A 115,343-nucleotide genomic window follows, 5' to 3' on the forward strand; every position below is an offset into this window, starting at 1 on the left:
ATAAGCTGCAGGTTCTTCCCGCAGCTAAAATGATTCGTTATTTTTTTTCATTGCGTCCCAGTACACGGTTCACTCGTTTCGTAAGCATTTTCATGCCGCCTCCGCCTGCTTGAAAATGACGCAGTGTTCCATCGGAGTCAAACACATAATAAGCTGGTACGTATTCATTTTCAAAAGCATCGGTCAATTTATGTTGATTATCAACAAATATTGGCTGGGTAATCCCATGCTCATCGGCTACTTCTTTAATTTGATCAAGATCAAGGTCTTTTTCGGAACGAGGCATGTGTACTGCAATAACATTTAAGTCTTCTTTGTATTCGTCCCGAAATTCATTGACCTTTGGCATAGCTTCTTTGCACAATCCGCAGCTGACTGACCAAAAATGGATTAATGTTGGTTTATCGCCAATTAAGTCATCTTTTGTTACTTCGCCGTTATACCAAGTGGTAGCTCCAGTAATTTCAGGCATTTCTGATCTTAATTTCAGTGCCATTGTCTGTTTTCCTCCTCTGTCCTGTATTCCTTACAATGTATTCTATAAAAAGAGAAAAATATCTTGTCAATATGACAAAAACGTAACTTTCGTCAAACATATACAGCGAATGTCGCCATTTGTTTGATGCTGTTTTATTAATGAAAGAAAAAGGTCTAACATTGCTGCTAGACCTCGATCTTTCTTCATTCGTTATTATACACTTAAAGTTTCTTGACCTGGTTTCCAGTTTGCAGGGCAAAGTCCGCCAGTTTGAAGAGCTTGAAGCACGCGAAGAGTTTCGTCTACATCGCGGCCGATGTTGTTGTGATTTACAACGGAATACATAAGCTCTCCTTCAGGGCTGATGATGAATAGTCCGCGAAGTGCAACGCCTTCATCTTCAATAAGAACACCAAAGTCTTCAGAAACTTGATGGTTCGTATCTGCTGCTAACGGATATTCAAGGTCGCCAAGACCATTATCATCACGGGATGTATTAATCCAAGCTTTATGAGTGTGGATTGTATCAGTGGATACTCCGATTACTTCTGCATCAAGATCTTCAAATTCATCGTAACGATCACTCATCGCAGTGATTTCTGTAGGGCATACGAAAGTGAAATCCATTGGATAAAAGAAGAGTACTGTCCACTTGTCCTCTTTCATAATGTCTTCCAGACTTACTTTACCGAATTCTTTATTTGGCATTACAGCGTCCATTTCAAAACGTGGGGCTTGTTTAGCTACCATGCGCTTTTCGCTCATTTACTTCCACTCCTTTAAATGAATGTTCTTTTTTTAAATGACCATTTGTATTATAATATGAGCTTCAAATTAAAGTCAATATTATATTGTAATTAATTTAAATAAAAGCTCATAATTATAAACTTTCCACATATAGCATTACCCTTATCCACAGAATAAAAACCATTTTTTCTTAAAAAAGTTCTTAATAAATATTGAGAATAAAGGGTCTTTATTTCTCATCCTCCATATAAAGCGTACAAAATAATGACAAGCATGTAAAACAATCTGCTCGAAGCTGTTTTTTTGCTGTGTTATACTTGTGCTCGAAAGTTGAAAATTATCGTGTTCTGTTCTGAATAAAGAGGGAATATGGCATGGTGATAATCGGTTAATAGGAGAGTGTTTATATGGAACAAATGATGGAAAATGCTTTTTGGGGAACCTTTATAGGCGGAACGGTTCTCTTTATTTTACAAATCCTGCTCGCCATTATTGGTTTTTTTATTGCTAGAGCAATTGGAAAAAACATAATTAACCGCAGTTTTTCTAAAATGCAGGAACAGCGGAACATGCACCCAGGCAGGGTGCAAACACTTTTAAAGCTGAGTATTAATGTATTTTCCTATGTTTTAATATTTATTTTCATTACTATTATCGTCGGCATTTTCGGATTGCCAATTGCCTCTATTATCGCCAGTGCAGGTATTATCGGACTAGCAGTCGGCTTTGGTGCACAGGGTCTGGTCAGCGACGTTGTTACAGGCTTTTTCATATTGCTTGAAAAACAGATTGATGTGGAAGATTACGTCTCCGTTGCCGGGGTGGATGGTGTTGTAGAAGAAGTAGGGCTTCGCACAACCCAGATTCGTGGATTTGACGGCACCCTTCACTTTGTTCCAAACCGGGAAATCAGTACGGTTAACAATCATTCAAGAGGAAATATGAGAGCCATGGTCGATATCAGTATTTCTTATGATGACCGTGTGGATGAAGCGATTACTGTTTTACAAGATGTGTGCGACAAAATGGCTGCGGAGGAACCAGCTATTAAAGAAGGACCAGACGTGCTTGGGGTACAGACGTTAGGTGATTCTGATGTGGTGATTCGTATTTTAGGAAAAACAGAAAATATGGAGCAATGGGGAATCGAGCGGAAATTGCGTAAAGCATGCAAAGAAGCACTGGACGCAAACGGTATTGAGATCCCGTTCCCTCATCAGGTCTATGTAGAAAAGAAACAAAACGCATAAACTTGACAGAAATCTGCTGCTAGCAGATTTTCATTAACTTTGAGACGCTTTGCGGATACCTTGTTCGTCAGGTTATAAGCACGACGTTTCAACGATAACGAAATGGATTTATTACAGAACTATTGTCTATTCATTTCATAGACCAAACGAAAAAGCCGTCCAGCTTAGGACGGCTTTTTCCTTTTCTTAATTTATCTGCGGCAATGTTTTTGTGTCTTTTTTCATTTCAGACTCGCACAAAGGACAACTGGGCTCACTTTCAAACGTAAAATTTTCTCTCATCCACCCTGCACAATCGGCATTCGTACATGACCAGACTTTTGTTTCCACTTCAGGCGGCGCTTCTTTTTTGCCATTATAATAAGCCATAAACCCATCCCTTTCTTGTTCCTCTTTTTATTATACCACACTTAAAGAATTAATTTTTGGAAGAGGAAATTCGGAAACAGAAAGCCCTGGTTTATTGATTTTTTGAAAAAAAGGCAATCATGTGTGAAACAGCTGTAAAGATCGCTGCTTCACTCGGTTCAATCCGTGCATCGTGAAGCCCGTATGGCGTATCAGCCCCTAGCCAGAACATCACCCCTGGTGTATCTTCTAAAAAGTAGCCAAAATCCTCTCCAGTCATCGCTTCGCTGCATTCGACCAGCTCCACTTCCCGTCGTTCTCTGCTAAAATCCATGAATGACTGGGTAAGCTCTTCATTATTATATACCTGGCAATAGTTAGCACCCCAATCAATGAAAGCTTCACAATCAAACCCGCTTTCAATCCCGCCTATCAGTGAACGAATGCGTTGTTTGACTTTTTCCATGCTGTCTATAGAAAGCGTTCGGATCGTTCCTTCAAGACGTGCCGTTTCCGCAATAATATTTTGCTTCGTTCCTCCGCTGATTTTTCCAATCGTCACCACAGCTGAGTCAAGAGGATCTACATTTCGACCGACAATCGTTTGCAGCTGGCTTACAAGATGGCTCGCTGCAACTACCATGTCGTTTGCTGTATGAGGAAAAGCCGCATGTCCCCCTTTTCCTTTCAAATCAATGAACAGCTCTGATGTATTGGCAAAAAGAAGCCCTGGTTTGGTTGCAATCGTACCTGCAGGATATTCAGGTGCGATATGAAGGGCATACATTTCATCGGGCTTAAACCGTTGGAATGCGTCTGAAGCAAGCATTGGTTTCGCGCCCCCAGGCCCTTCTTCTGCTGGCTGAAACAGAAATAATAAATGATCTTTTGGCTGATTATGCGCAAAATGCTCCAGGATACCGAGTGCAATTGTCATATGAAGATCATGACCGCAAGCATGCATCATCCCTTCGTGCTGTGACCGAAAGGAATAAGACGTGTTTTCCTCTATAGGAAGGCCATCCATATCCGTGCGATACCCAAGTGTTTTATGGCCCTCAAAGCCTTTGACAAACACAAAAAGTCCGGTTTTCCATTCTTCTATGGTAAGAAAATCCTGAGGCATTCCAGCAATTTTTTCTTTTACATACTGCTGAGTTTTAAATTCCTCGAATCCTGGTTCTGGTATTTGATGAAGTTCTCTGCGAATGTTTACAAGCTGTTCTTTATTCACGTTGTCTTCACGCCTCCTCTTCTTGCCGCCAGTTCTTCTTCAAGGGCAAGAATGAACGCATCGGTTTCTTCTTTTTTCAATGTTAAAGGCGGCAGCAGACGTATAATTGTGCCTTGCGTAATATTGACCATAAATCCTCTCTTTAGGAGCTGCTGCTGCAAGTATTTCACCTCTTCTCCGCTTGCATCGAGAAGAACACCAAGCATCATGCCAGCTCCTCTAATTTCTTTTATTTTGTTATCACTCCGAACTTGCAAGTCCTCTAGCTGATTAAGCAAATACTCCGCATTTTCCCTTCCATGTTCCAAACCGTTTTGTTCCATTAATACGTCAAGCACCGCGTTTCCAAGTGCAGCACTTAATGGAGAAGGTCCAAATGTAGTACCATGATCGCCTGGCTGAAAAAGTTCATCTAAGCCCGTTTTGGCAATCAATCCGCCAAGCGGCAGACCGCCTCCAATTCCTTTGGCAAACAAAATAATATCAGGTTCCACTCCGGCATGCTGATAAGCAAACAATGTTCCCGTACGCCCCATGCCGGTTTGGATTTCATCCATACATAACAAGACATTATATTGCCGGCACAGCTTCTCCGCTTCTTGTAAAAATGTGTTCGACAAAGGCATAATACCGCCGGAACCCAACACCGGCTCCATTAAAAGAGCGGCCGGCTTCTTTTCTTTCAAAACTTCTTCAAGTGCTATCAAATTCTCTGCCTCTGTTTCATACACAGGATAATCCGCGGCGGGATAATCCTGATAAATTCCAGGCTGGCGAGTTAAACGAATGACGCCGAGCGTTCGTCCGTGAAAGCTGTTTTTTAACACAACAATTCCTTGTCGTGTTTCCTCTTGAGAAGCGGTCCACTTGTGAATTAGTTTCACAGCTGCCTCTGTTGCCTCCGCCCCAGAATTTCCAAAATACACCTTTCCTTGTACAGAATGTTCAATTAAACGATGAGCCAGTGTAATGGCAGGCTTATTTAAGAAAAAATTAGACACATGCAAAAATTGCCTGGACTGCTCTTCTAATTTTTTCATCAAATAGGGATGGGAATGTCCTAAGATGTTAACCGCAAGTCCGGTAAACAGATCCAAATATTCTTTGCCGTTCTCATCTATAATATAATTGCCTTCCCCTTTGGCTACCGTAATCGGGAGACGGTTGTAGGTGGGCATCATATATTCCTGGTCGAGCTCCATCCAGTTCATTTTTTCTACTTCCCTTCCATTAAGAACGTTTTGTTTTAAATAGATAGAAGGAAGACTGCCCAACAACAAGCGCCGGGCAGTCTCCATCTTTTCTTCTACTACATTGTATTCTTCAACCTGTGGATATTATTCTTCATTTAAACGGCGAAGCTCTTGCTTCATTTCCGTTTTACCTTTCGTTTGGTCATCGATTTCTTTAATGACGCGAGCCGGTGTTCCAGCTACTACTGTATTTGGAGGAACATCTTCTGTCACGATCGCGCCGGCTGCTACAACAGAACCTTCTCCAACAGTAACTCCTTCTAGAATAACGCAGTTTGCACCAACTACAACACCGTCTTCCACAATAACCGGCTGAGCAGACGGCGGCTCAATAACACCTGCAAGTACAGTACCAGCACCAATGTGACAGTTTTTACCTACTGTAGCTCGGCCTCCCATAACCACATTCATATCAATCATTGTATTTTCGCCAACGACAGACCCAATGTTAATGGAAGCTCCCATCATAATAACAGCATTTTTGCCGATTTCTACTTGGTCGCGGATAATCGCGCCCGGTTCAATACGCGCCGGGATATCTTTTAAGTCAAGAAGCGGAATAGCAGAATTGCGGCGGTCATTTTCGACCACGTAGTCTTCAATTTTATCTTCGTGTTCATCGATTGCTTTTTTAATATCATTCCATTCTCCAAACAGTACACCTGTAGTACCCGTAATAAAAGATTTCGTCTCATTTCCGAATCCGATGTTTTCTAGCTGATCTCCCTTAATATGTACTTTAACCGGAGTTGATTTTTCACTTTCAGAAATAAATTTAATAATCTCATTTGCATCCATTTGGTTCATGTTCTAGTGCCTCCTTATCCATTCTCTTCAATAGATTATCATAGGAGGCCGGAGAAGGAAACCATTCTGTGTTATTTCACAGAGGAAATAACCGGATAATGTCGAATAAATGTAAGGAGAGACATAGAAAAGGAGGCAAATACATGGGGTTAACAGCAGACATTTGTGACGTACATAATGAGAAGGTTCTTTTAGCTGATCCTTTGTTTCAATCCTTCGGACAAAAACCTTCATTCTTTGGACCGATCCACACGGTAAAGGTGCTTGAAGACAATGTACTGGTAAAAAAAGCACTCGAATCTATTCCAGAAGCCAGCGTGCTCGTAGTAGACGGCGGCGGCTCAAAGCGCTGCGCTCTTATGGGGGATAATCTTGCAGCCATTGCCAAAGAAAGAAACCTCGCTGGCGTCATCATCAATGGCTGCATCCGCGATTCAGGAGAAATCAACGAGATGCCGGTGGGAATCCGAGCAATAGGCACGAACCCTTTTAAATCAATTAAAAAAGGAGAAGGGGAAAGCGCGGTTTTGCTCCGATTTGCTAATGTTGAATGGAAGCCTGGAGCCTGGGTGTATGTCGATGAAGATGGTATTTTATTAGCTGATGAAAAACTTCCAATCTAACTCGTAGGGCTGTCTTGAAACAAGGCAGCCTTCCTGCTTTTCATAAACATTCATTACTTCTCAAGACACGCTCATTTTATATGATATGCCTATCTCTAATCCAGCCCTTTCCTTTTAGTACGATCTCACTGTTTTTATTATTTTTGTATTTCTCATATTTGCTCTTCCTTCTTCATCTTGTATTGTATTTAGTACATAATAAGATAAGAGAGGAAAATGCTGCAAATGTCAAAAAAACTCATTTATCCATTTTTAGCCGCTTCCTTCATTTTTCCGATTGCAGGCTGCCAAGAAAGCACAAAAGAAACAAAAACCCCAAACGAAGAAGAAAGCCAGTACAGCTCTGGTGAGTGGTCTTATAAAGGAGATACCGGGCCGGAGAACTGGGGTGATTTAGACCCCGATTATGCAGCTTGTGTTGATGGCAGTGAGCAATCCCCTATTGATATTGAATTTTCTCAAGTAACCGAAGAAGACCAAAACATAGAAAGTATGAAAATCAATTATGACACCGCTTCGTTTACGCTTGTTAATAACGGGCATACCGTTCAAGCAAAAAGCCCATCCAAAGTGAACAGCTTAGTGGTCAACGAAAACGAATATGAACTTTCCCAATTTCATTTTCACACTCCAAGTGAGCATCAGTTTAATGGTGAAAAATATGATATGGAGCTGCACCTCGTCCACGAAGATCAAAACAGTAAACTAGCTGTGATGGGTGTAATGCTTCAAGAAGGCGAGGAGCATAAAGAGCTGTCTGAGGCCTGGAAAAACTTGCCTGGTTCTGAGAACGATAATATTACAATGGATGAACCTATTGACTTACAAGCTCTTCTCCCAGAAGAACAGAACTCTTTTCACTATAATGGCTCTTTAACCACCCCTCCATGTACAGAAGAAGTACGTTGGATTATCTTTGAACAACCAATGGAAATGTCAAAAGAGCAAATTCAAGGTTTTCAACAAATTTTTCCTGACAACCACCGCCCCGTCCAAGAGAGGAACGATCGTGAAATATTAAAAAAATAATGTTGGAGGGTTTACTTCCATGTACCAAAAATTCCTTTTTCCGATGGCAAAAGACCGCCTTCGGTTGGATAATATATTATTCCGGGTTTCCAGAACAAAGACAAAACTGCAAAAAGAAAAGCAAGAGTATTATAACGAAGAAAAAGACAGACTTGCCAAAAAAGAATATTTTAAACATATAGACTTTGAAACACAGCCAAGTGAGAAAGTAATTCAATCATTACATGACCTTATTACAAAAACACATATAAACAAGGTGAACTACAATCCGACGGAATACGTGTATCCTTGGGTGGATTTACAACCAGATGGCACGTTAACAAGTATTTACTCTGGAGAAAACAGGCGGGCTGAAGATGTGATCAAAGCAGATTTTGAGACAGCTTTCAAGCGAAAACAAGAGCTGGAAAAACAATCCTCTCTAAATAACTATTCTTTAAAAAATCAAGTCATAAACATAGAAAATAACTTTAAATTTAATTGCGAGCACGTCGTCCCGCAGTCTTGGTTTCAAAGAGAAGAACCGATGCGCGGGGATATTCATCATTTGTTCACCTGTGACCCTGTCTGCAATTCGATACGAAGTAATTTCCCTTATTATGATTTTAAAGACTATGACCCAGAAAAAACAAGAGCTCAAAAAGTAACAAGCGGCTGCGGCAAAGCGGAGAATGAATGGTTTGAGCCTGAATATGCAAAAGGTGCCGTTTCAAGAGCCATGCTTTATTTTTTATTAAGATATCCCAATAAGATTGAGCGCTCTTATTACAAACAGATACACATAGATCTTTTGCTATGCTGGCACGAACAGTTCCCCGTCTCTGTTTATGAAAAACACCGCAATCAAGCAGCTTATGAAATACAGGGAAACCGCAATCCTATTATTGATTTCCCAGAAGCAGCCTCCCATATTTTCAACTCATAACCTTACTAGTATGTTAAACAGTCCGCTTGTTTCAAAGAGCGGTTTTTTTGGCTGCATGACCTCTATGTAAGCCTTACCACTGATATAACAGGCTTTACTTTAGTTTACAACACCTCTATAATCGTAAAGGTGTTAATTATTTACCTGGGTAAATATCGGAGGATGCCAATATATGGATACAAGCGCATTATTTCACTTGTTAAATCAAAAAGTCCGGCTACTATCAAAAGAGTTAAATGAACATCTGCAAAAACATGACTTATATACGTCTCAATGGACCATTTTGTATGTGCTCAGTCAAAAAGGTCCAATGTCGCAAACTGATATCTGGCAATACTTAAAAGTGGAAGCACCGACGATGACACGCACACTTGCGAGAATGGAAACGAGCGGGTGGATTCACCGTAAGCCAGGTAAAGACAAACGGGAACGTATTGTCGTTTTAACCGAAGAGGCAAAAGAAAAATTGCCTGACGTCATGAAGACCATTAAACAATTTGAACAGCAGTTCGTTGCTCACATATCAAACAGTGAACAAGACCAGCTTTATCACCTATTAGAAAAATTGGGAACGAAAAGGAGTGACGAATGAAATGACTACTTCTTCACAAAAGATTTGGACGAAAGATTTTTTTAGCATATCATTTGTGCACTTCATTGTGTTTGTCATTTTTTATACATTATTAACAACGCTCCCTCTCTATGTTGTTAATGATTTAAAAGGTACGGAAGCCCAAGGCGGCTTAATTGTAACATCGATGCTGTTAACGGCTATTTTGATCCGCCCGTTTTCGGGGAACTTGCTTGAGAGAGCCGGGAAAGGCAAAGTATTAAAAATCAGCGTTCTTTTGTTTACGATCACAACTTTTGGATATATGTGGGTAGAAGGTTTTACTGCTCTTATCCTCCTTCGCTTTATCCACGGTTTGTCTTTTGGAATTGCTACAACCGCTACAGCAGCTATTGCTGCAGATGCATTGCCCGCAGAGCGCCGCGGGGAAGGATTAGGCTATTTTACAATGGCTATGAATCTAGCTGTTGTTGCTGGTCCATTCATAGGATTGACTCTCATCCAATTTATGTCCTTTTACCATTTGTTTATTATTCTTAGTATTTTTATGATTATAGGCGTTTTATGTACGTTTTTTGTTAACGTTCCGGAAACAGAAAAACCAAAGGAATCTTTTCAGAAAAGAAAGCTGTCCCTTGATAACTTTTTTGAATTTCGTGCAATGCCGATTTCTCTTATAAGCAGTCTAGTCGCTTTTGCTTACGCTGGTATTGTTTCCTTTATTTCTGTATATGCATCCAATATCGGATTAGGTCATATGTCTAGTTATTTCTTTCTCGTATTTGCAGTGACCATGCTGGCTTTTCGACCTTTTCTCGGCCGTTTATTTGACCAGCGCGGGCCTAAAATTGTAATCCTGCCCTGTCTCTTTATTTTTTCCTGCGGGTTAATTATATTAAGCATAGCTGAATCTGGATTATTATTTCTTTTAGCTGCTGCGCTTATTGGGGTAGGATATGGAACAATTCTGCCTTGCGTCTTATCTTTAGCGGTTCAGTATGCGCCTGATTCAAGAAACGGTCATGCCACAGCAACGTTTTTCATGTTATATGACTCAGGAATTGCGGTAGGTTCATATATTTTAGGTATTGTAGTATCCATAACCGGCTTTTCTCATATGTTCGGATACAGTGCGATTCTTGTAGTTATAACAGCTGCTGGCTTTTATTTTTTATTAAACCGTTCGGAAGCTAAAGAAAAAGTAAGGTTACATTATAAAAAAGCAGATAATAGATAAATAGACATTTGAATAACGAAACTTAATATGGGGCTGTTTTGACATCGAATCATTGCCAAAACAGCCCCATTTTATTTAGGATTGAGTTGTTTTTTGGAATTGAGCGGTTTCTGTTGACCCCTTCATTGCTGTTGTAGAAGAGGTACCGCCTGAGATTACTTGAGAAACTTCGTCAAAGTAACCAGTTCCAACTTCGCGCTGGTGACGAGTAGCTGTATAGCCATCAGCTTCGCTTGCAAACTCAGCTTGCTGAAGTTCGGAGTAAGCACCCATGCCGCGTTCCTTATAACCGCGTGCCAATTCAAACATGCTGTGGTTTAAGGCATGGAAGCCTGCTAGTGTAACAAATTGGAATTTATAACCCATTTTACCGATTTCTTTTTGGAAGTTTTCAATCGTTTCTTGGTCCAGATTTGCCTGCCAGTTAAAGGAAGGAGAACAATTATAAGCAAGCATTTTTCCAGGGAACTTCGCATGAATAGCATCAGCAAAACGCTTTGCTTCTTCAAGGTCTGGTTTTGATGTTTCGCACCAGATAAGATCTGCATAAGGAGCATACGCAAGTCCGCGGGCAATCGCTTGGTCCATGCCTGCTTTGGTACGATAGAACCCTTCGTCTGTTCTTTCTCCCGTAATAAATTCATGGTCAACTGGGTCGATATCACTTGTGATAAGATCAGCTGCATCCGCATCTGTTCTAGCTAACAATATAGTGTCTGTACCGCTAACATCAGCTGCAAGCCTCGCTGAAATTAGATTTCTTACTGCTGTTTGGGTTGGTACAAGTACTTTTCCACCCAAGTGACCGCATTTTTTCTCAGAAGCGAGCTGGTCTTCAAAGTGAACTCCAGACGCTCCAGCTTCTATCATGCTTTTCATAAGTTCAAAGACGTTTAACTGACCGCCAAACCCTGCTTCAGCATCCGCCACAATCGGAGCAAAGTAATCTGTATCACCGCTGCCTTCCATATGCTGAATTTGATCGGCACGCTGCAGCGCCTGGTTAATTCGTTTTACTACGTTCGGTACACTGTTTGAAGGATAAAGGCTTTGGTCCGGATACATCTGCCCGGAAAGATTGGCATCAGCTGCTACCTGCCAGCCGCTTAAGTAAATCGCTTTCAAACCTGCTTTTACTTGCTGCACCGCCTGGTTTCCAGTTAAAGCCCCCAAAGAGTTAACATATGGTTCGCTGTGAAGCAGGTCCCAAAGCTTTCTTGCACCTGTTTTTGCTAATGTATGTTCAATTTGCAACGATCCTCTTAGTTTTACTACTTCCTCAGCGGAGTAAGGGCGTTCAATGCCAATCCATCTGTCCTCTGTTTCCCACTGTTCTTGCAATTTTTTAGCTTCTTCTTGAATATTTCCCATGTTTCTCATCTCCTTTGTAATAGTAAAAGTGAAGAGATTCAGCCAGCCCCTTTCCAGCTTATCCCTTTCTGTTTAAAACTGTTTTAATACAGTTTGTTTTGTTATTAATTATAATATAACAGAAGTCGCTGTTATGCAACATAAATTTGGAAAAAAGTTAGTGTTTTATATAAGTTTTAATATTCAGAAAATATTTTTACTGATATAACGGCTTTTCATACGTTTAACCAGAGAAACACATTTTATTGATTTCTATCTGTTATGTTACAGAAGTGATAAGGTAATGGTATCGTTGTGGAAAAGATTAGGTTCTTCCTTCGTTAGTTCAGTGCTTCCTTCTTGTTTCAGCACTTTCCCCTTTTTCTTCAGCGCTTCTTCCCTTCCATTCAGTTCTTTTTTCGATTCATTCAGCGCTTTTCTTCTTCTATTCAGCGCTTCCGTCGATTGGTTCAGCTCTTCTTCCACTTGATTCAGCTCTTCCTTCGTTAGTTCAGTGCTTCCTTCTTGTCCCAGCACTTTTCCCCCTTGCATCCAGCGCTTCTCCTCTTGAATCCAGTTTTTCTACCTGCCACTCACAAATAAAAATCTCCAGACATCAGCATCTGGAGATCTTTTTCTATTCTTATTTTCTACTTTCAAACCATATATAAGAGATCTGACTGGCCTCTTCTGATACTTTTTCTACAGTAATTTTTCCATCTTCAAATTCATAGGTTTCTGACCATAAATTGTCCATCTCGTTCCAGAACCTATTATCTGAAGTACCGAGCACCTCTTCAGCTTTTTCTTGATCAAACGCCGTCTTGCTTGTTTCTACAGCAATGGACTCTACATCGTTTGTATTTGGGTGAAAGAAAAATGTAATAGCACCATATCTTAAAAATTCTCCGCCTTCAAACCAGCCGGTTTCATCTGGTCTTCCTAATCGTTCTTCTACATCGCTTTTCTCTTCTTTCAAGTAAGAAATGTCTATTTCTTCATGCAGCGGGGCAATCAGCTCATTAAATACCTCAGCGCCTTCCTTTGTCTCCGCTGCACTTTTTACCTCACTAGGCGGCTGTTTCTCTTCGACAAGTTTAACAGCTTTTTCAGCTTGTTTTACCGGCAGCGTATTATCTTCTTCTTCGGCCATGCAACTGGTTAACATTCCAATAATAAAAAGCAATACCAAAATCTTTTTCATCATAGTTTTTCCCCCATTACTTCGCTAAAAGTTTTCAGGGCGATCATCGGCTTATAATAATGTATTACCTTTCTATTCCTATTTTCACACCTTCATAACGTTCTTTTTAATAAAATAAGCCTTTAGTCTCAGGGGATATTCAACATATCTTATTATCCATTTTGATCAGCCGTTTTGGCATATTCTTGTACTGCTTGTTTTTCTCCTGCCTCCATTCTTGCCATTCCTTTTGTACAAACAAAAGTGACGCTTAGAAGGAAAAGAGAACCAGCTGCTACACCCGGCCAGCCAAACTGCGGCCATAACCACCCGTAATAAAAACTGCCTAAGCTTCCTCCTAAATAGTACGAAGTTAAATACAAGCCTGATGCACTTGCTTTTGCTTTTTTTGCATGCCTTGTCACCCAGGAACTCGAACTAGAATGAGCAAAAAAGAATCCAAAGCTAAGCACTAAGAGCGCTATGATAACAACGGGAAAAGAAGGAATAAACGATAACAGCAGGGCAAGAGCCATAAGACCAATTCCAATAAAAATACAAGATGTTTGCTGCCATTTTTGTGCTGCTTTGCCTGCTAACGTTGAACTGACAGTGCCTGCTCCATACGTAAGAAACAATAAGCCCAGCACCGCTGTAGAGACGTGAAACGGTTCCCCGCTAAGGTAATAAGTTATAAAGTTAAAAATGCCGATAAACACGAGAAAATGAAGCCCGCCTATAATATAGGCATAACGCATCACAGGATTGGCCAGGTGCTCTTTATTATCGGCGAGCACTTCTTTTAATTGAAATGGTCTAGATTTAAATTGCTTGGATCGAGGCAAAAAAAGATAAACGATAAAAAACAACACAAAACTGACACTGGCCATCACAACAAAGGCACTTCGCCAGTCCCAAACGTCTGTCAAAACCCCGCTTAGCACTCTGCCGCCCATGCCTCCTACACTGTTACAGCTAATATAGATCCCTACAGCAACAGTCATCGCTTTCATCTTATACTCTTCGCTAATGTAAGCCATTGCTGCCACGGGAATTCCAGCAAGAGCTGCCGCTTGAAAAATTCTTGCTGCCAATAGCCACTCAAAGGTTGGAGCCATACTAATCGCTAATGTTCCAAGCGTGCCAAGCACCATTGCGATAAATATTATATTTCTTCTGCCAAACGCATCAGAAAGAGCTGTGTATAGAAAAAAGCTGATTCCTAACACGAATAGAGAAACAGAGATCGTTAAACTGGACACGGTTTCGGAAATTCCAAATTCTTCTGTAAACAACGGCAAGAGCGGTTGTGGAAAATACATATTTGCAAATATGAGGAGAGACGAAGCCCCTAATGCTGCCGTTGCTTTCCAAAATGTCTTTGTTTTAACATCGATCATGACAAATGGCCTTCTTTCTATCATGGAGTTATGCCATTTATGTTACCAGTGATTTTTTCATAAATAAAATATATAATAATTATTAAATCGATAACTTTTTGTTATTTAAGGAGGGAAGAGAATGAATATTAAACAACTTATCTACTTTTTGACCGTTACCGAACACGAAAGTTTTACGAAAGCTGCTGCTGAACTTCGAATCGCACAGCCTTCGATTACAAAATCTATTCAAAATCTTGAAGATGAAATAGGTCTGCGCCTTTTCATTCGTGAAAAACGAAGCGTGCGGTTGACAATGGAAGGAAGCGTATTAAAAAAGCATGCGTTAGAAATCCGTCAAAAAATAAACCAAACAAAAAAAGAATTAGAAGAAATAAAAGAGGGAATACGCGGCACCGTTCAAATTGGCATTCCCTCGATGGTAGGGTCGTATTATTTTCCCGACAAACTGTCTCTCTTTAAAGAAAAGCATCCAGACATGGAAATAGACATATACGAAGCAGGCACAACTGCTATAGAAAAAGAAATTTTAGAAGGAAATCTGGAAATGGGAACAGTGGTAGTCGATGAAGTCTCGGAGATGCTTGATATTCACCCTTTTTTGCAGGAACCGCTAATGTTGGTCGTACCTCCTTCTCATCCTCTTGCTTCTAGCTCCTCCATTTCTTTAGAAAAGATTGCAAATGAATCTTTAATTTTATTTAAAGAAGGATACTACCAGCGAAAAGTAATTGACCGGGCTGCAGAGTTAGCGGGGAAAAGTCCTCAAATTGCTTTTGAAACAAATCAAATCTCGATGGCCAAATCATTAACTGAAAGAAACTTTGGAGTTACTGTATTTTTAAATATGGTGATTCGTTCAGATGAAAATTTGGTTGCGATTCCTTTTGATCCGCCGATTGTTTTAACTTTAGGTATTGCCCATAAAAAAAATTTGCCGCTGTCCACGGCAAACGACATTTTTCTATCTTTTTTAAAAAAAGAAGTACGAGATCCATGAACTACTCGACACCCGTTTGGATGAATACAGTTGTATGTTCTGTAAGGTCAAGGTCGGTAATATCATAATCTCTTCCTTGATTGGAATAGGCTTTAAATACCCGTACGACCGGGCGCTGGGGCAGACCTTTGTGCTGACTGATGACGATTCCTGCCTCACCTGTTGTCAATTTCACCTGGCTTCCGGTTGGATAAAATGCAATGGTTCGTAAAAACTTCCAGACTACATTAAAAGAAAACCGTTGATTGGTAAAACCTAAAAGATGTTCACACGCTTCAAAAGGACGCAGCGGTTCTTTATAATCTCCACCACCATTTACGAGATTATCATAATAGTTAGCCACAGCTGTAATTCTGGCAAGTAAGTGAATATCTTTTTCTTTCATTCCCCGCGGCAGGCCGCTTCCGTTGATATGCTCATGGTGTGCAAGCGCAATGTGGGAGGAAAGCGTGCTTATTTCTTTGTTTTTTCTTAAAAAATTGAAACCAATCCAAGAATGATGCTGATCTAAACTTCTGCTTCCCGGAAGAATCTTTCCGATATCATGCAGCAGGGCGCCAACTGCAAGTTCTTGCAGTTTTGTACGGTCTAACCCCATTTTCGTTCCGGTTAATACAGCCATAATACAAACATTCACTGAATGCATATATAACGCGTTATCGGTTGTTCGAATATCTGTTAAGTTTAAAAGAATATTACTGTTTAATAGGATTTCGTCCATTAAAGCATATACCGATTTATTTATCGCTTTCACATCTAAGTCGCCGCCGCTTTGTACATATTGAAAGGATTCGGCCAGCTTGGAAACTGTTGTTCTTCTCGTTTTTTCAGTAACCACTTCTTCTATGGTGACATCACTCAGTGCTTCTTCTTCTAAATAAACAGCCTGCACCCCCATATGATGTAATTTAGAGATTAAACCAACAGTAAGAGGAACGCCTGCATTTAATAAAATGCGGCCGTCGCTGGCATAAATATGGCGTGCTAATTTATCCCCCTGCTCGATATGTTGTGTTAATGTGTATCGCAAAAGTATCACCTTCTGAACTTTTGGTTCTATGCTTTACGAATAACAAGTTCCTCTATTATATCGGACAGTTAGGCCAACATAACAAGCATATTTCTTGGAAAAATTTGATTGATATCGTGTAAGGGGGGCCGCATAAACAACGTTTTCTTAATACACAAAAAAGCCATTTCAACTAGCTGATCGAATTAATCAGCTACTGAAACAGCTTTTCGTTAATGACGAGTTGTTTTTAAATAAGATTTTGCAACATGCCGAACATCCGGAGACCATTGGTTCAAGGAAGCCGTCATTGCTTTTTCAACAGTTTCAACGCCTTCTTCCTCCCAATAACCGAGAACATCTTCTTCTGCCCCGGCGTCCTGAAGAAAAGAATGTACCGCCGAACACACTTTATCAGAGTCTGCCCCTTTTGCACGCATATGAACTTTGTCGCCGATTCGAATGGTTGTAAATACGGACATCATGCCAAGTACACTTTTTCCATTGGCTGCTGTATTCTTTTTTTCCATGAATACATCACTTTCATAGTGTTCTAAAAGATGGACGAGCTCTAGTACTTTATGAACGGATAAGCTTTTGAACAACGAAATCGTTTCCTGTTGTTCCATCATCATCTTCTCCTTTTTACACTGTATAGCATTAAAAATAAGTCGGTTAACAGTATTCCCCGAGTTTTTCTTACGATCTTTAAGCCTACCCTATTATAAATAGTTCTTCTAAAAATATCTACCGGTTTGTGAGAAGAATTCACAGAAATGTCGAACCTGTTATTCATCCACTGTTTCTTTTCTAGTTGTCTTCTTCTGATGGTTTTCTTCAAGTGCTGCGTAAAAGTCTTCTGGATATCTTTCCACATACATTGACCTTGATGGGAAAGCAATGTTGACTTCTTCTTCTTCTAAAATTTTAATCACTTCAAGGTTCATTTTCTGCTTGATGTCAAACCATTCCACCCATGCAGTTGTTTTGGTGAAAAAGTATAAAAATATATTGTAGGAAGAAGCACCCATTTCATTTAATTTCACAATAATAAGCTCTTTGTCTATGTCTTCATGCTCTTGCAGCATGTCTTCGATTCTTTCTACTACGCGCTCTAGTTTTTTCCTTGAAGTAGCATACTCCACACCGACGGTAAAACTAATTAAACGCTTGTCCATTTCTGACCAGTTCGTAATCGCTTCATGTGCTAACGTTCGGTTCGGCACGGTTACAAGGGAATCTTCAAACGTGCGCACTTTCGTACTGCGAAAAGAAATATCCTCTACAATCCCTTCGACTGTCGGTGTTGCAATCCAATCGCCATTTTTAAACGGACGTTCCGTGACGATGATAATACCACCAAAAAAGTTGCTGAGTGTATCTTGAGCAGCAAGCGCAAAAGCAAGTCCGCCAAGACCTAACCCTGCAATAAATCCATTAATGTCATAATCCCATTCGTATGCCACTACTGTAATGGTTAACGCGATAATGACAAAACGCAGTAACTTCGATAAAAAGGGAATAAGCATGCTGTCTTCGCCGTCTTCCATCTTTTGAGAAATTTTATCAAACAAACTCGAAGATGTCGAAACAAAATTAAACAACCCCCATCCTACACAAACAATAATAATGGACCTGTATATAGTATTAATTAAACCTAATTGTTCACGTGGAATAGGCAAGTATAAAATCGCCAAATAAATTCCCAGCACGCCGATAAAAAAGCGAATCGGCTTTTCAAAAGCAACGAGCATATTCGTAAATATATCGGTCGGCGATTTCTTTGCAAACCGCATCACGAATCGAAACAGATAGGCTGTAAAAATTTTGCGGAAAATAAAAATAAGCAAAAATATAGCAAACGCAATTCCTATATCAATCCAAGGAAGATCTAAAAACCAATACCACCAATTATACAAATAATCCATTGCCTTCCCTCCATACAAATCATTACCCGTTTTATCTTAACATGATGCAAGATTGAACTGCCATTTATATATCATCAGAAGAATGGGTGAAATCTTACAGCTAGAAGAAGGCAGCAAAATTGAAAGGCGCATAAATTTGAAGATTCAAGGAAAAATATTGAATAGCTAAAAAATATCTAGATCATTACCTATTACTTACTGACTACCTGTAATTATACATACTCCTTAAAGACGAACCTTTAGGAGAAGGCGATTTCTTAGTGGCATATATATTGATTTCCTCAGCATATTGACGACATCGATGATTCATCTACGCTAAAATTTGATACTTTCCTAATCAGTGCAAAAAAACGTTTCTGCCGTTTTACTATTTGCAAGAAAGATCATAAGGGGACAGAGAAAGTGAGACGTAAATTAAAAAAAATATTAAGATCGAATAATCAAAAAAATAAACAAACCACCACGGGAGATCAGACGACTTCTCCTGCTGATAAGACACCTATATCTAAAAACATTGATGAAAATGAAAAGAATCTTCGTTTCCTTTATGAGAACAGTTTTGATGTGGTTTTTCGTGAGTTTTCTATCGCACGAAAAGAAAAAGCACTCCTCGTATACATTGATGGCATGTCTAATTTGGAAGAAATCGATGAACATATTCTTTCTCCATTAATGAAGGAAAGCATAGACAAATATTACGAAAGTCTATCTGTTTTAGTTAAAAATGTATTGTCAGTATCGGAAGTAGAAGAAATTAATTCTTTCAACCGTTTAACACAGGCGTTATCTTACGGGAAACCGATAGTGTTAATGGAAGGGTTTGATCATGCCGTTGCTTTTGGGCTGCAAAAATGGGATCAGCGCAGCATTGAGGAACCCATTTCAGAAGCAGTCGTACAAGGGCCTCGTGAAGGTTTTAATGAAGTACTTAAAACGAATGCTACCATGTTACGGCGGAGAATCAGAAGTCCTCAATTTAAAATGAAGACAAAACAAATTGGGCGTTATACGACAACTGAAATTGCAATATGCTACGTGGAAGGTTTAGCAGAACCGACGCTGCTTGAAGAAGTAGAGAATCGATTGGAACGTATCGATATAGACGGTGTGTTAGAAAGCACTTATTTAGAAGAAATGATTGAAGATGATCCCGTCTCTCCATTTCCTCAGGTGCTTCGGTCAGAACGACCGGATACAGCAGCAGCTAATTTATTGGAAGGAAGAGTAGTCATTATTATAGATGGCACTCCTTTAGTCATCATCGTTCCTTCCACACTTTTTGCATTAATGCAATCTGGGGATGATTATTATAATCGCTATATGGCCGGGACAGCCATTCGCTGGTTACGGTTTGTTTTCTTGTTTATCGCGCTTATGTTTCCTGCGGTTTATGTCGCTCTTATGACCTATCACCAAGAAATGATACCTACCGCTCTTTTATTTTCTATTGCAGCTTCTCGGGAAGAGGTCCCTTTTCCCGTTCTGGTCGAAGTTCTCTTGATGGAATTCACATTTGAAGCATTGCGGGAAGCAGGATTAAGGCTTCCCAAACAGATAGGCTCTGCAGTCAGCATTGTCGGTGCTCTTGTCATTGGCGAAGCCGCAGTTACAGCAGGGATTGTATCCGCACCTATGGTTATTGTGGTAGCGATAACCGGGATTGCTTCTTTTACGATACCTCGTTATACAGCGAGTGTAAGCATTCGATTACTGCGTTTTCCATTAATTTTTTTAGCCTCCTTTCTCGGTTTGCTTGGCATTATGCTCGGTCTTATCATGCTTGGCACTCATTTGTGCACATTGCGTTCCTTTGGGGTCCCTTATTTATCTCCAGTTGCCCCTTTAAACGGTTCTCAATTGAAAGATGTCATTGTACGGGCACCTTGGTACAAGTTGAATAAAAGGCCTCATTTCACCGGCGACTATAATAAATACCGCCAGGCTCCTGGCCAAAAACCAGGCCCCAAAAAAGGAATGGGAGATTAATGAAAGCATAACGATTCCAAAAATATGGGAGGGATAAGCAATGGAAACAGGAAAAATTTCCGGATTGCAAATGGCGATCATGATGCACTCAGCCATTTTAGCGACCGTTATTCTTTTAGTTCCTGCCATTATGGCAAAAGAGGCAAAACAAGATTTATGGATCGTTCCCATTACAGCTTCTATAGCTGGATTTTTAGCATTATTTGTCATCATTCAATTACACAAATATTTTCCGAAAAAAACATTCATTCAATATAGTGAAAAGATTATCGGACGTATACCAGCAAAAATTCTTTCTTTCGTGTACATCTTATTTTTTCTGCAAACGACCAGTGTGATGTTTAGGCAATATGCGGAATTTGTTTCAGGCAATTTTTTGTTAAAAACCCCTTCGATTGTCATTATTGCATCCATGGCTTTTGTTTGCGCCTTCGCTGTTCGCGGTGGTATCGAAGTGGTTGGAAGAACGGCACAACTATTCATTCCGACGGTCACGATATTATTTCTGTTTCTCATTATATTTTTATTTAATGAGATGGATGTCGAGAATATGTACCCGGTATTTGAAAATGGAATAATGCCCATAATCAAAGCATCGTCTTCGCCTGCTGCCTGGTTCAGCGAGTTTATGATCATTTCTTTTATGCTTCCTTTTTTAAAAGAACGTGAAGGAGGGATGAAGTGGGGAATCATATCTATTGTAAGTGTTGTTATTCTTATGGTAATTACTAATATAACCAGTTTGTTCGTTTTTGGTGAAACGACTGTAAAGCTTACATACCCGATTATGAGTGCCGCTAGATATATCAGTGTTGGTGATTTTTTTGAACACCTGGAATCAGTGATTATGGCTATTTGGGTGTTAAGTGTGTTTATAAAGATATCCGTTTTTTATTATGTACTCGTTTTAGGAACAGCGCAATGGCTAGAGCTATCGAATTATAAGCCGCTTGTGTTACCGTTTGGTTTTTTATTGACGGTTATGAGTGTCTGGACGCCTAATTTACCTGAACTGACAGACTATCTCAAAAGAGTTTCTCCCTTCAACCTTCCGCTTTTTTATCTAGTCATTCCAACGATACTGTTGGTGGTAGCAAAAGTTCGTAAATTATCTACTACTCATTAAAACTGCTTTTTTAAGAAAAGCGCAAGCGCCCTGGTCAGCCGCGACAGGTTCTGGAGCTTTCGAGCAGGGTCGCCTGCGGCCCGGAGTCGAAAGGGAAGACATAAGACGTTCAGCTCATTTTAATGAACTTCTACTAAAATCGCACACGTCGACGCATAGGATGTGCTCATGTCGCCAATGCCACAGGACGTGGCGTTTTTAGCAAAAATTCCTCTTTATCGTGTGCGCCTGAGCTGCTGGGCGCTGAAGCTAGACATCAAAAACGCCAAATATTATAATTTCTTACCTATAAACCTAGCTAGCGCAAGACCTTTAAGTAAGGCGATTGCCTAGTTGCACTTATACTGATTTATTTCACATATTGACGTCGTTGATGATTCATCCAGTATAAAAAAGGGCTATCCCAAAAGGTTTTTTTTCACTTCACCAAAAAGAATGGGGGCAAACAAATGATAAACTTTCTACGTAAATCTCAATTACTGCTATTATTACTTTTGCTTTGTCCCCTGCTAAACGGCTGCTGGGATCAAAGAGAAGTAAATGATCTCTTATATGTGGTTGCTGTAGGAATTGATAAACCAGAAGATGTAACGGAAAACGAACAAGTGGAAGTCACAATTCAGTTTGCCATACCTAGTAATGTTCGTGGAGACCAGACAGGCGGAATGGGAGGCGGCGGCGGAAAAGCAGTGGAGCAGCGAACATTAACAGGGGCAACGATTATGGATGCGATGTCCAAACTGCAACAAGAAACCTCCCGTCAAATATTTTGGGGCCATAATGAAGTGATCGTAATTGGGGATCGCCTCGCAAAAGAAAACCTGCACGAGCATATTGATTTTTTCGCTCGTTACCCGGAACCTCGACTTCAATCCAGAGTATTTATTGTTAACGGAAACGCCAAAGAGTTACTAAATGTCGATCTCTTATTGGAGAGTATTCCTTCTGAAAAACTAAAGGATCTAAGTTCCCTTCAAGTAATGCAGGACGTTACGTTGAAAGATTTTCTGCAAAAGCTATCGAAAAACCATAGAGGAGCCTCTGCCCCATTAGTACAAAAAAAAACAACCGAAACAGGAGACGAAAAATTGGCTCTAAACGGAACTGCCATTCTTAAAAATAATAAAATGGTAGGTTCCATAGATGCCGAGGCAACAAGAGGCCTATTATGGGTGCTAGATGAAATTGACCTGGCAACCGTAACTATTCAACCAGAAAAAGAAGGTAAGATTTCTTTTAATCTTATTCGGTCTAGAACATCTCTTCAACCTGTTATTGAAAATGGCAAATGGAAAATAACAGTAAGTATCCAAACAGATGACGATGTTGCCGAAAATGGAACGAACCTTAATGTAATGAGTCCTAACACAGTTAAAAACCTTGAAATCTTATTAGAAAAAGAGCTTGAAAAGAGAATCTATCTGACTCTTGAAAAAGTACAAAGAGGGATGAAGGCCGACGTTTTTAATTTTGGTGATGCATTTCACAGAAAATATCCGAAAGAGTGGAGTAAGATAAAAGAGAATTGGGAACAGAAATTTCCGGAAGTGGAAGTAAAAGTGGAAACCAACGTCAAGGTGAAAAGACCAGGCAGCTCCACCTCCCCGCAAGGAATACCTGAAGAAAAGGTGGAAGAATAATGAAAATACTGGCTATACTCGGAATCACTGTCATTATGGTTGGGATATACTTATATGAATGGCAAAAAATTGAAAAATACCAAAAAAAGGAAAGACGAACCTTTGTGGTTTTGACAATCATCGGCTGGTCGCTGGCCATTCTCCTGCTTTTCTTTCCGGATCTTCCCGGGCCTGTTCACTTTCTTAGAGAAGTATATAAACCGTTAGAGAAATGGTTAGGATAAGTCTATTTAATAAATAGCATTCACTCTTTTCCGTCTCCTTGTTTAGTACATTTAATGAAACCGATAGTGGTTTGATTCGTAGAAAATGAATAAATAAGAGAGGGGAATGGAAATTGAGTTTATCTAAAATAGAAAAGTACGTGGACATATATGAAGAACTAAAACGAGAAATGAAATGGAAAGTGACGGACAACCGCATTTTAATGACGATTGCTTCGCTTTACGTGATGAATGACAGGGCGTTTCACTTAGAAAGACTGCTCCAACTCGCTGACAATATAAAAAAACGGGCTGGTATCTTTTATTCTATGCGGTCGCACCCAAGATACACGACAGCTGCTCTTTTTGAGGTAAAAACGGAAGAACCCGAAGCAAAAATTAATGATCTTTTCTCCTTATATAAGGAGTTTAAAAATGCCAAATTTAAAAGCGGAGTTTATACGTATCTTGCTGCTTCCATTCTTTTAACCCAGGACCGCCCATCCTTAGACGCAAAAGATATCATTAATAAAACAAGTACTATCTATGAGGGATGAAAAACGAGCATCCATTTTTAACAGGTACGAGTGATTATCCGCTTGCTGTGCTGCTAGCATTGGAGGAACGCCCTGGTATGATAGAGCTCATGGAAACTTATTATGATCAATTAAGCAAAAGTGGATTTACAAAAGGAAACGATTTACAATTTTTAAGTCATATCCTTACCTTAAGCAGCAAGGAAAACCACCAGACGCTCGTTCAACGGGCAGTTGATGTTTTGCAAGCTTTTAAACAAAAAGGAATAAAGCCGAAAACGATGTATTATCCTGTCATCGGCATGCTGGCTTTGCTTTCTCCCGAGTTGTTTGAAATGAAAGCTATCCGAGAACTGTACGAAGAGATGAATGGTGTGAAACACTTCAAATGGCAAAAAGACATGAATGTGATTATGGCGGTTAGCTTTCATATTAATGAGAAAATGGGTCCAAGCAGCCTCTCAGAAACGAGTCTTTATACGGCACTAGAATCTATTCTCCAGGCCCAGCAAGCCGTGATGATTGCAGCGATGACTGCGTCTTTTGCCGCCGCATCCAGCAGCAGTAATAATTAAGATGACGGCTTCACTGCTTTTAAAAGAACAGACTCCCCTTCAAACGAATACACCGAGTTCTCATTTATTTTTATATGAAACTTTTTATGACACGCTGCAGATGAGTTCATCATAAAGCGTGCTAATGATTGTTTTGATTCGTTGGAGAGATTCATTCGATTACACCAGTCATCGAACAGAAATGTTTTTGGGAAACGGTGCCATTCTTCTATTACAAAGCCTTCTGTTTCGAGAAAAGAAATCCATTCTGACTTTTTCCAGGCTCTGCAATGACTAAAATCTCTCCGTTTTTCTACTTCGTTGTAAAACTCATCCAATTCCTGTGCTTCTGGTGCTGTATTATCAATAAGCAGGAATGGAGCTCCTTCTTTTAGTACACGATACGTTTCCGATATAAACGCTTTTACATTAGGAAAATGATGCGGGGCTATTCTGCAAGTAACGACATCAAATTGTCCATCGGGAAATGGCATTTGTTCAGCATCCCCCTGTGCATATTGTATATTGCGATGACCGTTTTTTTGGTGAAATTCTTTTGCTGCAGCTAAAATTTCTGAGGTTAAATCCAATGCAGTTACTTCAGCAGCCATTGCGGCAAATGCATTTGCCACATGTCCTCCGCCTGTTGCGACATCTAAAACATGTTCATCTCCAGTCAGCTCTGTAATCTCCACTAATTTTTTCAAATCTTCTCCTGCTGCGTGCCACGCGCTAGACACATAACGAGCGGCATTGCTCCCAAACTGGCTGCGCACGTCATCCTTGTTTGATGAATTCATTCTACTCCTCCTCATTCAAAACGATATATAGAAAAACTCTTTTAATCTTTCCCCTCTTAAATTCACACTTAAGTTCATTATACAGTATCTAGCCCGTCCCCTGTATTAAATTAAAATGAAGTTGAAATCAAAGGAGTTGTTTCAAACACGTTATCTGCTCCTTATTTTTATCGAAAATACATAAAGTGTATATGAGGAACAAAAACGATTATTCCTTTAGCTTGAAGTTAGAACAATTAATATCGTGTACATATTAAATATATTTTCACTACATTTTCAGAGCACATCTTTTTACGTTATTGATACATACTAACAACAATTTCAGGAAAGAAGGTGACGATATGGAGCAGCGAGAAACGTTTCAACCAGGAAATGTGGTCTATGTGATGTATCGCAATCCGCATGCACAAGATGTTGCCAATGTACAAGAAGCGGCCGTCGTAGAAAATCCTGAAAACCCCGGTGAATTATGTCTTTTTTTATATGATACGTATTATCCTTTAGATGAAGAAATGGCCATATACCATACAGAAGCTGAAGCAGAAAAAGCGTACGAATATTATTTTGGATCTTCAGAGGGCGGAGATATTATTGGTTAAACCGTTTGTTCCTCAATTAGTTTATGTAGAACCTCGTGCGCTTGATTATCCTCTTGGCCGCGAGCTAGTGAATAAATTTGAGAAAATGGACATCGAAATACGCGAGACAACTTCCCATAATCAAGTGCGAAATCTACCGGGAGAAAGTGATTTTCAACGGTACCGTATGGCAAAATCAACCCTGGTTATAGGAATACGAAAGACATTGAAGTTTGACACATCAAAACCATCTGCAGAATATGCCATCCCGTTTGCTACGGGGTGTATGGGACACTGTCATTATTGTTATTTACAAACAACGATGGGCAGCAAACCGTATATTCGTTCGTATGTCAATCTAGAAGATATTTTTGAAAGTGCGGAGAATTATATGAAAGAACGAGCTCCAGAGATTACCCGGTTTGAAGCCTCCTGTACGTCAGATATCGTAGGAGTTGATCACCTCACGCACACATTAAAGCACGCTATCGAATACTTTGGGGAATCAGAATATGGAAAGCTTCGATTTGTGACTAAATTTTCTCATGTGGATCATTTGCTCGATGCAAAACATAATAGACGTACCCGATTTCGATTCAGCATCAATGACGATTATGTTATCAAATATTTTGAACCAGGAACGTCACGCCTAAATGAACGGATTGAAGCAGCAGTAAAAATTGCAAACGCTGGATATCCGTTAGGATTTATCGTTGCTCCCATTTACTTACATGAGGGCTGGGAAGAGGGTTATGAGGAAATGTTTGAAAAGCTTGCATCCGAGCTGCCTGAACACGCTAAAAAAGATCTTACGTTTGAATTTATTCAGCACCGTTTTACGAAACCAGCAAAAAGGGTTATCCAAAAAAACTATCCTATGACCAAGTTAGAGCTGGATGAAAATAAACGAAAATGGAAATGGGGACGTTACGGAATTGGCAAATACGTATACACAAATGACGAACAAAAAACCATGAAAGAAGCATTAGCGCATTCGATGAATGAGCATTTCCCTGAAGCGAAGCTGGAGTACTTCACGTAGGACCAATTTATTTTCTCATTATTAAACTCGGCATGTCACAACGTCTTTTTGGTACATGCCGAGTTTTATTTCTTCCTTTGCATACCTTATGTTGAATCTAGAAACCATTACACTTTTCTATTCCAAAAGTTTGGATACTGCCAGTTTTTTTAGTAGGCAGACCTAATGTGTCTCAAGCCGCTGCCCTGCCATAAAGTTCCTTAGCATAAAACCCATACAAGAGCGTCTTGCAGATTTTTTTACTTTATTCGGTCCCGCTCATTTTTAAACGAGTTTGTAAATAAAAATTAAAAGGTAGAAGCCACAGCAGCTGTTTTGTCGAGTCCTTCTTCAATGATTTCTTCTGCTTTGTCTGGAAATTGGTTATGACCTTCGACAATTACTGTAGTAATATCTTGTACACCCCAAAAACCTAGTAATGTTTTCACGTAATTAACTGCCATTTCAGCAGATTGGGCCGGTCCTTCAGAATAAACCCCGCCTCTTGCGTTTAAAAGAACAACCTTTTTATCCGTTAAAAGACCAATTGGACCTTCTTCTGTATAGCGGAATGTCTTCCCAGCTTGAGCCAAATAATCTAAATACGTATGCAATGCTGCCGGAACAGTGAAGTTCCAAAGCGGGAATGCAAAGACGATTTTATCCGCATCAAGAAATTGATTCAAATACTTATTTATCAAGGTTGTCGCTTCCTGTTCGGAGGAAGTTAACTCCATCCCTTTGGAAAGCTTAAACATTCCATTAATCTTATCTGTATCATAATAAGGTAAATTTTCTTCAAATAAATCAAGTTCGGTTATAATATCTTCTGGATTTGCTGCTTTATAATTTTCCAGAAACGTTTCGTAAAGTTTTACACTCACCGCTTGTTCTATTGGTCGAGAATTTGCCTTAATAAATAATACATTTGCCATTAAAAAAACCTCCATTTTAAAAAAGTTGCTATAGCAACTTTTTATCAAAATTTTTTGTAACGTAAGCTCCAAACATGGAGAAATACCGCTTTGCACCTTCTTCATCTTAAAAATCGATCCACGTTATGGTTGATTTTAGATAAAAGACGTTCTAATTCATTAAGCTCTTCCTGGGAAAACCCCTTGCACACTGTTTCGTTAAATTCTTCTGCAATTGGTACGACTTTTTCACCTAGACTTTTTCCTACAGACGTAAGATAAAGCTTTAACACACGGCGATCCTCTACACTGTTAACCCTTTTAATAAACCCTTTTTGTTCAAGATTGGAAGCCATCCGTGCCACATTTGTTTTATCTTTTTTAATTTTTTCTGCGATCTGGCTTTGAGTCCGGCCATCTTCTTCCCATAATAACATCATAACTAAATTTTGCTCTGGCGCCAGATTGTAGTCTGCTAACTTGGACTTAATATAGTTCGTTAGAGCCAAATCGATGTTATGAATTTTTATACTAATGTAATCTTGAATGGATAATTTCAAGGTACATCCTCCATTAATTTTTTCAGAGCCTGCTTACAAGTTCACAGTATAAACAGACTGCTGTTATATTGTCAACGAATTTTATTTACCTTATGAAAAGGGAAATATTTGGAATAGGACTTTTTCGCTAGCAATTTGTTTGACTCTATTGCCTTATTTATTTAGAATAATTTTATTGCTCATCATAATAGAAAAATTTTTAGAATGCTAAGAAAGTACATTCATTGAAGATTACTCCCATTCTTTCCATCATTTAGCGCGTAGAAAATGTTTCTCTAATAGTTGCTATAACAACCATTAGAATAGGAGGATACCATTGTCAAAAGACGATAACCTTTTTCAAAGAAATGTAAAAGCCCATTGGTACGTCAAATATGAAGAAGCCTCTTTTCCTTTTATCAAAAGGGATGGATTTTGCCTGTAGAACGATGGGCAGATTTTGATCCATTTATATTGATGGCAGAGGACTGGTTTAAAAGAGGGGCTTTCTCTGATCACCTGCATAGAGGATTCCAAACGATTACATATGTGATCGATGGAAGACTAGAACACATCGATAATGGCGGCGGTCGTGATATTCTTGAACCAGGTGACTTGCAATATATGAATGCTGGCTCGGGTGCAAGACATGCAGAAGAAGGAGTGGAAAACGATATTGCCCACACCCTTCAACTATGGTTGAACATGCCCAAAAGTTTAAAACAAACGAAAACTTTTTATCAAAATGTTTACTCTGAAGACGCCCCCATCCTCCATTTTAATGGGGTCTCGGTGAAAGTTTTTTCGGGGAATATTGCCGGTATAACAGGTCCTTTGGAATCTGTCGTTCCTGTTACTATTTCTGAAATTTCCATCGCAGAGGGAGCGGAGTATGTTCATCTATTGCCTGAATCCCATAACGCATTTTTCTATGTGCTATCAGGTGATTTGGATTTTGGCCAAAATGCAGTGAATATGAAAAAACATGGAGTTGGTACATTAACATTTAATGAAAGCGGAGATGAAAAGAATACGAGTGAACTCGTAATAAAATCAAATAGCAGACGTTCAAAAGTTCTTGTATATTCGGGTACTCCGATAAAAGAAGAAATCGTGCCTCATGGACCATTTGTTATGAATACGATGGATGAGATTAAACAAGCATACCGCGATTTTCACAATAGCAAATTTGGACCATCAGCTGTTTAAACAGATACCAATCAGGGTTAAAGCCTCGCTCTTCACCTTTTATCAGAGCGAAGCTAAGGGATTGTTAGATCGTCCATTCATCATGAACTATAGCAACTAATTTCCAGGTGTTGTTCTCATCTTGTTCAAGCACAATATTAAGACTTGCCCAATCCATTCCTTCATCTTCTGAACTTTCTATATGATATTCCACGACAGCAGCTTCTGGAAAAACGTTTTTAATGTTATTTTTCATGTTCCCTCGTTGTTTTATTTCATCCACAACAATTTCATCTGCGTCTTGTAATCCCGGTTCATAAATAAATTCTTCATAATATTCACCCGGAGTCAGTTCAATTGTATTGCCGCGGCCGTCATAGACTCCCCATTCATATACCTGATTATCTTCAAAGAAGTGTTCTACTTCTTCTTGTTGAAATACTTGCGCGTCTTCGTCAATATTTACATATGGGGAAAAGAGTACCCCTTTATCAGGATGAACATGGCTGGCCAGCGTATTCATATCCTGGCTTGTAATCATATTTAAAACCGTTTGCGCAGTATTAACAAGGTCTGAATTTGTTTCATTTGCTGATTCATCAGCATCGTTTGAGTCGATTTCATCGACAATCCATTTATCGTCTTGATAGGCTGTATGAAAAATCATTTCCACATTTCCTAGTAATTCATTGTCACGTTCTTGTACTATTTTTACGTGTGTTTCTGTTACTTCTTCCAATTCAAATGGCTGCCCTTCTTCGAGCCAAGTTGGACCATCTTTTGCGATAACATAAACGCCATCTTCTTCCTCTGTAAAGTAAGAATCTGTCATCCATTGAGCTAGATCATCTGACATGGTCGTTTTAAAATGTTCCTTCACTTCCTCTTTTGTTTGATAAGAATCAATTTTTTGGTCATTCCCTGCTTCATTAATAAGTGATACAAAAGATTCTTTATAATCATTCATTAATTCAACGGCACGCTCTTTTGTAAAAGCTGGAATATCTTCTCCCTCATCCGGATCTTCGGAAGGTTGTTCATTTTCTTCAGAAGTGCCGCCTTGTGGCATTTCAGAATCTCCACCACCGGGAAGAACACCGGGCTGGCTCATAATAAGCAAGGTCGCAAGTCCAGCAGCCAACACACTTCCACCTGCTGCATATATTTTTTTCCACGACGATTTTTTCTTTTTCTTTTCTACGTTTTGAATAATCTTTTCAGGCGAAATCGTATCCGGCATGGCGTTGTATCCTTCTTCGAGCTCTTTCATACGCTCTTCAAAAGATTTACTCATCAGAAATACCCTCCTTCTCTATTTTTGCTTTTAGTTTCTGTTTAGCCCGCATGACCTGTGTCTTCACTCCAGATTCAGAAGTTCCGGTAACGTCACTGATTTCTTTATACGTTTGGTGATGAAAGTAATGAAGAACGAGCGGAACCCGGTATTTTTCATCAAGCGAGCGGATCAGCTCATGCAATTCCATCGCATCTTCGCTGACATTAAGAGTCGTGTATGTTTGAGAGGACGTTTTCTGCTTCATTTGTTCAATTTTCCGCTGCTGCCGCTTTTGCTTTCTCATCATATCCCTTGCGGTGTTTAAGGTAATAGAATAAAGCCAAGTTGTAAAAGTCCCGCCAGCGAAGCTATGGAGTGATCGGTATACTTTTAAAAACACTTCTTGTGTAACGTCTTCTACATCTTCTGGTTTGACACCAATTTGATAGGCAAAACGCTGGACGGTTTGATAAAAAGAATAAACTAGATCATGAAACGCTTCTTTATTTCCGTCACGGGCGAGTTCTAGTGATTCATTGCTGACCATTTCCTTTGCCCCCCTTATTGTATTTATTTCACTTATGGAACGTAGCAACAGAAAAAATAGTCCCATTTTTTTATAGAAAAAAATATTTTAGGCTTTTTATCACATGACAATTCGTTCTTAACCGCTGTTTATATAATTATTTCTTTATTCTTACAGTGACAGGAAGTTAAACGCAGAGGGTCTCATTCTTCGTTGCAACCAAAGGCTAGATCAGGGATTAATACCTGCATTAGACGTATTGACTTGGTCGAAAACAGGGCCTTCATTCTTCCGTGTTAATAATCATTAGAAAAACGTGGCTAGCGCTAAGCCTTTAGGTGAAGGCGATTGCCTAGTTGCACTTATACTGATTTCCTAAACATGTTGACGACGTCAATAATTCATCCATGTTAAAATATTATGCTTTTCTATCAGTATGAAAAAAGGCACGCTCCTTCGTAAACGTGCCTCATGAAAAAATATTTGCTATTCAGCTGTGGTTCATTTCCTATGCTTTCATTTTCATTTTTTTCTTTCATCCGGGCTTGATAGTCAAGTAAACCCTGGTGAAGCAACATGATCGACTGGTAATTTTATTAACAATAATTTTAGATTTTTCGCATTATGCATTATTTATTCATCCGACTCTTCATTCCTATTTTCTTGCCTCTAAAAGCTTCAAAACGACTACGAAATGGAAATACATAACCTTCATATTAATTACACAGAGAATAAACATTATTATGTATAATGATTTATATACAACATATGAATAGTACACTTTTCCGCTTATGACAGGCAGAGAAGGCAAATGAAGGAGGCGAATATGAAAATATGCAAGACCAAATTGTCGTTATTACCGGGGCAAATTCAGGAATTGGAAAAGCTGCCGCTGATCGATTTGCAAGAGAAGGATACACTGTCGTTATGGCTTGCCGAAACATTGAGAAAAGCCGGAATGTTCAAGCAGATCTAATTAATACATCAAAAAATAACCGGGTAGTCTTAAAACAACTTGACGTGTCTTCCTTTGATTCGATTCGCCAATTTTTCAGTACATTCAAAGAAGAATATAATAAATTAGATATTTTAATTCATAACGCTGCTTATTTTAATCACGGTGAAAAACACCGTCTTAGCACAGATAATTTTGAACTAACTTTTGCTACCAATGTATTTGGCCCTTACTACATGACAACATTATTAGTGGATTGTTTAAAGAAATCAGAAGATGCAAGAATCCTCCATGCTGGCAGCAATATAATTAAACACTTTTTTGATCCTAAACGAAAAACAGATCTTGTAGATTTGCAAGGAGTATACAAAAATAAGAAAAAATTCAGTGTTTACCAAATGTATTGTCAATCAAAGATCGCCCTTGTTATGTTGACCTTCAAGTTAGCAAAAGAGCTGGAAAGCGAGAGAATAAAAGTAAACGCCTTGCAAATCAATGGAGCAAAAATGTCAAAGAACACCATTCAGAAAGTGAAGCCTCGTTATAGGACAATTGCATGGATACAAAACATATTTTTCCCTTCTCCTGCCTATATGGCCGATAACTATTTTGAATTGTGCACCTCAGATAAATTTAAACAAACCACTGGAAAACTCTTTAATGATAAATTAGAAGTCATGACACCTTCTCCCAATCATCCTTTAAGCTTTTTTAAACAATTGAAACAAATCACCGGCAAACAAGTTTATCCCTCTTTTGCAAACGATAAATATACGACAGAAAAATTGTGGGAGATGTGCAGACGCGCTGTCGAGGAATAATAAGCTGTATTGAAGCTGAGAAACTCATTTTGTGTTCGTGAAAATGAAACTATTAAAAAATGAATAGTCGCTTTTACGGACACTTATGCCGTTAAATAAAAGGGCGAATGCGATGCCTCTACTATACTCAACTTATTCCTCTTCTTTTACTTTTCTAACCAGATAAAAAGCTATTGTCCCTTTACAAGAGAGTATCCAACTGATTTCGGGAATTAATATAAAATCCAGCCATGCTCTTTTGCGTGACTGGATATATTCGTATTAGTTATGACTGTGATCATGGTCGTCATGACTAACTTCATGCTCGTAATCTTCATGTTCATCTTCATGGTGATCAGATGATTTTTGTGACGGTGCAGTGTCACCTGAAAGCTGTAATGCGGTTTCGAGGTTATCCATATTTTGTTTCATCAAACTGAAATAATCTTCCCCGCTGTCTCTTTCTTCTTGAACGAGTGATGCCAAGTTGTGTAAATGTAAGGCCTCGGCTCCAACTTCATCTTGAACCACTTCTGTTACTTTAGAGGAAACATTCTTTTCGAGCATTACATGCTGTATCCCCGAATCTTTCACTATTTCAATAATTTCTCGCAGCTGTTTTTGTGAAGGCTCATCAGACGGGGCAAGACCTGCCAGACCAATTTGTTCTAATCCATAACGGTCTTCCCAATATCCATATGCGGAATGTGACACAATAAACTGATGACCTTCTGCAGCATCAACCATTTCAAAAAACTCTTTATCTAAATCCAATAATTGCTCTTTAAGATCTGCAAAGTTATCTTCAAATGTTTCTTTTTGCTCTGGTCTTAACTTAATAAGCGCATCTTTTATATTTTCCGCTGCTTCTACTGCTATTACAGGGTCTAACCATATATGCGGGTCAACCTCTCCATGTCCATGATCGTGTTCTTCTGATGATGCTTCTGACTCCTCGTTATGGTTATGTTCGTGAGCATGATCGTCTGTAAAACTTCTTAAGTCTATGCCTTTTGTAACTTCTATCGAAAGAACGCCTTCTTCTTGAGCCATTTTATTGATTTCTTCTGCGAATCCTTCCATTCCGGCTCCGTTAAATATAAATGCATCTGATTCAACGACATCTATCATCGTTTGTGAGGTTGGCTCAAAACTGTGAGCATCCCCTCCTGCAGGGACGAGATTGATAACGTCTACTTCCTCTCCGCCGATTTTATTAGCAAAGTCTTCCCAGGCAAACAAGGTAGTATAAATTTGTAACGGCTGTTCCTCCTCTTTTTCTTCACTCCTCGTTTCCTGTTCTTCTTCCATGCCACAAGCACTAGCGATTACTAAAAAAGTAAACCCTATAAATAATAACTTTAATACATTCTTCCACATAAATACCTTACCTTTCGTAATCATTACGATTTATCTTTTAGCATTATATCAAACTATTACGATTTGTAAATAATAATCGTTCTTTTTTACAAGTTCAACTCCTACGATTAAGCTACCCTTCCCACGCACTCGCTTCCATTAATAATTTGGTATAGCTGTGCCGGTCGTTCATCCCCATATCATTTTTATGAAAAGTGTCTATTATTTCTCCGTCTTTCATCACGATAAAACGGTCTGCAAGCTGAGAGACGACAGCAATATCATGGCCGATAAATAGAGTGCCCCGATCAGAATCTCCTATCTTTCGTTGTAATAACTCCAGCACCGTTGCCTGGGAGAGAACGTCAAGGTTCGAGGTAGGTTCATCCAGTACAAGAAAAGCAGGATGGATGCTTAGCGCTCTGGCAATGTGCACCCGCTGCTGCTGGCCGCCTGACAACGTTTCTGGTTTTCTATTAAGTAAACTTGGACTTAGTCCTACCCGTTCCATCCACAATTCAGCAAATTTCCTCTCATTGTTATGTGTCAGGTGCCGTCTTTTTTTAAGCGGCATGTTACGCACAGGTTCTAAAAAGGTGCGGCTGACGTTCTGACTGGGGAGAAAACTTTTTTGGTTATGCTGAAGAACGGCTTATGTTTCTTGTCTAAAGGTTCCTATTTCCTTACCAGTAAGCTTTTTTATACTTCTATCTCTCATTTTCAAATCGCCTTTTTGTACTTTCAATAAATAAAGACATAACTGAACAATTGTGCTTTTACCTGATCCGCTTTCTCCTACTATACCTACACACTCCCCAGGATAAAGAGAAAAACTTATATCACGTACCCCTTTGTTTGTATTCGGATAATAATAGAAAACATTTTTCATAGAAAATAAAGGTTTCAATGAACTCTCTCCTCCATTTTTGGCCGTTTTAATAATGGAATAGCACGACAAAGCTGCCTGGTTACTGTAAATTGTGGAGAAAGTAGAACAGATGCTGCACGGCCCTGCTCGATAATGCATCCATCTGCAAGATAATGAAGTACCTCTCTTAAATCGTGAGAAATCATTAAAATACTGCATTCTGTTTCTTCTCGTAAATTTTCCAACAGCTCCATAATAAGCTGAGAAGTTACAGCGTCCAGCGCTGAAGTTGGCTCATCTGCAATAATTAATTTTGGCTTCATGAGCCAGGCTGCTGCTAATGCCACCCGCTGAATTTGTCCTCCGCTTAACTGAGACGGATAGCTTTTAAGTATGACAGCAGGGAGTTTAACGGCATCCAGAGCGTTTAGCATTTTAACTTTTCTTTCTTTTTTAGACAACCCAGGATATTGGACTTTCACCATGTCATCCCACTGTTTATACATCGAAAGTAAAGGAAAGAACGAATGCCTTGGGTCTTGAAAAATATAAGAGATACTCCTGCTTGCTAATACGTCCAGCCTCTTTTTCTCCATTTTAGTTACATCTTCCCCTTCAAATATCACAGATCCGGAGAGCCGTTCCATGTTTTTGGGCAGCAGCGAACAAATAGCATGTGCGGTTAAGCTCTTGCCCGCCCCACTCGGCCCTGCTATAGCGTGCCATTCTTGATTTTCTAATTGGAAAGTAATGTTGTTTAAAAGAAATACATCTTCATGGCAAACCGTTAAATGACGGATTTCAAGCATAGCATCTATCCTCCATTGTCTCTTCTTTTTCTATTCGCCTATCTTTTAGCAATCGATCTCTGCATTTATCACCTGCTATATAAAAGAGAAGAGAAGTTAAAACAATCGCCAGTCCGGGAAAAAAGAGCAGGTGCGGGTGACCTTCTAAATAGGCCCTCGACTCGTTCAGCATCGCTCCCCATTCCGGTACAGGCGGCTGTGCACCAAGCCCGATATAAGATAAAGAAGCAATCAGAAGCATCACTTTGCCAATATCTGTGGTGCAAAGTACGAGAACGTGACCTGCGATAGCAGGGGAAATATGATAAAGAACAATCGAAAAAAAGGAACTGCCGTTTATACGCGAAATCATTACCGCCTGTCCTTGCATGACCTCTCTTGTAATTCCCCGCACGAGGTAGCTGTATTGAATCCATTTCACAAAAATTACTGCTAAAATGACATTAAACAGCCCTGGTCCGAGAACAGCACTTAATAGTAAAGCTAAAAGAAAGTCAGGAAACGCAAGAAACGCATCACCAAGACGCATAAGGAATTTGTCGGTTCCTTTCCCCTTTACTCCTGCTAAAATTCCTGCGGGTACGCCAATGAGTGCCGTGATAAATATCGAAAGGACACTAAAACCAACCGTATAACCAGCCCCATGTATAATTCTGGAGAAAATATTCCGTCCTAAATGATCTGTTCCTAACCAATGAACCAAAGATGGTCCTTGCAAACGGTCTGTTACCGAAATAGTAAAAGGACTGACCTGCCATGTAAGCGGAAGGATAAAAATTCCGACTAAAAAAAATCCCACAACAATAAGATAGATTTTATCAGGAAGTTTTTTCATGTTAAGGTCCCCCTTCTCCATAATGACCCAGTCCGAGAAGACGCAGCATAACATCACTTATTAGTTGAATAAACGTTACACCCGCAATCATTAATATGGTAAAGCACTGAATAACCGGAATATCCCGCCGGGTAATGGAATCAACGATAAGAGATCCTACTCCCGGAAAACCGAAGACTACTTCAATCACGACCGTTCCGCCAATTAAACTGCTTATACTTACTCCAAGCACAGAAAACACAGGAACTAGGGCTGCTCTAAATACATAGCCCCACCGTATTCGTCTTTTTGAAATACCTCGCAATGAAACTGCGGTAAGAGAAGGTTCAGCCATCGATTCTAAAAAGCTCGATCGAATCAGCCTGATATAAAAAGAAGACATCCCAATTCCAAGAGTCAAAGAGGGAAGAACGAGATGCCACCACGTCCCGCTCCCCATAGAAGGAAACCAGCCTAGTTGAACCGCAAACAGCTGAATGAAGAAAAGACCGAGTAAAAAGTTAGGAACGGAAGCTCCACTTATCGATATTAGTCTAGCACCAGAATCCACCCATGTCCCACGGTGTATAGCACTATACACTCCAAGTGGTGCCGCAACTCCCATTGCAACGATGAACGCCCCGGCACTCAAGGAGAGAGTTGCCGGAAATGCCTGCATAAGCATTTTGAGGGCCGGTTCTTGTGTCACATAGGACTCTCCCCAATCGAACCGTAAAAAACTTCCCACCCATTGAATATACTGTTTCCAGACTGGTTCATTGAGCCCCAGATCCTCTCTTACTTGTTCAAGCTGCTCTTCTGTTACCGTTACATCCTCTGCTCGCAAAATCGTAGTAGCTGGATCTCCTGGCGATAAACTAATCAATAAAAAGCTTATAGTAGAAAAAATCCACACAAAAAGAAGAAAACTTATGATACGCCGGCTTGCTGCTTTCATTATTCTTCGATCCCTATCTCATTTGTTATCATGTAGTATTCACTAGTACTCGTTTCCCACCCTGTAATCTCTTTTTTCATCGCAACACTATTTGTTGGGTGAACAATAAAAGAATGATAATATTCATCAAGAATCAAACTTACTGCTTCCTGAGATAATTTGTTTTGTTTCTCTCTATTACTCTCTTTATTAAATGCATTGATGTTTTCGGTCAATTCATCGTCTTCTACGTTTCCTACATTCAATCCACCATCCGGGGCGTAGGCAGTGTTTAATAAATAACTAGCATTTCCCTGCGGGGCGGTGACGAAACTATAAATAGAAAGGTCCCAGTTCGTGTTATTTGCAAGGTAGTCATCAATTTGTTCGTTGAGTTGAATGTCTATTGTAATTCCTGCTTCTTTCGCTTTGTCTTGTAACAATTGAGCGATTAAGGGAAGTTCGGGCCTTGCAGAGTAAGTTACCAGATTCAGCTCCAGCGGTTCACCATTCTTTACAGCCTTATCTTCCTCTATGGTATAACCAGCTTTTTCTAATAAATTGATGGCCTCCTCTACGTTTGACTCATGTTCCTTTCGCTCCGCAGAAAAATCAAAGTCCTCATGGAAAGGTCCTTTTGCTGGTACGGCTTCTTGGTTCATGGCTTCGACCACTTCCTGACGGTCAATTAATTGTTCAAGTGCTTTACGAACATTTTTATCCTGAAGCTCCGGATTTTCCATTTGATAAATGAGCTGGTGTGTACGCAGGCTTGAAACGGTATCGACCTGGTATTCATCTTCTAGTGTATCCACCTCTTCTACAGAAGGGCGGTAAACTATATCAGCGTCACCCGATTTTAAAGCAGCCAACCTGGAATTAGCATCTTCGTTAAATAAAACAATAACCTCTTCCAATTCGGAAGCACCGTCCCAATAATGATCGTATCTTTTTAGCTTGATGTATTGATTCGGCTTGAAGCTGTCCATTTCAAACGGACCGGTTCCGATCACTTCTTTTTTATCATCCAATGGCTTGATTATCGCTGTGTTCGGGTGAACCAGTTCGGATGGAAACGAAGCATTGCTTTCTTCTGTCTTGATCGTGAGTTCCTGACCGTCAGCTTCCATTTTTTCAATATCAAGAGATTCATCCATTGCTTCACTTTCTGACATGGTTTCTTCTAGTGACGTCTTCACAGCTTCAGCGTCAAGCTCTGCTTCATCATGAAAAGTGACATCCTCTTTAATCGTAAAGACCCAGGTGTTTTCATCCAATTGCTCCCATGATGCAGCAAGCCATGGCTCAACTTCTTCATTTTTTGTATGAGCCAATGTCTCTAAAGCTCCCATTCTCACCGCAGTATAGTTAATATCAACCGCTGGATGAATCACCTCGGCTGGATAATGAAAGGCATATGTAATACTTATTTTCATCTGCTGAGCCTGGAGCTTCGCATCCAGAAAATAGAATAGCTGCTCCCAACGCAAACAAAACAAACTGTTTCATTTCCCCTCCTGCTTTTAAATGACTTCCTGTTTAAAGTTTTTCTTAAAAGAATTACGTATTAAGGACGGAGTATACGCCCACAGCACAAGTGTACGTGTAAGAGAAAATACGATAAAAGCCAGCCAAAGCCCGTGGTTGCCCCAACCAGGCAAACACAAAACGAGCGTTAATAAAAATAACAACATAGCTGAGATTAAAGAGTTTCGTACCGGAGCTGCTTTTGTCGCTCCGGTAAAAAAGCCATACAGTTGAAGCCCCCAAAACGCGGCAATTGGAAACAGAATAATCCAGGCACTGTAATCTATAGCTGTAAGGGCTACTTCGTCTATAGAAGTAAATAATCCCACAAACCAGCTGCCGCTTACAATCATAAATAACACCCATCCAACAGCTATAAGAAAAGACCAGAATGCCCCTGTTTTCATCGTTCGCAAAAACAGAGAACGGTCATTTTTCCCTATCGCCCTGCCTGCTAAAATACTGCTCGCATTTGCTAATCCATCAAAAAAATAAGCCATAATGAAGTGCACTTGCATCAAAATAGCATTCGCCGCTAATGTTACTTCTCCAAATGACGTTCCAACTGACGTAAACACTCCGAAAACAGTCAGTAAGCAGGCTGTTCGAATAAATAAATCCCGGTTTACACGAATCATATGTAAAAGCGGACCTGCTTCCCAAACAGAAGACCAACTAAAGACGGAAAAAGTGAAGCCTGTTTTTTTCAAAAGATATAAGGCAGCAATAAGAACTCCTGTTATTTCAGCTATCAACGTAGCCAGCCCAATTCCGGCTGCTCCCATGTCTACGTAAAAAACAAATAAAACATCCAGTCCCATATTTAAAATGTTGCAGCCGAGCTGCAGAAAGAGAGCGACGTTTACGTGGGAACGGCCAATCAACCAACCTAAAAGGACAAACTGTATTAAGGCAAACGGGGCTCCCCAAATCCGGTAGGAAAAATACCCTTCTGCCTGCTCTTGTACAGCATCAGTCGGTTGAAGCAAATGTACAGCAGTTTGCCAGAGAGGGTACTGAGCAAAAATAAATAATAGACCGACTGCAGCTGCCAGCAGCAATGGCCTTGCCAGCATGATAAGCATCTCGTTTTCGTTTTGCCTGCCGGCAGCCTGCGCTGTGAATCCCGAGGTGCTCACCCGCAAAAAACCAAACAGCCAGTACAACGTATTAAAGATTAATGTTGCAATCGCCACTCCCCCTAAATAATGAGGAGCTTCTAAATAACCTACCACCACTGTATCCACTGCCCCTAAAAGCGGAGTAGAAATCGTCGCCAACATCAGCGGGATAGCAAGCGTGAGATAGTGACGGTGGCTGCCTTCCTGAAATGACTCATGTTTCATGCTATCTTCCCTTCTTTCATCATTGCTTCCATTAGTAAAAATTTACTCTTTTGTCAATAGCAGGTTCACAAGAAGCAGCTATGTATGATTTAATCGTAACCATTACGATTTGTCAATAATAAAAATAGCCCAGCGCTCAGGGGTATAACACAAAAGGAGGAGTTTATTTGCTATCTACGATGACAGCAATCGAACAACATATTTTTGATACATATCAAAAGGCTTATTATACGTTAAAAAACGAAACAGATTGTTCTCCTAAAAATCCGGTAGTTAACCAGACCCTTTCTCAATTAGTATTCACATTAACGATGCCAGTGAATAAAAAGGGTACGGATCAAATTATCGAGCATCCTGACATCAAGGCAATTAGAAAACCGATGCTGTCCTTACTTGCACAGGCAGAAAGTGAAATGGAGAAATATTATGCTATGCATTTCTTAACCACTGCAAGAACCATCAACGATTTACATCACTTTATCTACTGGAACAATTACACCAATCTAGTCGAAAAAGAATGGGAAATTAGTCATAAACTCACAAAAGTGAAACGGATGACAATAATAGGGTCAGGCCCTCTTCCATTATCTGCCTTAATAATGGCAAAAACGTCGAATGCTGAGGTACGGAGTTTAGATATCGATCCATTTTCCCATTTGTTAGGGAAACAACTGCTAACATCTCTTCAAGATAATAGCCGTATCTTACATGAACAAGAAGACGGAGCAAGGGCTGATTATAAGAGCGATGATCTTGTCCTTATTGCTTCGCTAGTACCAAACAAAGAAGATATCCTTCAACAAATTAAAAATACCAATTCTAAAGCTGTAGCTGCTATTCGCAGCGCCGACGGCTTATATCAGCTGCTTTATGATCCAGTACAGCCATATATATATGAAAAGTGCGGGTTTCAACGAGTCAGCCAAACTGAAGCAGATTCCTCTGTTATCAATACAACATTGTTTTTAGAACCAGCAAAATAAGAAAAGCGCAAGCGCCTTGCTCACGAGCGACAAGTCCTGGAGGGTCGGCATATGGAAAGCTGATCTTTGCTTTCCATTGACGAACCGAAGGAATCTCGAGCGAGTAAGCGCTTGCGCTAGACATGTAAAACGCCAACTATTTATCATTTCTTGCCTTTTAAAAAGAAACAAAGTAAGGCTGTCCTTTTAATATTTGGTCCCACTGGATCGCCTCTATCCCGGTAAATATGATTTTTTAGTCTGTCATTTTTCTAAGGACAGGATAAATATATGGATTGGAGGGCTCTTCTATGACTCTTCCGCGTTTTGCTTTTATCATTGGTAACTCTGTACCGTTATAGGTTATTACATCCAGCGTTCCTTCTATTTCCATCCAGATGTCTTTTTCATAGGAACTTGCTTGTTCAAATTCTGTTAACAACCCGATGACGCTGGCGTCTGCGATACAATGCGTGATAAGAAACCTGGAAATAACGAGCTGGTTAGAATGAAGCCCTTCTTCTCTGTATGTGAAACCCTGTAAGGTTATGGTTTTTCCTACAAAATCACGAGGACTTTCACGAATAGCTTCATAATAGGATGAAAACATATCTTCTTTCATATCAATGCTGTGCACTTCTTCTAGTGTTTTCATTTTCTTTTCATATACCTCTTCTTGAAGATAATTATTGTTGGGGAGAGGTTTTTCATTACGATTAGTATCCGTATTTTCTGCTGTGGGGACATAGTGATTTTCAGATTCTTGTTTAATGTCAACGTGCTGTCCTTGAGATAACAAGGTTCCTTTGTTTTCGGCAAGAGATGAATTCAAGGTCTGTGGCGGCAGTGCAAATCCTGTAATAAGGGGGAATATAAGAATAACGTAACTTGTTACTTTTTTTAGAAAGGAATGATCATGCCCATGATGATGGCTGCACTCCCTAGAGCAATGTGCCTGCTTGTCCTTCTTCCTTTTCCATATTCTAGAAAACTGAATAAAAGTGAGAAAAACAAAAATGACAGCAGCCAGCTGGCTCATTCCATCATATTTTGGGTTTACATACATTTCTAATTCACCAGTTACATACAGTCTTAAGAAAAACACAGCAAAAACAGCCATCATAACTGTTCGAATAAACTGCTGAATAGAAAAACGCATAGGGCAACTCCTGCCTTATAATAAATTGGTGGCACCAACACATATAAATACAACTAAAGTTATTAAGCATAATAGCGTTACAACAAACTTTGTTTTAAACACACTAAGCAGCATAATCGTATTTTTTAAATCAATCATAGGGCCGTAAACGAGGAATGCTAATATAGAAGTAGGCGAAAATAAGGTTCTAAACGATGCACCGATAAATGCATCAGCCTCTGAACAAAGCGATAAAAAATAAGCTAGTCCCATCATGACAAGCATAGAACCCACAAGACCTTCTCCAAAAACAAAAAGAGAGGACGAAGACACATACGTTTGAAAAAATGCCGCTACAAACGCTCCAATAATTAAGAATTTCCCCATATCAAAAAATTCATCGATGGAATGTTTCAGCATGTCTGCTAGTCTTTGAAAAAAAGAAGGTTTATGCTTAGGGTTAGGTTCAGCTGTTGTATCCTGCGGATGTTTTAGTTGAGTAGATTTATAGAAAATACTCACAATAAATGCGATAATAAATGCTGCCAAAAACCCTATTCCCATTCGTAATCCCGCCATTTTCGCATCATTTCCAAATGCCATATACGTAGATAAAATAACGATAGGATTAATTAACGGGCCTGTTAATAGAAAGCCAACTCCTGCATAAATCGGCACCCCTTTTCTCACAAGTCTTCTTACAATGGGCACAATCCCACATTCACAAGCAGGAAAAAAGGCACCAACAACACAACTCATTGTGACAGCTGACATTTTGTTTTTTGGAATCCAGCGCTCAATGTGTTCTTCCGTAATAAAAATCTGGATAAAACCGGCAATCAGCACACCTATTAAAACGAAGGGAATGGCTTCTATTAAAATACTTAAAAAAATAGTATTTAATTGTTGAAAAGATTCCGGCAGAGATTGCAGCCAGTTCTGTCCCAACCAGTCGGTCATATAAATAAAATAGATAACAAAGCCAATCACTAAAATACCAGTAAAATCAGTGACATATGTATGAAACCCTCGAAACATACTTTCGTTCCTCCCAGCACTTACAAATCGTAACCATTCTTCTTTAATTAAAGATATGTTTTCTTGGGCAAAGTATGTATGGTTTCGAAAGGTTCTATTAATTTTGCTGCTGTGTATGTGGCCTTTAATCCATGTAAATGTATCTTCCAAGCAAAACTTTCTTAACGTAATAGAAAAAATTGCCTTACCGCCAAACCCAAATGGCAGAAGTAGTTTTGCTTATACTTTGATCTTTTAACAACATTATAACTCCTAAAGTATAAAACAAAACCCATATATACGAATGAAATCCAGCATATATGGGCTCCCCCGATCTTCCACTTTTGCTACCTTTATATGACTAGAAAGAACGCGTTATTTTATAAAGCTTCTGGGGTCAAAAAGGAAAGAGACATAAAAATCTCGTTTCCTTGTGGATTTATTTCTATATGACCAATAATCTTTTCTAATGTGATATAGATAAGATTATTGCTTTTCCAAAAATATCAGTTAAACTTATGTTTAAGTAATCCTTTTTCCCTGCAACTTTTGAGGTGGTATCGTATGTTTAACCTATTATTAACTATCCATATTTTTACAGGTGCCATTTGTTTAATAAGCGGCTTATTTGCGATGTTTTCAAAAAAGAAAAAAGGAAAGCATTCCAGAGCTGGTGAAATATACCATGGCTGTTACATCATTGTGTTTGGGACTGCTGTTGGTATGTCTATTTTACATTGGGAAAAAAGCCAGTATCTCTTCTATATAGCGCTGTTTTCGTACGGACTTGCTTTACTTGGCTATGCAGCAGGTAAAAAGAAGTGGAAAAACTGGCTGTCTTCTCATATTGGAGGGATGTTAGGTTCCTATATAGGTATCGTCACTGCCACTCTAGTAGTCAATGTACATAAAATTCCTTTGTTAAATGAATTTCCTGTTCTATTGTTTTGGTTTTTACCTACAATCATAGGGACACCGCTTATTTTTATGGTTGGACGAAAATACAGTCATACCAAAAAAATCAGCCGCAGTCTCCATCAATAAGGACCGGAACTTTTGTCGTCCCCCCCCATATTCTTCATATTTGATTTTTATTCGTTAGATTCACTAGTATTGTATTTTATTTTTATAAAAAGTTTGATCATTTCTGTGAGCTTTCCTCCGTTAAAGCGTCCGTTCGTTGAAGAAAGAAATTAAAGCCTTTCAAAAGGGATCCGTTCCAATTTAAATTAAGCTGTCACTGCAACATTTAGACCCTTAGCGAGCCACGGAACCCTCTGGCACTATAGTAAGAGGATGCACCGTTATGATACACGAAGACATGTCCATAGCGAAAATCGCAAAAAAGAGCACCACCGAGTTCTCTAATATCAGAGGGGGTTTGCACCCAACTTGACGTTTTCTTATCGAAGTTTCCAAGTGTTTGCAACTTTCGATATTGTTCTTCTGTTAAAAGTTCAATGCCCATGTCAGCTGCCATATCAATAGCGTTATTTTCTGGTTTATGCTTTTTCCTTGACTCCAGCCCTTCACGATCATAACAAACACTTCTGCGACCTTTAGGACTTTCCACTGAACAATCATAAAAAATGTATTGGCCCTTCTTTTCATCATGTTCAACAACATCCGGTTCACCGCCAGTTCTTTCCATTTCATTGAGCATCCACAGTTTTTCTGTATTATCTTCCAGCTTCGCTTGGACTTTAGCCCATTCAAGACCTTTATGGCGGTTCATGTTTTTTTCAAAACGGGCTTTCAATGTTCTCATTAATTCATCACGTTGCTCTAATGGCAACTCCTTTTTATTCCTCTTTTTCATGATCGCTTCCTCCTAAATGTTTTTACTCATAATTGTTTAAGTCTCTATAAATTAAAAAATCAACTCTGTTTCCCTTTGTAAGTCTAGCTTTATTTTACCTTAAGACCAAATTTTTTTGAATTGCGTATAACATTTCGTACCAACGACGCCATGTTTCTATCTTTAAAACCACCGCATTTTCCTATTTCTCTCTATCATCATTTACAAAACAAATTCACTTCACCTTGCCCCTCTTAAACTTTCTTTTAATTTATAAAGAAACCTTCTCATTGAACCCCCTGCAAATTATTAGTAGCTTACATTATTGTAAGATGAATTTCTACTATTTTAGAGTTGGAAAAACAATCTTTGTTAGAGTACAAAAAATCCATTTTAAGGAAGGTGACATTCAATGTTGAGATGTGCGTGGTGCAGGAAAAAAATTAAAGATCATAATCTATTTGGATTAAGTGTTAAATTTGCGGAAGGCGTAGATTTATAGTGGACCCCTTTGTCAAGACACTTATTTAAAATAAATAAGGTGTGACTCCTTTTGAGATAGAGAGGCTACCTTGGAGGGAAAAGGAAATCACAGAACGATCTGATTCACCCTTAACCACTCGACCTTTATGGGGAAAGGTTCCGTCAAGGGCGTTTTTTCCCTTGACGGGTTCTTGCTTCATAAAGATAATGGCGAAAAGGGTGAAGACGATCTATCAGGGCAGGTAAATCTCGGCTGGTGGACGATCTTCAAGGGATTGATGCGGTCGTTCTTCGTTGTAAAAGATAAAATAATCACGAACGCCCTTCCGCACAGAACGGGGCGTGGTATACTCTTTCAAGTAAATGTCTTCATACTTCACATTTCGCCATAAACGCTCAATAATAATGTTGTCCAATGCTCTCCCTTTTCCATCCATACTAATGTTGACCTCACGCTCTTTCAAGAGATCTGTGTAGGAGGTACTGGTGAAGTGGCTGCCTTGGTCGCTATTCATGATCTCTGGCGTGGTCTTTTCAAGAGCCTTTTCCACAGCGTGCAGGACAAAGGACATTTCAAGCACTTGATCGAGTTCCCAACTGATTACATATCGCGAGTACCAGTCGATCACCGCGACCAAATACATCCAGTTCTGCTTCATTCGAATATACGTAATATCAATCGCCCAAACCTGGTTGGGCCGCGTAATGGCAAGTCCTCTTAGGAGATAAGGGTACGTATGATGGGTCAGGCGGCGCTTACTGAGGTTAGGACCCGGGGAAATCCCCGCAATGCCCATTTCCCTCATATGACGCTGAACGGCTTTGCGATTGATCTCGATCCCCCTTTTATTCAAATGGACGGTCATTCGCCGCGATCCATAAAACGGGTATTTCGTGTAGATTTTATCGATACGATGTTTTATTTGAACATCTTCAAGAGACGGCTGGACAGGTTTGTAATAAAGAGAGGTACGGTTGATACTTAATAGATTTGCTTGTTCCGTGATGGTCAGATCCGGATCATGCCAGTCTATCAGCTCCACACGTTCTTCTCTAGTTTTCGAGGCCAGATTTTTTTTAAAGCCACGACAACTGGGTCGTGAGCTTGCCTACTTCCGCATACAGTGCCTCTCGCTCTTCATCCTGTTCTTTCTTGAGCTTGTCCACGCCTTTCGTATGATTGTCAAATAGGTTCGGCAACTGTTCTAGTGCTTGATTTTTCCACTGGCTCAGCTGATTCACGTGGATGCCATGTTCCGAAGCTAATTGACTCATCGATTTTTCTTCCTTCAAGATTTCAAGCACAACCTGCGCTTTGAATGCTGGGGTATATCGTTTTCGTTTCATACCCACACCTTAACACATCCTTTTTTCGTGTCTGAAATCTTGGGTCCAGTATAATTACTCGGATAGTGAAGGAACAATTATTCAAATAAGGTTAAGTACTCTAAATACTAGTGCTCCCATGATTGTGACAGCTAGAGAGTCAGAAGCAAAGGATCAAGGAACTGATGGCATCTTTGCTCTATGTAGTGAAAAGTGTGGGAAGAAAATGAAAGAAACTGTAACAAAGGAAATAACAACCTTTAAAGAGGTAAAAGATATTTCACTAAACTAAAAAGAACCTAAAATAGACCAAACTTAATTGAAATGATTTTTGAAATATGATACTCAATTACAAGGTGCTATTGTGAAGGATACTTAAACATTTTTTTATCGCTAATCTTGTTCGTATGTAATGGTGAATGGAATAATAAAAGGAATCAACTATTTTTTATTGCCGCATTGTTCATTGGAGGAATGCGGCTTCACTTCATCAAAATTTTTTATTACAATAAACCGTTCGTTTTTGAGACAAGTTGTATGATCATTTGAAACTCTGAAAAATTCCCGGAATTTGGGCTGAACTCAGGTTTCAAAAGTCGTATCAAAATCAAAGTTACAATATGTACTTCTTATATCCTTTTTGATAACATAAAAGGTAGTAAAATCAAAAGGGAGTTACAAAAATGTTATTTGGCTATGCTCGAGTCAGTACTAAGGATCAAAATTTACATATGCAGTTTGATGCTTTAAAGAAATATGGGGTTGAAGAGAAAAACATCTTTTCCGAAAAAATAACGGGGACCAAAAAAGATCGGCCGGCATTTAATGAAATGCTCAAATATCTCCGTGAAGGAGACACCGTTGTTGTTTACAAGCTCGATCGGATCGGTCGGAGTACAAAACATTTAGTGGACTTAATCAATGACTTCCAGGAGAAAGGCATCAACTTTGTCTCCATTAATGAAAACATTGATACGACAACGGCAATGGGAAAACTCGTTTTCACCATCTTCAGTGGGCTTGCTCAATTTGAACGCGACATTATCTCAGAAAGAACAAAATCGGGATTAGATGCAGCAAGAGCTAGGGGAAGGAAAGGCGGAAGACCAAGAAAAGACCAATCCAAGCTGGAATTGGCCTTTAAGATGTATGATAGTAAGGAATATAGTATTAAAGAAATATTGGATGCTGCTGGGGTAAGTAGGGCTACCTTTTATAGATATTTAAATAAACGAAAGACTTAGCGATCTGCTGATGTTCATACTGACAAAGCGAAGCATTATTCAAAAAAGATTGGTTACTTTTTGTTTCATTCTACATATATAATTACATAGGTTACAAAATTTTCTATTAATATTGCTTTCTTATTTCTATAGCCTCTTCTGTCCAATCTGTTATGTTATTTTTTATATAGCTATAAACATTAGTACTCCTAGAATATGGGGGATCGTACAATTTTACGATACTTGAAAGTTTTTCACCATTAATAGTAAAGTCATCAAAAGGATTTCTACCCTTTTTTGACTGTACCCCATCCTTGTTCTTTAAGTTATGTATACAAATTCCCACTACTCCTTTTCCTTGTTCCCATGATTCTTTGATTTCATGTTTTATCCATTTCCTGCCTGCTGTTTTTTCCCCTATTAGAACAACTGTACAAGAACGATTTTTTAATTGATCGTTAATCCACCTCTTTATTTCTCTGTCTCCTCCTCTCTTTATTTCTTCCCAATCGTTGTCTGTTACTGGTGTATTTCCCTCAATCGCTCCAATATTCCTTACTTGACTTGCTCTCCAGTTGTCGGGCTTATAATGAAAACTAAAAAAAACTCTTCTACCCATTTACCATTTCTCCTTTTATTCTTATCTTAAGTTAATAGGTTAACAAAATTTATAATTTCTTTAACAATATCTTCATAAGAGAGATTTTCGTTATTTAATTGATTAAATTGATCTACTAATTGTTGATCAGAATTAGGAAAGTACTTGTCAAAGTCAGTATTCACTTTTTCCCAGATTTCTTTAGCAGCGTAACCAGTTGCTCCAACAGGCACTATCACATTTCCATTTTGAACTGCTATTTCAAATTCTGAAAGGACACCATTAGCTATAACAGTTTTACCATCTTGAATTTTATTACCATATATGAAAATGCTTATTCCAGACCTAGACAACATATCTTGTCTATATTCCTGCCATAAGTTCCTTAAGCTCTGATTACCTGGCACACTTTGTGGGAAAGGTCTTAGTATTAATTGATTATTGTTGATTTTACCTTGGTGCATATAAATTTCTTCCAACGCTCCACTTATAACAAAACTACCAACTCCTAATCCAAATCCTGAAACAATATTCAATTTTTGTTTTGTTAACTCTTTGCTTAATAGATGAACGAAATTCTGAGACTCTTCACTACTCCAATGATTATATTCGTGAGCACTACCAGATATAAACACAGTTTTTCTACGTAATTTGTTTTCTATCAATTGAAGAATTTCTGTAATTTGTTCATAACTTTCTAGAACGATTGTTGTAATATTAAATCTTTTTAAATCATTAATAAAAAGGTCTTGTTTCCTCTGGCGATATTCAAACTCCTCATCGCTCTCATCATCTTCATGTTCTATTTTTTTCAATAAACAATAATGTCTTCTCTGGTTATTATCATATGTGCTTCTAATTCGACTTAATATGTAATCTAAATTAGGGTCAGAAAAACTTAGACCAATAAAAAGAAACGTTTTTGAAACTAGATCTCCACTTAATGCTGTAATAAAAGGTTGCATTTTTAAAAAATAGGACTCATAATCATCTTTTAAGATTACAGCATCATTTGGATGATCAACATCACCATGCATTTTATAAACTATTGCATCTCTGTCTGGTTTAGTAGTTGCTAGTTGGTTAATCGTATACTTTACATCTGGAACTTTCCCCTCTTGCTCAAGGGATTTTTCTATTAACTTATCATAATTGGTAGTCCAGTATGTATGTATCGGCAACCTTGATAGAATCTTATGGTTTTCTGTAACAGTTGTATTTTGAGAGAACTCACCCATAATTAACTGGTTTATCCTATTTCTATTACCCTGATTTTCATTACAGTAATATTGGGCTAGTGTTACTAAATCATATTCTCTATTAATGTCTAGGTTAAGCTCATCTGCTAGCGGTTTGAGCAGTTGCCGCCAATTTACATAACCTGCTGGGATTGATAAACCAGCTCCTGCGAAAATAGCTGCATTCTCCTCTTCTACTTCTTTAGCAAATTCATTTACAAAAAACGTAACTTGTCTATTCACAATCATTACAAATACATCCCTTATATTATAATAAGTCAATTTTACCACTTTTTACCTCAATTTTCCGTTAATCTGCTTAAGAAAAGAAGGTCTACAAGTTTTGATTACACCATTTCCCACAAGTTATCTTGTCATTAAACAGCGTGCTTGTATGAGGACAAACATTCTAAACACGCTGAAAATGACATATGCAATGCTAACTTTTCTTTAAGAAATCCTGGTTGATCCATTTAATTGATTTATAGCATTAACCAATTCCATTGCCGTGTCATCATCAAACAACCCAGTAATTCCTTCATGATGAATGGATGTAAATGGTTCATCGAATAACAAGGAGGGATCGAGAGTTCCATTTTTAGCAAAGAACTCAATGATTTGGTTGATAAATCGAATTTGATTGGCATTTAAGGTGCTACCTTCAAGGAATTTTGCAAAAGCTTCTTTTGCTGCAGCCTGATCCATACCTAGGACTTCCCGAATTAGCATGGTTAGAGGCTTCTCATCCCCAAATTGTTTCGCGTATTCTTCTTTAGATAAGTTTCCTTCATTGAATAAGATGTTCTCTAATTCTTCAAGGTCTTGTTTGGTTATTTGCTTGTTTTTATACACTTTTTGAATGGTAATATGGTCCTGATGGTTGCGGATAAAACGGTTCACTTCTAATTTATAGTCCCGCCAATCAGTGGTCTGTGGCATTTCAGAGTCATAGTCAATATCTTCAATTTCATCTTCGAAATCCGTATAAACAACTTTGCGTTGCTTTTTATCGATGTATTGAATAAGGTCTCTCAGAGCAATACGGACATCTTCCAAATCTTCCTGAGAAGCTTTTTCCCAGAACTCATTCGTTTGAATTTCTTCGATCACAGGTAGAGCATCTTCCACTTCATCAATAACCGTTTTCTCTTCTAACTGGCTAGCTGTCTTTTTAACTTTCATTACCATGCGCTTTGTATTCTTATTAGTGTTAGGTTCCACCAATGCAAGTTGCAAGCGCAACATAAGTAGGTCAAAACGCTTTTTGTCTTCCTCTTCTTCAGAAGTAACGATACCACTTAGATGATCAATGGCTTCTCGTAAACTATCTTCACTTAATGGATTCCATCCTTCTTTTAATCGATATCGTTCTACTTGTCGGTGATGAGGTCGGACAAGGAAATGATTTTCATTCAGCTGACGTGTTTGGCTAGTCACGTAATCAATTAACCCTTCTCGTAATTCCGTTTGTTCTTTCTCATCTTGCAAGTGATAAATAAGCTTTGCCCTGGTTGTAAAAAGCTGCTCATTCAACGATTCCTGTGCTTTTGCTTCTTTACCTTCAGGAAAAGCTTCGAAGAAATCAATGTTTCCTCCAAAGTCAAACACATAAAACTCTTGTTTATCTTGATCTGGACCAAATAGATCTTCACAAAGTCTTGTCCCACGGCCAATCATTTGCCAAAATTTCGCTTTAGAGTTCACTTTCTTTAAAATTACAAGGTTTACAATCTCAGGAATATCTACCCCTGTATCAAGCATATCTACAGAAACTGCGATTCTAGGATCTTTATCCTTTACTTTAAAATCATTCAATAACGAGTGGGCATACGACACCTGATTATCAATAATCTCCATAAATTTGCCTCTTTTATCGGGAAACAAGGCGTTAAACCGTTTCATGATAAATTCTGCATGCGTGTGATTTTTCGCAAAAATAATGGTTTTTCCTAATTCATCTCCACCTTGTACTTTAATCCCTTTTTCCATTAACAATTTTAAGGCTTTTTCTATAGTATCCCGATTAAATAACCAAGAGTTAATGGCATCCGAACTAATCTCTTCTGGTTTTTCACCCGTTACCTCGTCTGTGAACTCTTTCTCATATTCTTCTTTCTCCTCTTCTGATAATTCGCTGTATTTAATACCAGAACGGGGAATTTTCATGTTGACTTTGATAGGCTGCGCCGGAACTAAGAATTCATCTTCGACAGCTTGTTCATAGTCATAAGCAAACGTTGGAACATTATCTTCTAACTCAAAGATTTGATACGTATTTCTATCTATATCCGTCTTTGGGGTCGCCGTTAAACCAAGCATTAATGCATCAAAGTAGTCAAATAAGGCCCCATATTTTTTATAAATGGAACGATGAGATTCATCGATAATGAGCAAATCAAAGTGTCCGACACTAAAACGACGCTCTGAGGTGTTCGTTTGCGAAATAAAATTCATCATTGTGGGGTACGTAGAGATGACTACCCGGCTTGTATCGTCTTCTTTTTCTTCCAATAAATTCACCACAGAGGTATGAGGTAAATGCTGACTAAATGCATTTTTCGCTTGCCTTACCAGCTCTTTTCTATCAGCAAGGAAAAGTACATTTTTTATCCATCCTGCTTTTATAAGAAGATCCACTAATGCAACAGCTGTTCGTGTTTTCCCGGTTCCTGTGGCCATAATTAACAAAGCATGAAGCTTTTTACGGTCAAATGCCTCTGCAGTCCGACGAATCGCTTCTATCTGATAATAACGCCCAGCCGTATCTGTATTTACCGTTTGGTTTGCTAATGTTTTTCTTGTAGAACGTCTTTGAATCATTAAGCGCAACTGATCCTTTGTGTAAAACCCTTGGACTTGGCGTGGTGGATACATAGCATCATCCCACAACCATGTTTCATATCCGTTTGTATAAAACATAACTGGACGCTGCCCAAAGCGCTTTTCAAGTGCATCTGCATATAGCTCGACCTGCTTTTTTCCTGTTGCCGGACTCTTTGTAGTTCGTTTTGCTTCCACTACTGCAAGGGGTTGGCCATTGTCGTCCCACAGAACGTAATCAGCAAACCCTGTATTTGTTCGGTTTGGCATTCCTTCAAGTTCAAACTCTTCCACATGTTGACCTTGCGGATTCCAAGCGACTTCTTTTAGCATGAGATCAATAAATAGCTGCCTTGTTTTTGCTTCCGAATAAGACTTAGTATCTTTAGCTACGTCTTTTGCATTGTTCTCTTTATTTATTTGAATTTGTTTACGTAAGGCTTCATTCTCACGTAACATCTTTTCAAGCTCACGATCTCTTTTCTCTAGTTGCTCGGAAATTCGTTTCAATTCTAGGGCACTTTTGTCTGTTTTTGTTTTATCTGTTGGAATGAGCTGAGGATTGAAGGCTACTTTCTTCTGGGGACTTTCACTGTAGTAACGCTGCAGCCAATAAATAAACTGAAAGAGATTTTCAAAGACAGTTAACGATTCCTTTTTGGTTACCTTTTGATCACTATGGACCGCCTGATTACCCAAACGCCGAATCAAATCGATTGGTTTAAATAAACTAGGTGTTAAATTCTCACGGAAAGTTCTTTCATACATTAAGGTGTATAAATCACTTCGTTCTGGCTTTTGAAGGTAATCATCGTTTGCATACAACCAATGTACTGCACGTTCTAACGTTAACCGACTATAAAAAAGAGAAGTACGCGGAGCAGAATACACATTCTTCTCCGCTTCTAGTGCAGCTTCGTATATATTTGACCAATTTTCTTTGATAATATCTACGTTGTAAGGCATTAGCTCACCTCACTTTATTTTTAATTAATTCTCCTTTAAATGCTCGATGGAGAAGAGATTGATAATTTTCGTCTATTCTACTGTTTGATTTTTCATAAATAGTAATTACAGAATCTATACGGTTACAGATCTTAGAAAACTTTCTTTGAACACTTATTTCTGGCAAAGGAACCGGTAATAATTTTAATTTTTTTCCGGTTAAATGAGAAATTGTTGAATGTGTTGAAAAATCTTTAAAACCATCATGCTTAGAATAAAACTTTAGCACATAAAGTAAATATTCTGGTGTTGCACGGTCATCAATAATTCTCGCACGATGAAGGGCTTTTTGGTAAAAGATATCTTTATCTCCAAATTTCCAAATGGCTGCTCTTCCTATTTCTCCACCTTCACAAATTAATATATCTCCATCCACTAATCGAAATTTTTCTTGTTCGTCTTCATCAAAATCCATTTGAGCTAAATCATCAAAATCAATGAAATCCCATTTAATATTTCGATTTGCTAAATACGGAAAGGAATCTATTCCTTTATTTTGCTTCTTGTCCAGCATTTTACCCAGTTTAGTATCACAAATATCTCCAAATAGGACCTCTTCCCACTCTTTTTGGTTTTGCATTGGATTGCCGAATAGGTGTTGAAAGTAACTCTCCTTTAGCACTTTCAGCTTACTTACAGCCATCTCTCTTAGATTTTTTATACGTAGCGCCTTATCTAGTATCTCCGCAATTCGTTTTTGCACTTCAAGAGAAGGAAGGGGAATTTCCATGTTAGAAAAATGGGTCTTATTTACAATAGAAACCGTAGTTGATGGAGCTTTGCTTTCTAATTCTTTTCTTAACCGACTACATACATAGAAACCAAATTTAGGATATACCTTATTTTCATCAAATATCACCGAGTTAATCTGTTGGTTTGTCACTAATTCTTTTCCAGCAATCCCAACTTTCCCAAGCGAACCAATACAACAGACCAAAACAGCATTCTTTGGAATAATATTTGAAACTTTCGCTCCCTCTTCAGTCAAGAATGTATTGGCCTCTTTTACTATTTTCACCTCATTAAAAGAAAGCTCAGCCGGGGTGACAAAAGGAACGTCTCCACCATAATATGATGGATTTTTTTTAGATGGTGTTTTACCTGTTACAATTCGAGCAACATCTTTAAGTGCAACTAATTCGTAACTCATTTCACCATATCCTCCAACTCGTCAAGCCCTTGTATAATCTCTTTTTCTAACTCTTTAATATCAGCGATGATTTCCTCTGGCTCTTCATATTCCACTTCTTCGTACATCACTTCTTTATAACGGTTCATGCTGAGATCGTATTCGTTCTCGCGAATTTCATCGACTGAAACAAGGAAGGATTGATCAGTACGTTTCCATTCTGTTTTTTCTGTCGTTCTATGAAAACGTTCAATTATATCTGGTATATTGTTCTCTTCATGTTTGCTCTGATCAAGCAGGGTTCTTTTGTCATCAAGAGAGTAACCATCTGCTTGCATGTCATAAAACCAAACGTCTTCCGTTCCACCATTATTTGTTTTTGTAAAAACTAATACTGCCGTCGATACTCCGGCATACGGTTTAAATACACCCGATGGCATAGAAATGACAGCTGAAAGCTTTTGATTATCTACAAGTTCTTTTCGAATATCTTTATGTGCTTTGGAGCTCCCAAAAAGAACACCATCTGGAACGATTACCGCACACCGGCCGCCAATTTTTAATAGACGTACCATAAGCGATAAAAATAAAAGTTCAGTTTTCTTTGTTTTAACTTTATTTAATAGATTGGGATTTACTTCTTCATAGTCGAGTGTCCCCTTAAACGGGGGATTAGCCAAGCATAATGTATAGGCTTCTTCTTCTATATTAGATTTTGATAGGGAATCAAGCTGTGCAATATTCGGATTTTCGATACCATGCAGCATTAAGTTCATAGCCCCAATACGAAGCATGGTTGAATCAGTGTCAAAACCATTAAACATTGTGTTATTATAATGGTCTCGCAGCTCTTTATCATTGGAAATAAAAATATCGTCATGGTGATGTTTGTACAAGTAATCAGCCGAAGACACAAGAAAACCAGCTGTACCAGACGCCGGGTCTACTATGGTATCTTTCGGTGTGGGCTTCATTAGAGCCACCATCATATCAATGATGTGACGTGGAGTACGAAACTGTCCATTCGTTCCAGACTGAGATAACTTAGACAACAAATATTCATAAAGGTCACCCAATGCATCTTTGTTTTGAGATGGAAGATCATTAAATACGTTATCAATTCCCGTTACAACCCGTTGTAAGAGTAATGGAGTTGGAATTACGAAAACTGCATTTTCAAGATGTTTACTAAAACGAGAAGACTGTTCTCTCACCTTTTTCATATGTGGAAAGACTTCATCCTTAACGATCTTAAACATGTCCTCAGACTCTTCTTCTTTAAAGTTAGACCAACGTAAATGTTTTTCATCCTCTGTATATATAGGACGTTCTATTGATTTGCCAGTAATCATGGCTTGTCTTTCCATACGGTTTTGTATATCATCTAAACCTTTAATAAATAATAAATATGTAAATTGTTCAATGACTGTTAACGGATTGGTTACTCCACCCGTCCAGAAATGTTCCCATATTTTATCGACCTTGTTCTTTACTTCACCAGTTATCATAATGATGCTCCTTTTTAATCTATCTCTATATAAATATGGTATTTGACTAGATACCTAGTTCCATATTACCATTTAATACAAGTTTCTTCATTCTAAGAAAGAATAGATTTAATTTGATTCTATTTCTATTTATAAAGACGCTTTATTGCTCATTCAATTCTCTTTTAATACTATACACAGTATTTCTTGATATCCCCACTTCCCTATGTATATCCATAACGCTCTTTCCTGTCTTTAATAATTGTACCACCCGGTCATAAATCACCTTGTCTTTCCCCGTAGCTCCTGCATGATAACGTTTCTTTCCACCCTTAAACTTCCCTCGAGCTTTAGCAATCTCGATTCCCTCACGCTGTGCGGCTCTGATGCGTTCTCGTTCTTCATCCACCATCCAAGACAACAAAGTGAGAACGATATCGGATACCAGCTGTCCTACTCCCTCAAGATCTTTGTACTTCCTTGTATCAAGAATCGGCATATTTAACACCACGATATCAATCTCTTCTTCCATTAAAGACTTCCATTCATTTCGAATATCTTCTTTATTACGACCGAAACGACTCAAATCATGAACGACCAGGACATCCCCAAAACGCATTTTCGATCTCATCTCATGATAAACAGGTCGTTTTAGATCTTTCCCAGATTGTTTTTCCTCATAAATTCGTTCACAACCAAATTCCTCTAGCTCTTTTATCTGACGAGATAAATTTTGATCTTTGGAACTTACTCTGGCATAACCAAAAATCATCTTCCTTCCTCCTACCTATTGAACAAGTCTGTTTGAACACGTGAATACCCTGATTTTATAGGATTCCGATTTGTTTGTACAGGGTGTACTCAGGTTAAACAAACTTGTAATCCCTCAACTGTAGTAAAAGTTGAAGGGTTATTTCAAAAGAGCGAGGATGCCAGATCTTAAGAGACGTATGTCTCAAACCTTTAAGTCTACTGGATTCTTTGTTATAGCCTTTCATAATATGTTCGAATCTTGTTTACTATCAGTTTTCTTCGTTCATGTAAAAATTCCTCATATTCACTGGCTTCCATATTAAAAATGGATTCTGGGATACAATTCATTTTCATATTGTTTATTAGCTCATCTACATTATCTATTTCCCCTATCAATAATTTATCATTATTTATTTGTTCCTTTACTTTACTTAGATAGGATTTAGGGGCCTCCGCTTTTATGGCTAAATTTACAGCTTGCTCTGTAAAAACATAATTCGCTATTTGGTTATATTGTCTTCTATTGTTGTAACCATTAGACTGAAGATATTTCTTTGGAAAGACATGGTGAACATCACCGCGTTCTTCAATTAAATGCTGGACCGTAATAGATTTTGAAAGAAATGCATGATCGTTATCATAGATTTGTGACATGACATATAAGTTGAAGTATGGACTGCTAGATACAGATGTGTCCAAGTTTCCTATCAAAATATTATCCCAATAAGCATCAGATAATTCGCCTGCCTCCACATTGTTTACATATGTCATAGGGTTCTCATTAGCGGCAAAACGCTTGATATCAAAATCAAACATAGATTCTGGAGAACCCGAATATCTTTCTGTCAAAATAGAAGCCACTAGCCACTTACGTACAATTTTATTTATATCCGATGCGTTTATATTCTTTTCTCTTAAAAGTAAAAACAAAGCATACGCAAAATTTAACGCATTTTGAGAACGAACTAATTTTGCGTTTATAACCCCTGCCGATTTTAGCACCATTATAAAACGCTTAAAGTTCATTTCATCAATAAATTTCAATACACCATCATAGAGCTTCTCAAAAGATTCTTCCGTAATTTCTTCCTTATATTCTCTTGTCTCAAAGTCTCTACCTGATAAGAGACTTACCAAATTTGATAATTTTCCTCGCAAAAATTTGAAAGTAAAGGCCACGCGTAATAAATCAGAATAACTAGGTTCATAAATATTAGTATTATAATCTTTTACCCACTTGATTTTATTGAAATTCTCCGTATTCGCAAATTCTATATCGTTATCTTTAATGTTGTCATAAACAGAAGGCTTTTTAATTAAGTTACAGAAATAATCAATCGTTGTACGGACTAGAGGGCCGTCATATTTATCATTCACAGATATTTTAGACATAGCAAAATCAGCTTGGCTCAAATTGACGCCTGCCGAATTAATACGGATAAAAATCTCTGTAACTACTTCTATGTCAAGGGTATGGGCCAGCTCTATAATACCAATGGAACTATACCTTACCTGGGTTAATTTCTGAATGATTTCATTTAATTCATTTCTAGAAATTTCAGGGTTTTCACTACAATAACTATCAATAAAGCCGAATGTATCGAAACCTTGTTGAAATATTTCTGCTATATCTGGAATCCACCTTTTATCTTTACGTATAGCAGGGTTTTGAACTTCAAATATTTCCTCAATAGGATGAAAAGCAATTTTTATCCGTTTTTTCTTATAGTCATGATCTACGACTTCCTTCCCTGAAATTGCTGCCATTAAAGCAGTCACACGTTGCTGGCCATCGATTAAAATCTTTTTACCGTGAGAAATCGTACCGTCTTTTAATCGTGCCTCTGGGTTTTGCCAAGTAATTATGTATCCAACTGGATAATCCTTATATAATGAGTCCATTAGATCTCTAACTTTCGCAGACTTCCATACAAACGGCCGCTGTATTTCTGGAATTGCAATAATATCTTGTTCAATCCAACTAAGAAGCGCATTTACTGTGCTGTTATTTACGTTATAATTGGACATAAAAAATCCTCCTATGTTCAAAAAAATGACGCCTTCTTTTATAGGTGGCATCATGACTTTTATTAAGGTGATCTCACTCACTTTTCTATGGTCAAGTTAAACATCACTCTTACTAATTAGTTAAGTTTTAAAAATAAGTGTTTCAATTCCTTTACGTAAAAAGTATATTATGCATGTTTTAATTTCACAAGATAGATTCCCAAGAAAAACTAGTAATTTCTAAAATTATCCAAAACTTAGGGCTCTCCGGGCTGCTAAAGTTCGACCAGGGTAATAGTTACTTCCTTTATGTACGTTCTATTTTTTGTTGTGATAAACTGTACAAGTATGATAGAAAACAGGTGGAGGGAGTCTTGTGAAGGTTATTATGTCTTCCTTGCAATGGGCCGCTTTCATCTTAGCGGGGGCGGTTGTCGTTCCAATCGTGATTGGAGAGGCATTCGATATGTCTTCTCTTGAGATATCATCCTTCCTGCAGCGGACACTATTCGTTTTAGGTGTTGCTGGATTGCTGCAAGTCCTTCTTGGCCACCGTCTTCCTTTAATGGAAGGTCCTGCTGGATTATGGTGGGGCATTTTTATTGTCTACGCCGGTCTTGTTTCTTCTGGCGGACTTTCTGGGGAAAGCGCTCTTCGCCAGCTCGAAGCGGGTATGCTGATCAGCGGTACGCTTTTTCTTATAGCTGGTTTTTTTCGTTGGATTGATGCTATCAAACAATTATTCACTCCGCTCGTAACCGGTACCTATTTGATTCTTCTTGTTTCCCAATTGAGCGGCTCGTTTATTCAAGGGATTTTAGGGATCGGCTATTTCACAGACAGAGTGGACCCGCGGGTCGCTTTGCCAGCTATTGGCGTTTTAATATTTACCATTTTATTGTCCAAGTCAAGCATTCCATTTGTTCGCAGTTACTCCATTTTAATTAGTTTAATTACCGGCTGGATTGTCTTCTATTTGCTTCGTCTCACGAAGACTCCTTCTGCGCCGGCAGAGATATTTTCCCTGCCACAACCGCTGGCTTTTGGGCCGCCCGAACTATCTAGCGGCATCATTCTTTCCGCTATCATGACAGCCATGCTTTTGTTAACGAATATGATCGCAAGCATGAAGGTCGTAGAAAACGTCATTCTAGCCCAAACTGAGACAAGGGAAGACCCCGATTACAATCGGGCCAGCATTATTACCGGCGTGAATCAATGGTTGAGCGGCCTCTTTGCTGCAGTCGGGAACGTTCCTATTTCGGCAACGGCCGGATTTTTGCTGACCACGAAAACGATGGAACGCCTTCCTTTTATCATCGGAAGTCTTATCGTTATCTTTATCAGCTTTTTTCCATTGTTTACAACCTTTGCTGCCAATTTACCGCCCCCTCTCGGATATGCGGTTATATTCATTACGATTGCAAGCCTCGTCTCCCTCGGAATACGTGAGTATTATTCATTGAAAATGACGGAACAAGAGCTTTTCATTATATCTCTTTCTCTCATGATCGGGATTGGAAGCTTATTTGTTCCTGGGGAAACACTCGCACATTTGCCGAGCAGCGTCATGTCGATTGCAAACAACGGTCTCATTCTCGGTACACTCACTTGCCTTGTCCTTGAGCAGATTTATCGAGGCTTAAATAGAAGAAAAGAGCGCAAGAAATCTGCCTAAGGAACGGGCTGAGAACCTGTTGTGGTAACATTTCACAACAGGTTTTATAATTCCTTAACATACCAAGTTCATCTGTTTCGTCTTCTAGTAAACCTATCCGATCATTCTATCCATTCCAATATGGGCTGACCATATTAAACCATTTCCTAAGACAGTATGGTTTAATAATAGTAATCCAATGATAATAACACCAACCGATAATTTTTGTGTTAAATCATTAAGCTTTTTATTCTTTAAAATATTCTTGACATCAAGGTAACTCTAGCTATTAATATATTAGATAACTGATTATTTCCATTGAACGCCTTCACTTCTTGCGTTAGACTGGAAGGATTTTTCATTCATTTGGTTTGTATTGTTAACTCAACACGTTTTTTATTGTAAGCATGAAATCCAGTACGTATAATGCTTAAGGTAATTAAGTTCATCATGACTAATTTTCATAACCAGTCTGAACAAGTGCTGCCTATTTATCCAACTCAGAAGTTGACAATATGAAATTTCCATCCTATTCGTATGGAAAAAGTTAAAATTTTAAATTGGAGAGTGCTGCTGTGAAACGGCTTATTTTGATAGTAACGATTGTATTTATCGGGTACGTTTCAAAGTCATTATGGGAAGAACCAGTTCAACATATTATTCCTTCTTCTTTAAAGGATTCATTTCGTTATACCGTCGATTCCATAAACGAAAATCCAGATTTTCAATCGACGCTAGAAACCATTAACCAGCAATTGAATTCCCTGTTAGCGTCGTTTAATCATTCACCATCAGAACCAAGAGATCCAAACATTGAAACACCAAACTTAACATCTCCTGAAAATCAACTATTTTCGATTCATAATATCGAATTAGGCGACTCAAGAGCTGAAATTGAACAGGAAACAGGTAAGCCAAAGCGGACTTCTAAAAATGAATACGGGCTAAACTGGGAAGCTTATCATGAAAACTATCAAAATTATATAATGGTTGCTTATGATGAAGAAAATGTCGTTCGAGGCCTTTATACGAACCAAGATTTGATTGCCTCTTCCATCGGAATAGCACAGGACAGTTCAAAACAAATGGTTCAAGAACAACTAGGTACTCCTGAGTCGACTATGAAAAAGGGAGTAATTAATTATGAGATTAGTAGTGATGGGCAATATGATGTATTCCACCTCGACAACAGCTATACTACTATATTTTATGATAAGCACGAAGACAATACGGTTACAGCGATCCAAATCATTGATGAAACCCTAGAACAAAACAAAGATGCTCTTTATACCAATTCAAGTCCTCAGCTAAAAGAAGGTTTTGAATTTCAGTTATTTGATTTAACAAACGCTTCAAGAGAAAAACACGATCTTCCCATTTTAGCATGGGATAATCACGCGAGAGAAACGGCTCGTGATCATAGCTTAGATATGGCGGAAAATCAATATTTCGGCCATACAAATTTACAAGGCCAATCTCCATTTGATCGTATGAAAGAAGATAATATTCGTTTTACTACGGCTGGTGAAAACCTAGCATATGGCCAATCCAGCAGCATCTTTGCCCACGAAGGGCTGATGAATTCCTTAGGACACCGAGAAAACATCCTTCAGCAAAATTTTGATTATTTAGGGGTCGGACTGGCATTTAATAACGATTCACACCCTTATTTTACGGAGATTTTTTATAGATAGTGATTTCTCTGCTCAATAGAAGTTGAATTAAACGTACAAAACTCGGTGTTCATCCCTTCCTAATAAACGCATTTTCCGGCAATTTGCCAGCAGGCTTTTTCGTGATTGTTATGGGTACGTTTTTAAGCTCATGATGCTTCCTCGACTATTCAAGATTAGGGGCGCTTTTCGGTTATCGAAAAAAGCATTTCAATATACAACCTAATCATTCAAACATCTAATCAAAACCAGGTTTCAGATCTTCTTCAATGGTCTCTGTTAACTCTGTATTAACGTTACCTGGAAAGACGTTTGTTGTACAAATATTGTGTCCCCTCCGTTGCTGCTTCTTGACGCAAACCTTCTGTTATAGCTCTTGCCGCAAATTGCGTACCGTTGTAGACAAACCCCTCCTGGATTCAATTGATGTCCTGCAATCGAAGAAATATTAATGACGTGTCCTGTTTTTTTCACTTATAGTCAAGGAATTAAGTAAATGCCAATAAGAAAAATTCATTTAAATAAAAAGTGAAGGTAGAAACGTGGTATTATAAAGAGGAATATGGCCAAAGCAAATAAAAATGCGGAAAATCCACGGAGAAAACTTTTCCGAAAAAGAAAGAGGTGAACCCATTTAACCCCTGTGAATATTCTAGTCTTCCCAACCCAATTTAAAACGCCTGATATCTTCAGATAAATCTAAAACGTTTCGATTTTGAAGTTATCCAAAAGCATCCCCTCATCAGATTATGTGAAGAAGAAATGCTTCTTTTCGATATACCCTTTTTTGACTGTTCCCCAAATGATTAAATATCCCCCTTTTATTTTTCTAATAGATGAATAAAACACATTCAAAATGTATCTTTTAACCATCTTTATCTCTTTGCACATGGAAATTTGGCGGAAAGGTGTTTGTTAACCCATTATCAATAAAGATTTCTTGACCACTTATTCCTTTTGCTAGCGTACTAGACAAAAAAAGACAGGTAAAAGCAATCTCTTCTGTTTCAATAAATCTGTTTTGTGGAACATAACTTAGAATAGCTTCAGTTGCTTCGTCCACATTAAGATTATGAATTCGAGATATATTTTCCACCAATTTGGCTTTCATTGGAGTATTTGTCCAACCTGGACAAATAGCATTAACGGTAATACCTTCATTTGCTAGTTCAAGTGCCCAAACTTTGGTTAAATTTGAAACGGCTGCCTTTGTTGATGAATACAAACTATAAGTTTCAAGACCAATCCTAGATGTCATTGAAGATAGATTTATTATTCTTCCCCCGTTAATTTCTTTCATTTTATTCAAAATATGTTTGGTAACTAACATCGTTCCTTTAACGTTAATGTCATAAATATTGTCAATATCATCAGGTGTTAGTTGATTAATTTTAGATTTCAAAATAATTCCAGCGTTGTTAATTAAAATATTTATATGCTTTGGGCCAGCTTTCATTGCTTCTTTAATCATACTTTCATCTGTAACATTAACTAATAAATATTTATACTGGCTGGGATAATTCTTTTTTAAATGCTCTACCGATTCATTATGATTAATATCCCAATTGATAACTGAAGCACCGGCATTAAGAAATGCTTTACTTATTTCGAATCCAATTCCACTGCTTGCCCCGGTAATAAGAACATTTTTATTCTCCACATCAAAGTGGTTAAGCATAAGAAAACCCTCTTCCTTTAAAATAGTAGGTTATCCTTTTACAGCCCCAGATGTTAATCCTTTAATGAAATATTTGGTTACGAAAGAAAACAAAATAACCATTGGCACTATTATCATAGCAGCTCCCGCCATAAGTTCACTTTGCTGCAGAGAAGTAGATTCTTTAATTGCTGCCAAACCTACCGGTATCGTTTTGTTTCCCTCGGAAGATACTATCATTAGTCCAAACGTATAATCAGTAAACGAAACGATGAACGAAAATACACCTACACTAATGACACCCGGGATTAAGAGAGGAAAAATGACAAGGAGTAATGCTTGAACACGGCTAGCTCCATCCACCCAAGCGCTTTCTTCTAAATCAAATGGCACCGTTTTCAAGAAACTGTTTAACATCCAGACACCAAACGGTAATGTGATAGCTATATGGGCTAATGACAACCCTATTAATGTATCTTCTATACCTAGGGAAATGAAAATGCCAAGTAACGGAATTGCAATTAACATCGGAGGAAGCATATAACCTACTAGCATACTATTTAATAATAAATTTTTTCCTTTAAACCTAAACCGAGTTAAAATATACGCAATGAAAGTCGAAGCGATTATCGTTATACATGTAGTACTGCCTGCTACAATAAAACTGTTTTTATAGTAAACTGGAAAATTAGTTGTATTCCACATATTTATAAAGTAGGTTACATCAAAATTTGTGGGCCAAAGAACAGTGCTTTGTTCAAAAAATCCTGGGTTGCCTCGTAATGGTGAGATAATAATCCAATAGATGGGAAAAAAAGAGTATACCAGCACTAAAAAAGCAAGTACATAAAGTGCTACTTTCGATAATTTAAGTTTTTTCACAACCTTTCATTCCTTTCATGCAGACTCTGATTATGCATCTCAATTTTTTTATTATGCTTATACTTCCTTTTTTTAGAGGTTAGCTTCTCTGGAGCTTCTTGGGTTATTTTTAAATAAATGAGCATAATTATTAGCATTATTACTGCGGATGATACCGCTACCGTCGCGCCGTAGCCTACTCTGTTTAAATTAAATGTATTTAAATATGTGTATATCGGTAAGGTTTCTGTACGTTCTAATGGCCCCCCACCAGTTAACAACCACATAAGATCAAATTTATTGAACATCCATAAACCTCGGAGTAATACAATTGTAATCAAAATATCTTTCATCATCGGTAACGTAATCAGCCAAAATTGCTGCCATGAGTTAGCCCCATCTAATCTTGCACTTTCATATAATTCATTGGAAATGGTTTGTAGTCCAGAAAGGAAAACAAGGGTAACAAAAGGAGTCCATGTCCATACAGATAGTAATACTGCCGTGAACATAGCCATGTTTGCAGATAAGAAATGAACCCCACCAAATCCAAATAATCCAATAACGTAATTTACAACCCCAAAATTAGTGTCTAATATCCACTCCCAACCAATAGTAACGACTATTACTGGAATGATATAAGGTACGACTGAGACTCCTCGAAGAAAATCTCGCCCTTTAAAATGCTGATTTAGTATAAGAGCAATAATAATACCTACCACAATTTGTAATGAAACAGCTGAAAAAGCATAGATAAAGGTCTGCCACACATCACGCCAAAACCTTTGATCCTGTATCAAGGCAACATAATTATCAAATAGAACAAACGTCGGCTGTCCTACAAAACTGGAAGCTTCATAAAAACTATAGCTAACTGCAAAACCTGAAGGTACGACAGTCACTACTGTAAACACAGTAAGGCCAGGTACAAGGAATGCTAGTATTAAAGGTACGTCGCGCTTGTTAATTCTGCGTTCGATGGAAAACCCCCCCTTATATTTGAAAGAAGACCAGTCATTTATTACAGACCAGCCTTCCACAATTGTTACTGGTTAACTAATTGTCTTATTTCTTCAGCAATATCATCTACTGCTTGCTCAGGTTCTTCCTCATTGATAGTCACTTTTTGAAATAACTTTGGAATTAGGAAGCTTTCAAATATTTCACCTGGACGTGCATCTGTCTCAGGACCGTCCGTATCAATAGAATGAAGGTCAGCTTCCTGAAGCAGCTCATACTGTGGTTCAACTCCCGATTCCCAATACTTACTAATTATAGAATCATCACGCCACTCTTCGTCATTATAAATAGATTCCTGAGCTGGAAAATAATGAACCCCATCCGTATGCATAAAATCGTATAACTTCTCTTCATAAAACCATTTAACAAAATCTTTTGTATCTTCTGTGTGGTCTGATTCTAATACTGCCATGGCATCATATCCTAATGTCGCTGCTATCCCATCACCATCTTTTTTAGGAATACCAAATACCTCAAAATCATCTGCAAGTTCAGGATTGTTTCGCTCTAATATATCTACTAATCTCCCTGAATAGAAAGTCATACCAACTTGACCACTAATAAAGGCTTCAGTCATTTCTGCATAAGATGCGCTCTGTGCTTCTGCGGGCATATAAGAATATAGATCTTTTAACAACTCAAGAGATTCAACAACTTTAGGCTTCATCTCATCTGAGTCCAGGATCACATTCCAATCATCATCGAAAATACGAACATCATTAGCCCACAAGAGACTACTTGTAATCCAATTAGTTGCCCCATCAGATTTTAATGGCATCATTAAGCCATATTGATTTTCTTCTTTATTGGTTAGTTCTTCTGCAACATTTATAAACTCATCCCAATCCGTTGGAACAGATAATCCTTTTTCTTCTAACCAATCCTTTCGCACATATCCATATGCAAGATTATAATCATAGGGAATCCAATACGTTTCCCCGTCAATTGGAAACAAAATGTGACCATCGTAAAAATCCTCTTCTCCTCCTAAACTCTCAATGATATCATCTACTGGTGCTAATTTGCCTTCCTCTTCTAATATGGAGATATGGCCAATAAACCCCGTTAAAAAAGCATCATATTGAGCCGAAGTGCCATGTGTAGCATTGATTTTTGTAAAGATATCAGCAAGAGGGACCGCTTCGGCTTCTACCTTAATTCCAAACTCTTCCTCGTATTCTTCTCCTGCTTCATTTAACACATCCATCGCTTTATCATCTGTCTCAGCAGAAGCAATACGAATTACTTTCTCATCTTCACTTGAAGAACTTGTGTTTCCTTCACTTGGTTCAGAAGATCCTAAACAACCAGAAAGAAATGTCAACAATATAGCTAGAAGAAAACCAAAAGATAATTTATTTTTCACTTTCAAACCCCCTAATTGGCATAATATTTTAACAATTTAAAAGGTTTTTTTGCATATTGGAGAGACAATGAGTCAAATCATACGTTCGAGAATGAAGTTTCTGATAAATATCAAACATCTCATCATATACTTTAAAGTTTTTAGAATTTGGGGAAATTCGAGTTTTAACAGACTGTGTAGAAAAAACTGCTTCTTGAAAAGTGTTGAACCAACCAATTCTCTGGCCTGCGAGTAATGCAACCCCAAAGGAAGCATCACTGATTAAAGGCACCTCCAATTCCACTTTTAATATATCAGCTAAAATTTGCACCCACTCCCGTCCCTTACTTCCACCTCCTATAACTCGCATTTTTTCAGCGACGAAATCTGGAAATTGCAATTGACAATCTCGAAGCGAAAAACCAACTCCTTCTAGCACAGCTCTTGCAAAATGACCACGAGTATGCCGTGCTGTACATCCAAAAAAACTGCCCCTTAAATGTGGATCCCAGTGAGGTGAGCGTTCTCCATTTAAATATGGTTGAAAAATTAATCCTTCAGACCCCGGCTTTACTTGTTCAATGTGTTTCATTATTTCTGGATAAACAGAGTCTACCTTCATATTTTCTTCAAATTCTTTATAAAAATTTTCCTTAAACCAACGAAAAGAAGCAGCAGAAAAATTAGTAGCACTATTCTGATAATATAAATTGTCAATTAAGTGATGATACGTTGTGAGTTTTTTATTCTGTGTCACCTTAGAGGAAACCACAGTAAAATTACCTGCTGTTGCTAGTTTTATAACTCCATCTCCTTCGGCTAAGGTTCCGCATCCAAATACTTCTGCAGCTGTATCAGCTGTTCCTATAATAATTTTAACCCCACTTGATAACCCTAAAATATTGACCATGTCCTGACACATTTCTCCGCACATAGTAGTCGGAGTATATACTGACGGAAGTACTTTCGGATTTAAATCGATCAATGAGAGTAAAGAAGATGACCATTCTTGTTTCGTAATATCAAATAACATGGACCCTTCTGCCTCGATGTAATCTGTGCCTATTTCTCCTGAGAATCGATATCGGACATAATCTTTCATAAAAAGAATTTGATCAACTTGTTTATAATTTTCTGGCTCATTCTGTTTCAACCATAGCAAATGACAAAGCGTCCAAGTAGGGTTAGGTGCATTATATGTTATTTCGTAAATCTGCTCTCCAAATTCTAATTTTAATTGATTAGCTTGCTCCGCCGTTCGCTGATCATTCCACATAATCGCTGGACGAATCACATTACCTTCTTTGTCAAGCAGTACCGCAACATGGTGTGGAGCAGAAAAAGACATTGCTTTAATGTTTTTTTTCTCTGACGTAGAGAATTTACAGAGAGCTTTAGATATAGCTTTTAATGCCGCATCAATCCATTGTTCCGGATTTTGTTCGACCCAGCCAGGAAAAGGATAATTCGATGGATAACTTACATACGCTTCTGAAACGATGTTCCCATCCGATCGAATGCAAGTGACTTTACACCCTCCTGACCCATGATCTATCCCTAATACATATTGATCTTTCATTTTCTATCATCCCTCATTTTCAAAATCAATTAAGATTTTTATTACTTCCTCTCTGCGATCTATAGCTCGGAAACCGTTTTCAATCACAGTCTCTAATGATTCTATTCTGCTTATAAGAGGGTGCGGATTAAACTTACCTGATTGCATTAGTTGTAAAGCCTCTACGTAGTCTTCCTTCTTGTACACTCTCGTTCCGATCATATTTATTTCTTTAGCTACTATTCGATAAGTATCTATTGTAGCTGGCTTTTTTGGTAGACCTGCTACCACGACTGTTCCTTTCACCCCCGTGGCTTCAATACAAGTTATAAGTCCTGTATCGGTTCCAGTTGCTTCTATTGAAATATCTGCTCCCCGCTTATCCGTTTTATCCTCTAATGTTTCAATGACACTTTCCTTATTTGGATTAATGACTTCAAAACCAAACTCTTCTGCTGTCCGAATACGAAAATCTTCAATTTCAGAAATAAACACACGAGCTCCTTTTATGCGTGCGACGAAGGCAGATATTAATCCAATTGGTCCTCCTCCAACTATCAAAACATTTTGGCCGTCGGTTATTTCAGCTTTTTGAGCGAGATGTACACAAACTGCAAGCGGTTCTACAAATGCGGCAGCTTTCAATGAGATATTATCGGTAAGTTTATACACATTTTCTTCTGGAACACAAATATAGCCTGCCATTGCACCATCACTATCAATTCCTATTAAATTAAGGGAAGAACATAGATTATACTCTCCTATTTGACACCCATTACATCGTCCACAGGTTATTAATGGTTCAACTGTCACTTTATCACCTTTATGAAACTTACTCTCTAAACCAACAGTTTCAACCGTCCCAGAGAATTCGTGGCCCAATATAACTGGAGGTCTTACTCTGTTTTCCATGCCGCCATGATAACAAAGCATATCAGTTCCACATATACCAGCATAAGCTAATTTTATTAATACTTCTCCATGGTTTGGTTGCGGAATTGGTTTATCTTCAATAGTAAGCTGATTTGGCCCTTTGTAAACTAACGCTTTCATACCTTTTTTATCCTCCTTTAATATTTACCAATATCCAAAACCTAGTTTTCCAGGGTTCATTATCCCTTTTTTATCTATCACTTTTTTTATATCAAATAGTACATCATACATTTCTCCATACAGTTCAGGCATGAGCCATCCTAACTTAAATCCGATACCATGATGTTCATTTAATAAAGCACCATTTTCCATATTTACTCGTGAGCAGTCAGCCCATATTTGATTATGCAAACGAAATGTTTCCTTTGCATCTTTGGGAGGTTGTTTAATATAGAAACGATCGTAAATCATTGTGCCCCATGGATACCAATGAGAAAAATGAGCCATATATTCAGCATTCCATTTTTTATATTTCTCTTCTATTAACTTCTTTTTTTCGTCATACAAATTGTGTATCTTGTCATAGGTAGTGATCGTTTCGACTGTGCCATAAAGCAATGGATAGGACGGTTGTAGTGGCGGTCGATAAAAATCATACCGGGTTTCCCACCAATATTCGCCTAGTTCCTTCCCTAAGTCAGTGCCTTTGTTTCTTTTACAAACATAAATAATTTTATTCATCTGTAATTCTGCTATATCCTTAAACCCGTCTGTCATAATGACCATATTTATACCTTCTACGTCCATACCGGTTCCTTTTAAAGATTTTTCTGTTGATCCAGGGTCGTATAATCGAATAACCGCAGGTGTAAGACGATTCAACATAATTTCTCTTCCTGCTTCAATGCCATCGTGGATATTTCTAAAATTAACCATTCGAAAAAAACGGGCTTCTGGAAGGGGATCAAGTCGCATTCTGATTTTGGTGATAACACCCAGAGTTCCTTCTGATCCAACAAATAATTGGAGAAGTCCAGGACCACACGCATGGCTCGGTACAGGAAGAGTTTCAACAATTTTTCCGTCTGGTAGTACCACTTCTACGGACATTACGATATCTTCCGCTTTTCCATATTTAGTAGACATGACACCTGAGCCTCTAGCTGCTAAATACCCACCAAGTGTAGCTGTGTCAACAGATGAAGGATAATGAGAAAGCATTAAGCCATGCTCATTTAACGTATTTTCCAGTAAACGTCCATTTATGCCTGGTTGAGCCGTAAGCACATAAGAGGTTTTATCTATATCGATAATCTCGTCCATTCTTGTAACATCTAGTAATATACCTCCATACATCGTCGCAGCTCCACCCTGGGTTCCAGAACCACCACCACGAGGTACTACGGGTACTTTATAAACGTGACAAGTTTTCATCACTTTAGAAACTTCCTTTGTTGTTCTTGGTCTTACTATAAAATAAGGCATTGGAATTTCTTCATTCTTCTCTTTCCACATATACGTTAACCAATATTGATCCATAGTCTTCTCTTTTTGTTCATCTGTAACATCGACAACATATTCAGACCCTACAGCGTCTTCCAGTTCACTTCTAAACATCTCGAGTGCATATCCTTTAAGTTTCAATTTACTCACTCCTATAGAACAATAACGTATATTCGTCTATACAACTTTTATAAAAAAATACTTAGTTTGACAAGCTAACGGTATATGAAAACTTATCTCCTCGAAAATACGAATGTAGCATTTCCACAGGAGTTTGATCTTCTAGGTAAGAAACTCTTTCAAAAAAGAAAAATGGAATTGTTTCTGGGATATCAATGGTCTTTGCAACATTTTCATCCATTACAGCCTCCATACGCTGTTCAGCATATGCTAAAGGCTTGTTAATTTCTTTTAAATAGGAGTAAAGGGATTCTTTTTCTAAATCGACTTTATTAAAATCAGGAACCAGGTACACTGGAACCACCAGATTCTGCAGACCATATGGCACTCCGTCGACGTACCTTATTCTTTTTACTGCAAAGACTTGATTTATTTTTCTTATATTTAAACTATTACACTCTTTTTCCGTTGGTTTTCTTTTATTAAAACTCACTATTTTTGCCGTAGGATGTAAACCCATTTCTTTTATATCCTGATGAAAACCAGTAATTTTATTTAAACTTCTCTCTAATTTTCTCCGTCCAACAAAAGCACCTTTTCCATGAACCCTGTATACCAATCCTTCATTGACCAGTTCTGTTACCGCTTGTCTTGCTGTCATCCTTGAAACTCCATAATCGTTACCAATTTCATCTTCAGTCGGAATTTTATCTCCTTGTTCGTAATGACCTAATAAAATCATTTTCCTGATGTTTTGTGCTATTTGTATATAAATCGGGGTAAAACCCTTTTTTTCTGTATTAAGCATATTGTAATTTTCCTTTCTAATCGACATCCAACATTTTCTATTGAGCTGTAAACCCTCCATCCCAAATCCCTATTTCATCCATATCACTAATTACAACTTTGCACCTCTTCAGCTAATTTTTACATAACACTCCTCAATTCCATTCGCTTCTCCAGTAACCACCGCTACCTTATTTACTAATGCAATTGTTTCCTCCTTTTTATAATTCGTATATACAACTATACTTAGTATATCATTATATTCTGAACATTCAATATTTTATTTAAAATTAAAGGGTATTCTTGTAATTATATATTTAAAGAATAGTTCCACTCTATTTATTCTAAAGGAGCTTATTATATTCTTAAGAGAAAGATTCTAATTCTTATCGATTTTTCCAGATAATCAGTTACTAAAAAGGTAATTCGGTGACTCTCCTTTTAAAAAGAGGGATTAATAAAACCCTTCTTAACATGAACATCACTTGTCATAAAAAAGCATTCTAAATATGAAAGCTTCAAACGCTGTTAAATACTTTGTTTTTGCTAATAACAATCTTTCGGTACATACCATTAAACATTATTGATTCATCCTGTTTAACAGTTAAATTTTCTTTGTTTTTCTCATACAATGTTTCAAAGTTTACCCCGATATCAGTCCCTAAAAGCTTGATAAACGGTCTAATTATTTTTTTCATAAGAGAAAGTTTCTTTCCTTTAGGCGAAAACTTATCAAAAATGATAATCTTTCCATCCGGTTTTAGTATTCGTACCATCTCCTTCATACACTTATCTGTGTCAGGAACAACGGATAGAACAAGACTTGCTGCTACAACATCAAATTGATTATCTTTAAAATGCATATCTTGAGCATCCATTTTAAAAAACTGAATGGAAGAAGATTGGAATTTTGCTTTTGCCTTCTCAAGCATTTCATGAGAGTAGTCTATAGCGGTAATATGTAAATCCTTATGATTAATGAGTTCCAAGTCTGCCCCTGTTCCCACTCCAACAAATAGAATATGTTGAGTTTCACCAAATTCCTGTCCTTGAAATATCTTCTTGCGAGCCTCGAGAAATTTCCCTGAATTAAACAACTTATCGTATATAGGCGGCCAAAATTTATATATTGCTGTATTCCAGCGATTGTTCATTTTTCACCTCGTTATCTAAAACAACTTTTCAACTCTTTTATTCATAGTTTAAGTGTAACATTCTACCAACAGTTTTTAATTAGTATTTTCACTCTTGCTATTATTTCATTATGCAGCCCTAAAACGGTCGTATTTCCTTATTATAAAAATACGATAGATGGTAAGATTGATAAAAAAAAATGGAACGTTTATTCTTAAACAAGCTGAACCAAGCCTTAGCTCTTATATTTAGAAGCTGACAATAGAAAGCTGCAAATCCTTTTGTATTGAAATCCAAGCTTACAGATTGGACATATTCGAATGATAGAGATACAATTACCCATGATCATTTTAAGAAAAGGAGGTAATGTATAATGGTGATGTTGAAACGATATGTAGAAGTGCCATTAATTAAAAAAATCACCTTCGCTCTTATTCTCGGTATTTTAGCTGGCTTTATCTTCGGTGAAAAAACGGAAGTACTTGCACCGTTTGGGGACCTGCTGCTTCGCCTGCTTCAATTCATTATCGCCCCGCTGATTTTCTTTACACTAATTGTCGGTGTCAACCAGACAAAGATTACCCATTTAGGACGCATGGGCGGAAAAGTGTTTGTATATTATCTTATTACTTCAGCACTAGCTATTATGATTGGAATTGGGGTTGCCAGCCTGTTTAATCCTGGTTCAGGCATGACGCTTGAAGGAAATGAAAGTGTCGAAGTTCCAGAAAACCCTGGTGTTGTAAACGTCCTGTTAAACATCGTGCCAGAAAACATCGGTACAGCTTTTACAGAATTGAACCTTCTCGGAATAATCTTTACTGCACTTGTTTTCGGGATTGCTATTTCCTATTTGAGATCATCTAAAGAACAAAGCGAGTTTGGTGAGCGAGTCTATCGTATAGCAGATTCGCTCAATGAAACGACGCTCACCGTCATGAAAGGTTTGCTGCAATACGTACCGATTGGTATATTTGCGATTATTGCCGACGTCGTTGGAAGTCAGGGCATAGACACCCTATTCTCGTTAGGGAACTTCATTTTTGTATTGTACGTGGCTCTTTTCATACAGCTTTCAGTCTATATTGTCTTTTTGCTTTTCATAAAAAAACGCCCAGGGGAATTTTTCCGTGAAGCACGGAGTCCGATGATTACTGCATTCGTAACACAAAGCAGTTCTGGAACACTTCCGCTTACGATAAACGCAGCTAAAAATCTTGGTTTGCCTAAAAGCCTGTATGGTTTCAGCCTGCCGTTTGGAGCAACGATTAATATGGATGGTGCTGCTATTCGTATTGCAGTATCTACTGTTTTTGCTGCTAACATTATCGGAGAACCACTTAGTTTTGCAGCAATGCTGCAGGTTGTCCTGATTGGTACCCTTGCATCAGTCGGTACGGCTGGTGTCCCCGGTGCCGGCATCATTATGATTGCAACGGTATTTTCCCAACTCGGCCTCCCAATGGAAGCTGTTGCCTTACTCGCAGCAGTTGATGTCTTGATCGGAATGGGGGCTACTTGTTTAAACGTTACCGGTGATCTCATTGGTACGACAGTGATAAATAAAACGGATGAAAAAAAGAAAGAAAACGTAAAGGCATAATGGTCTACAGTGGCTGCTCCAAAAGCACTTAAAATGAACACCTGTTGTGAAATAGGAGTTTTCACAACAGGTGTTTTTTGCGTATTTTGCTGTTTTCCTGAAAACAAGGAAGTTGTCGGTGCTAGCGAAATCAAAAAGTGAGTAAAACCTTACACGCTGGAAAAGATGCATTTTCAGCCGACAACCGTCCAAATATTTGATGTATCACTAATCTTTAGACATTTTCTTTAGTGTTATGGTAAATGAATATCCGCAACAACCGGGTAATGATCACTAGGGTATTGACCATTTTTTTGGTAGTCTACGATAGCAGTTGTCTCAGTCGTCACATCCTCACTGGAGAGAATCCAGTCGATTCTATTATCCGCTCCTCCTCCAGAAGGGTTGTCAAAACCATTAAACGTACCGAGATGTTCATTAATTCTTGTCTGAGCAGCAGCCCAAGTATCAACGAAAGGCCCCTGTTCCGTGAGAATACGGTGAGGTTCACTGTCAGGTCCTGCATTAAAATCACCCGTTACAATAATTGGAACGTCGGGATCAAATTCTTCTATTTTTTCAGTAATAAGCTCAGCACTTTTCTCTCTAGCCTCTGTGGAGATATGATCAAAATGAGTGTTTACGAAATAGAGGGGCTTGTCCGTTTTGGTATCAAGAAATTTAACCCAAGTGACCATCCGCGGGATCGTATTCCCCCATGAAGTGGACCCAACCACATCGGGAGTATCTGATAACCAATAATGGTCATATTCTAAAGGAGTAAAGCGGGTTTCATCATAATAAACAGCCATAAATTCTCCTTTATCTCCTCCCTCTCGACCTAAACCAATCCAATCATAATTAGGTAAATCATTATCCACGTCTTTTACTTGTTGATAAACAGCTTCTTGTGTTCCAAAAATATCAGGCTGCTCCATGCGAATAACCTGACGAACCGTGGAACGTCTCTCCTCCCACGTATGCGGGGATGAATCAAAATTATTCATATACCTCAAGTTAAACGTCATTGCCGTTAAGTCTGTCTTTGTTGAAGGTTTTTCTAAGGCAAAGGCCTCTGTTGAAAAAAGAAATAAGTTTCCAATCAGTAAGATAGAAAATGACCACAGAAAAAAAGATTTCACTACTGCTTTCACATTAAATCCCTCCTATGAAATGTTTTACAAATAGAGAATACCAAAAAGATGTAAATTTCCTACTACAGTTACATAAAGCTTTACATGGCCATAATTAATAAAATTTATCTTTGAAGCTGATAAAAGCAGCAAACTTCTCATTTTGCAGGAAATTACTCCCATACCTATTTCACTTTTTTTTCCTACTAGGTTTCGAACAGTAAATATATCCCCATTTTTTCACGATAAATCATGCTAAAGTCACAGATTTTGATACCTTTTCCTTTGTCAGTGAAAAAGTTGATATTTTCTTTATTTTCTCTTTACATTTTTCCGTTATTGTCATAGACATAAAAAATATAGGACGCAACACATTGTATAGAAAAATGAAGCAATACCTTATATCTAAACCATTTTGAATAACTAAGTGTAAAAAATCGCCATCGTTTGGTTTCATCACCTAAAAAGGATTAGGCAATTTTTTATATAAATAGATAGATGAAGGACTTGCTCCTGCTAAAAAGGAAATAGATCTTACAATCTATGAATATCATTCACCAGCTCCGGCAAACCTTTTTTGAACCAATGTCCGTCATTAAGAATTCGGGAAGCTGCATACTGAATCTTTTCTAAGTAGTGTGTTTGGTGTACTAAGGGTACTACTTCATCATTGCTGCTATGATAGAAAATAATTTGCGGTATAGAAGGAAGATTCAAATGAAAATTTTCTTGTAGTATAAACTCTCCGCTCTGCCAATTTTTATCCTTCCCCCAATAAGGTGCTGCAATAATAAACAATCCAGCAATGCGAGGTGTGCACGTTTCTTCGGAAAGATATTTTAATAGAACCGACCCGCCCAATGAGTGACCGATAAGGATAACTTCAGAGTCCAACCTCATAAGTTCTTTTTCAATTTGCTCTTTCCATCTCGTATACTTAGGATTTCCCGGCTCGGGCATTTTTGGATTAGAAATATTGTTTTTACCAAATGCCTTTTGTAAACAAAGTATCAACTCACTATTCTCCTGATGAGATCCTTTCATCCCTGCCCCATGAATGAATAATACTTTTTTCATTCTTAACTCCTTTAGAAACATTGTGTTATTTCATTCAAAACCCTTCCATTGCTAATACATTCCACCATTATACATATCTCGTGTACTAATACTTAAAAATCATCAAGCGGTACATAACCTGTTTTTTCAATTAACGTTTGCCCTTGTTCAGATAACATCCATTCGATAAACGGTTGGGCGTGTGAATTGTCTGTTCCATTTGTAATGGCATAAAAATGGCTAGTAAATGGGTACTCATCTGCTTGGATTGATGGCACATCTGGACGTATATCATTCACTTTCAAAAGCTTGATCCCGTTGTTTTCCACCATTTCTGTGGCGAAATAACGATAAGAAAAGCCGATTGCATTTCGGTGGTTGCGATAATTTGATGCTTTCTCAATAACCCCGCCCATGCCGGTGACTCGTTGATCGGTGGGCGGGTCCATAATCGATTTTCCATCCATCATCTTTTGCAGTCCCGTCTGGCTCCCGCTGCCTTCAGGTCTTTGAAAAGCAATGATTTCTTGATCACGCCCTCCTACTTCTTCCCAGTTCGTGATATCGCCTGCGTAAATGTTCTGGAGTTCCTCTACCGTCAAACTTTGAACAGGGTTACTTTCGTGTACGAAAAAAACGAACGCTTCCTTCCCAATAGGTGTTTGTTCTATATCGGACAACTTTGATTCTTGCTTATCAGAAGGGCCCGCTGCAAATATCATATCCACTTCATGATTTGCCAAACGATCATAAGCACGATTTGTCTTTGAAACAACCACTTCACTTTGACTAGATGCACTATGAGGATAACTATCCTCTGGGTAAACGGCACGAACAAACGCAGCATACACCGGATATAAAGCAGTAGCACCGTCCAGGGTCAGCAGATTATCTTTTATTTGGAAGGTTGAACTTTCTTCCAATTTTACAGTCTGCGTATTTTCATGAAACGGTTCATATGTTGTCAAATCTACTTCTGCATTTTGTATTTCGATATGACTCATATAAGCTTCATAACTACCATAACCAACCAGGGGAACGGCAAATATAGTAAAGGGTATAAGAATTCGCTTCCTTTTTGAAACACGGGTGAATACCCCTGAAATAAATAAATTTCCTATAATTAATACAGTTGCGGCTATTATTCCTACATATATATAACCATTCTGAGTTGAGGTCAATAACGAAAAAACGACTGCTATGAAACTGAAAAAACCAAATATAACAGTGAATACGATAATGCCAAAAATTCGCTTTGCCACGGCTGCCAACTCCTTTCACTTCCATTATTCGTATAAAATTAAATAAGGCCTGTGTTCACATCCTATTTCCGTTTTCATTATTCGAATTTTATTCAATAGATAATTTTTCCTCTACCCCTTTTTCTTTTAACTTAGTAATTCCCCCGTATTCAAATTCAGATTTTCCATGTTGAATAACCTCAATATCAAAAGTTCTCGGATATGTATCGTCTATATTTAAAATAGCTATTTGAATGTCGTCATTAAATAAATATTCACTCGTATTGGGGCCTTGTTCTATTAATGAATCAATTGCCTCTTCAAAGGCAAAACCAGTATCAAATTTGTCTTGTATGGCGTAATGGTATAACGCCAAGTAGTCTTGTTTGAATTCTGGTTCGGCAGGTCCTATCATTCGGGTACGCATCCGTAGTTCCCCTGTTTCTTTATCAAGAAGTTGAGTGCTATGGTCGACCGCAATCGCATCTTTTAACCAAAACTCAAAAAGACCAGTCGTTTCTAATTCACTAAAGTCTTCAAAGCTATACTCCCCGTTTTGAACCAAATGATAAAAACGCTCCGCTCTTTCGTTTCCATAGTCATTAAGCTGAGACTTACTTACTGTTATTTGATCATTACATGCTGTTGAGGCAAATAACACCCCTGCCCCAACCAATATAGATTGCAATATATTTTTCCTCATCTTTACATCTGCCTTTCGTTGTGTCTATGGATTTAATTCATGAAATTTTACTACCTTCTTTAGAAAGCAGCATTCCATCCAACAATGATTTTCACAGGTACATACGAAAACGAAGGCTATTAGGTTGCAGCTTGGGGATACTGCCCATGAAATAGAATCGGGCCTTTTGGAATATAAAATATTCCATCAAAAGATTTGTCTTCTTAACATTAATTTTCATATAAGAAAAGCGCAAGCGCCTTGCTCACAAGCGACAAGTCCTGGAGGGGCGGCATATGGAAAGCTGATCTTTGCTTTCCATTGATGAACCGAAGGAATCTCGAGCGAGTAGGCGCTTACGCTAGACATGTAAAACGCCAAATCTTTATAATTTCTTACCTTTAAAAAAAACCTACCTACATGGGTAGTAACATAAGATTTCTCTGTTGTTTTCCATTACCGTACCTTCTATTCAACTTAAATGGTATGGAGGTATTTTTCCATCACATGTAAAAAATGCTGGATGTCTTTTTCTGTAATATCTCCAATGTTTGCGATACGAAAAGAATTCGCTGGTGCCAATTTCCCTTTATAAATAGTGATTCCGTGCTGCTTAAGATACTCATGCATTTTTTCAAAATGATAGGATTTGTTTGTTGGCTCATAGACGGCAGAAACAAGTTTGGAATGATGTTTTGGAGCTACGACTAGATTCAGTCCTAATTTTTTCAAACCATTCGTTAACAAGTTCCAACAACGAATGTACCTTTCATACCTTTTGTCGACCCCTTCTTCCATCAATTCTTCTAAAGCAGTATTTAAAGCATAAAGAGTCTGAACAGGCGGAGTGAAGCGAAAGAGATCAAATGTTTCAAAATGTAAATATTGGTCATAGAGATTTAAATAATAGTTTTTTGCTTTTACCTTTTTTAACTTTTCAAACTCATCCTTTGCCCCAATTACAAACGAAATTCCTGGCAGCCCTTGAATATTTTTATTTGCACTTCCGGCCATAAATGAGACTTTCCACTTTTCCATATCAATGGGAATTGCTCCAAATGCGCTTACCGCATCTACTAACAAGCTAATGTTATTGGACTTACAAAGGCGGCTTAATGATTCGATATCGTTTAATAAACCTGTAGATGTTTCGTGATAGACAACTGCTAGATGAGTAATTGCTGTTTTTTGTTTATTCATGAATTGCTCCAGCTCTGTTATCTTAATGGGTTTATCAAGGGGACTTTTATATTCGGCCACAGATATCCCATACGCCTTCGCCATTTCTAACATTCTAGCACCGTACACCCCATTGTTAATCACACATAAATGGCCGTCTCCTACGGTTGAACTGATTATCGCTTCTACAGCAGCTGTGCCAGATCCGCCAAATAAGATCGTTTGGTATCTATCGCTAGTTGCTGCTATACCACTGATCATGGAAGAAACTTTCGTAATCAACTGTTGAAACTCTTTTTCCCTCGGACTTTTATCAGGAATAACCTGTGCCCGTTTCACCTGATCGCTAGTAGTGACCGGCCCAGGATTTAAAAGAAGGTGTCTCGTTTCTTTCTTCATTTTCTCACTCCTTTTTTCATTTATTCAAAAATCTATTACATTTACTTGTACACTTTTTATAATATTCCTTGCTATAAGAAGGGGGATGGGCCAGTGGCAGGTGAATCTATTAAATCAATTTCTTAACCATTACAAGCCATTACATTAAACCACATCTTATCACATAGTAAAAAAGCCTTTTTCACAATACTAGGAGCTTTCATTGCACAAGCTCTATTTTTGAAAATAATATAAATAGAAAAGACAAAAATCTAACAGGAGGAAAATGTATGGCAGCCAAGATTCCTAAAATTCCTGCTATTGGAGTGACAGGGAGTGCTGGAAAGTCAACTACCACTGCTTTTATTTATTCTATTTTTAAAACAAAGTGGAAACATGTACTAAAAACACGAGGAAATCGTAACCTGCCTAAGCATACTAAAAGGTATGTGCAACAAATTAACCCTTCTCATAAAGCGGTCATTTTAGAAATGGGATTAGGCAGAGAAGCAGGGAAATATCACTTTCGTTATCTCAAACCTAATTTTGGAGTCATCACAAATGTCGGAACCGCCCATTATGGAAAATTAGGAAACAGTATTAAAGCAACAGCCAAAAAAAAATCGGCTATGGCTAAATATATGAACCCTAAAGGGACACTACTCATCAATAATGATGACAAGAACTCGAAACTTCTCTCTACCAAAAAATTTAAAGGCAAGCTAGTGACAGTAGGAATAAAAAAACATGCTCACTACCAAGCAAAAAATATCAAGTATTCCAAAAACGGTGTATCTTTCAGCGTTCGCTTAAATAGAAAAATAGAACGCTTTTTCATCCCGACATTCGGTGATCACAATGTGATTAATGCACTGTTTGCGATTGCGATAGCACATCGACTCCGGTTTTCTCCACGACAAATAAGATTGGGGTTAAAAAGATTTAAACCCCCCAAACGAAGGTTAAATGTTATTTCATTACCTAAAAAATCTCTATTAATCGATGACACGTTTAATGCAAACCCCCAATCCGTAAAAGCAGCTACGGATGTACTAGTAAAGCTAGGCAAACGTAAGAAAAAAATAGCCGTCGTTGGAAGTATGCTGGAATTAGGGAGTTATTCAAGGAAAGGACATCATAAAGTAGGTAAATATTTAGCACGAAAAAGAATGGATAGGATATTCGTATTTGGAGTGAAAGCAAAGCAGATAAAAAGAGCAGCTATTTCTAGAGGCTATCCTTCTAAAAAAATTTATGCCTATACTGATCGTTACCAATTACACAATAAGTTAAAAAATTATGTCTCTGCGAACACCATTATATTAGTTAAAGGATCACACCGCATGAGAATGCGGGATACGGCTGAATTTGTCGCAAGATATAGTCTAAAATAATATGGAAAAAAACGATAGTTACGTAAAAACACCTATAAATACAAGAGGAGGTGAAACATGAAACAAAAAGTAGGGTTGCTTTTTGGCGGAAAATCAACGGAACATCAGGTTTCTTTACAATCGGCCAAGAGTGTCTATGAGGCCATTGATAAAGATAAATACGAGGTTCTTCTTATTGGAATAGATAAAGAAGGAAATTGGAACTTTTATCATAATATAGACACCTGTCTAGTAAATATAAATAATCCAAATAAGATTGCATTAAGAAAATCCGACAAACGCCTTGCGTATTTCCCTGGAAAAAAACGCTATTCCTTTTTTGAATGGCCAAGTGCTGCTCCATTTGAGAAAATAGATGTTATTTTTCCGTTAGTTCATGGAGGTACAGGCGAAGATGGCAGTATGCAAGGATTATTGCAGTTAGCGAATATACCGTTTGTAGGTCCTGGTGTTTTAAGTTCTGCTGTTTGCATGGATAAAGATATCACAAAACGGCTGCTCCGTGATGCAGGGTTAAGCGTCGCCAATTCCTTTACTTTTACAAGAGAGATGAAAAATACCATCCAATTCAATAAATTGAAAGCAAAATTAGGAACACCGATGTTTATTAAACCAGCTGATCAAGGGTCATCTGTAGGGATCAGCCAAGTCGAAACGGCAGAAGAATTCTCGCAAGGAGTAAATCAAGCTTTTCATTATACCAACAAAATTATAGTGGAAGAAACAATAGCAGGAAGAGAACTAGAATGCGCCGTGTTAGGGAATGATTCCCCCGCTGCATCTATACCGGGAGAAATTTCAAAAAAACAATCATTTTATTCTTATGAAGCAAAATATATCAATGAAGACACTCAATTAATGATCCCTGCAGACCTAAATGATAGCACCATCCAAAAAATTAAAAAGGAAGCGGTAAAAGCATTTAAAGCTTTGCATTGCGAAGGCATGGCAAGAGTCGATTTTTTCCTCACCAAGGAAAAAAGATTAATTATTAATGAGATCAACACCCTTCCTGGCTTTACACTCCGAAGTATGTATCCAAAATTATGGGAGGCAAGCGGTCTTTCCACTCGTGAACTTATTAATACCCTCATTCAATTAGCAATGGAAAGACAGAAAAATAACGAGACATTAAAAAGCTAAGATAAAATGTCTTAGCTTTTTTCCAGCCTCATCTTATTTTACTAAATAAGGTAGGTGTTCGAGAAGTCAACGCATCGATTATACGACAATTTTATTCAGCAGCATAAGTATAATGTAATATCCCCTGTAAGATTTATTTTTCTCTAAAATTCTGTCAGTATAATGAGAAGCTGGCCTGGGCAGTACTTTTCTGCCAAGCCAGCTTCTCCTTTCATGCCTTTTAATACCTTTCTTCTAATGCTCCTATACTGTAAGAACCATGAATAACAACCCCGTGCGTATAGGCATAGATTGTATCGCCTCTTTGCTCAAGCGTGAAACCTCCATATGAATAAAAGTCGCCAAGACCTTTTTCAGGGTTTGTGGTTTCTCCGTTTTCATTTATAATTTCAACCGTCATTTCGTTTTTGTCTTTAAAAATATAAAAACCGCTTTGTTTTCGTTCAATAAATTCGAACATATCTTCCGTTCCATACAAAATTTCAAATTGGCTCTCTTCTTCGTTTAAACGTATGAGGTAATAAGAAGGTTCTCCTCTGTCATCATCTACTCGTGCCCTTGCATAAATCACGTTATTAATATATTCATGTCCTAAAATTTCGGCTTCATTTTCAAAAGGCAAACTCCATTCTTCCCACTGGAAGCCGCTGCTATCCCCAACAATAGCGTGATATTCGTCAGTGTGCCGTCTTTCTGCAGCAAGAAATTGGTCTTTCTCTGCCAGGTGTGTTACTAGACTTGGTTCATTACTGCTTACTTGCTCATATTCAAATGATTCAAACGTACCGTCTCCCGTATTCATTGCATAGATCACGGTATTTCCTGCTTTATCTCTATGATAGCGAAAAGATTCTAACTGGAGAAACACTATATCTCCATCGGTATACGCATTACCATGATACCTATTATCTTTCACATCTCTTTCGGCAACTTTTTCATCTTGAATAACATAAATATACGTTTTATCTTCCACATCGACTCCAATAATATATCCATTTCCATCGTTAATCTCTGCTTTCCATTCATAACTGTCATGGACAGAAAGACTCATATTTTCTTCGAGTGTTTCGATTTCTTCAGCATCGAGGTCCCATCGGTACAATGAATGCTCACTAAGAATATATAGAGAGTTTCCAAATGCTTTTATGTCGAGGAATTCACCATCTCGAATTTTGTTTTTCTTGCCCGTTTTTTGATTCATTGAATAGAGCCCTTCATCCGTGCCGATGATAAGCCGGCCTTCTGTAAGATATAGTTCATTTGCAGACTCACCGTGCAGTTGTTGTTGGTCACTTCCATCGATTGAGCTGCGGTATACAGCGGTGTCAGTGCTGTAATACATCGTATCGTCATCGTATTCTAATACATAGTATTGATCACGTTCCTGATCAAAAAAAATGTTTTTACTATTTAAAGTCATCGACTGCAAGGATTCACGATTAGACCCGTCCAAGTCTGCTCGCTTCCATTCGGCTTTTTCTGGTCTGTCTGTCGTGCCAAACGTGAAATAGTACAGTTGGTTGTCATGAATATAAGGAGCTTGGACCGATTCATTGATCACTTTTTCTTTGCCGCTGCCATCCGTACGGACGCGAAACAGTTGAAAGGAATCTTTACCAGAGTGGGTATCAACGTAACCACTGAATGTGTAGTAGATCCACCCATCATGAAGCAGCAGCTGGGTGCCCTCTGTTAACGCACTTCCATCATTAGCTGGATTATCCCCGCAGTCACACGTATAATCCTCTCCGATGTCTTCTCTCGTTAGCACAAACTCCTTTTCTTTGTTTTCATTTATACGCACTAGCTCTTTGTCTTGAATGGTATATGTCCAGCCGTCTTCTTCAACTTCGAGGCCTCGTTTTGCATCATCTTTTGGAGCAGGCGATTCACCTTTTTGCTCAGGATTCATAGCATTCTCTAGAAAAACAGAAAATTGACCACGTGTTGTTTGATTGCCCGGCCGGAATGTCCCGTCCTCATACCCACTGGCAATACCGTTTGCAGCAATTGTACTTATATCCGTGAAACTCCAATAGTTGGGCCCGACATCAGTAAACATTTCTTCGTCTGACTTTTTAAGATTGAATCCACGCCGAATTACGGCAGCCATTTGTGCACGCGTAATATTTTCTCCAGGCCGGAACTGTTCGCCGCTCCCTCTCATGATTCCTTCTTCACTAATTGTGCTAATGATGTCTTTTCGATCATTATTATTTGAGACGTCCTCATAACCGGCATCTGGCCTGTTATCGGTATCAAGATCAAGCGCATTTACCATCATCGCTGCTGCTTGTGCTCGGGTAATCGGTTGATTCGGCTGAAACGAACCGTCCGGATAGCCGCTGATAACCCCTTCCTCTGTTAAATACTCAATACTTCCTTTTGCCCAAAAGTCATCCGAGACATCGTTGTAATGGGCCGCGTCTGCTTCTGGTGCAGTACATAACATGACCGCTGCTCCTGCTAACCCTGCCGCATAAACACCTAATTTCTTCATTTTTTCCACTTCCTTTTTATTACCTACCAATCGGTTTCCTTTTTCATTGGGTATTTTTAAACAGCTGGGAATATAGTCAGCTGTTTATTCTATTATTCTAGCACATTAATTGGATATAACTGTTTTTTAAAGAACAATTTTCCTACCTTTATTGAAAGTAAGTTTTTTGTTAGCGGACACCAAACGATAAGATTAAGACAAAAGCCTAATTTCTCCATTACGTAGAAATTAGGCTTTCAATGCATGTTTTATTCGTTTGGCTATTGTAAAAACCAATGAGATCTAATTATTTACGTGGAAATATAATTTATACTTCTGCTCGTTTACTATAGCCTTGTTTTGACTGAAAAAAGATGTTGTCTAGTGAAAGGGCCATTCGGTTTGCCAATAAAACATAAACAGACATCGCTAATAGAGCTAAATCAAATTCAAATCCATCCAAAAATCCAGCGGAAAATTTCACCGTAAACATAGCACCTATTAAAATAATGACGAATAAAATGGATACTATTTTCGTCCCGAGACCTAATATCAACGCCAGACCGCCAATAAGCTCAATAACAGCAACAATATAAGCTAAAAATCCAGGAACACCAATACTTTCAAAGAATCCAACGGTATTGCTGATTCCCGCTTGAAATTTGTCCAGCCCATGAATGAAAAATATGAGACCTAAAACAATTCTTAAGATGACAGCTCCTACCTCTTGTTTGCTTACCATCCTTTACCACTCCTTTTTGTTTTCTCTATTAATTACTTTTCGTAAGTAAGTTTACTTTAATAACTTAATTACTTCAATAAATTAATTTACTAATAGTAAAAAGTAATGGTAAAATCTCCTCACAAGGAGTGATAAAAACATGAATAATTCTCATCTCTGCCCTAAATTTGAAAAAGCAATGAATATAGTAAGTAAACGCTGGACCGGCTTAGTTATTTACCAGCTGCTTTCAAGCCCCCAACGTTTTTGCACGATACAATCCTCTATTGGAATAAGTGGACGACTCTTATCGGATAGGTTAAACCATTTAGAAAATGAGGGCATTGTAAAACGAGAAGTATATCCGGAAACACCTATTCGAATTGAATACTCGCTGACTGAAAAAGGATTAGCGTTAAAACCACTGATGAAAGAATTAGAAATTTGGTCGCAAACGTGGGTAGAGCTTGAAGATAAGAAATAAAAGAATGGGTCAAGTTAAAGTTTCCTCGAGCAACCTATCCTTTCAGAACAGGAATATCCATACCGATTATTATCAATACTGAAAATCAAGGTCCTTATATTTTCTTCAAGAAATAACTTTAAGGATGGATAAATCATGCAAAGATACTACTCCAACATATATTGGCATTTTACAGGCAGCCCAAGTGATGTGGATTGGAAAAAAATCAAAAAGCCAAAAGAATTAAAAGATTATCCACCAAAAACGATTAAAGACACGTATGAAACATTAGAAACTATTCTTTTATCCAAAACGTTAAAAGCAACAAGTGCGGAGAAAGTTTCCTCTACAGAAGAAACCGCACCGTTTTGCTGTGTTTGTGATATTCCATTAAAAGATTTAGATTATCATATGAAGTATTATGGAAAAGTAGCGATCGGCTTTAATCATAAAGCAATTCACGGAAACTTTAATCCTGTTTTATATATAGACCCCGAACATATGCCTTATATAAATCACTCCGTATCCCTAAAAGACGGAAGCAAAAGCCTGATAAATTTAATCAAGCATACGAATTTCGGCGTGGAGCGGGGTGAATCCTTTTACGGGGAAAGAGAATGGCGGTATATTGGGGATTACCGATTTAACGAATCGGATGTCGAAGTAATTATCGTTCCAAAAGATTTTAAAGACAAGTTAATACACTTTCTTCAGCAGAACCATTACGACGACACGACCGTTCTTACATGGGAGCTGATTCAATTACTTTAAAATATTACCATAACAAAAGCTACCCTTCGACTTGTTGAAGGATAGCTTTTTTCTTCATTTACGCCGCATGGGAAGCTGCGCTGTCTTGCTTTTTCTTTTTATATTTCATTATTTGAGCTACATACCAAACGATGACGAGGGACGTCAGGGAGAACCCGATGATCATCGATAATTGATAGTCCAGGTTTAACCCTTCCGGTGCGTAAAAGATGTAGGTACAAACGACACCTGTCATAAAAATAGCCGGGATCCCGCAAATCCAGTGGAGTTTATGGTGTTTTAATAAAAATATCGCTGCAGTCCACAACATAAACGTTGCCACGACTTGGTTTGTCCATCCCACATATCTCCATAAGAACGTGTAGTCAATCGTTGCTAAGAAAAAGGTCGGAATCGCAACAGGAATACTAACGAACAAGATTTTTATTTTGCTTTCCATATTGATAAATTTAGCAAGTACATCCGCTAAGATCATTCTAGACGAACGAAGCGCCGTATCCCCTGTTGTAATCGGTAAAATAACTACGGTCAAAATCGCGAGGATTCCGCCGATCGTTCCAAGAAGCGACGTTGAAATATCATTAACAACACCAGAAGGCCCTCCTGCATCAAGAGCTCCTTGTAAGCCTGCCGTACCGTTAAAGAACGTCATTCCAGCAGCTGCCCATACAAGTGCAATCACACCTTCTGTAATCATGGCGCCATAAAAAATCTTGCGGCCATCGGATTCTTTTTTCATCGTCCGAGCTATAATAGGACTCTGCGTACAATGAAATCCTGAAATAGCACCGCATGAGATCGTAACCATAAGAAGCGGCCAAATTGGCAGTTCGCCAGGATGTAAATTTTCGACAGTTACGTTTGGTATCGGTTGTTCAGAAAACATCAGTGCAATCGCTACAGCAGCCGCCATAATCAGCAAGATTGCCCCAAAAAGAGGATAAATGCGCCCAATGATCCGATTAACCGGTAAAATCGTGGCAATCACAAAATAAGCAAAAATTAGCACCAGCGCCATAATAAAACTAAGTGATGTAATTTGAGAAATTAATTGGGCAGGACCGGCAGTGAACGCGGCAGCCACTAAAATCATTAAAACTAACGATACCCCATTAATAAAAGCTTTCGCATACTTCCCTAAATACCGTCCCACTAAGGAAGGAAATTGAGCACCATTATGGCGCAAAGACATCATTCCAGAAAAATAATCATGAACCGCGCCTGCAAAAATACACCCAACGACAATCCAAATAAAAGCGGCCGGTCCATATAACGCGCCAGCAACTGCACCATATATGGGTCCTAAACCAGCAATATTTAATAATTGAATCAAATTACCTTTCCACCAGCTCATCGGTACGAAATCTAAATTATCTCTTTTTGTATAAGCCGGAGTAGCTGCTTTATCATCTATTACAAAAACTCGTTCTACGAATTTTCCATACACTATATAACCAACTATAAGTAAAAGGATTGCTCCCAAAAAAGTGATCATGCTGTTTCCCTCCTGCTGTTATTCCTCTATCAAATATGAATATACTAACACTTATTTATAGTCGAATCAATCTGAGTAGTCTATCTTTTTTAAAAAGTCTAAAGTGCCAGATATTCCGTTTCTTAATTCGTTAAAAACGGAACTTGTGAAAGTTACAGATGGCGTTCATTTATTTTGTATAATAACGTCGACAAATGTAAAACGATTACAACAGGGTTTTTGTTTATTTTGTAGAAATGAATAGTATATGGGTAACGTCATTACAAAACGATACACACTAAAGAGGGAAGGTGAATGGTATGTTCAAATGGATGCCACATAAAGAGCAGGAAATGTGTGAGAGAAAACTTAATAAGGTTATGAAACGTTTAAAAATTGAAAATTTTAATTTCAATTGGGATCGAAGCAGTTGTTTTATTGAATTTAGTTATCAAGAAAAGTCGTACAAGATGGAACACTCTGTTCTAAAAGCCAAGAAAAAGGGCATTATTTTAAGGAACGGATTGGATTGTTTACTCGAATTAATTCGATCCCTTGAAGATCTGAGTGAAATCATTGATAGAGGGACATATAAACTCGAAATTTGGCTTCATGGCATGAAACAGTCATCGGCAGCTGAAGAGATCCCTGAATATGAAGAAGAATTCCATATAAGATATAAGACATTACGGAAGCAAAAGACTGAATCTAACAGGAATGAGGATTTTGTACAAGTTGCACCAGAAGCCTCTCTTAGAAATTTTAACCGAGCCCAGATTCTTCAACGATCTGAGCGTGAATAGAGACTTAACTTAAATAAACATAAGCTCACCTATATATACTTTTTCTCTTCCTACTTTTTAAAAATAATCTTATAAGCTTAAAAACAAGATTCATTCAAAAACGGAACCATATGTAAGACAGGCGCTTTCTTATTTAAGAATGGCGCCTGTTTTCTAGAAGTGAATAAGGTTACGGGAAACATTGAATGATCTCTTTAGCAATAGCTATACTTTTTCTTGCTTCTTTATCAAACATCACGTTAATAACCGTACCCTCTAATATCACTTCCTCTTTTTCGTTGATGATGGTTTGTTCAAAAGTAAAGCTTTTTTTCCCTATCTTTACTGGCTTCGTATTTATTTGCAGCTGTTCTCCTAGTCTTGCTTCTTTCTGAAAGGAGATGTCTAACCTTACTACTACTGTCCCTAAGTTTTGTTCTGCCATATCGGCAAAAGATAAGCCAGCCTCTCTATACCAATGGCCGCGCCCTTTTTCTAAGTATGAAACAAAAACACTGTTATTCACATGGCCTACTTCATCAATATCCTCTTCTTTGACTTCCACTTCTGTATTAGTTATCAAACAGAATCACTACCTTTCGTATTGCGCTCTATGTCTTTTATTTTCACAATAGCTTTTAAAATTCCTTTTTATTTTTTATGAAACACTATTAAAATGGAAGTACACTCTTTTTCCTTTGAGAAATGGGCCATTTCGATTCCACCCATAAACCAATCTCGACAACCAAAGTGACTAATACCATCCACGCCCAAAACGACAAGAAACTTTCATGAAAATTATACATTGCATTCATATAATAAGGGTTTTCATGCATTGTCCATGAAAAGGCGAAAAACATTCCAAAAGTAAAATTCCTTGCCCACTGACTAATATTATAAGTGAAAACCCCTACTTTCCAGCCAAATTGTCGGATTCGCTTCACGGCTCTTGTTATTTCTATCATCTCAACAATAATCAATAACGTAAACACAACTAACCAGAAAATCATTATAAATAAGGCCGACATCCATTGAGATGAAACGATCGCCAAGCCTGTTATGGATAAAGCCCCATGAATAATACAGTTGGTATTCGTCCAATCTTCTGCAAGAGACCATTGTTTTGCTTTTCCATAACGAATCCCGATCAAAAACACACCGCATATATAAAAGAAAATACCTAGCACCATGACAACTACTTCCAGTGAATCCGGGAGAAACGGAAATACTTCTACCCACACGATAACAAGCGATTGAGTTGCAACGGTTGACAACAAAATAACACCATGGATGGAGTGTCTTCTAGGCTGCTGAAATAATTGTTTAAAGTTATATACACAACTGACCAAGAAAAGAAACCAAAGTATGGTGTTTATTACCGCCATGACTTGAACCACTGCACTTAATTCAGGAAAATACTTTATGATGACATTACATAAAACCGAGATACCGGCAATCCAAGTCCCCGTCACAAAAGAATTAACTGGATTTTTTAAAAAGGGAAGTAAAAAATCTTTATGAAAAAATTGAAAAGTGAGCGATTTATAAACCAGTAATGCTATCACCGCAAGCACTACGGTAAGTGTCTCTCCCATTACATGATCTAAGAAAGGAAAGGCTTCAATTGCAGCATAAAGAAAAATCCCCAGCGCCATAATGACAGACCCTGAAGCCGGATTTATTATTTTCATATTATCTTTGGACCTCATACACATCTCACCCGCTACTTTAATCATACACCCTAACATTATATGATTACTTGCCTTTATGGAAAAGGACTTCTTGGAGTTTGTGTGATAATTTTGTTAAATTAGCCATAGCTAAGTGCCTCCAATGCTTGTTTTTTATATTTTTTTCTACTATTCAATTAATAGAAGGTAAAATGTTCGTGACGTAGAAGATTGGTAGAAGATTGAATGATGAATAATACACGAACAATCTCTTTCCTTTTTTAAGGACTGGCCTTTTTCAACCAGAGTTGTTGTAGGTTGTATAACATTTGGAGAGGAGTGTTTAAATGACGGGGAAAAAGGTATTTGCTTTTGATGTTTACGGTACCTTATTTGATGTTCATTCCATAGCAAAAACATGTGAAGAATATTTTCCCGGCTTTGGAGACGCTATTAGTGCGATGTGGAGAGAAAAACAAATTCAGTACACGTTTTTGCGGCAGGCCATGGGAACGTACCGCCCGTTTTCTTATGTAACAAGGGATGCTCTGCAATTTGCAGCTGCATTTTATGACAAAGAGCTTACAGCGTCACAAGAAGATGATCTCCTAGAAGCATACAATTCTCTAGAGCTCTACCCCGAAAGCAAACAAGTTTTACAAATGTTAAAAGATCACCAATATTTACTGCTAGTATTTAGCAACGGTTCTCGTGATATGCTTGAACCGCTTTTAAAACAAGCTGGAGTTGATACATACATTAACCATATTTTAAGCGTGGATGACGTAAAACAATACAAACCATCCCCCGCCTCTTACCAGTTGATTTTAGAAAACATACATTACCGCCGCGACAAAATAACTTTTTTATCAAGCAATGGCTGGGATATCAGTGGAGCAAAAGCATTTGGATTTACGACTGCTTGGATTAACCGCTCCGGACAGCCCGTAGAAAAGCTGCAGTTGACACCGGATTATACCTATACTTCGTTGCTGCCGCTTATGAATTGGTGAATTTCAAGTAGGATAAAGAAGTAGGAGCAAGCCGCTCCTACCCCAACATTAGACATAAAACCTATAAAAATCTATGAAAGTATTCTTATATCTAAATGGATCATACACAAAAACCTATGCGGGCTTACCGTTCTTTTTACTTTTTATTTCGATACATGTACATCGTCAGCGGAGCAAAAATGGCAGTTATAATGGCCGAGGCGAGCAAGATCCAGCCGACCTGTTCCCACGTAACAGCACCGTGCATGGATCCTCTAACTCCAGTGACGAGCAGTGAGATGGGATTAATGTCTACGAATCCCTGCAGCCAGGAAGGCAAGGTTTCAGGATCAACGAACACGTTGCTGACAAACGTCAACGGAAAAATCACCATCATGCTTGCCATCATAAGCGATTTTTCTGAGCGCATGATTAAGCCGAGTGTTGTCCAGACCCACGATAAACTGAATGAAAAGATTAACAACAAAATCAGTGCACCTAATACACCAGCTAAGCCGCCTTCTGGTCGAAAGCCAAGAATCAGGCCCAGCACCATCATAATCGTTGCAGCCATGGTGTAGCGAACCGTGTCGACAAGCAACGCGCCAACAAGTGCTGAGGGAAGCCATATCGGTAATGTCCGAAAACGATCAAACACGCCTTTTGTAATGTCATTGTTCAAGTCTACACCAGTATACATGGTAATTTGTGATACTGTCATAACAAGTATCCCTGGGAGAAGGAATTGTAAGTATTCACTCGTCGAACCTGCAATCGCACCGCCAAATAAATAAGTGAACATAAGTAAGAAAATAACAGGAAAAACGGTAACGTCAAACAATTGTTCCGGAACATGTTTGATTCTAAGCAGCGCACGTGAAGCAAATGTTAGAGAGGAAGACAAAGGATTTGGTTTCGCAGGCCGGTCAGTTGATGCAATAGCCTCTCGTAATTGCTTGTCGGTCCCGCTTTGGACATTTGTTTTGTTCGTGTTCGTCATCGTGTTTCCTCCTCCACGGGCTGACCGGTTATCGTTAAAAATACTTCATCAAGACTGGGTTGTCCAAATGAAAAGTCACTGACTGAAATATTCGCTTGAGCCAGTTCTCCTAGTGTTTCAGCTGCTAGCCCGGGATCCGTCAATTGAGTGGAAAAACCAGCAGGATCAGAAGCACGCTGGACAGAGGCCTTAAGTTTGGTTTCTAATAATTCTATTGCTCTTTGTCGATTATTCGATTCAACAAGACGTACGTGCAAAGTACCGGAACCAACAGACGCTTTTAACTCCGCACTTGTTCCTTCTGCAATGATTCTGCCTTGATGAATGACACCAATACGGTCCGCAAGCTGATCTGCTTCATCTAAGTACTGCGTTGTGAGTAAGACTGTTGTTCCTTCACTCACTAATGTACGAACAATGTTCCATACTTGACTGCGGCTGCGCGGATCCAATCCCGTCGTTGGTTCATCAAGGAAAAGCAGATCCGGTGTGACAACAATACTGGCTGCAATGTCAATGCGCCGGCGCATCCCTCCTGAATATTTTTTCAGCTGCCGTTTTTTAGCTTCTTCTAAACCAAAAGCGCTCAATAACTCTTTTGCGCGCGCTTTTGCCTGCTTTCGAGAGTAACCCATCAGCCGCGCCATCATAACAAGATTTTCGATCCCGGTGAGGTCCTCATCAAGTGATGCGTTCTGACCAGTTACGCTGATCCTGCTCCGAACGGCTTTTTTTTCAGTAGCAAGGTCGTGGCCGAAAATAGTCGCTGTCCCTCCGTCTATAGGAAGCAGAGTAGAAAGCATGCGAATCGTCGTCGTTTTTCCCGCTCCGTTCGGTCCAAGAAAACCATAAACCGTTCCTTTTTGAATAGATAGATCTACACCATCAACCGCTCGGTGTTCACCAAAAAGTTTTACTAGTCCTTTGGCCTCTACAGCCAGATTAGAGGTTGACTGTTTTGATGCGTTATCGTTCACATGGATATCTCCCTTCATATTGTATTTTGTTTACATCAAGTCAACCTGCAGTCCCGTTATTGTTGAAGATACTCTGTTATGTTAAGGGGATCCTTTTAAAGGCTGAGTTTCATTTTATACGCAGTACACTCCGCCGATGACCATCCAAATCAAAAGTTTTGCAGCTTTGAATCCATTCTAAAAGAATTACTCTAGATAGATTGATGTTATAAAAATTCGTTCAGTTTGTAGAAAAAAATTTGGCTTATCACCATATAAAAGGAAACAGATTAGTTTTAGAAGTTTTACATAGTCAAATGTAAGGCTAAACTCTTTCCATTTCCCATTCACTATACTCCTTCTAGTTAATCAATATTACTGCTGTTTGCTTTAACAAAATGAATTACCGCATTTTCCCACCCCACTCTAAATTTTTCCAATTCATGAACTAAATAATATACTTCTGGAAGGAAAGGAGAATCCATTCTTTTTTACACAATTTTTACAATTGTAATCTCTTCGCCTAACACTCCACGTCCTGTAGTTAACCTGCGGTGTACTTATGTTCAAATGCCGAATGCCGTTGTTTCGCTGGTACCGTGTACTAATAAATTCCATACTTTTTAACAGCGTGAAATAGGCGTACATTAAATAATGGCACGCCTTCTTTTTATTTTTCCTTTCCGTTCAATCATTCATTATTCTGATGATATGGAAAATTTTCATCATTTTGGCCGATCTTTTTCCCTTTACCCCCATTCTCTTCTATTCTCATCTTTTGCATCATCCCTTATGTTGAAAATGATGCAGACAAACATCATGCATTCGTTCAAGTATCCGTATTACATTCGTTTCATTGCATCCACATGAAATGAATCTGTTATAAAGATAGTTAATGACTATGAATTGTTCGGAAAAACGAGCTGTACTAAAGTTCCCCCCTTTTCTCGTTTCTTTACCTTTGTTACCCCCCCTTCTTCTCCAAAATAATATTTAATACGTTTATCTACGTTTCGTAATCCAATTCCTGTCGTATGACCCTTTTGTTTGGCTGGAGGAAAGGGTGGATATTCTGAGGTTTCCCCATCTTGTATTCCTACACCATCATCAAGAATGTCGAGAAAAATTTTTTCTTCTATATTATATGCTTCTAGAGTAATATTCATTGGCTCTCCAACTGGCTCAAAGCCATGAACAATGGCATTTTCAAAAATTGGCTGAAGTGTAAAGATAGGTATGTTTATTTCTTTTATGTCTTCACTTATATCCATTTCAAAATGTAATTTGTTTCTGTATCGAGTTTGTTGAATAAATAAATAGTTTCGGACATGTTCAATTTCTTCGTGCAAAGGCACGAGCTGGTCGATGTTTCGTAAACTGTATCGTAAAATATTTCCAAGCATGTATGTTACATCTTGCGTTTGCTCGGCATTTTCAAAAAAGGCAATACGTGAAATAGTATTCAATGTATTAAATAGAAAATGAGGGTTGATTTGTGATTGGAGGACTTGAAGCTGCGTTTCCTTTAACGTTTTTTCTAAAAGAGACCTAAGCTGCAATTCTTTAATAAAGTTTTCGTTTTTATTAATGAGTTCTTTTTTTGTCAAGTAAGCGTCACCAATTTTGACTATGTAATTAGACGTTATAAACAGTAAATCAGCGATAGCTTTAATGCGAGAGTTATTTTTATATTCTAATGTTTCAAAGTAAGCAGTCAATTTTTCTTTATCCAATGGTAAATCATCTAAATCCATCTTCATATCTTCAAGGGGTTCTAGTTCTTCATCATCCATAAGCACTTGTCCACAAAGAACAGCTCCTAGATACTGTTTGCGTAAAATAATTGGTGCAGCAATATCTACTAAACCAGAATGACAGCGATGAATAACAGGCTTGCCATTATCTAATGCCATCTTTCCTACTTTTTCATCCGAAAGAATACAGCGGTGCAGCCCCTCCGTAGAGGAACGAATATAGGTACAAAAATTAGTAAAATTACTTGCCTTTGTTAAAGGAACTCCTTTAGCATCACAAATAATAACAGCAACACCAACAGCATCAGCGAACTGGTCTTGTATTTCTTGCAGCGTCCCCACATCTACAAAGTCTCGTAAATTTTTAATCACTATCTACCACTCCTGCTTATTAATGGTACTTAATATACCTATCACAATAATCAAAATTGGCGGCAAGTAACCAAAGTCTCGAAAAGGAACTTTATTATAAATACCACGTCCAATTTTTTCCTCAAAAATGATAAATAGTCCGCTCATTAACACCACACTATTAATTTATATCCATTTAGCAAAACCCAAAGCCTCATACATGGGAATTTAATACTTTAGAATCCATACATTATTCCGATACAAAGCTGTCATAAGAAAAATATAATTATTTCTGGCATCTTATTCCCTTCAAATATTTAGATGACAGTTGTTTGCTAGTTTCAATTCTTACATTATATTATTGAAATAGTGTCTGTTTATTTTTTCTTTTTTCAATGCTTGTTCGTTTTTTCTAAATTGTTTCGGAGGCATCCCCTCCATTTTTCGAAACACTCTCGTAAAATAGTTGGCATCCGTAAAACCGCAGCTTTGGCTTATTTCTGTGATCGCCTTTTGACTATTTCTTAGGTACTCTTTTGATTTTTCTATTCGTTTAACAGTAATAAATTCCGTGATTGTCATCCCGGTCTGTTGTTTAAATAATCGGCTGACGTATTGAGGATGAAGATGAACATACCTTGCAACTTGTTCTAGCGTTATTTTATGATCTAACTTTACGTTAATATAATTAGTGATCATCTCTACTACACTATTTGATTCGACGCTATCTTTCATGTCTGTCACTGTTTCATCCATAGATTCGATTACTTTTTTTATAGCTTCAATAAATTCTTCAGGTCTTACCGGCTTTAACAAAAAATCTTCTGCCCCAATTTTTATTGTGTTTAGAGCATAATCGAAATCATTGTACGCTGTTAAAAATAATATTTTTAACTGAGGAGTGTTTTGTTTCATTATCTTGGCGGCGGAAATTCCATCTAAAATCGGCATTTTAATATCCATCAATACGATGTCAATACTTTCATTACTGACTATTTCCACAGCTGAGGCTCCATTATTGGCTTCTATACATTGTTTGATTCCAGGATTATGTCGTTTCACCATCTCCATTATTACTTCTCGCTCTAATGGTTCATCCTCCGCAATTAATAGATTCAAATGAAACACCTCCATTTCCTATCATATTGACAGCGCTTTCAAAAGATAACAAAGGGAATCTTAACTTCCACATTATTCGACTTGAAAGCATAAATGTCCTTCCCAATTTTATTAGAGTTGAGGAAGGACTTTACTTATTTCTATTTTATTGAAAAAAATGGTTAATATTAGAAGTAGTTTAAACTCCAAAACCAGCTTTCAATGTGATTGATTATTGATGCTGCAGCGAATGAAATAAAGACACTGCTGCCTGGGCCACTTCAATATCATCAGCCACCGCTCCGCCGCTTACACCAATGGCACCGACTATCTGTTCATTTACTTTTAGAGGGATTCCTCCCCCAAATAAAACGATTCTTCCATTATTGGTCGTATGAATACCAAACAACTCACCACCCGATTGGCTTAGATTTGATAAGGTCTCTGTCGGCATTTTTAATGCAGCCGAGGTCCACGCTTTATTAATAGAAATATCAATACTAGCTAAAAGAGCATCGTCCATTCGATGACTTGCTACAAAATTCCCTCCTTCATCGACTATAGCAATCACCATCGGAACTCCAATTTCTTCGGCTTTTTTTTCCGCTTCTTCAAGCAATCTTTTTGCGATAGATAAACTTAATTTGGTCATAAAAATCCTCCTTTTTTCTTGTGTAAAATAACCGTTTATATTTACTTCCGTCCTTTTTCCATTACCATTGGCAGCCCCTTTACAAGACGAGCTGCATTTTTTCCGATCGACCTTTCTAACCCCTTTTTTTCTTCCATGTATGGATTTTTTTCAGCAAGTTTGTCGTGGCAAATTTTATTGCTGTGCTCATCCATCATGATCTTTACATGAAGAGAAGAGGGGGGAGCATGTTCCACCCTTTTCATCTCTTTTAAAATATAAGGAACTCCCTCTTCTTCCAACCCGGCGCATATTTCTTTGAGCTCAAATGGATTCGTATTTTTTCGAAACAAAATAGGTATATAAACATTTTTATTAGCCATCAACAGCCTCCTCCTTCACCTTTGAAGAAAGCACCAACCCTGTCGCCACTGCATTACGAGGTCCTTGTGTTCCTCGTACATTTGCAAATCCCGCCACGATTCCATACTTTTGCAGTTCTTCGCTGATCATTTGGGGTATTTCAAAATCAAGAGCAGATCCTCCTAACATCACTACAAAAGAAATATGTCTTATGTTTCCTGTAGGAATTACTTGTTCCAACGATCTTTTGGCGTTTGTAACAAACACTTTTCTTTTTGCTTCACGGCGTATGGACCGAATTTTTTCAAGCGGCTCTTTCAATGGAAGCGGGGTCAGACCTCTTTCTTCTCGAATGACCACTCTGCCGAATGTTTGCGGTGGGTAGGGGGTCTCTGAAAAAATTATTGTCCCATCTTCTAGCTGCATGTGAAATAAACTTAGAATTTTTCCTAGCGGGAATTTTTTTATTTTTTCAGCCAATTCATGATCTTGAAGGGCTAACTCTGAGTTGATAAGCATAGTTACCATATCTCCTGCCCCGGCTAAATGAGCTGTGCGCCATTTACCTCTTCTATCCACTGTTGCTGCGTCCGTTGAACCTCCTCCCATGTCTAAGATTACAATGGGGTTCTCCGTTCCAGGTGTCGTTAATGCACCTGTAACAGCCATTTCAGCCTCTACACCGCCTACCTCTACTGGTACTTTTAATTTTTTTTCTAAATGTTCCGACACTTTATTAATGGAAACTTTTTCTGTTTTCACCATAGACGCCAATGCAACACCCGTTTCCATCGATACTTCGCCAGCCATCGCTCCGCTGATGGAAGTTGGAATCACTGCATCTACAGCAAGTATATCCGTAATGTAAATATCGCTCATGTGCTGACCGGTTAAATCTGCTAGATCCTGCACGAGTCCATTTAACATTCCACCTGCATTTGTGCCGGTTTCTCCCCTAATATCCACTAAGGTCCCTAGCTCTTTATACGAATCCATCATTTGTTTGGCACCATCATTAATAGCTACATTCACATGACTTGTCTCCCCGATAAGGGTGATGCTGCCTGCCTCAATTTGTCGTTCTACTATTTCCCCTTGTGGAGTTCTTATAACTACTGCAGATCGATTGCCAACTAAAGATTTTGCTACAGGTGCAATTTGTTTTGTTTCCTCTGGACTTAAATCAAATACCGTTGATAATCCATATGGATTACTGAGCATTCGAATAACATGTCCTGGCAGTGCAACCTCAACAGCTGCCATCATTCCGATAGGTACTTTTTCTATCATAGACACTTCATCTACAATGGGAATTTTCTTTTCTAACCGATTATGAATGAGCGTTCCATCGTCTTTTTGAACGACCGCGCCTGTAATCGATACGCCTCTTGAGAAAGCTTTATTAATTACATGTGCAACGATTTCATAATCATAGCTATCCGGAATGACTACTATATAATCAGTATTATCATTTAATTTTTGTTTCAATTCCTCTATTAATATGGTAGTACCAACACCTAATCCTACTCCTCCAGGAGTGTCGGGATTGTGTCCAATCATCGATGATTCCGTTATTACGGTTTCGCTGATCAAGTCCATCGTCAGATCCCCAATGACTGGAACTGCATGATTGATACGAATTAAGTTAATATCCAAAAGTTCAATATCAGCTTTTGAGGAAGCCGCTTTCAAACATTCTGACACCCCCTTCAAATTATCAACTGTTCCTTTTACTCCTGTGGTGGGCACCAGATGCTGGGATAAAAACTTTGTCTCTGATCGGCCGACTTTTGCAATCGCTATTTCAGTTGATGAGTTGCCAATATCTATTCCAGCTATGATTTCGTAACTCATATTTACCCCTCTTCTTGTCGTAGAATCCCCTTTCTTTCATACACTTCCGCTGCCTCCATGACTAACTTTGAGTTTTCTACAGCTCCATACTGCTGTTCCAATTCTTCAGCTGCCAAAAGTAATTCTTCCTTTGTTGAACGATAAGGTCTAAGAGAATTATAAATATCAAGTATTTTTTTATCTGATAACTGAATGAGCTCAGCTGCCCGTCTAAAATTTGTGCCTAATTGCATTCGGTTCAAACTTTCGGCAATTTCTGCCTGCATGAGTAATGTTTCAGGACTTATCCGCATGTCACTGCTCGAAATGTCTCCTTGTAATGCTGCTTCTAATGTTATTTGATCATAGGACTTTTTCGTAGGTGTATAAAGTAAATCTGCTCTTTTTTGTCCTAACGGATAATCTTTTCTCGTTAAGCTGCTCATTTTATTCCTCCTCTTTTACTGAGAACATCCATTCTAATTCCGTTGACCTTTTATTTTTCACCACATACTGTGCTTCTTTCAAATATAAAATTGCGGCAACTGCTTGATATCTCGGTCTCGCCATCTGATCATTAACTACCGGTACTGGGTCTACACTTTGCCCAAGAGCATATAGTGCCGCGTTCCGCCCTATTGCCCGATAGGTTTCAAGAGTAATTAATGGAGATTGCGGGAATAATTCAAAATTACTTAGAGGATCTAAATCTTTTTGGTGAATTACCGTTGTGCCCCTTGATTGCAACCCAATCCCAATACCTGATCCACTTAATTTTGCCGCTTCTAATCCCATAAACGCTAAATCAGCTGTCCGGTAACTGCGAATAACACGCGGAATTCCTCCTTGTTCCTCAATCCCAGAAATAATTTCTCTTAATACCATGGCATGGTCTATTTTTACAATCGTTTTATTTAATTGTTTGCCAAAACCAGGTGAAATGCCAATAACAACTTCTTGTGGGTTTGTTCCCTGTTCTGCTCTGTCTTGCTCTAGCAGTTCCATTTCAATGGAAAGCGTCCCGATTGACATTATTTTCCTCCTTTCTTGCTATTAATAATCACTTGGACTTATAGCTTGTCTAATATTTTTTATTTCTTCCCAACGCTCATCACTTAATCGATAACCTGTCCCTGGTCCCCTATAATCATTTTCATTGTTGACAGCGCTAATGACCGTGTTGTTAGCGTTTATTATTGCAGAAGTATGCAAATAATCTCCCGCCACCCTTTGTTTTAACATGTTAAAAATGCGTTCTGCGGTTTCTTGAAATCCGCGGCGTGCAAGAATTAAAGCTACATCAAATCCCGTAATTTCTTCTTCTAATATACGTTCTGCTGCTTTTAGATCCTCCACCACGTTTCGTTTTGGCATGTCTGAGCTGCCATTGGCATAAGTAGCTGCATTTATTTCCTCTTCTGTAATGGGAGGAAAATCCAGCTCTTCAAAAATGGCCTGCATTGCTTTTACGGCTTTATAACGAACTTCAATGACACTATCTTCATCAACAGGCTTTAATCCTCCATCCACCATCATGTCGCGCTGAATAACCAAATAATCATCTAGATCAGAAGAATCCATATTCGAACCTGCAAACATATCGTCATTATTTGGAACCGCACTATATCCTGAAAAAATAAAATCCGTACCTGGAAGCATTTGACAAAGCATTTTTGCACTGCGGCGAATTTCAGAGTGAGAGAACGTTTGGTCATTACCTGATGCCACTTCAAGATCAAACATTGTAGTGGCTAAGTTTTCAGCAAGAACTGCTCTAAGACCGCTAGGAACAGATGCCGGTATTCCTATACAGCTGATCGAACCGTTTTGTAATCCTTGAACTCCTGCACCTTTTGCCATCATAATGCAGCGAACTTCTAAATAAAGCATGGACTTCCCTTCTGCACCTGCCATTTGTACTTCTGAGCCGGTACCTGACGTGAACCGCATTTTCGCTCCGCGTGAAGCGTAAGCGGAGGCAAGAAACGATTTTGACCAAGGCGTATCATCTCCATCCATAAAAACGGAGTCTGTGCCATAAATAGAAATGGTTTCAGCATAAGTCGTTAATCCCAGCATAGTCAGGCGCAATTCCGTTGCTTCTTCCAAGGCATCCTGTGTTAATACACCATTTCTTGCCGTTTGTGAACCAACGAGAAGGGCAAGAGCATTAAAAGGGGCATAACGTACAATACCTACAGTAGTTTCTTGTTCGTCAAATCCAAGAAGCCCTGCTTCAGCTGCATCAGCTGCCATTAGAACAGGATTGTCACGTACATTCGTAACATGACATTGGTTAGAAGGTTTTTTCCTGGCTCTCATTTTTTGTAAGGCCATCATTAATTCAACCACATTTAAATGATTGAGAACTTCCACAACCTTCGCCGGAGTCATACCTTTTGTTATATTTAATATTTCAGTGCGAGAAACATTAATGTCTACTAATTTTTTTGATATGTCTAAACTGTCCATATCCATAATTTTCTCTGCGACACTTGCATCTATTGTATAGTCCGCAATAAATTGATCCATCATATCAAAATCTTCACGGCTTTTACCATCTAACTCTACAATTTCTCCTGCTTCTACTTTAATAGAAGGTAAAGGATCATTTGGACTTGACATCGCTACAAAACCTTTTTCAGGCCATTCTTGGACAAACCCGTCCTTATTAACCGGTCTGTCTTCAAGTACTTCAAAGCGTTTAGAACGTTTTACAGATGATGTAGAATTACTCATTATCCGTGCTCCTTTCAAACATTAGTTACATTAGTCTCCCTTTGTGGACTGCTTCTTGTCTCCATAATCTCTTTTACCTTTTCCCCTTGTTCAAGAGCTGGCAAATTTTTGCGGATAAGGAAGTCGTATGCAGCTCCTCCAATCACAGCGCCTATTAATGGAGCTATAACTGGCACTAAAAAATACCAATTTTGTGCTGGAAGAGCAACTTCCCCCCAACCTGCCAAGGCAGTAAATAGTTTTGGTCCAAAATCCCGCGCAGGGTTCATTGCAAATCCAGTCATACTGCCAAATGCCCCTCCTAATATAGCCACAAGAATTCCTACCGCAAGCGGGAATAAAAATTTCGGCGGAGCAAACACGTTACGTTCATCAATAAATGAAAAAATACCGGCAATCAACATGGCTGTTAAGCACATTTCCACTAACCCAGCACTAAACCAATTCAAATACACCGCTGGATAGGTTGAAAAGATACCAGCCATCTCTTGACTGTTTTCACCTCCGATTACGATACCGGTGGATTCTTGATAGGATACAAAGGCTGGATAATATAACCCAAAAACAAAGGCAGCACCTGTAAATGTTCCAGCAACTTGCGCACAAACATACGGAATAACTTTACTCCATGGAAAGCCTCGATATAAAGCCATGGATAAAGTTACTGCAGGATTAATATGGGCCCCTGAAATAGCTGCCGTCATGTACAGGGCCAATGAAATTCCCAGTCCCCATATAATAGAAATTTCCCACATGCCAAATTCACTGCCATTAAGAACTAGACTTGCAACACATCCGGCACCAATGAAAATAAGAATAAAACTTCCAATGAACTCTGCAATTAGCTCACCTTTTGATATAGAAATCTATACTACCTCCTTATTTCATTTCCTAAAAAACATTTAATATTTTTAGAATGTTAAAATTAATTATAGTGGTAATAAACACTTAATTCTCTAGAAAATAAATACTTAAGCTAGGATTATAAATACTTATAAAACGCTTAATAGCACTATTAAAACTAAATTGCCTAAATGTTAAATAACATATTACTTTTTTACTGCTTCATTATTAATTTTTTTTAGAAATGCAATATATGATTTGTTAAAATAAAAGAGAGGTGGAAACGATGAAATCCTTGTTTAATAGACAAATGTGGTTATATATTTTGCTTATATACTTGAAAACAATTTTAGTAACCCTTGTCTTATTTCAAACTGTGCCATCAACATGGTTTCAATGGTTTACTTTTATACTTAACCCGATTATTTTTCTATTTATCGTTTTTAGTTTTGGCTTATTTTTTAACCAAAAATGGCAGCACGTTTACTTTTTCATAATCAGTCTGTTCGTATCTATTGTCCTTTATTGCAATGCTGTTTATTATCGTGAATTTTCAGATTTGATCACTGTTCCTATGCTTGCTATGAGTGCAAATATGGGAGATTTAAGCACAAGTATCATTGAATTAATTCAATGGTATGACATCTTCTTATTTGCGGACTTATTGATCATTTTGTGGTTTTTAAGTACAAAATCGGTTCAATTAACCTTTCAAACGTTGGGATTTCGCCAATGGCGTGGAGCTGCAATTTTTATTGCTGTCTTTATGGTCTTCAGTACTTTCCTTTTGCAGACGGGATCTACCGAAAATGTGCGCCATTCTTTTGACCGGCAAAGATTAGTAAGCGCTTTAGGATTATACAATTATTATATCTATGACACGTTTATGTTAATGAAATCGCAGGCAAGCAGTACATTTGCAAAAGAAGAGGATTGGGAGCCGATCGACAAACATATCGAAAACCATGAAGTAAAGTCTAGTAAAGAATATTTCGGTGCAGCAGAAAATAGAAATATAGTTGTCATTTCACTAGAATCGTTCGAATCTTTTGTAATCGGTGACAAAGTAGATGGAAAAGAATTGACACCGAATTTAAATCAATTGATAGATGAAAGCTACTACTTTAAAAATTTCTTCCATCAAACAGGGCAAGGAAAAACATCAGACGCTGAGTTTTTAATTAATACATCCCTATACCCTGCAGGCAGCGGTGCCGTCTTTTTAAAGCACCCAGACAATAAAATCGAAGGTCTCCCAGAGATACTATCCTCTCATGGTTACAGTACAGCCAGCTTTCATGCAAACAATCGATCATTTTATAATCGTGAGGAGATGTATGATACGTTAGGGTACGATAGATACTTCTCTGAATCGTATTATGATATTAGTGAAAAAGAAGAAGTTGGCTGGGGGATGAAAGATGAAGCCTTTTTTGATCAGGCCATTGATCACTTACATGAATTAGACGAGCCGTTTTATGGAACATTTTTAACGTTAACCAACCACTTTCCATATGAATTAGAAGAAGAGGACCGCTTTATTGAACCATTGGATTCAGAAAGTGAAGTCTTAAACAATTACGTTTCTACCGTTCGATATACAGATGAAGCGATCGGTAAATTTATAGAGAAGTTAAAAGATAATAATATGTATGAAAATACAATGTTTGTCATCTATGGTGACCACTATGGCATTGCAGACAGTCACAATGATGCGATGGGTGAGTTTTTAAATAAAGATATTGATGCCTATGAAAATGCAAAGCTGCAAAGAGTACCCCTTATCATCCACATTCCAGGCATGGAAGGAAAGACGCTTGATGTTGTGTCAGGTCAAGTCGATGTAATGCCGACCATTTTAAACTTGCTAGGTATTTCGGTTGACGATTACACGATGTTTGGAAGAGATTTATTTTCTGAGGAACGAGAGGACTTTGTCGTTTTCCGTGATGGAAGTGTTGTTGACAGAGAGGTCATATACACAGCGGACACATGCTATGATCGAGAAAACGGTGAAGAGATTTCGATGGATCACTGTTATGATGCAGTGAATAAAGGAAACAATGAACTATACTATTCAGATCAAATTGTTTATGGTGACCTTTTCCGTTATCGTTAATAAGAAAAGCACAAGCGCCCTGGTCAGCCGCGACAGGTTCTGGAGCTTTCGCGCAGGGTCGCCTGCGGCCCGGAGTCGAAAGGGAAGACATAAGACGTTCAGCTAAAACCGTCACGTCCTGTGACAACGCTGAACTGACCCACATCGTGTGCGCCTGAGCGGCTGGGCGCTGAAGCTAAACATCAAAAACGCCAACTATTTATAATTTATTATCTTTTAAGAAAAGCGCAAGCGCCTTGCTCACGAGCGACAAGTCCTGGAGGATCGGCATATGGAAAGCTGACCATTGCTTTCCATTGACGAACCGAAGGAATCTCGAGCGATTAGGTGCTTGCGCTAGACATGTAAAACGCTAACTATTTATAATTTCTTACCTTTTTTAGAAAAACATGGCTTCTCGCCGAGTCCTTATGGCGAAAGCCCTCATTTGGCTTATACTTTGATCCTTTCACAAAGTTTCCTAAGGTAAAAGAAAAACTTGGCTTGCCTCCATGATCAAATGACGGCAAGCCTTTGTATTTTTCCTTATTACCCTTCATTTGTGGTCCTTTTGGTAAGCTAGTTTCGGCTCGTTATTCATAAAACGCGTCCAACTCTGTGATATATACCTTTTTTAAAGTAGATGCTGAGCCAATTCAATTTTCTTTTCCTTTTACATCTAATGCTGAAAAGTACACCACTGTATTCAGTGATGTACGGTAAGGAAAACTATGCTCTAAACAAAAAGAACAGGGCTTGTCCACGCTTACTAATCTCAAAATTAACTTTGAAGAGACTTTTGCTCATATGCCACGGTATAGGAGGGATTTGGTTTGTTTTTATACCCCGCACCTATTTTGCCTACAATATATTTTCCATATTTCCAATGATTCAGGTTATATATCGAAATAATTGAACACGTCGTACTGCCGAAAAATAATAGAAAAACGTAAGAAACACCCAGGGTTCCAGGGTAATAACCGTAGATAGCATCAAATAATAATAGATAAAAGAAATGTAGCAAATAGATCCCAAACGAATATTGACTGATATAAATGACAACGTTTGGTATTTGTTTTAAATAAGATGTGACATAAAGAATAAAAAAGCCAATAGCTGCTGTATGCAGCATCATATCGATTCGCTTCGAGCTATGAACGGTAAGGAATTCACTATGATATACATACAACAAGAAAGCAGTTGAAACAATCGGTGCAGCGATGACAGCCGCTTTGTATTTTTTTAAGCCGGCAATAAAACGTTCATAGTAAAGACCGCAGTAATATCCTAAGGAAAAATAGAAAATCCATCCTAAGAACGGAATCCAATAAAACCGTTCCCAAATGTATTCAGAGTAAAGGATATTGTATGGTTCTGTCATATTAAAAAATGCTAAATAACCAGCATTTAGCAGAAACGAAACGGTGATTATCACGCTGGGTTTTGCTCTTTTTAAATAATGATGAAAAAACAAATGAAGCAAGTAAAATTGAAAAATAATTAACACAAAATAACCATGAAAATCACCAATAAATGCATTTAAGAAAAATTTTACTGCCCAATCTTGAAAGGTTGATGCATAAGGTATCGAATAAAATAACGCCATACATAAAAACGGTATAAATATAAAAGTAAAACGCTTTCGAAGAAAATGTTTCGGTATGTTTTTCTTTCGATATGAATATGCGATAAGCAGCTCCGAAATAAATATAAACATAGGGGTTCCATAGTAAAGAATTACATTGATGGAGTCAAAAACAAGATATGTAAACGAACCGATCTCATATTTAATAGATTCCATCCCTATTTCGATAGCATGCAAAAAAACGATACTTAAGCAGGCGATACTTCTAAGTAAGAAAATTTCCTTAATGATTGTGTTATTTTTCACAGTACTTTCCACCCAATAAAATAGTTACTACCGGTCAATATAACGAAACACCGATTATTTGTTAATAAAATCTATAATATTATGATTTTTTACATATTTTAGCGACATTTTCACAAAACGCAAACACAAAGGATGTTAAACAACTTAAAAACAAAAAGGACGCTGTTCCTTAAGCGTCCTATAAACAAAAATATCTTTATGCTTATTTATTCGATGCAAACTTATTATCCATTCACATTGGGGCTGATCCATCAGTCGGACTAGCAAAAATTTTATTAATTTCAGCCGAAAATTCTTTTGGGACAGCCCCTTTTGCAGAGCGAAGTCGCAATCTAAAAGAAAATTTCAGCCGGGCGAATTGTGAATATGTTTTTTTATTGAAGGTACATGGTCAAAATGTCTATCAACCGTTAAACCTTTAATGGAGATAGAAGGTGTTTTTGATTGAGCCATTTCGGCTAACACTTGTCCAACTGCTGGTGATAAGGTAAATCCATGGCCGCTGAAACCTGCAGCTAATAAATATCCACTAACGTTTGGCATAGCTCCCAAAATAGGAATATCATCTACACAATGGCCTTCTACTCCGTGATAAACAAAATCCACCTGATAGTCTTTCATTGACGGAATAATTGATTCCGCTGTCTTACGCTGCCTGAAAAGACTTTCTTCATTAAATATCCCTGTATAACGATCTGGTCCCTTCTTGGCAGCATAACCTCCCCCTGCTCGGATTCGGCCATCTATTGTTTGCTTAAGTGAAATACGTTGGCCGTGAACACTTATAACCGGGCCTTTTAAAATAGGAGGAGCAGCAAAAGTGGCTGACATTTGATGGCAATACGGTTTTATAGGCAGTGATAAACTTAAGGTGTTGTGAAGAGCTGGGGCCCAGGCTCCAGCTGCGTTAATTACTAAGCCACAATGTATATTTCCTTCACTTGTTTGAACTCCTGTAACTTTCCCGCTCTTTTTAATGATGGAATATACTTCTACACCTTTTTTAAATGTTGCCCCTAGTCGTCGAGCTGCTTCAGAAAAAGCAACTGTAGTGAGCAACACATTTGCATGTCCTCCACTCGGATAGTAGATGCCACTAAGGAATTCAGACGAGAGTCCGGGAATTAAATGTTGTAATCTATTATGGTTAACAATCTCATATTGTATCTTATGTGCATCGTTTTTCTTTTCTTGATTTTTCAATTCTTCAAGAGAGGTTGAATGATCATACAACATGATTTGTCCAGTTGGGCTATATTCCAAATCAGCATCTAATTCTTCCTCTAACGATTTCCAGCGTGTGATACTAGCTTTAGCTAAGGGGAACTCTCTAACATCTCGATTATTTAACCTAACCCCGCCAGCTGAGGCTCGCGATGCAGCTCCTTGATTAGCTATACTGCCTTTTTCTAGCTGCATAACTTTCACCCCATCACGGGCTAAATGATAAGTAATCGATGAGCCGATAACTCCTCCACCTATAACGACTATTTCTGGTAACATGCTGAAAACTCCCTATTCTAAAAGCAAGTAACTTTTTTTTCAAATAATAAATCATTCTGTTGCATTAGTAATTTAAATATTCAACAATTTCTCCTCTCGTTACATTACCGAGCCCTAATTTTTCCATATTTATTCCTTTGGATCTTAATTCCTCATTCACAGCCACCTCAGCTAAATCTATGAGTAAGTCAATACAAGGCGTTTCAACATCTAATGCTTTACCCAATTCAGACATCGGTACTAAGCCATACGGTATATCTTCATAAATATAGCGGTATTTTAAGGTGGTAGGTGCTTTACCTCTCTGATAAGCTTTATTTTTATTTATCCCATCATATAACGTTTTTTCGTTAACGTTATAAAAACGATGAAGCAATTCCAAAGCTGAGGCCAATTCCACTCCAATGGCTTTTCCTAACATTAACCGTTCTTGGTCCACTTTTTCTATTACATTTACAACAGAAGGGGTGGCTCCCTCTGGGTAAAAATAGAAGTCTCCTTCAGATTCTATTCGTCCAGCATTCATAAGTGTAATAGGGGTATGAAATATAGGATTAACATTGTTTAAAGTTGTGTTAAGTATGCTTTTTTGCGGTGTCAATTGGGGATAGACACTTTCCAATCTTTTCTTTACTTCATACACATCTTCTGAAGGGTATGTTGCAAATTCCAGCTGCTGCTTGATGCTCCGGACATTAACATATCCGGGTCTCATGTACCTGCATGTGTATATTAACGATTCCGTTTCCGCTATAAAAATCCTCTTGTTATTCTCGTATTGTTCTAACACTTGTGAAAACTCGAGCGCTCCCCAATATCCTGGAAAAATTAAAACAATCTGGTTGTCTTGAATAAAAGGAGCAATAGATTTAGCTACTCTTTCGTGAGCATTAGCGTTCGTTGTACACATTATCACTTCTGCACCTTCAAGGGCTTGCTGTATATTTGTAGTAGCTTCAATAGGAACGAACCCATTAATCACTCCTTCACATTGAATTCCTCCTAATTCATTTAAGTCTGAAACCAGTTTCTTGTTAATATCATATAAACTGACAAGGTGGCCCTCCATCGTTAAATGTGCAGCCATTGTTTGTCCACCATTACCTGCCCCTATGATTGCAATATTCATGCTAATTCCTCCTATTTTTTAATCACAAACTGCAGCTTAATCATTTTCTCCTGCTCATAAAGCAGCAGATTCTTCTTGTTTTTCTATCGTTTTTTGTTTAAAAATAGTAAACCTTAAGACGTAACTTATAAAGATTAACAACAAGCCTATAGAATCACTTAGTAAACCTGGCTTTATTAAGATCAAAGCGGAAGAAAATAAAAGAATTTGAATTATTAAGTTTGTACTTTGCCCCCAAAACCATCTTTGCAGGGCACACCCTAAAGCAAAGACACCAATCAATGATGAAACAATAGAGACCATAATATTTAGTGGCGAGCCTATGCCAAGCAATGAAGGACCATATACAAACATGTAAGGTATGATAAATGCGACTAAGCCCAATTTCATTGCAGTGAAAGCTACTTCCATAGGTTTAGCCCTGGAAATACCCGCTCCAGCATAAGCAGCCAAAGCTATAGGAGGGGTGATAGCTGACAAACAAGCAAAATAAAATACGAACATATGGGATATTAGATGATCAACACCTAATTCAACTAACGCAGGTGCGACTACTGCTGCAGTTATTAAATAAGCGGCCGTAGTCGGGAGCCCCATACCTAGAATGATACTTGCGATCATTGTTAATATTAAGGCTAATGGGAGCATGTCTCCTGCCCATGAGATTATTAAACTAGCAAATTTCAACCCACTTCCAGTTAAATTCAAAACTCCGATAATAATCCCTGCTGTTGCACAAGCAGCAATCATTTGCAGTGCATTTTGTGCACCTTTAGAAAGGGCTTCGAGTATTTTACTTAAACCCATTCTTGATTCTTTTTTAAAAAGAGTAACGACAAGTGTAGAAAGTATAGCCAATAGAGCAGCTCTTATCGGGCTTGCTTGTAAAACGGCGAGAACAAAAATTAATACAAACAACGGTACAATCAAATGAGCATTTTTTAGAACTTGTGTTAATCTCGGCAATTGTGAGCCTGGTAATCCTTTAAGCCCCTTTTTAGCCGCTTCTAAGTCAACAATTAATAAAACAGACGTGAAATACAAGAGGGCTGGAATTATTGCAGCAGTCATAACAGTTAAATACGGGACGCCTACTAGCATCGCCATTATAAATGCTGCTGACCCTAAGATTGGAGGCATAATTTGCCCGCCTGTTGAAGCAACAGCTTCAACAGCCCCGGCAAATTTAGGTTTGTACCCAATTTTCTTCATTAAAGGAATCGTAAAAGCACCCGATGAAACGACATTTGCTACTGAATTTCCTGTAACAGTTCCAAATAGAGAACTAGCCACTACAGATGTCTTTGCCGGTCCTCCTCTTGCCTTTCCTGTAACACTCATTGCAAAATCAATAAAAAACTTTCCTGCTCCTGATACTTGAATAAAAGCACTAAAAACGATAAACAGAAAAACAAAGTTAGCAGAAGCTGCTAAAGGAACGCTAAATATAGCATCTAATCCTTTTAGATAGCTGATAATTCGCTCCCAGCTGTATCCACGATGACCTAACACACCAGGAATATGCTCTCCAAATCTTGCATATAAAATAAAAACTATGGCAATAAGTGGTAAAAGAATTCCACAAGTACGTCGAGTAATCTCTAAAACAATGGCTAAAATCGTAATGCCAACTACAATATCCCAATTTGTTGGAGTAATTCCAATTCGGTAAATAAGCTCATCCATGTTTATTACAAGATAAGAAACCACAAGAACCATTAATATACTTAAACCAAAATCAATATAAGGAATCTTCGATTGCTGATTACCTTTTTTGGTTAGGGGATATAATAACAAAATTAATACGGCTCCCATTCCAAGATGAATAGAATAGAAAATCCAGGGAGAGAGAGGACTGAATCCCAATGTATATATATGAAACAATGACATGAAAATAGCAATAGAAACGACAAGATAATGGGAAACTCCTGTTAAATTTCTTGTGTTACTTTCATTTTCTTCTTCTTTATTTTTAAGCTCTGTGTCCTCAATTTTTAAATTGTTCTTATACTCATCCATAATGTTGAATATCCCCCTTTTGAGGAATTTCTATTATTTGTACTTTCGTTATAATTTTTCTTTCTATTTTTGTATCTGCCTTGTTCTAAGAATTAGGGATAAATATTTACTAAATGGTGGTATTGAGTAAGAAAGAGACCCTTTCTCACATTTTATGGGTCTCTTTTTTACTCTAAAGGTTCCTTAGAATAGTATATTTTTTCTTTCCCTATTTTTCTTCAGGCGGAATTAATTCATCAGGAATATCAATTCCTTCTTCTTGATAATATCTATAAGCTCCAGGGTGAAGGGGCATACTGCTATGAACGATGTTTTCTGCTAGTGTATCTTTTGCAGAAGGATCAACATTAATTAATTCTTCTTGGTTTTCAAATGTTGTTTTGACAAGATCATAGACTAAATCGTCAGACAAGTCTTTAGAAGCAACTGCAAAGTTCCAAAAAGCAATATGAGTAATATCTTCTTCTAAATCTTTATAAGTGTCAGCTGCAATATCTAACGTCGACCAGAATGGATATTCTTCAAGTAAGGCATCTATTTCCTCATCATTCAATTCAATGTGCCTGACATTATGTGTTGTTTCTAAATCCAGCATGAAAGGTCCTGGCACTCCAGTTACAGCAAAACCAGCATCTACTATTCCATCTTTAAGATTATCTACAGCGTCATTTGTTGGCAAAGAACTTACTTTATTTGGCTCAACATCTAATGTGTCAAGTACAATTTTTCCAGCTTGATCACTTGTACTTCCTGGAGCACCTACACTAATATGTTGGCCTGCAAAGTCACCAATGGAATCTATCGGATTATCCTCTAGCGTATATAAGTAGAGAACACTTGGGTACATCGGAAAAATAGCTCCAAAGTTTTCATATTTATCTTCTGTCCAGCCTATCCCCTCATGAGCTTCACCCCCAAGCCATGAGGTTACAAACCCTAATTCCATTTCCTTTTCTTCTATTAACTGTATATTGGTAGTAGGACCTCCTGTTACTTCTACACCTATGTCTGCCTCTGGGACATTTTCATTCATGATATCAGCCCATCCACCACCCCAAACATAGTAAGTTCCTCCTTGGCTGGATGTTCCTAACAATAACTTTTGTTCTTCAACATCTCCTGCACTTTCATTATTTTCCGCTGCATCATCTTCTTCTGATGCACTGTCATCACCTGAAGTTGCCTCATTGTTCTCGCTTACTGACTCTTCTGGCTCATAACCACATGCCGCCCCTATAACCATCATCATGAGAATAGTTATAATAAGACTCCAAAAAGTTTTCTTTCTCATCCACTATCAACCTTTCTTAATTTTTAGAATAAAATTAATATTTCAAAAATTATAGCGCTATCTCAAACCAAGAATTATCTTGATTTAAGATAAATACGACACCTGTCTCCGCGAATAATACTTTCTGTAAAAACAACTGGCTGATTTGTCATATCTTTCCCTAGTCTAGTCAGCTTTAAAGCAGGAGTCATAGGTTGAACTTCTAACTTGCTTGCTTCGTATTCTTCTAAAATAATTGGTTCTATATAGTTCTCAGCTTTTACAATGTCTATCCCGTATTCGTCAGATAATAAATCATATAACCTGCCTTCAAAATTGTTATTTTCAAAGTTAGGCACTAAATCAGAAGTGATATAGGATTTTTCTAAGGCTGCAGGCTCTTCATTAAACAGTCTTATTCTAAATAATTCATATACCTTCTGGTCGGATTGAATTTCGAGTAACTCGTTGATAGACGGCAAGCATTCCATTTCTTTGTTTCTAATCAACTTGTGCTGAGTACCTAAATCTTGAGGGAAATAGAAGTTGATAAAATCGGCATCAAGCTTCGGTTTAGCAACAAAAGTTCCTCTCCCTTGTTTACGGTATAACGCCCCCTCCCTTACTAGCGTTAATATAGCTTGTCTAACTGTCGACCTACTTAAGTTGTATTGTTTAGCTAAATCAATCTCATTTGGTATTCGGTCATCGACTCCCCAAACACCATTATTAATTTTTTCTTTAATTATTTCTTTTAATTGGTAGTACAATGGAATCCCGTTATTTTCATTCATTACACTTGACTCTCCTTAAATTTCCTCTCTTTGCCCCAATAATGCTTGAGTTTTATTTAATAGAATGTATCCTTCTTCTATTTGGT

105 protein-coding genes and 1 pseudogene (1 of these 106 cut by a window edge) are annotated in these 115,343 nt (G+C 38.2%); 30 read left to right on the forward strand and 76 right to left on the reverse strand.

The window, feature by feature from the left end; translation table 11 throughout:
- Positions 1 to 37 precede the first annotated feature (37 nt).
- A complete protein-coding gene (locus FZF09_RS05330; RefSeq protein WP_304503052.1) occupies positions 38 to 496 on the reverse strand; it encodes a TlpA disulfide reductase family protein in 459 nt (152 codons plus the stop codon).
- Positions 497 to 691: 195 nt separating this feature from the next.
- Positions 692 to 1,243 carry a peroxiredoxin gene (locus FZF09_RS05335; protein WP_158735539.1) on the reverse strand — a complete coding sequence of 184 codons (552 nt, stop codon included), beginning with the start codon at positions 1,241 to 1,243 and terminating at the stop codon, positions 692 to 694.
- A 389-nt stretch (positions 1,244 to 1,632) separates the two neighbouring features.
- Here FZF09_RS05335 and FZF09_RS05340 point away from each other — a divergent pair, with 389 nt between their 5' ends.
- Positions 1,633 to 2,475 (forward strand): mechanosensitive ion channel family protein, encoded by an 843-nt coding sequence (locus FZF09_RS05340; RefSeq protein WP_158735540.1) that lies wholly within the window; start codon positions 1,633 to 1,635, stop codon positions 2,473 to 2,475.
- A gap of 186 nt (positions 2,476 to 2,661) precedes the next feature.
- On the opposite strand, the gene FZF09_RS05345 is transcribed toward FZF09_RS05340, so the two are convergent.
- From FZF09_RS05345 to dapD, 4 genes are all read right to left on the reverse strand, one after another.
- Positions 2,662 to 2,844 (reverse strand): cold-shock protein, encoded by a 183-nt coding sequence (locus tag FZF09_RS05345; protein WP_158735541.1) that lies wholly within the window; start codon positions 2,842 to 2,844, stop codon positions 2,662 to 2,664.
- Positions 2,845 to 2,935: 91 nt separating this feature from the next.
- Positions 2,936 to 4,057 carry an N-acetyldiaminopimelate deacetylase gene (locus tag FZF09_RS05350; protein WP_158735542.1) on the reverse strand — a complete coding sequence of 374 codons (1,122 nt, stop codon included), beginning with the start codon at positions 4,055 to 4,057 and terminating at the stop codon, positions 2,936 to 2,938.
- Complete coding sequence (locus tag FZF09_RS05355; protein ID WP_158735697.1) at positions 4,054 to 5,268, reverse strand: aspartate aminotransferase family protein; 1,215 nt, start codon at positions 5,266 to 5,268, stop codon at positions 4,054 to 4,056. The genes FZF09_RS05350 and FZF09_RS05355 overlap by 4 nt, the downstream gene beginning before the upstream one ends.
- A gap of 126 nt (positions 5,269 to 5,394) precedes the next feature.
- Positions 5,395 to 6,117: a 2,3,4,5-tetrahydropyridine-2,6-dicarboxylate N-acetyltransferase gene (gene dapD / locus FZF09_RS05360; protein ID WP_158735543.1), complete on the reverse strand. Its 723-nt coding sequence runs from the start codon at positions 6,115 to 6,117 to the stop codon at positions 5,395 to 5,397.
- Positions 6,118 to 6,260: 143 nt separating this feature from the next.
- Between dapD and rraA the strand changes: the two genes are divergently transcribed.
- From rraA to FZF09_RS05385, 5 genes are all read left to right on the forward strand, one after another.
- The gene (gene rraA / locus FZF09_RS05365; RefSeq protein WP_158735544.1) at positions 6,261 to 6,740 is read left to right on the forward strand and encodes a ribonuclease E activity regulator RraA; all 480 of its coding nucleotides are present in this window, start codon (positions 6,261 to 6,263) and stop codon (positions 6,738 to 6,740) included.
- A 225-nt stretch (positions 6,741 to 6,965) separates the two neighbouring features.
- Positions 6,966 to 7,769, forward strand: coding sequence for a carbonic anhydrase (locus FZF09_RS05370; RefSeq protein WP_158735545.1), 804 nt, complete (start codon positions 6,966 to 6,968; stop codon positions 7,767 to 7,769).
- Between the two features lie 19 nt (positions 7,770 to 7,788).
- A complete protein-coding gene (locus FZF09_RS05375; RefSeq protein WP_158735546.1) occupies positions 7,789 to 8,694 on the forward strand; it encodes an endonuclease I family protein in 906 nt (301 codons plus the stop codon).
- A 172-nt stretch (positions 8,695 to 8,866) separates the two neighbouring features.
- Positions 8,867 to 9,286, forward strand: a complete 420-nt coding sequence (locus FZF09_RS05380; protein ID WP_158735547.1) for a MarR family winged helix-turn-helix transcriptional regulator — start codon at positions 8,867 to 8,869, stop codon at positions 9,284 to 9,286.
- A gap of 1 nt (position 9,287) precedes the next feature.
- Positions 9,288 to 10,502: an MFS transporter gene (locus FZF09_RS05385; RefSeq protein WP_158735548.1), complete on the forward strand. Its 1,215-nt coding sequence runs from the start codon at positions 9,288 to 9,290 to the stop codon at positions 10,500 to 10,502.
- 75 nt (positions 10,503 to 10,577) lie between these two features.
- Here FZF09_RS05385 and aceA read toward each other — a convergent pair whose 3' ends face one another.
- The 4 genes from aceA to FZF09_RS05405 form a co-directional block, all read right to left on the reverse strand.
- On the reverse strand, positions 10,578 to 11,873 hold the full coding sequence (aceA, locus tag FZF09_RS05390) for an isocitrate lyase (protein ID WP_158735549.1): 1,296 nt from the start codon (positions 11,871 to 11,873) through the stop codon (positions 10,578 to 10,580).
- Positions 11,874 to 12,137: 264 nt separating this feature from the next.
- Positions 12,138 to 12,404: a hypothetical protein gene (locus FZF09_RS05395; protein ID WP_158735550.1), complete on the reverse strand. Its 267-nt coding sequence runs from the start codon at positions 12,402 to 12,404 to the stop codon at positions 12,138 to 12,140.
- Positions 12,405 to 12,495: 91 nt separating this feature from the next.
- Positions 12,496 to 13,059, reverse strand: coding sequence for a hypothetical protein (locus tag FZF09_RS05400; RefSeq protein ID WP_158735551.1), 564 nt, complete (start codon positions 13,057 to 13,059; stop codon positions 12,496 to 12,498).
- Between the two features lie 149 nt (positions 13,060 to 13,208).
- The gene (locus FZF09_RS05405; RefSeq protein WP_158735552.1) at positions 13,209 to 14,435 is read right to left on the reverse strand and encodes an MFS transporter; all 1,227 of its coding nucleotides are present in this window, start codon (positions 14,433 to 14,435) and stop codon (positions 13,209 to 13,211) included.
- A 121-nt stretch (positions 14,436 to 14,556) separates the two neighbouring features.
- Here FZF09_RS05405 and FZF09_RS05410 point away from each other — a divergent pair, with 121 nt between their 5' ends.
- Complete coding sequence (locus FZF09_RS05410; RefSeq protein ID WP_158735553.1) at positions 14,557 to 15,435, forward strand: LysR family transcriptional regulator; 879 nt, start codon at positions 14,557 to 14,559, stop codon at positions 15,433 to 15,435.
- Between the two features lies 1 nt (position 15,436).
- On the opposite strand, the gene FZF09_RS05415 is transcribed toward FZF09_RS05410, so the two are convergent.
- The 3 genes from FZF09_RS05415 to FZF09_RS05425 all read right to left on the reverse strand — a co-directional run bounded on the left by FZF09_RS05415 (position 15,437) and on the right by FZF09_RS05425 (position 18,372).
- The gene (locus FZF09_RS05415) at positions 15,437 to 16,465 is read right to left on the reverse strand and encodes an HD-GYP domain-containing protein (RefSeq protein ID WP_158735554.1); all 1,029 of its coding nucleotides are present in this window, start codon (positions 16,463 to 16,465) and stop codon (positions 15,437 to 15,439) included.
- 212 nt (positions 16,466 to 16,677) lie between these two features.
- Positions 16,678 to 17,079, reverse strand: a complete 402-nt coding sequence (locus FZF09_RS05420) for an HPr family phosphocarrier protein (protein WP_158735555.1) — start codon at positions 17,077 to 17,079, stop codon at positions 16,678 to 16,680.
- Between the two features lie 153 nt (positions 17,080 to 17,232).
- Positions 17,233 to 18,372: a mechanosensitive ion channel family protein gene (locus tag FZF09_RS05425; protein WP_158735556.1), complete on the reverse strand. Its 1,140-nt coding sequence runs from the start codon at positions 18,370 to 18,372 to the stop codon at positions 17,233 to 17,235.
- Between the two features lie 402 nt (positions 18,373 to 18,774).
- Between FZF09_RS05425 and FZF09_RS05430 the strand changes: the two genes are divergently transcribed.
- From FZF09_RS05430 to FZF09_RS22965, 6 genes are all read left to right on the forward strand, one after another.
- Entirely contained in the window at positions 18,775 to 20,358 is a 1,584-nt protein-coding gene (locus tag FZF09_RS05430) for a spore germination protein (protein ID WP_158735557.1), read from the forward strand.
- A gap of 40 nt (positions 20,359 to 20,398) precedes the next feature.
- The gene (locus FZF09_RS05435; protein WP_158735558.1) at positions 20,399 to 21,484 is read left to right on the forward strand and encodes a GerAB/ArcD/ProY family transporter; all 1,086 of its coding nucleotides are present in this window, start codon (positions 20,399 to 20,401) and stop codon (positions 21,482 to 21,484) included.
- A 449-nt stretch (positions 21,485 to 21,933) separates the two neighbouring features.
- Entirely contained in the window at positions 21,934 to 23,124 is a 1,191-nt protein-coding gene (locus tag FZF09_RS05440) for a Ger(x)C family spore germination protein (RefSeq protein ID WP_158735559.1), read from the forward strand.
- Positions 23,124 to 23,348: a hypothetical protein gene (locus tag FZF09_RS05445; RefSeq protein WP_158735560.1), complete on the forward strand. Its 225-nt coding sequence runs from the start codon at positions 23,124 to 23,126 to the stop codon at positions 23,346 to 23,348. Before FZF09_RS05440 ends, FZF09_RS05445 begins: the two co-directional genes overlap by 1 nt.
- Before the next feature lie 113 nt (positions 23,349 to 23,461).
- Positions 23,462 to 23,884: a DUF4003 family protein gene (locus FZF09_RS22960; RefSeq protein ID WP_158735561.1), complete on the forward strand. Its 423-nt coding sequence runs from the start codon at positions 23,462 to 23,464 to the stop codon at positions 23,882 to 23,884.
- Positions 23,881 to 24,438, forward strand: coding sequence for a DUF4003 family protein (locus tag FZF09_RS22965; protein ID WP_158735562.1), 558 nt, complete (start codon positions 23,881 to 23,883; stop codon positions 24,436 to 24,438). Before FZF09_RS22960 ends, FZF09_RS22965 begins: the two co-directional genes overlap by 4 nt.
- Here the strand turns inward: FZF09_RS22965 and FZF09_RS05460 are convergent.
- Positions 24,435 to 25,217 (reverse strand): class I SAM-dependent methyltransferase, encoded by a 783-nt coding sequence (locus FZF09_RS05460; RefSeq protein WP_158735563.1) that lies wholly within the window; start codon positions 25,215 to 25,217, stop codon positions 24,435 to 24,437. The genes FZF09_RS22965 and FZF09_RS05460 overlap by 4 nt on opposite strands.
- 341 nt (positions 25,218 to 25,558) lie before the next feature.
- On the opposite strand from FZF09_RS05460, the gene FZF09_RS05465 reads away from it, so the two are divergent.
- Together FZF09_RS05465 and splB are read left to right on the forward strand one after the other, a co-directional pair.
- Positions 25,559 to 25,816, forward strand: coding sequence for a transcriptional regulator SplA domain-containing protein (locus FZF09_RS05465; RefSeq protein ID WP_158735564.1), 258 nt, complete (start codon positions 25,559 to 25,561; stop codon positions 25,814 to 25,816).
- Entirely contained in the window at positions 25,809 to 26,837 is a 1,029-nt protein-coding gene (gene splB / locus FZF09_RS05470; protein WP_158735565.1) for a spore photoproduct lyase, read from the forward strand. Before FZF09_RS05465 ends, splB begins: the two co-directional genes overlap by 8 nt.
- 287 nt (positions 26,838 to 27,124) lie before the next feature.
- On the opposite strand, the gene FZF09_RS05475 is transcribed toward splB, so the two are convergent.
- Positions 27,125 to 27,751, reverse strand: a complete 627-nt coding sequence (locus FZF09_RS05475) for an FMN-dependent NADH-azoreductase (protein WP_158735566.1) — start codon at positions 27,749 to 27,751, stop codon at positions 27,125 to 27,127.
- 101 nt (positions 27,752 to 27,852) lie between these two features.
- Positions 27,853 to 28,290, reverse strand: coding sequence for a MarR family winged helix-turn-helix transcriptional regulator (locus FZF09_RS05480; protein WP_158735567.1), 438 nt, complete (start codon positions 28,288 to 28,290; stop codon positions 27,853 to 27,855).
- 414 nt (positions 28,291 to 28,704) lie between these two features.
- Here FZF09_RS05480 and FZF09_RS05485 point away from each other — a divergent pair, with 414 nt between their 5' ends.
- A complete protein-coding gene (locus FZF09_RS05485) occupies positions 28,705 to 29,478 on the forward strand; it encodes a pirin family protein (protein WP_370514426.1) in 774 nt (257 codons plus the stop codon).
- A gap of 64 nt (positions 29,479 to 29,542) precedes the next feature.
- Here FZF09_RS05485 and FZF09_RS05490 read toward each other — a convergent pair whose 3' ends face one another.
- Entirely contained in the window at positions 29,543 to 30,751 is a 1,209-nt protein-coding gene (locus FZF09_RS05490) for a hypothetical protein (protein ID WP_158735568.1), read from the reverse strand.
- A complete protein-coding gene (locus tag FZF09_RS05495; protein WP_158735569.1) occupies positions 30,744 to 31,280 on the reverse strand; it encodes an RNA polymerase sigma factor in 537 nt (178 codons plus the stop codon). Before FZF09_RS05495 ends, FZF09_RS05490 begins: the two co-directional genes overlap by 8 nt.
- 813 nt (positions 31,281 to 32,093) lie before the next feature.
- Between FZF09_RS05495 and FZF09_RS05500 the strand changes: the two genes are divergently transcribed.
- Entirely contained in the window at positions 32,094 to 33,035 is a 942-nt protein-coding gene (locus FZF09_RS05500) for an SDR family oxidoreductase (protein ID WP_158735570.1), read from the forward strand.
- 261 nt (positions 33,036 to 33,296) lie between these two features.
- Here the strand turns inward: FZF09_RS05500 and FZF09_RS05505 are convergent, their stop codons facing one another.
- The 7 genes and pseudogenes from FZF09_RS05505 to FZF09_RS05540 all read right to left on the reverse strand — a co-directional run bounded on the left by FZF09_RS05505 (position 33,297) and on the right by FZF09_RS05540 (position 40,674).
- Entirely contained in the window at positions 33,297 to 34,418 is a 1,122-nt protein-coding gene (locus FZF09_RS05505) for a metal ABC transporter solute-binding protein, Zn/Mn family (RefSeq protein WP_158735571.1), read from the reverse strand.
- An 88-nt stretch (positions 34,419 to 34,506) separates the two neighbouring features.
- Positions 34,507 to 35,262: pseudogene (locus tag FZF09_RS22760) on the reverse strand (ATP-binding cassette domain-containing protein).
- A 14-nt stretch (positions 35,263 to 35,276) separates the two neighbouring features.
- On the reverse strand, positions 35,277 to 36,050 hold the full coding sequence (locus FZF09_RS05520; RefSeq protein WP_158735574.1) for an ATP-binding cassette domain-containing protein: 774 nt from the start codon (positions 36,048 to 36,050) through the stop codon (positions 35,277 to 35,279).
- Entirely contained in the window at positions 36,043 to 36,885 is an 843-nt protein-coding gene (locus tag FZF09_RS05525) for an ABC transporter permease (protein WP_158735575.1), read from the reverse strand. Before FZF09_RS05525 ends, FZF09_RS05520 begins: the two co-directional genes overlap by 8 nt.
- 1 nt (position 36,886) lies before the next feature.
- Positions 36,887 to 37,822, reverse strand: coding sequence for a nickel ABC transporter permease (nikB, locus tag FZF09_RS05530; RefSeq protein ID WP_158735576.1), 936 nt, complete (start codon positions 37,820 to 37,822; stop codon positions 36,887 to 36,889).
- Entirely contained in the window at positions 37,822 to 39,300 is a 1,479-nt protein-coding gene (gene nikA / locus FZF09_RS05535; protein WP_158735577.1) for a nickel ABC transporter substrate-binding protein, read from the reverse strand. The genes nikB and nikA overlap by 1 nt, the downstream gene beginning before the upstream one ends.
- A gap of 24 nt (positions 39,301 to 39,324) precedes the next feature.
- Entirely contained in the window at positions 39,325 to 40,674 is a 1,350-nt protein-coding gene (locus FZF09_RS05540; RefSeq protein ID WP_158735578.1) for an MATE family efflux transporter, read from the reverse strand.
- A gap of 167 nt (positions 40,675 to 40,841) precedes the next feature.
- Between FZF09_RS05540 and FZF09_RS05545 the strand changes: the two genes are divergently transcribed.
- Entirely contained in the window at positions 40,842 to 41,657 is an 816-nt protein-coding gene (locus tag FZF09_RS05545; protein WP_158735579.1) for a nicotianamine synthase family protein, read from the forward strand.
- Here the strand turns inward: FZF09_RS05545 and FZF09_RS05550 are convergent.
- The 3 genes from FZF09_RS05550 to FZF09_RS05560 all read right to left on the reverse strand — a co-directional run bounded on the left by FZF09_RS05550 (position 41,623) and on the right by FZF09_RS05560 (position 43,812).
- Entirely contained in the window at positions 41,623 to 41,781 is a 159-nt protein-coding gene (locus FZF09_RS05550; RefSeq protein ID WP_158735580.1) for a hypothetical protein, read from the reverse strand. The genes FZF09_RS05545 and FZF09_RS05550 overlap by 35 nt on opposite strands.
- A 111-nt stretch (positions 41,782 to 41,892) precedes the next feature.
- On the reverse strand, positions 41,893 to 42,795 hold the full coding sequence (locus tag FZF09_RS05555) for a TIGR03943 family putative permease subunit (RefSeq protein ID WP_158735581.1): 903 nt from the start codon (positions 42,793 to 42,795) through the stop codon (positions 41,893 to 41,895).
- Positions 42,796 to 42,810: 15 nt separating this feature from the next.
- A complete protein-coding gene (locus tag FZF09_RS05560; protein WP_158735582.1) occupies positions 42,811 to 43,812 on the reverse strand; it encodes a permease in 1,002 nt (333 codons plus the stop codon).
- Positions 43,813 to 44,355: 543 nt separating this feature from the next.
- On the opposite strand from FZF09_RS05560, the gene FZF09_RS05565 reads away from it, so the two are divergent.
- Positions 44,356 to 44,835, forward strand: coding sequence for a DUF2306 domain-containing protein (locus FZF09_RS05565; protein ID WP_158735583.1), 480 nt, complete (start codon positions 44,356 to 44,358; stop codon positions 44,833 to 44,835).
- Positions 44,836 to 45,040: 205 nt separating this feature from the next.
- On the opposite strand, the gene FZF09_RS05570 is transcribed toward FZF09_RS05565, so the two are convergent.
- Both FZF09_RS05570 and FZF09_RS05575 read right to left on the reverse strand, forming a co-directional pair.
- Complete coding sequence (locus tag FZF09_RS05570) at positions 45,041 to 45,610, reverse strand: DUF4256 domain-containing protein (protein ID WP_158735584.1); 570 nt, start codon at positions 45,608 to 45,610, stop codon at positions 45,041 to 45,043.
- A 695-nt stretch (positions 45,611 to 46,305) separates the two neighbouring features.
- A protein-coding gene (locus tag FZF09_RS05575; RefSeq protein ID WP_158735698.1) for an IS3 family transposase occupies positions 46,306 to 47,419 on the reverse strand; the annotation gives its coding sequence in 2 pieces (ribosomal slippage) (positions 46,306 to 47,151 and positions 47,153 to 47,419; 1,113 coding nt in all).
- A 662-nt stretch (positions 47,420 to 48,081) separates the two neighbouring features.
- Between FZF09_RS05575 and FZF09_RS05580 the strand changes: the two genes are divergently transcribed.
- Positions 48,082 to 48,642 carry a recombinase family protein gene (locus tag FZF09_RS05580; protein WP_158735585.1) on the forward strand — a complete coding sequence of 187 codons (561 nt, stop codon included), beginning with the start codon at positions 48,082 to 48,084 and terminating at the stop codon, positions 48,640 to 48,642.
- 106 nt (positions 48,643 to 48,748) lie between these two features.
- On the opposite strand, the gene FZF09_RS05585 is transcribed toward FZF09_RS05580, so the two are convergent.
- From FZF09_RS05585 to FZF09_RS05615, 7 genes are all read right to left on the reverse strand, one after another.
- Positions 48,749 to 49,240 carry a TIR domain-containing protein gene (locus FZF09_RS05585; protein ID WP_158735586.1) on the reverse strand — a complete coding sequence of 164 codons (492 nt, stop codon included), beginning with the start codon at positions 49,238 to 49,240 and terminating at the stop codon, positions 48,749 to 48,751.
- Positions 49,241 to 49,266: 26 nt separating this feature from the next.
- Positions 49,267 to 50,706 carry an SIR2 family protein gene (locus FZF09_RS05590; protein WP_158735587.1) on the reverse strand — a complete coding sequence of 480 codons (1,440 nt, stop codon included), beginning with the start codon at positions 50,704 to 50,706 and terminating at the stop codon, positions 49,267 to 49,269.
- A gap of 201 nt (positions 50,707 to 50,907) precedes the next feature.
- On the reverse strand, positions 50,908 to 54,243 hold the full coding sequence (locus FZF09_RS05595) for a DEAD/DEAH box helicase family protein (RefSeq protein WP_158735588.1): 3,336 nt from the start codon (positions 54,241 to 54,243) through the stop codon (positions 50,908 to 50,910).
- A 4-nt stretch (positions 54,244 to 54,247) separates the two neighbouring features.
- Complete coding sequence (locus tag FZF09_RS05600) at positions 54,248 to 55,432, reverse strand: restriction endonuclease subunit S (RefSeq protein ID WP_158735589.1); 1,185 nt, start codon at positions 55,430 to 55,432, stop codon at positions 54,248 to 54,250.
- Complete coding sequence (locus FZF09_RS05605; protein ID WP_158735590.1) at positions 55,429 to 56,919, reverse strand: class I SAM-dependent DNA methyltransferase; 1,491 nt, start codon at positions 56,917 to 56,919, stop codon at positions 55,429 to 55,431. Before FZF09_RS05605 ends, FZF09_RS05600 begins: the two co-directional genes overlap by 4 nt.
- Positions 56,920 to 57,061: 142 nt before the next feature.
- Positions 57,062 to 57,670: a recombinase family protein gene (locus FZF09_RS05610; protein ID WP_158735591.1), complete on the reverse strand. Its 609-nt coding sequence runs from the start codon at positions 57,668 to 57,670 to the stop codon at positions 57,062 to 57,064.
- 212 nt (positions 57,671 to 57,882) lie between these two features.
- On the reverse strand, positions 57,883 to 59,679 hold the full coding sequence (locus FZF09_RS05615; RefSeq protein WP_158735592.1) for a GmrSD restriction endonuclease domain-containing protein: 1,797 nt from the start codon (positions 59,677 to 59,679) through the stop codon (positions 57,883 to 57,885).
- A gap of 355 nt (positions 59,680 to 60,034) precedes the next feature.
- Here FZF09_RS05615 and FZF09_RS05620 point away from each other — a divergent pair, with 355 nt between their 5' ends.
- Positions 60,035 to 61,336 carry a purine/pyrimidine permease gene (locus FZF09_RS05620; protein ID WP_158735593.1) on the forward strand — a complete coding sequence of 434 codons (1,302 nt, stop codon included), beginning with the start codon at positions 60,035 to 60,037 and terminating at the stop codon, positions 61,334 to 61,336.
- A gap of 554 nt (positions 61,337 to 61,890) precedes the next feature.
- Positions 61,891 to 63,009 carry a CAP domain-containing protein gene (locus FZF09_RS05625; RefSeq protein WP_158735594.1) on the forward strand — a complete coding sequence of 373 codons (1,119 nt, stop codon included), beginning with the start codon at positions 61,891 to 61,893 and terminating at the stop codon, positions 63,007 to 63,009.
- Positions 63,010 to 63,853: 844 nt separating this feature from the next.
- Here the strand turns inward: FZF09_RS05625 and FZF09_RS05630 are convergent.
- The 9 genes from FZF09_RS05630 to FZF09_RS05670 form a co-directional block, all read right to left on the reverse strand.
- The gene (locus tag FZF09_RS05630; RefSeq protein WP_158735595.1) at positions 63,854 to 64,666 is read right to left on the reverse strand and encodes an SDR family NAD(P)-dependent oxidoreductase; all 813 of its coding nucleotides are present in this window, start codon (positions 64,664 to 64,666) and stop codon (positions 63,854 to 63,856) included.
- A 30-nt stretch (positions 64,667 to 64,696) separates the two neighbouring features.
- Positions 64,697 to 65,527 carry a carbohydrate ABC transporter permease gene (locus FZF09_RS05635; protein WP_158735596.1) on the reverse strand — a complete coding sequence of 277 codons (831 nt, stop codon included), beginning with the start codon at positions 65,525 to 65,527 and terminating at the stop codon, positions 64,697 to 64,699.
- Positions 65,524 to 66,546: a carbohydrate ABC transporter permease gene (locus FZF09_RS05640; protein ID WP_233269404.1), complete on the reverse strand. Its 1,023-nt coding sequence runs from the start codon at positions 66,544 to 66,546 to the stop codon at positions 65,524 to 65,526. The genes FZF09_RS05635 and FZF09_RS05640 overlap by 4 nt, the downstream gene beginning before the upstream one ends.
- 5 nt (positions 66,547 to 66,551) lie before the next feature.
- Entirely contained in the window at positions 66,552 to 67,892 is a 1,341-nt protein-coding gene (locus FZF09_RS05645; protein ID WP_158735597.1) for an ABC transporter substrate-binding protein, read from the reverse strand.
- A 28-nt stretch (positions 67,893 to 67,920) separates the two neighbouring features.
- The gene (gene xylB / locus FZF09_RS05650) at positions 67,921 to 69,450 is read right to left on the reverse strand and encodes a xylulokinase (protein WP_158735598.1); all 1,530 of its coding nucleotides are present in this window, start codon (positions 69,448 to 69,450) and stop codon (positions 67,921 to 67,923) included.
- Between the two features lie 6 nt (positions 69,451 to 69,456).
- The gene (locus tag FZF09_RS05655; RefSeq protein ID WP_158735599.1) at positions 69,457 to 70,482 is read right to left on the reverse strand and encodes a zinc-dependent alcohol dehydrogenase; all 1,026 of its coding nucleotides are present in this window, start codon (positions 70,480 to 70,482) and stop codon (positions 69,457 to 69,459) included.
- A gap of 24 nt (positions 70,483 to 70,506) precedes the next feature.
- The gene (locus FZF09_RS05660) at positions 70,507 to 71,946 is read right to left on the reverse strand and encodes an FAD-binding oxidoreductase (RefSeq protein WP_158735600.1); all 1,440 of its coding nucleotides are present in this window, start codon (positions 71,944 to 71,946) and stop codon (positions 70,507 to 70,509) included.
- 61 nt (positions 71,947 to 72,007) lie between these two features.
- Positions 72,008 to 72,733: a GntR family transcriptional regulator gene (locus FZF09_RS05665; protein ID WP_158735601.1), complete on the reverse strand. Its 726-nt coding sequence runs from the start codon at positions 72,731 to 72,733 to the stop codon at positions 72,008 to 72,010.
- A 496-nt stretch (positions 72,734 to 73,229) separates the two neighbouring features.
- Entirely contained in the window at positions 73,230 to 73,865 is a 636-nt protein-coding gene (locus FZF09_RS05670; protein ID WP_158735602.1) for a class I SAM-dependent methyltransferase, read from the reverse strand.
- Between the two features lie 353 nt (positions 73,866 to 74,218).
- Between FZF09_RS05670 and FZF09_RS05675 the strand changes: the two genes are divergently transcribed.
- Complete coding sequence (locus FZF09_RS05675; protein WP_158735603.1) at positions 74,219 to 75,448, forward strand: dicarboxylate/amino acid:cation symporter; 1,230 nt, start codon at positions 74,219 to 74,221, stop codon at positions 75,446 to 75,448.
- Between the two features lie 233 nt (positions 75,449 to 75,681).
- On the opposite strand, the gene FZF09_RS05680 is transcribed toward FZF09_RS05675, so the two are convergent.
- From FZF09_RS05680 to FZF09_RS05700, 6 genes are all read right to left on the reverse strand, one after another.
- Positions 75,682 to 76,581 carry an endonuclease/exonuclease/phosphatase family protein gene (locus FZF09_RS05680; protein ID WP_233269405.1) on the reverse strand — a complete coding sequence of 300 codons (900 nt, stop codon included), beginning with the start codon at positions 76,579 to 76,581 and terminating at the stop codon, positions 75,682 to 75,684.
- Positions 76,582 to 77,094: 513 nt separating this feature from the next.
- On the reverse strand, positions 77,095 to 77,637 hold the full coding sequence (locus tag FZF09_RS05685; protein ID WP_233269406.1) for an alpha/beta hydrolase: 543 nt from the start codon (positions 77,635 to 77,637) through the stop codon (positions 77,095 to 77,097).
- 92 nt (positions 77,638 to 77,729) lie between these two features.
- Positions 77,730 to 78,878: a substrate-binding domain-containing protein gene (locus tag FZF09_RS05690; protein ID WP_158735605.1), complete on the reverse strand. Its 1,149-nt coding sequence runs from the start codon at positions 78,876 to 78,878 to the stop codon at positions 77,730 to 77,732.
- Between the two features lie 88 nt (positions 78,879 to 78,966).
- On the reverse strand, positions 78,967 to 79,545 hold the full coding sequence (locus FZF09_RS05695; RefSeq protein WP_233269407.1) for a hypothetical protein: 579 nt from the start codon (positions 79,543 to 79,545) through the stop codon (positions 78,967 to 78,969).
- Between the two features lie 231 nt (positions 79,546 to 79,776).
- Positions 79,777 to 79,908 carry a hypothetical protein gene (locus tag FZF09_RS22970; protein ID WP_255450372.1) on the reverse strand — a complete coding sequence of 44 codons (132 nt, stop codon included), beginning with the start codon at positions 79,906 to 79,908 and terminating at the stop codon, positions 79,777 to 79,779.
- A 108-nt stretch (positions 79,909 to 80,016) separates the two neighbouring features.
- Positions 80,017 to 81,117 (reverse strand): 2-aminoethylphosphonate aminotransferase, encoded by a 1,101-nt coding sequence (locus tag FZF09_RS05700; RefSeq protein ID WP_158735607.1) that lies wholly within the window; start codon positions 81,115 to 81,117, stop codon positions 80,017 to 80,019.
- Between the two features lie 269 nt (positions 81,118 to 81,386).
- Here FZF09_RS05700 and FZF09_RS05705 point away from each other — a divergent pair, with 269 nt between their 5' ends.
- Together FZF09_RS05705 and ddlA are read left to right on the forward strand one after the other, a co-directional pair.
- A complete protein-coding gene (locus FZF09_RS05705; protein ID WP_158735608.1) occupies positions 81,387 to 82,490 on the forward strand; it encodes a UDP-N-acetylmuramoyl-tripeptide--D-alanyl-D-alanine ligase in 1,104 nt (367 codons plus the stop codon).
- A gap of 57 nt (positions 82,491 to 82,547) precedes the next feature.
- The gene (ddlA, locus tag FZF09_RS05710; RefSeq protein ID WP_158735609.1) at positions 82,548 to 83,633 is read left to right on the forward strand and encodes a D-alanine--D-alanine ligase; all 1,086 of its coding nucleotides are present in this window, start codon (positions 82,548 to 82,550) and stop codon (positions 83,631 to 83,633) included.
- A gap of 220 nt (positions 83,634 to 83,853) precedes the next feature.
- Here ddlA and FZF09_RS05715 read toward each other — a convergent pair whose 3' ends face one another.
- Together FZF09_RS05715 and FZF09_RS05720 are read right to left on the reverse strand one after the other, a co-directional pair.
- Positions 83,854 to 86,133 (reverse strand): S-layer homology domain-containing protein, encoded by a 2,280-nt coding sequence (locus FZF09_RS05715; protein ID WP_158735610.1) that lies wholly within the window; start codon positions 86,131 to 86,133, stop codon positions 83,854 to 83,856.
- Positions 86,134 to 86,440: 307 nt separating this feature from the next.
- Positions 86,441 to 86,854, reverse strand: a complete 414-nt coding sequence (locus tag FZF09_RS05720) for a DoxX family protein (protein WP_158735611.1) — start codon at positions 86,852 to 86,854, stop codon at positions 86,441 to 86,443.
- A 139-nt stretch (positions 86,855 to 86,993) separates the two neighbouring features.
- Here FZF09_RS05720 and FZF09_RS05725 point away from each other — a divergent pair, with 139 nt between their 5' ends.
- The gene (locus FZF09_RS05725; protein WP_158735612.1) at positions 86,994 to 87,317 is read left to right on the forward strand and encodes a winged helix-turn-helix transcriptional regulator; all 324 of its coding nucleotides are present in this window, start codon (positions 86,994 to 86,996) and stop codon (positions 87,315 to 87,317) included.
- A 135-nt stretch (positions 87,318 to 87,452) separates the two neighbouring features.
- Positions 87,453 to 88,067 (forward strand): abortive infection system antitoxin AbiGi family protein, encoded by a 615-nt coding sequence (locus tag FZF09_RS05730; protein WP_158735613.1) that lies wholly within the window; start codon positions 87,453 to 87,455, stop codon positions 88,065 to 88,067.
- A 58-nt stretch (positions 88,068 to 88,125) separates the two neighbouring features.
- Here the strand turns inward: FZF09_RS05730 and FZF09_RS05735 are convergent, their stop codons facing one another.
- Positions 88,126 to 89,562: a carbon starvation CstA family protein gene (locus FZF09_RS05735; RefSeq protein WP_158735614.1), complete on the reverse strand. Its 1,437-nt coding sequence runs from the start codon at positions 89,560 to 89,562 to the stop codon at positions 88,126 to 88,128.
- Positions 89,563 to 89,861: 299 nt separating this feature from the next.
- Between FZF09_RS05735 and FZF09_RS05740 the strand changes: the two genes are divergently transcribed.
- Positions 89,862 to 90,344 (forward strand): hypothetical protein, encoded by a 483-nt coding sequence (locus FZF09_RS05740; RefSeq protein WP_158735615.1) that lies wholly within the window; start codon positions 89,862 to 89,864, stop codon positions 90,342 to 90,344.
- A 169-nt stretch (positions 90,345 to 90,513) separates the two neighbouring features.
- On the opposite strand, the gene FZF09_RS05745 is transcribed toward FZF09_RS05740, so the two are convergent.
- A complete protein-coding gene (locus FZF09_RS05745) occupies positions 90,514 to 90,906 on the reverse strand; it encodes an acyl-CoA thioesterase (protein WP_158735616.1) in 393 nt (130 codons plus the stop codon).
- A gap of 88 nt (positions 90,907 to 90,994) precedes the next feature.
- Positions 90,995 to 92,032, reverse strand: a complete 1,038-nt coding sequence (locus tag FZF09_RS05750; RefSeq protein ID WP_158735617.1) for a TDT family transporter — start codon at positions 92,030 to 92,032, stop codon at positions 90,995 to 90,997.
- Positions 92,033 to 92,340: 308 nt separating this feature from the next.
- Between FZF09_RS05750 and FZF09_RS05755 the strand changes: the two genes are divergently transcribed.
- Complete coding sequence (locus FZF09_RS05755) at positions 92,341 to 93,006, forward strand: haloacid dehalogenase type II (RefSeq protein ID WP_158735618.1); 666 nt, start codon at positions 92,341 to 92,343, stop codon at positions 93,004 to 93,006.
- Between the two features lie 136 nt (positions 93,007 to 93,142).
- Here the strand turns inward: FZF09_RS05755 and FZF09_RS05760 are convergent, their stop codons facing one another.
- The 12 genes from FZF09_RS05760 to FZF09_RS05815 form a co-directional block, all read right to left on the reverse strand.
- The gene (locus tag FZF09_RS05760) at positions 93,143 to 93,985 is read right to left on the reverse strand and encodes an ABC transporter permease (protein WP_158735619.1); all 843 of its coding nucleotides are present in this window, start codon (positions 93,983 to 93,985) and stop codon (positions 93,143 to 93,145) included.
- On the reverse strand, positions 93,982 to 94,962 hold the full coding sequence (locus tag FZF09_RS05765; RefSeq protein WP_233269408.1) for an ATP-binding cassette domain-containing protein: 981 nt from the start codon (positions 94,960 to 94,962) through the stop codon (positions 93,982 to 93,984). Before FZF09_RS05765 ends, FZF09_RS05760 begins: the two co-directional genes overlap by 4 nt.
- 878 nt (positions 94,963 to 95,840) lie before the next feature.
- Positions 95,841 to 97,067 (reverse strand): sensor histidine kinase, encoded by a 1,227-nt coding sequence (locus FZF09_RS05770; RefSeq protein ID WP_158735621.1) that lies wholly within the window; start codon positions 97,065 to 97,067, stop codon positions 95,841 to 95,843.
- A gap of 3 nt (positions 97,068 to 97,070) precedes the next feature.
- Positions 97,071 to 97,214, reverse strand: coding sequence for a hypothetical protein (locus FZF09_RS05775; RefSeq protein WP_158735622.1), 144 nt, complete (start codon positions 97,212 to 97,214; stop codon positions 97,071 to 97,073).
- Between the two features lie 180 nt (positions 97,215 to 97,394).
- The gene (locus tag FZF09_RS05780; protein WP_158735623.1) at positions 97,395 to 98,165 is read right to left on the reverse strand and encodes a response regulator transcription factor; all 771 of its coding nucleotides are present in this window, start codon (positions 98,163 to 98,165) and stop codon (positions 97,395 to 97,397) included.
- Between the two features lie 211 nt (positions 98,166 to 98,376).
- On the reverse strand, positions 98,377 to 98,796 hold the full coding sequence (locus FZF09_RS05785; RefSeq protein WP_158735624.1) for a GlcG/HbpS family heme-binding protein: 420 nt from the start codon (positions 98,794 to 98,796) through the stop codon (positions 98,377 to 98,379).
- 41 nt (positions 98,797 to 98,837) lie between these two features.
- The gene (locus FZF09_RS05790) at positions 98,838 to 99,158 is read right to left on the reverse strand and encodes a glycerol dehydratase reactivase beta/small subunit family protein (protein WP_158735625.1); all 321 of its coding nucleotides are present in this window, start codon (positions 99,156 to 99,158) and stop codon (positions 98,838 to 98,840) included.
- Positions 99,151 to 100,992 (reverse strand): diol dehydratase reactivase subunit alpha, encoded by a 1,842-nt coding sequence (locus FZF09_RS05795; protein ID WP_158735626.1) that lies wholly within the window; start codon positions 100,990 to 100,992, stop codon positions 99,151 to 99,153. Before FZF09_RS05795 ends, FZF09_RS05790 begins: the two co-directional genes overlap by 8 nt.
- A 2-nt stretch (positions 100,993 to 100,994) precedes the next feature.
- Entirely contained in the window at positions 100,995 to 101,417 is a 423-nt protein-coding gene (locus FZF09_RS05800; RefSeq protein ID WP_158735627.1) for a diol dehydratase small subunit, read from the reverse strand.
- 1 nt (position 101,418) lies between these two features.
- Complete coding sequence (locus FZF09_RS05805) at positions 101,419 to 102,003, reverse strand: propanediol/glycerol family dehydratase medium subunit (RefSeq protein ID WP_158735628.1); 585 nt, start codon at positions 102,001 to 102,003, stop codon at positions 101,419 to 101,421.
- A gap of 21 nt (positions 102,004 to 102,024) precedes the next feature.
- Entirely contained in the window at positions 102,025 to 103,710 is a 1,686-nt protein-coding gene (locus FZF09_RS05810) for a propanediol/glycerol family dehydratase large subunit (protein ID WP_158735629.1), read from the reverse strand.
- A 14-nt stretch (positions 103,711 to 103,724) separates the two neighbouring features.
- Entirely contained in the window at positions 103,725 to 104,576 is an 852-nt protein-coding gene (locus FZF09_RS05815) for an MIP/aquaporin family protein (protein ID WP_158735701.1), read from the reverse strand.
- A 263-nt stretch (positions 104,577 to 104,839) separates the two neighbouring features.
- On the opposite strand from FZF09_RS05815, the gene FZF09_RS05820 reads away from it, so the two are divergent.
- The gene (locus FZF09_RS05820; protein WP_158735630.1) at positions 104,840 to 106,672 is read left to right on the forward strand and encodes an LTA synthase family protein; all 1,833 of its coding nucleotides are present in this window, start codon (positions 104,840 to 104,842) and stop codon (positions 106,670 to 106,672) included.
- Between the two features lie 760 nt (positions 106,673 to 107,432).
- On the opposite strand, the gene FZF09_RS05825 is transcribed toward FZF09_RS05820, so the two are convergent.
- The 7 genes from FZF09_RS05825 to argH all read right to left on the reverse strand — a co-directional run.
- Positions 107,433 to 108,542 (reverse strand): acyltransferase family protein, encoded by a 1,110-nt coding sequence (locus FZF09_RS05825; RefSeq protein ID WP_158735631.1) that lies wholly within the window; start codon positions 108,540 to 108,542, stop codon positions 107,433 to 107,435.
- Between the two features lie 345 nt (positions 108,543 to 108,887).
- Positions 108,888 to 110,045 (reverse strand): NAD(P)/FAD-dependent oxidoreductase, encoded by a 1,158-nt coding sequence (locus tag FZF09_RS05830; protein WP_158735632.1) that lies wholly within the window; start codon positions 110,043 to 110,045, stop codon positions 108,888 to 108,890.
- A gap of 64 nt (positions 110,046 to 110,109) precedes the next feature.
- The gene (locus FZF09_RS05835) at positions 110,110 to 111,174 is read right to left on the reverse strand and encodes an NAD/NADP-dependent octopine/nopaline dehydrogenase family protein (protein ID WP_158735633.1); all 1,065 of its coding nucleotides are present in this window, start codon (positions 111,172 to 111,174) and stop codon (positions 110,110 to 110,112) included.
- A gap of 54 nt (positions 111,175 to 111,228) precedes the next feature.
- Positions 111,229 to 113,193: a TRAP transporter permease gene (locus tag FZF09_RS05840; RefSeq protein WP_158735634.1), complete on the reverse strand. Its 1,965-nt coding sequence runs from the start codon at positions 113,191 to 113,193 to the stop codon at positions 111,229 to 111,231.
- A 208-nt stretch (positions 113,194 to 113,401) separates the two neighbouring features.
- Entirely contained in the window at positions 113,402 to 114,484 is a 1,083-nt protein-coding gene (locus FZF09_RS05845; RefSeq protein WP_158735635.1) for a TAXI family TRAP transporter solute-binding subunit, read from the reverse strand.
- 74 nt (positions 114,485 to 114,558) lie between these two features.
- A complete protein-coding gene (locus tag FZF09_RS05850; RefSeq protein ID WP_158735636.1) occupies positions 114,559 to 115,257 on the reverse strand; it encodes a GntR family transcriptional regulator in 699 nt (232 codons plus the stop codon).
- 15 nt (positions 115,258 to 115,272) lie between these two features.
- A protein-coding gene (argH, locus tag FZF09_RS05855) for an argininosuccinate lyase (RefSeq protein ID WP_158735637.1) crosses the window boundary here: on the reverse strand, positions 115,273 to 115,343 show its 3' portion. 1,429 nt of this gene lie beyond the right edge of the window; 71 of the gene's 1,500 nt are visible here — the last part of the coding sequence; the start codon falls outside the window, past its right edge; its stop codon occupies positions 115,273 to 115,275.

It is taken from the genome of Alteribacillus sp. YIM 98480 (assembly GCF_009765375.1).
Lineage (GTDB): Bacteria > Bacillota > Bacilli > Bacillales > Marinococcaceae > Alteribacillus.

Bases quoted from the DNA above. Each gene is read 5' to 3' on its own strand.
- FZF09_RS05380 (WP_158735547.1), top strand. From the start codon at position 8,867: ATGGATACAAGCGCATTATTTCACTTGTTAAATCAAAAAGTCCGGCTA.
- xylB (WP_158735598.1), bottom strand. From the start codon at position 69,450: ATGAAAGATCAATATGTATTAGGGATAGATCATGGGTCAGGAGGGTGT.
- FZF09_RS05525 (WP_158735575.1), bottom strand. From the start codon at position 36,885: ATGAAAAAACTTCCTGATAAAATCTATCTTATTGTTGTGGGATTTTTT.
- FZF09_RS05500 (WP_158735570.1), top strand. From the start codon at position 32,094: ATGCAAGACCAAATTGTCGTTATTACCGGGGCAAATTCAGGAATTGGA.
- FZF09_RS05610 (WP_158735591.1), bottom strand. From the start codon at position 57,670: ATGATTTTTGGTTATGCCAGAGTAAGTTCCAAAGATCAAAATTTATCT.
- FZF09_RS05330 (WP_304503052.1), bottom strand. From the start codon at position 496: ATGGCACTGAAATTAAGATCAGAAATGCCTGAAATTACTGGAGCTACC.
- FZF09_RS05540 (WP_158735578.1), bottom strand. From the start codon at position 40,674: ATGAAACATGAGTCATTTCAGGAAGGCAGCCACCGTCACTATCTCACG.
- FZF09_RS05435 (WP_158735558.1), top strand. From the start codon at position 20,399: ATGGAAACAGGAAAAATTTCCGGATTGCAAATGGCGATCATGATGCAC.
- FZF09_RS05505 (WP_158735571.1), bottom strand. From the start codon at position 34,418: ATGATTACGAAAGGTAAGGTATTTATGTGGAAGAATGTATTAAAGTTA.
- FZF09_RS05795 (WP_158735626.1), bottom strand. From the start codon at position 100,992: ATGAGTTACGAAATCATAGCTGGAATAGATATTGGCAACTCATCAACT.
- FZF09_RS05785 (WP_158735624.1), bottom strand. From the start codon at position 98,796: ATGACCAAATTAAGTTTATCTATCGCAAAAAGATTGCTTGAAGAAGCG.
- FZF09_RS05340 (WP_158735540.1), top strand. From the start codon at position 1,633: ATGGAACAAATGATGGAAAATGCTTTTTGGGGAACCTTTATAGGCGGA.
- FZF09_RS05675 (WP_158735603.1), top strand. From the start codon at position 74,219: ATGGTGATGTTGAAACGATATGTAGAAGTGCCATTAATTAAAAAAATC.
- FZF09_RS05445 (WP_158735560.1), top strand. From the start codon at position 23,124: ATGAAAATACTGGCTATACTCGGAATCACTGTCATTATGGTTGGGATA.
- FZF09_RS05730 (WP_158735613.1), top strand. From the start codon at position 87,453: ATGCAAAGATACTACTCCAACATATATTGGCATTTTACAGGCAGCCCA.
- FZF09_RS05495 (WP_158735569.1), bottom strand. From the start codon at position 31,280: ATGGTCAGCAATGAATCACTAGAACTCGCCCGTGACGGAAATAAAGAA.
- FZF09_RS05790 (WP_158735625.1), bottom strand. From the start codon at position 99,158: ATGGCTAATAAAAATGTTTATATACCTATTTTGTTTCGAAAAAATACG.
- FZF09_RS05410 (WP_158735553.1), top strand. From the start codon at position 14,557: ATGAATATTAAACAACTTATCTACTTTTTGACCGTTACCGAACACGAA.
- FZF09_RS05565 (WP_158735583.1), top strand. From the start codon at position 44,356: ATGTTTAACCTATTATTAACTATCCATATTTTTACAGGTGCCATTTGT.
- FZF09_RS05420 (WP_158735555.1), bottom strand. From the start codon at position 17,079: ATGATGATGGAACAACAGGAAACGATTTCGTTGTTCAAAAGCTTATCC.
- FZF09_RS05440 (WP_158735559.1), top strand. From the start codon at position 21,934: ATGATAAACTTTCTACGTAAATCTCAATTACTGCTATTATTACTTTTG.
- FZF09_RS05700 (WP_158735607.1), bottom strand. From the start codon at position 81,117: ATGAAGAAAGAAACGAGACACCTTCTTTTAAATCCTGGGCCGGTCACT.
- FZF09_RS05590 (WP_158735587.1), bottom strand. From the start codon at position 50,706: ATGATTGTGAATAGACAAGTTACGTTTTTTGTAAATGAATTTGCTAAA.
- FZF09_RS05570 (WP_158735584.1), bottom strand. From the start codon at position 45,610: ATGAAAAAGAGGAATAAAAAGGAGTTGCCATTAGAGCAACGTGATGAA.
- FZF09_RS05705 (WP_158735608.1), top strand. From the start codon at position 81,387: ATGGCAGCCAAGATTCCTAAAATTCCTGCTATTGGAGTGACAGGGAGT.
- FZF09_RS05405 (WP_158735552.1), bottom strand. From the start codon at position 14,435: ATGATCGATGTTAAAACAAAGACATTTTGGAAAGCAACGGCAGCATTA.
- FZF09_RS05800 (WP_158735627.1), bottom strand. From the start codon at position 101,417: ATGAGCAGCTTAACGAGAAAAGATTATCCGTTAGGACAAAAAAGAGCA.
- FZF09_RS05550 (WP_158735580.1), bottom strand. From the start codon at position 41,781: ATGTCTAGCGCAAGCGCTTACTCGCTCGAGATTCCTTCGGTTCGTCAA.
- FZF09_RS05375 (WP_158735546.1), top strand. From the start codon at position 7,789: ATGTACCAAAAATTCCTTTTTCCGATGGCAAAAGACCGCCTTCGGTTG.
- FZF09_RS05355 (WP_158735697.1), bottom strand. From the start codon at position 5,268: ATGAACTGGATGGAGCTCGACCAGGAATATATGATGCCCACCTACAAC.
- FZF09_RS05425 (WP_158735556.1), bottom strand. From the start codon at position 18,372: ATGGATTATTTGTATAATTGGTGGTATTGGTTTTTAGATCTTCCTTGG.
- FZF09_RS05630 (WP_158735595.1), bottom strand. From the start codon at position 64,666: ATGCTTAACCACTTTGATGTGGAGAATAAAAATGTTCTTATTACCGGG.
- FZF09_RS05335 (WP_158735539.1), bottom strand. From the start codon at position 1,243: ATGAGCGAAAAGCGCATGGTAGCTAAACAAGCCCCACGTTTTGAAATG.
- FZF09_RS05835 (WP_158735633.1), bottom strand. From the start codon at position 111,174: ATGAATATTGCAATCATAGGGGCAGGTAATGGTGGACAAACAATGGCT.
- FZF09_RS05685 (WP_233269406.1), bottom strand. From the start codon at position 77,637: ATGAAAAAAGTATTATTCATTCATGGGGCAGGGATGAAAGGATCTCAT.
- FZF09_RS05750 (WP_158735617.1), bottom strand. From the start codon at position 92,032: ATGAGGTCCAAAGATAATATGAAAATAATAAATCCGGCTTCAGGGTCT.
- FZF09_RS05580 (WP_158735585.1), top strand. From the start codon at position 48,082: ATGTTATTTGGCTATGCTCGAGTCAGTACTAAGGATCAAAATTTACAT.
- FZF09_RS05600 (WP_158735589.1), bottom strand. From the start codon at position 55,432: ATGAGTTACGAATTAGTTGCACTTAAAGATGTTGCTCGAATTGTAACA.
- FZF09_RS05775 (WP_158735622.1), bottom strand. From the start codon at position 97,214: ATGAGCGGACTATTTATCATTTTTGAGGAAAAAATTGGACGTGGTATT.
- FZF09_RS05595 (WP_158735588.1), bottom strand. From the start codon at position 54,243: ATGCCTTACAACGTAGATATTATCAAAGAAAATTGGTCAAATATATAC.
- FZF09_RS05820 (WP_158735630.1), top strand. From the start codon at position 104,840: ATGAAATCCTTGTTTAATAGACAAATGTGGTTATATATTTTGCTTATA.
- aceA (WP_158735549.1), bottom strand. From the start codon at position 11,873: ATGGGAAATATTCAAGAAGAAGCTAAAAAATTGCAAGAACAGTGGGAA.
- FZF09_RS05755 (WP_158735618.1), top strand. From the start codon at position 92,341: ATGACGGGGAAAAAGGTATTTGCTTTTGATGTTTACGGTACCTTATTT.
- FZF09_RS05345 (WP_158735541.1), bottom strand. From the start codon at position 2,844: ATGGCTTATTATAATGGCAAAAAAGAAGCGCCGCCTGAAGTGGAAACA.
- FZF09_RS05805 (WP_158735628.1), bottom strand. From the start codon at position 102,003: ATGTCAATCGGGACGCTTTCCATTGAAATGGAACTGCTAGAGCAAGAC.
- FZF09_RS05615 (WP_158735592.1), bottom strand. From the start codon at position 59,679: ATGTCCAATTATAACGTAAATAACAGCACAGTAAATGCGCTTCTTAGT.
- rraA (WP_158735544.1), top strand. From the start codon at position 6,261: ATGGGGTTAACAGCAGACATTTGTGACGTACATAATGAGAAGGTTCTT.
- FZF09_RS05735 (WP_158735614.1), bottom strand. From the start codon at position 89,562: ATGATCACTTTTTTGGGAGCAATCCTTTTACTTATAGTTGGTTATATA.
- dapD (WP_158735543.1), bottom strand. From the start codon at position 6,117: ATGAACCAAATGGATGCAAATGAGATTATTAAATTTATTTCTGAAAGT.
- FZF09_RS05725 (WP_158735612.1), top strand. From the start codon at position 86,994: ATGAATAATTCTCATCTCTGCCCTAAATTTGAAAAAGCAATGAATATA.
- FZF09_RS05720 (WP_158735611.1), bottom strand. From the start codon at position 86,854: ATGGTAAGCAAACAAGAGGTAGGAGCTGTCATCTTAAGAATTGTTTTA.
- FZF09_RS05655 (WP_158735599.1), bottom strand. From the start codon at position 70,482: ATGAAAGCGTTAGTTTACAAAGGGCCAAATCAGCTTACTATTGAAGAT.
- FZF09_RS05385 (WP_158735548.1), top strand. From the start codon at position 9,288: ATGACTACTTCTTCACAAAAGATTTGGACGAAAGATTTTTTTAGCATA.
- FZF09_RS22965 (WP_158735562.1), top strand. From the start codon at position 23,881: ATGAAAAACGAGCATCCATTTTTAACAGGTACGAGTGATTATCCGCTT.
- FZF09_RS05840 (WP_158735634.1), bottom strand. From the start codon at position 113,193: ATGGATGAGTATAAGAACAATTTAAAAATTGAGGACACAGAGCTTAAA.
- FZF09_RS05760 (WP_158735619.1), bottom strand. From the start codon at position 93,985: ATGACGAACACGAACAAAACAAATGTCCAAAGCGGGACCGACAAGCAA.
- FZF09_RS05670 (WP_158735602.1), bottom strand. From the start codon at position 73,865: ATGAACAATCGCTGGAATACAGCAATATATAAATTTTGGCCGCCTATA.
- FZF09_RS05740 (WP_158735615.1), top strand. From the start codon at position 89,862: ATGTTCAAATGGATGCCACATAAAGAGCAGGAAATGTGTGAGAGAAAA.
- FZF09_RS05665 (WP_158735601.1), bottom strand. From the start codon at position 72,733: ATGCTTAATACAGAAAAAAAGGGTTTTACCCCGATTTATATACAAATA.
- FZF09_RS05370 (WP_158735545.1), top strand. From the start codon at position 6,966: ATGTCAAAAAAACTCATTTATCCATTTTTAGCCGCTTCCTTCATTTTT.
- FZF09_RS05520 (WP_158735574.1), bottom strand. From the start codon at position 36,050: ATGCTTGAAATCCGTCATTTAACGGTTTGCCATGAAGATGTATTTCTT.
- nikB (WP_158735576.1), bottom strand. From the start codon at position 37,822: ATGAAAGCAGCAAGCCGGCGTATCATAAGTTTTCTTCTTTTTGTGTGG.
- FZF09_RS05490 (WP_158735568.1), bottom strand. From the start codon at position 30,751: ATGAGTAAATCTTTTGAAGAGCGTATGAAAGAGCTCGAAGAAGGATAC.
- FZF09_RS05555 (WP_158735581.1), bottom strand. From the start codon at position 42,795: ATGCGTTTTTCTATTCAGCAGTTTATTCGAACAGTTATGATGGCTGTT.
- FZF09_RS05605 (WP_158735590.1), bottom strand. From the start codon at position 56,919: ATGATAACTGGTGAAGTAAAGAACAAGGTCGATAAAATATGGGAACAT.
- FZF09_RS05850 (WP_158735636.1), bottom strand. From the start codon at position 115,257: ATGAATGAAAATAACGGGATTCCATTGTACTACCAATTAAAAGAAATA.
- FZF09_RS05475 (WP_158735566.1), bottom strand. From the start codon at position 27,751: ATGGCAAATGTATTATTTATTAAGGCAAATTCTCGACCAATAGAACAA.
- FZF09_RS05830 (WP_158735632.1), bottom strand. From the start codon at position 110,045: ATGTTACCAGAAATAGTCGTTATAGGTGGAGGAGTTATCGGCTCATCG.
- FZF09_RS05465 (WP_158735564.1), top strand. From the start codon at position 25,559: ATGGAGCAGCGAGAAACGTTTCAACCAGGAAATGTGGTCTATGTGATG.
- FZF09_RS05395 (WP_158735550.1), bottom strand. From the start codon at position 12,404: ATGCAAGGGGGAAAAGTGCTGGGACAAGAAGGAAGCACTGAACTAACG.
- FZF09_RS22970 (WP_255450372.1), bottom strand. From the start codon at position 79,908: ATGTCTAGCGTAAGCGCCTACTCGCTCGAGATTCCTTCGGTTCATCAA.
- FZF09_RS05715 (WP_158735610.1), bottom strand. From the start codon at position 86,133: ATGAAGAAATTAGGTGTTTATGCGGCAGGGTTAGCAGGAGCAGCGGTC.
- FZF09_RS05845 (WP_158735635.1), bottom strand. From the start codon at position 114,484: ATGAGAAAGAAAACTTTTTGGAGTCTTATTATAACTATTCTCATGATG.
- ddlA (WP_158735609.1), top strand. From the start codon at position 82,548: ATGAAACAAAAAGTAGGGTTGCTTTTTGGCGGAAAATCAACGGAACAT.
- FZF09_RS05400 (WP_158735551.1), bottom strand. From the start codon at position 13,059: ATGATGAAAAAGATTTTGGTATTGCTTTTTATTATTGGAATGTTAACC.
- FZF09_RS05560 (WP_158735582.1), bottom strand. From the start codon at position 43,812: ATGTTTCGAGGGTTTCATACATATGTCACTGATTTTACTGGTATTTTA.
- FZF09_RS05460 (WP_158735563.1), bottom strand. From the start codon at position 25,217: ATGAATTCATCAAACAAGGATGACGTGCGCAGCCAGTTTGGGAGCAAT.
- FZF09_RS05810 (WP_158735629.1), bottom strand. From the start codon at position 103,710: ATGAGTAATTCTACATCATCTGTAAAACGTTCTAAACGCTTTGAAGTA.
- FZF09_RS05585 (WP_158735586.1), bottom strand. From the start codon at position 49,240: ATGGGTAGAAGAGTTTTTTTTAGTTTTCATTATAAGCCCGACAACTGG.